The sequence below is a fragment of the Actinophytocola gossypii genome (assembly GCF_025165815.1).
GTDB lineage: Bacteria > Actinomycetota > Actinomycetes > Mycobacteriales > Pseudonocardiaceae > Actinophytocola > Actinophytocola gossypii.
Genome location: NZ_JAFFZE010000009.1, coordinates 226,986 through 338,800, shown reverse-complemented (window position 1 = coordinate 338,800; position 111,815 = coordinate 226,986). Strand labels below are relative to the sequence as shown.

Annotated in this window: 113 protein-coding genes and 2 pseudogenes (2 of these 115 cut by a window edge); 54 read left to right on the top strand and 61 right to left on the bottom strand. The window is 72.3% G+C overall.

What is annotated here, in order from left to right; genetic code table 11:
• Positions 1-203, top strand: a pseudogene (locus tag JT362_RS09930) (MMPL family transporter) (its annotated part extends 30 nt beyond the left edge of the window); the annotation flags it as partial.
• 61 nt (positions 204-264) lie between these two features.
• Here the strand turns inward: JT362_RS09930 and JT362_RS09925 are convergent.
• Genes JT362_RS09925 through JT362_RS09915 form a run of 3 tightly spaced genes read right to left on the bottom strand, consistent with a single transcriptional unit; the run spans position 265 to position 3,466 of the window.
• Positions 265-1,377, bottom strand: a complete 1,113-nt coding sequence (locus JT362_RS09925; RefSeq protein WP_260190796.1) for a glycoside hydrolase family 3 N-terminal domain-containing protein — start codon at positions 1,375-1,377, stop codon at positions 265-267.
• A 52-nt stretch (positions 1,378-1,429) separates the two neighbouring features.
• On the bottom strand, positions 1,430-1,906 hold the full coding sequence (locus JT362_RS09920; protein ID WP_260190795.1) for a universal stress protein: 477 nt from the start codon (positions 1,904-1,906) through the stop codon (positions 1,430-1,432).
• A 9-nt stretch (positions 1,907-1,915) separates the two neighbouring features.
• The gene (locus JT362_RS09915) at positions 1,916-3,466 is read right to left on the bottom strand and encodes an MDR family MFS transporter (protein WP_260190794.1); all 1,551 of its coding nucleotides are present in this window, start codon (positions 3,464-3,466) and stop codon (positions 1,916-1,918) included.
• A 93-nt stretch (positions 3,467-3,559) separates the two neighbouring features.
• Here JT362_RS09915 and JT362_RS09910 point away from each other — a divergent pair, with 93 nt between their 5' ends.
• Positions 3,560-4,141, top strand: coding sequence for a TetR/AcrR family transcriptional regulator (locus tag JT362_RS09910; protein WP_260190793.1), 582 nt, complete (start codon positions 3,560-3,562; stop codon positions 4,139-4,141).
• Between the two features lie 14 nt (positions 4,142-4,155).
• On the opposite strand, the gene JT362_RS09905 is transcribed toward JT362_RS09910, so the two are convergent.
• From JT362_RS09905 to JT362_RS09880, 6 genes and pseudogenes are all read right to left on the bottom strand, one after another.
• Complete coding sequence (locus JT362_RS09905) at positions 4,156-5,382, bottom strand: cytochrome P450 family protein (protein ID WP_260190792.1); 1,227 nt, start codon at positions 5,380-5,382, stop codon at positions 4,156-4,158.
• A gap of 74 nt (positions 5,383-5,456) precedes the next feature.
• A complete protein-coding gene (locus JT362_RS09900) occupies positions 5,457-6,665 on the bottom strand; it encodes a cytochrome P450 (RefSeq protein ID WP_260190791.1) in 1,209 nt (402 codons plus the stop codon).
• Between the two features lie 34 nt (positions 6,666-6,699).
• Positions 6,700-7,368: a lysophospholipid acyltransferase family protein gene (locus tag JT362_RS09895; RefSeq protein ID WP_260190790.1), complete on the bottom strand. Its 669-nt coding sequence runs from the start codon at positions 7,366-7,368 to the stop codon at positions 6,700-6,702.
• An 86-nt stretch (positions 7,369-7,454) separates the two neighbouring features.
• A pseudogene (locus JT362_RS09890) lies at positions 7,455-7,703 on the bottom strand (hypothetical protein); the annotation flags it as partial.
• The gene (locus JT362_RS09885; RefSeq protein WP_260190789.1) at positions 7,696-7,863 is read right to left on the bottom strand and encodes a hypothetical protein; all 168 of its coding nucleotides are present in this window, start codon (positions 7,861-7,863) and stop codon (positions 7,696-7,698) included. The pseudogene JT362_RS09890 and the gene JT362_RS09885, both read right to left, overlap by 8 nt.
• Positions 7,860-8,312, bottom strand: a complete 453-nt coding sequence (locus JT362_RS09880) for a hypothetical protein (protein WP_260190788.1) — start codon at positions 8,310-8,312, stop codon at positions 7,860-7,862. The genes JT362_RS09885 and JT362_RS09880 overlap by 4 nt, the downstream gene beginning before the upstream one ends.
• Before the next feature lie 126 nt (positions 8,313-8,438).
• On the opposite strand from JT362_RS09880, the gene JT362_RS09875 reads away from it, so the two are divergent.
• Positions 8,439-8,927 (top strand): hypothetical protein, encoded by a 489-nt coding sequence (locus JT362_RS09875; protein ID WP_260190787.1) that lies wholly within the window; start codon positions 8,439-8,441, stop codon positions 8,925-8,927.
• 3 nt (positions 8,928-8,930) lie between these two features.
• On the opposite strand, the gene JT362_RS09870 is transcribed toward JT362_RS09875, so the two are convergent.
• Positions 8,931-9,875 carry a ribose-phosphate diphosphokinase gene (locus JT362_RS09870; RefSeq protein WP_260190786.1) on the bottom strand — a complete coding sequence of 315 codons (945 nt, stop codon included), beginning with the start codon at positions 9,873-9,875 and terminating at the stop codon, positions 8,931-8,933.
• A gap of 98 nt (positions 9,876-9,973) precedes the next feature.
• On the opposite strand from JT362_RS09870, the gene JT362_RS09865 reads away from it, so the two are divergent.
• A complete protein-coding gene (locus JT362_RS09865) occupies positions 9,974-10,171 on the top strand; it encodes a ferredoxin (RefSeq protein WP_260190785.1) in 198 nt (65 codons plus the stop codon).
• A 16-nt stretch (positions 10,172-10,187) separates the two neighbouring features.
• Here JT362_RS09865 and JT362_RS09860 read toward each other — a convergent pair whose 3' ends face one another.
• Entirely contained in the window at positions 10,188-11,261 is a 1,074-nt protein-coding gene (locus JT362_RS09860; RefSeq protein ID WP_260190784.1) for an alcohol dehydrogenase catalytic domain-containing protein, read from the bottom strand.
• Between the two features lie 218 nt (positions 11,262-11,479).
• Between JT362_RS09860 and JT362_RS09855 the strand changes: the two genes are divergently transcribed.
• Complete coding sequence (locus JT362_RS09855) at positions 11,480-11,785, top strand: putative quinol monooxygenase (protein ID WP_260190783.1); 306 nt, start codon at positions 11,480-11,482, stop codon at positions 11,783-11,785.
• Between the two features lies 1 nt (position 11,786).
• Here the strand turns inward: JT362_RS09855 and JT362_RS09850 are convergent, their stop codons facing one another.
• On the bottom strand, positions 11,787-12,422 hold the full coding sequence (locus JT362_RS09850; protein WP_260190782.1) for a GntR family transcriptional regulator: 636 nt from the start codon (positions 12,420-12,422) through the stop codon (positions 11,787-11,789).
• Between the two features lie 236 nt (positions 12,423-12,658).
• On the opposite strand from JT362_RS09850, the gene JT362_RS09845 reads away from it, so the two are divergent.
• The 3 genes from JT362_RS09845 (at position 12,659) to JT362_RS09835 (ending at position 15,340) form a co-directional block, all read left to right on the top strand.
• Positions 12,659-13,534, top strand: a complete 876-nt coding sequence (locus JT362_RS09845; RefSeq protein WP_260190781.1) for a 2-hydroxy-3-oxopropionate reductase — start codon at positions 12,659-12,661, stop codon at positions 13,532-13,534.
• A 20-nt stretch (positions 13,535-13,554) separates the two neighbouring features.
• Complete coding sequence (locus JT362_RS09840) at positions 13,555-14,409, top strand: aldo/keto reductase (RefSeq protein ID WP_260190780.1); 855 nt, start codon at positions 13,555-13,557, stop codon at positions 14,407-14,409.
• A gap of 82 nt (positions 14,410-14,491) precedes the next feature.
• Positions 14,492-15,340, top strand: a complete 849-nt coding sequence (locus JT362_RS09835) for a glycoside hydrolase family 16 protein (protein WP_260190779.1) — start codon at positions 14,492-14,494, stop codon at positions 15,338-15,340.
• Here the strand turns inward: JT362_RS09835 and JT362_RS09830 are convergent.
• The 6 genes from JT362_RS09830 to JT362_RS09805 are packed head-to-tail and all read right to left on the bottom strand — an operon-like array spanning position 15,322 to position 21,868.
• Positions 15,322-16,692 carry a rhamnulokinase gene (locus JT362_RS09830; protein ID WP_260190778.1) on the bottom strand — a complete coding sequence of 457 codons (1,371 nt, stop codon included), beginning with the start codon at positions 16,690-16,692 and terminating at the stop codon, positions 15,322-15,324. The genes JT362_RS09835 and JT362_RS09830 overlap by 19 nt on opposite strands.
• A complete protein-coding gene (locus JT362_RS09825) occupies positions 16,689-18,707 on the bottom strand; it encodes a bifunctional aldolase/short-chain dehydrogenase (protein WP_260190777.1) in 2,019 nt (672 codons plus the stop codon). The genes JT362_RS09830 and JT362_RS09825 overlap by 4 nt, the downstream gene beginning before the upstream one ends.
• Positions 18,708-18,740: 33 nt before the next feature.
• Complete coding sequence (locus JT362_RS09820; protein WP_260191038.1) at positions 18,741-19,748, bottom strand: LacI family DNA-binding transcriptional regulator; 1,008 nt, start codon at positions 19,746-19,748, stop codon at positions 18,741-18,743.
• A 17-nt stretch (positions 19,749-19,765) separates the two neighbouring features.
• Entirely contained in the window at positions 19,766-21,043 is a 1,278-nt protein-coding gene (locus tag JT362_RS09815) for an RNA polymerase sigma factor (RefSeq protein ID WP_260190776.1), read from the bottom strand.
• Between the two features lie 48 nt (positions 21,044-21,091).
• On the bottom strand, positions 21,092-21,436 hold the full coding sequence (locus JT362_RS09810; RefSeq protein ID WP_260190775.1) for a YciI family protein: 345 nt from the start codon (positions 21,434-21,436) through the stop codon (positions 21,092-21,094).
• A 3-nt stretch (positions 21,437-21,439) separates the two neighbouring features.
• Positions 21,440-21,868, bottom strand: a complete 429-nt coding sequence (locus tag JT362_RS09805; protein WP_260190774.1) for a YciI family protein — start codon at positions 21,866-21,868, stop codon at positions 21,440-21,442.
• A gap of 138 nt (positions 21,869-22,006) precedes the next feature.
• Between JT362_RS09805 and JT362_RS09800 the strand changes: the two genes are divergently transcribed.
• The 3 genes from JT362_RS09800 to JT362_RS09790 are packed head-to-tail and all read left to right on the top strand — an operon-like array spanning position 22,007 to position 26,244.
• Complete coding sequence (locus JT362_RS09800; protein ID WP_260190773.1) at positions 22,007-23,128, top strand: winged helix DNA-binding domain-containing protein; 1,122 nt, start codon at positions 22,007-22,009, stop codon at positions 23,126-23,128.
• Between the two features lie 55 nt (positions 23,129-23,183).
• The gene (recQ, locus tag JT362_RS09795; protein WP_260190772.1) at positions 23,184-25,013 is read left to right on the top strand and encodes a DNA helicase RecQ; all 1,830 of its coding nucleotides are present in this window, start codon (positions 23,184-23,186) and stop codon (positions 25,011-25,013) included.
• Positions 25,014-25,053: 40 nt separating this feature from the next.
• Positions 25,054-26,244 carry a M50 family metallopeptidase gene (locus tag JT362_RS09790; RefSeq protein ID WP_311202680.1) on the top strand — a complete coding sequence of 397 codons (1,191 nt, stop codon included), beginning with the start codon at positions 25,054-25,056 and terminating at the stop codon, positions 26,242-26,244.
• A gap of 6 nt (positions 26,245-26,250) precedes the next feature.
• Here the strand turns inward: JT362_RS09790 and JT362_RS09785 are convergent, their stop codons facing one another.
• Positions 26,251-27,063 carry a hypothetical protein gene (locus JT362_RS09785; protein WP_260190771.1) on the bottom strand — a complete coding sequence of 271 codons (813 nt, stop codon included), beginning with the start codon at positions 27,061-27,063 and terminating at the stop codon, positions 26,251-26,253.
• Between the two features lie 196 nt (positions 27,064-27,259).
• On the bottom strand, positions 27,260-28,300 hold the full coding sequence (locus JT362_RS09780) for an isoaspartyl peptidase/L-asparaginase family protein (RefSeq protein ID WP_260190770.1): 1,041 nt from the start codon (positions 28,298-28,300) through the stop codon (positions 27,260-27,262).
• Between the two features lie 83 nt (positions 28,301-28,383).
• Here JT362_RS09780 and JT362_RS09775 point away from each other — a divergent pair, with 83 nt between their 5' ends.
• From JT362_RS09775 to JT362_RS09765, 3 genes are all read left to right on the top strand, one after another.
• Positions 28,384-29,307, top strand: a complete 924-nt coding sequence (locus JT362_RS09775) for a LysR family transcriptional regulator (protein WP_260190769.1) — start codon at positions 28,384-28,386, stop codon at positions 29,305-29,307.
• 110 nt (positions 29,308-29,417) lie between these two features.
• Positions 29,418-30,818 (top strand): OFA family MFS transporter, encoded by a 1,401-nt coding sequence (locus tag JT362_RS09770; RefSeq protein ID WP_260190768.1) that lies wholly within the window; start codon positions 29,418-29,420, stop codon positions 30,816-30,818.
• Between the two features lie 2 nt (positions 30,819-30,820).
• Positions 30,821-30,949, top strand: coding sequence for an MFS transporter small subunit (locus JT362_RS09765; RefSeq protein WP_260190767.1), 129 nt, complete (start codon positions 30,821-30,823; stop codon positions 30,947-30,949).
• Here JT362_RS09765 and JT362_RS09760 read toward each other — a convergent pair.
• Positions 30,918-31,475: a TetR/AcrR family transcriptional regulator gene (locus JT362_RS09760; RefSeq protein ID WP_260190766.1), complete on the bottom strand. Its 558-nt coding sequence runs from the start codon at positions 31,473-31,475 to the stop codon at positions 30,918-30,920. The two genes, JT362_RS09765 and JT362_RS09760, sit on opposite strands and share 32 nt — an antisense overlap.
• Before the next feature lie 2 nt (positions 31,476-31,477).
• The gene (locus tag JT362_RS09755; protein ID WP_260190765.1) at positions 31,478-31,798 is read right to left on the bottom strand and encodes a DMT family transporter; all 321 of its coding nucleotides are present in this window, start codon (positions 31,796-31,798) and stop codon (positions 31,478-31,480) included.
• Between the two features lie 113 nt (positions 31,799-31,911).
• On the opposite strand from JT362_RS09755, the gene JT362_RS09750 reads away from it, so the two are divergent.
• On the top strand, positions 31,912-33,039 hold the full coding sequence (locus tag JT362_RS09750; protein ID WP_260190764.1) for an L-talarate/galactarate dehydratase: 1,128 nt from the start codon (positions 31,912-31,914) through the stop codon (positions 33,037-33,039).
• On the opposite strand, the gene JT362_RS09745 is transcribed toward JT362_RS09750, so the two are convergent.
• The 3 genes from JT362_RS09745 to JT362_RS09735 are packed head-to-tail and all read right to left on the bottom strand — an operon-like array spanning position 33,036 to position 35,927.
• The gene (locus tag JT362_RS09745) at positions 33,036-34,004 is read right to left on the bottom strand and encodes a TIGR03557 family F420-dependent LLM class oxidoreductase (RefSeq protein WP_260190763.1); all 969 of its coding nucleotides are present in this window, start codon (positions 34,002-34,004) and stop codon (positions 33,036-33,038) included. The genes JT362_RS09750 and JT362_RS09745 overlap by 4 nt on opposite strands.
• Positions 34,004-34,552, bottom strand: a complete 549-nt coding sequence (locus JT362_RS09740; protein WP_260190762.1) for a type 1 glutamine amidotransferase domain-containing protein — start codon at positions 34,550-34,552, stop codon at positions 34,004-34,006. Before JT362_RS09740 ends, JT362_RS09745 begins: the two co-directional genes overlap by 1 nt.
• Positions 34,553-34,589: 37 nt before the next feature.
• The gene (locus tag JT362_RS09735) at positions 34,590-35,927 is read right to left on the bottom strand and encodes an NAD(P)/FAD-dependent oxidoreductase (protein WP_260190761.1); all 1,338 of its coding nucleotides are present in this window, start codon (positions 35,925-35,927) and stop codon (positions 34,590-34,592) included.
• Between the two features lie 97 nt (positions 35,928-36,024).
• On the opposite strand from JT362_RS09735, the gene JT362_RS09730 reads away from it, so the two are divergent.
• Positions 36,025-36,651, top strand: a complete 627-nt coding sequence (locus tag JT362_RS09730; RefSeq protein ID WP_260190760.1) for an alpha-ketoglutarate-dependent dioxygenase AlkB — start codon at positions 36,025-36,027, stop codon at positions 36,649-36,651.
• A 13-nt stretch (positions 36,652-36,664) separates the two neighbouring features.
• Here JT362_RS09730 and JT362_RS09725 read toward each other — a convergent pair whose 3' ends face one another.
• Together JT362_RS09725 and JT362_RS09720 are read right to left on the bottom strand one after the other, a co-directional pair.
• Complete coding sequence (locus JT362_RS09725) at positions 36,665-37,099, bottom strand: GNAT family N-acetyltransferase (RefSeq protein WP_260190759.1); 435 nt, start codon at positions 37,097-37,099, stop codon at positions 36,665-36,667.
• Between the two features lie 11 nt (positions 37,100-37,110).
• Positions 37,111-37,392 carry a metal-sensitive transcriptional regulator gene (locus tag JT362_RS09720; RefSeq protein ID WP_260190758.1) on the bottom strand — a complete coding sequence of 94 codons (282 nt, stop codon included), beginning with the start codon at positions 37,390-37,392 and terminating at the stop codon, positions 37,111-37,113.
• Positions 37,393-37,522: 130 nt separating this feature from the next.
• Between JT362_RS09720 and JT362_RS09715 the strand changes: the two genes are divergently transcribed.
• Both JT362_RS09715 and JT362_RS09710 read left to right on the top strand, forming a co-directional pair.
• Entirely contained in the window at positions 37,523-39,265 is a 1,743-nt protein-coding gene (locus tag JT362_RS09715; protein WP_260190757.1) for a gamma-glutamyltransferase family protein, read from the top strand.
• An 822-nt stretch (positions 39,266-40,087) separates the two neighbouring features.
• A complete protein-coding gene (locus JT362_RS09710; RefSeq protein WP_260190756.1) occupies positions 40,088-41,863 on the top strand; it encodes a BCCT family transporter in 1,776 nt (591 codons plus the stop codon).
• A 68-nt stretch (positions 41,864-41,931) separates the two neighbouring features.
• Here the strand turns inward: JT362_RS09710 and JT362_RS09705 are convergent, their stop codons facing one another.
• Complete coding sequence (locus JT362_RS09705) at positions 41,932-42,957, bottom strand: C40 family peptidase (RefSeq protein ID WP_260190755.1); 1,026 nt, start codon at positions 42,955-42,957, stop codon at positions 41,932-41,934.
• A gap of 102 nt (positions 42,958-43,059) precedes the next feature.
• On the opposite strand from JT362_RS09705, the gene JT362_RS09700 reads away from it, so the two are divergent.
• Complete coding sequence (locus JT362_RS09700) at positions 43,060-43,896, top strand: metallophosphoesterase family protein (protein WP_260190754.1); 837 nt, start codon at positions 43,060-43,062, stop codon at positions 43,894-43,896.
• On the opposite strand, the gene JT362_RS09695 is transcribed toward JT362_RS09700, so the two are convergent.
• The 3 genes from JT362_RS09695 to JT362_RS09685 are packed head-to-tail and all read right to left on the bottom strand — an operon-like array spanning position 43,889 to position 48,293.
• Positions 43,889-45,088, bottom strand: coding sequence for an acetyl-CoA C-acetyltransferase (locus JT362_RS09695; protein WP_260190753.1), 1,200 nt, complete (start codon positions 45,086-45,088; stop codon positions 43,889-43,891). The two genes, JT362_RS09700 and JT362_RS09695, sit on opposite strands and share 8 nt — an antisense overlap.
• 10 nt (positions 45,089-45,098) lie before the next feature.
• A complete protein-coding gene (locus JT362_RS09690) occupies positions 45,099-47,513 on the bottom strand; it encodes an ABC transporter permease (RefSeq protein ID WP_260190752.1) in 2,415 nt (804 codons plus the stop codon).
• On the bottom strand, positions 47,514-48,293 hold the full coding sequence (locus JT362_RS09685; protein ID WP_375546474.1) for an ABC transporter ATP-binding protein: 780 nt from the start codon (positions 48,291-48,293) through the stop codon (positions 47,514-47,516).
• A 121-nt stretch (positions 48,294-48,414) separates the two neighbouring features.
• Here JT362_RS09685 and JT362_RS09680 point away from each other — a divergent pair, with 121 nt between their 5' ends.
• Together JT362_RS09680 and JT362_RS09675 are read left to right on the top strand one after the other, a co-directional pair.
• Positions 48,415-49,563 (top strand): sensor histidine kinase, encoded by a 1,149-nt coding sequence (locus JT362_RS09680; protein WP_260190750.1) that lies wholly within the window; start codon positions 48,415-48,417, stop codon positions 49,561-49,563.
• A 5-nt stretch (positions 49,564-49,568) separates the two neighbouring features.
• The gene (locus JT362_RS09675; RefSeq protein WP_260190749.1) at positions 49,569-50,219 is read left to right on the top strand and encodes a response regulator; all 651 of its coding nucleotides are present in this window, start codon (positions 49,569-49,571) and stop codon (positions 50,217-50,219) included.
• 3 nt (positions 50,220-50,222) lie between these two features.
• Here the strand turns inward: JT362_RS09675 and JT362_RS09670 are convergent, their stop codons facing one another.
• The 3 genes from JT362_RS09670 to JT362_RS09660 are packed head-to-tail and all read right to left on the bottom strand — an operon-like array spanning position 50,223 to position 52,440.
• Complete coding sequence (locus JT362_RS09670; RefSeq protein ID WP_260190748.1) at positions 50,223-51,137, bottom strand: ABC transporter permease; 915 nt, start codon at positions 51,135-51,137, stop codon at positions 50,223-50,225.
• A complete protein-coding gene (locus tag JT362_RS09665; protein ID WP_260190747.1) occupies positions 51,137-52,045 on the bottom strand; it encodes an ABC transporter ATP-binding protein in 909 nt (302 codons plus the stop codon). Before JT362_RS09665 ends, JT362_RS09670 begins: the two co-directional genes overlap by 1 nt.
• Positions 52,042-52,440 carry a GntR family transcriptional regulator gene (locus JT362_RS09660; RefSeq protein WP_260190746.1) on the bottom strand — a complete coding sequence of 133 codons (399 nt, stop codon included), beginning with the start codon at positions 52,438-52,440 and terminating at the stop codon, positions 52,042-52,044. The genes JT362_RS09665 and JT362_RS09660 overlap by 4 nt, the downstream gene beginning before the upstream one ends.
• Positions 52,441-52,574: 134 nt before the next feature.
• Here JT362_RS09660 and JT362_RS09655 point away from each other — a divergent pair, with 134 nt between their 5' ends.
• Together JT362_RS09655 and JT362_RS09650 are read left to right on the top strand one after the other, a co-directional pair.
• Entirely contained in the window at positions 52,575-53,492 is a 918-nt protein-coding gene (locus JT362_RS09655; RefSeq protein WP_260190745.1) for a PP2C family protein-serine/threonine phosphatase, read from the top strand.
• A 41-nt stretch (positions 53,493-53,533) separates the two neighbouring features.
• Complete coding sequence (locus JT362_RS09650) at positions 53,534-56,032, top strand: DEAD/DEAH box helicase (RefSeq protein ID WP_260190744.1); 2,499 nt, start codon at positions 53,534-53,536, stop codon at positions 56,030-56,032.
• Positions 56,033-56,034: 2 nt separating this feature from the next.
• On the opposite strand, the gene JT362_RS09645 is transcribed toward JT362_RS09650, so the two are convergent.
• The 3 genes from JT362_RS09645 to nudC all read right to left on the bottom strand — a co-directional run bounded on the left by JT362_RS09645 (position 56,035) and on the right by nudC (position 58,504).
• Positions 56,035-56,661 (bottom strand): phosphoribosyltransferase, encoded by a 627-nt coding sequence (locus JT362_RS09645; RefSeq protein WP_260190743.1) that lies wholly within the window; start codon positions 56,659-56,661, stop codon positions 56,035-56,037.
• 200 nt (positions 56,662-56,861) lie between these two features.
• A complete protein-coding gene (locus JT362_RS09640; RefSeq protein WP_260190742.1) occupies positions 56,862-57,632 on the bottom strand; it encodes a class I SAM-dependent methyltransferase in 771 nt (256 codons plus the stop codon).
• A gap of 5 nt (positions 57,633-57,637) precedes the next feature.
• Positions 57,638-58,504, bottom strand: a complete 867-nt coding sequence (gene nudC, locus JT362_RS09635) for an NAD(+) diphosphatase (protein WP_260190741.1) — start codon at positions 58,502-58,504, stop codon at positions 57,638-57,640.
• An 18-nt stretch (positions 58,505-58,522) separates the two neighbouring features.
• Here nudC and JT362_RS09630 point away from each other — a divergent pair, with 18 nt between their 5' ends.
• The gene (locus JT362_RS09630; protein ID WP_260190740.1) at positions 58,523-59,038 is read left to right on the top strand and encodes an XdhC family protein; all 516 of its coding nucleotides are present in this window, start codon (positions 58,523-58,525) and stop codon (positions 59,036-59,038) included.
• Here JT362_RS09630 and JT362_RS09625 read toward each other — a convergent pair whose 3' ends face one another.
• The gene (locus JT362_RS09625; protein ID WP_260190739.1) at positions 59,039-60,211 is read right to left on the bottom strand and encodes a GDSL-type esterase/lipase family protein; all 1,173 of its coding nucleotides are present in this window, start codon (positions 60,209-60,211) and stop codon (positions 59,039-59,041) included.
• 4 nt (positions 60,212-60,215) lie between these two features.
• On the bottom strand, positions 60,216-60,782 hold the full coding sequence (locus tag JT362_RS09620; protein WP_260190738.1) for a TetR/AcrR family transcriptional regulator: 567 nt from the start codon (positions 60,780-60,782) through the stop codon (positions 60,216-60,218).
• 217 nt (positions 60,783-60,999) lie between these two features.
• Between JT362_RS09620 and fabG the strand changes: the two genes are divergently transcribed.
• Genes fabG through JT362_RS09585 form a run of 7 tightly spaced genes read left to right on the top strand, consistent with a single transcriptional unit; the run spans position 61,000 to position 65,813 of the window.
• Positions 61,000-61,755: a 3-oxoacyl-ACP reductase FabG gene (gene fabG, locus JT362_RS09615; protein WP_260190737.1), complete on the top strand. Its 756-nt coding sequence runs from the start codon at positions 61,000-61,002 to the stop codon at positions 61,753-61,755.
• Positions 61,756-61,762: 7 nt separating this feature from the next.
• Positions 61,763-62,215: a MaoC family dehydratase gene (locus tag JT362_RS09610; protein WP_260190736.1), complete on the top strand. Its 453-nt coding sequence runs from the start codon at positions 61,763-61,765 to the stop codon at positions 62,213-62,215.
• Entirely contained in the window at positions 62,212-63,390 is a 1,179-nt protein-coding gene (locus JT362_RS09605) for an acyl-CoA dehydrogenase family protein (RefSeq protein WP_260190735.1), read from the top strand. Before JT362_RS09610 ends, JT362_RS09605 begins: the two co-directional genes overlap by 4 nt.
• Complete coding sequence (locus JT362_RS09600) at positions 63,387-64,484, top strand: acyl-CoA dehydrogenase family protein (protein ID WP_260190734.1); 1,098 nt, start codon at positions 63,387-63,389, stop codon at positions 64,482-64,484. The genes JT362_RS09605 and JT362_RS09600 overlap by 4 nt, the downstream gene beginning before the upstream one ends.
• Complete coding sequence (locus tag JT362_RS09595) at positions 64,481-65,092, top strand: TetR/AcrR family transcriptional regulator (RefSeq protein ID WP_260190733.1); 612 nt, start codon at positions 64,481-64,483, stop codon at positions 65,090-65,092. Before JT362_RS09600 ends, JT362_RS09595 begins: the two co-directional genes overlap by 4 nt.
• Before the next feature lie 38 nt (positions 65,093-65,130).
• Entirely contained in the window at positions 65,131-65,427 is a 297-nt protein-coding gene (locus JT362_RS09590) for an ArsR/SmtB family transcription factor (RefSeq protein WP_260190732.1), read from the top strand.
• A complete protein-coding gene (locus JT362_RS09585) occupies positions 65,424-65,813 on the top strand; it encodes a VOC family protein (protein ID WP_311202679.1) in 390 nt (129 codons plus the stop codon). The genes JT362_RS09590 and JT362_RS09585 overlap by 4 nt, the downstream gene beginning before the upstream one ends.
• A 47-nt stretch (positions 65,814-65,860) precedes the next feature.
• Here the strand turns inward: JT362_RS09585 and JT362_RS09580 are convergent, their stop codons facing one another.
• Positions 65,861-66,646, bottom strand: a complete 786-nt coding sequence (locus JT362_RS09580; protein WP_260190731.1) for a DeoR/GlpR family DNA-binding transcription regulator — start codon at positions 66,644-66,646, stop codon at positions 65,861-65,863.
• Positions 66,647-66,687: 41 nt separating this feature from the next.
• On the opposite strand from JT362_RS09580, the gene JT362_RS09575 reads away from it, so the two are divergent.
• Genes JT362_RS09575 through JT362_RS09545 form a run of 7 tightly spaced genes read left to right on the top strand, consistent with a single transcriptional unit; the run spans position 66,688 to position 74,787 of the window.
• Positions 66,688-67,590, top strand: coding sequence for an ROK family protein (locus tag JT362_RS09575; RefSeq protein ID WP_260190730.1), 903 nt, complete (start codon positions 66,688-66,690; stop codon positions 67,588-67,590).
• Complete coding sequence (locus JT362_RS09570) at positions 67,587-68,480, top strand: 1-phosphofructokinase family hexose kinase (protein ID WP_260190729.1); 894 nt, start codon at positions 67,587-67,589, stop codon at positions 68,478-68,480. The genes JT362_RS09575 and JT362_RS09570 overlap by 4 nt, the downstream gene beginning before the upstream one ends.
• On the top strand, positions 68,474-69,301 hold the full coding sequence (locus tag JT362_RS09565) for a class II fructose-bisphosphate aldolase (protein ID WP_260190728.1): 828 nt from the start codon (positions 68,474-68,476) through the stop codon (positions 69,299-69,301). The genes JT362_RS09570 and JT362_RS09565 overlap by 7 nt, the downstream gene beginning before the upstream one ends.
• A gap of 32 nt (positions 69,302-69,333) precedes the next feature.
• The gene (locus JT362_RS09560) at positions 69,334-69,651 is read left to right on the top strand and encodes an ArsR/SmtB family transcription factor (RefSeq protein ID WP_260190727.1); all 318 of its coding nucleotides are present in this window, start codon (positions 69,334-69,336) and stop codon (positions 69,649-69,651) included.
• Positions 69,644-70,585, top strand: a complete 942-nt coding sequence (locus JT362_RS09555) for an SRPBCC family protein (RefSeq protein WP_260190725.1) — start codon at positions 69,644-69,646, stop codon at positions 70,583-70,585. Before JT362_RS09560 ends, JT362_RS09555 begins: the two co-directional genes overlap by 8 nt.
• A 36-nt stretch (positions 70,586-70,621) precedes the next feature.
• Positions 70,622-70,948: a trypco2 family protein gene (locus JT362_RS09550; RefSeq protein WP_260190724.1), complete on the top strand. Its 327-nt coding sequence runs from the start codon at positions 70,622-70,624 to the stop codon at positions 70,946-70,948.
• Positions 70,949-70,971: 23 nt separating this feature from the next.
• The gene (locus JT362_RS09545) at positions 70,972-74,787 is read left to right on the top strand and encodes a tetratricopeptide repeat protein (RefSeq protein WP_260190722.1); all 3,816 of its coding nucleotides are present in this window, start codon (positions 70,972-70,974) and stop codon (positions 74,785-74,787) included.
• Here the strand turns inward: JT362_RS09545 and JT362_RS09540 are convergent.
• From JT362_RS09540 to JT362_RS09530, 3 genes are all read right to left on the bottom strand, one after another.
• Positions 74,776-76,026 carry an aspartate aminotransferase family protein gene (locus JT362_RS09540; RefSeq protein ID WP_260190720.1) on the bottom strand — a complete coding sequence of 417 codons (1,251 nt, stop codon included), beginning with the start codon at positions 76,024-76,026 and terminating at the stop codon, positions 74,776-74,778. The two genes, JT362_RS09545 and JT362_RS09540, sit on opposite strands and share 12 nt — an antisense overlap.
• Before the next feature lie 63 nt (positions 76,027-76,089).
• A complete protein-coding gene (locus JT362_RS09535) occupies positions 76,090-76,719 on the bottom strand; it encodes an MBL fold metallo-hydrolase (protein WP_260190718.1) in 630 nt (209 codons plus the stop codon).
• Positions 76,719-77,804 (bottom strand): S-(hydroxymethyl)mycothiol dehydrogenase, encoded by a 1,086-nt coding sequence (locus tag JT362_RS09530; protein ID WP_260190717.1) that lies wholly within the window; start codon positions 77,802-77,804, stop codon positions 76,719-76,721. The genes JT362_RS09535 and JT362_RS09530 overlap by 1 nt, the downstream gene beginning before the upstream one ends.
• Before the next feature lie 101 nt (positions 77,805-77,905).
• Between JT362_RS09530 and JT362_RS09525 the strand changes: the two genes are divergently transcribed.
• Both JT362_RS09525 and JT362_RS09520 read left to right on the top strand, forming a co-directional pair.
• Positions 77,906-78,319, top strand: coding sequence for a VOC family protein (locus tag JT362_RS09525; RefSeq protein WP_260190716.1), 414 nt, complete (start codon positions 77,906-77,908; stop codon positions 78,317-78,319).
• Positions 78,320-78,355: 36 nt separating this feature from the next.
• Positions 78,356-79,261, top strand: a complete 906-nt coding sequence (locus tag JT362_RS09520) for an aminoglycoside phosphotransferase family protein (RefSeq protein ID WP_260190715.1) — start codon at positions 78,356-78,358, stop codon at positions 79,259-79,261.
• Here JT362_RS09520 and JT362_RS09515 read toward each other — a convergent pair.
• Both JT362_RS09515 and JT362_RS09510 read right to left on the bottom strand, forming a co-directional pair.
• On the bottom strand, positions 79,251-81,857 hold the full coding sequence (locus JT362_RS09515) for a bifunctional FO biosynthesis protein CofGH (RefSeq protein WP_260190714.1): 2,607 nt from the start codon (positions 81,855-81,857) through the stop codon (positions 79,251-79,253). The genes JT362_RS09520 and JT362_RS09515 overlap by 11 nt on opposite strands.
• 36 nt (positions 81,858-81,893) lie before the next feature.
• The gene (locus JT362_RS09510; RefSeq protein WP_260190713.1) at positions 81,894-82,076 is read right to left on the bottom strand and encodes a hypothetical protein; all 183 of its coding nucleotides are present in this window, start codon (positions 82,074-82,076) and stop codon (positions 81,894-81,896) included.
• A gap of 26 nt (positions 82,077-82,102) precedes the next feature.
• Here JT362_RS09510 and JT362_RS09505 point away from each other — a divergent pair, with 26 nt between their 5' ends.
• Positions 82,103-82,642: a CGNR zinc finger domain-containing protein gene (locus JT362_RS09505; protein ID WP_260190712.1), complete on the top strand. Its 540-nt coding sequence runs from the start codon at positions 82,103-82,105 to the stop codon at positions 82,640-82,642.
• Positions 82,643-82,651: 9 nt separating this feature from the next.
• Positions 82,652-83,302 carry a TetR family transcriptional regulator gene (locus JT362_RS09500; RefSeq protein WP_260190711.1) on the top strand — a complete coding sequence of 217 codons (651 nt, stop codon included), beginning with the start codon at positions 82,652-82,654 and terminating at the stop codon, positions 83,300-83,302.
• On the opposite strand, the gene JT362_RS09495 is transcribed toward JT362_RS09500, so the two are convergent.
• Both JT362_RS09495 and JT362_RS09490 read right to left on the bottom strand, forming a co-directional pair.
• Positions 83,269-83,871 carry a TetR/AcrR family transcriptional regulator gene (locus JT362_RS09495; protein ID WP_260190710.1) on the bottom strand — a complete coding sequence of 201 codons (603 nt, stop codon included), beginning with the start codon at positions 83,869-83,871 and terminating at the stop codon, positions 83,269-83,271. The two genes, JT362_RS09500 and JT362_RS09495, sit on opposite strands and share 34 nt — an antisense overlap.
• Positions 83,868-84,725 carry an oxygenase MpaB family protein gene (locus JT362_RS09490; RefSeq protein ID WP_260190709.1) on the bottom strand — a complete coding sequence of 286 codons (858 nt, stop codon included), beginning with the start codon at positions 84,723-84,725 and terminating at the stop codon, positions 83,868-83,870. The genes JT362_RS09495 and JT362_RS09490 overlap by 4 nt, the downstream gene beginning before the upstream one ends.
• A 102-nt stretch (positions 84,726-84,827) precedes the next feature.
• Between JT362_RS09490 and JT362_RS09485 the strand changes: the two genes are divergently transcribed.
• The 4 genes from JT362_RS09485 (at position 84,828) to JT362_RS09470 (ending at position 88,516) form a co-directional block, all read left to right on the top strand.
• The gene (locus tag JT362_RS09485; RefSeq protein WP_260190708.1) at positions 84,828-85,796 is read left to right on the top strand and encodes a LysR family transcriptional regulator; all 969 of its coding nucleotides are present in this window, start codon (positions 84,828-84,830) and stop codon (positions 85,794-85,796) included.
• Between the two features lie 120 nt (positions 85,797-85,916).
• Complete coding sequence (locus JT362_RS09480; protein WP_260190707.1) at positions 85,917-87,347, top strand: S1 family peptidase; 1,431 nt, start codon at positions 85,917-85,919, stop codon at positions 87,345-87,347.
• Between the two features lie 123 nt (positions 87,348-87,470).
• The gene (locus tag JT362_RS09475) at positions 87,471-88,298 is read left to right on the top strand and encodes a helix-turn-helix domain-containing protein (protein WP_260190706.1); all 828 of its coding nucleotides are present in this window, start codon (positions 87,471-87,473) and stop codon (positions 88,296-88,298) included.
• Complete coding sequence (locus JT362_RS09470; RefSeq protein ID WP_260190705.1) at positions 88,274-88,516, top strand: DUF397 domain-containing protein; 243 nt, start codon at positions 88,274-88,276, stop codon at positions 88,514-88,516. Before JT362_RS09475 ends, JT362_RS09470 begins: the two co-directional genes overlap by 25 nt.
• A 4-nt stretch (positions 88,517-88,520) precedes the next feature.
• Here JT362_RS09470 and JT362_RS09465 read toward each other — a convergent pair whose 3' ends face one another.
• A complete protein-coding gene (locus JT362_RS09465) occupies positions 88,521-89,384 on the bottom strand; it encodes a 3-hydroxybutyryl-CoA dehydrogenase (protein WP_260190704.1) in 864 nt (287 codons plus the stop codon).
• Positions 89,385-89,395: 11 nt separating this feature from the next.
• Entirely contained in the window at positions 89,396-92,641 is a 3,246-nt protein-coding gene (icmF, locus tag JT362_RS09460) for a fused isobutyryl-CoA mutase/GTPase IcmF (protein WP_260190703.1), read from the bottom strand.
• Positions 92,642-92,714: 73 nt separating this feature from the next.
• On the opposite strand from icmF, the gene paaI reads away from it, so the two are divergent.
• The gene (gene paaI, locus JT362_RS09455) at positions 92,715-93,113 is read left to right on the top strand and encodes a hydroxyphenylacetyl-CoA thioesterase PaaI (RefSeq protein WP_260190701.1); all 399 of its coding nucleotides are present in this window, start codon (positions 92,715-92,717) and stop codon (positions 93,111-93,113) included.
• A 15-nt stretch (positions 93,114-93,128) separates the two neighbouring features.
• On the opposite strand, the gene JT362_RS09450 is transcribed toward paaI, so the two are convergent.
• Positions 93,129-94,064 carry a peptidoglycan DD-metalloendopeptidase family protein gene (locus tag JT362_RS09450; RefSeq protein WP_260190699.1) on the bottom strand — a complete coding sequence of 312 codons (936 nt, stop codon included), beginning with the start codon at positions 94,062-94,064 and terminating at the stop codon, positions 93,129-93,131.
• A gap of 350 nt (positions 94,065-94,414) precedes the next feature.
• Positions 94,415-94,999, bottom strand: coding sequence for a hypothetical protein (locus JT362_RS09445; RefSeq protein WP_260190697.1), 585 nt, complete (start codon positions 94,997-94,999; stop codon positions 94,415-94,417).
• Positions 95,000-95,033: 34 nt separating this feature from the next.
• Between JT362_RS09445 and JT362_RS09440 the strand changes: the two genes are divergently transcribed.
• A complete protein-coding gene (locus JT362_RS09440; RefSeq protein ID WP_260190695.1) occupies positions 95,034-95,483 on the top strand; it encodes a peroxiredoxin in 450 nt (149 codons plus the stop codon).
• Here the strand turns inward: JT362_RS09440 and JT362_RS09435 are convergent.
• The 3 genes from JT362_RS09435 to JT362_RS09425 form a co-directional block, all read right to left on the bottom strand.
• On the bottom strand, positions 95,470-96,666 hold the full coding sequence (locus JT362_RS09435) for an LCP family protein (protein ID WP_260190694.1): 1,197 nt from the start codon (positions 96,664-96,666) through the stop codon (positions 95,470-95,472). The two genes, JT362_RS09440 and JT362_RS09435, sit on opposite strands and share 14 nt — an antisense overlap.
• A 77-nt stretch (positions 96,667-96,743) precedes the next feature.
• The gene (locus JT362_RS09430) at positions 96,744-97,430 is read right to left on the bottom strand and encodes an alpha/beta hydrolase (RefSeq protein ID WP_260190693.1); all 687 of its coding nucleotides are present in this window, start codon (positions 97,428-97,430) and stop codon (positions 96,744-96,746) included.
• Entirely contained in the window at positions 97,427-98,200 is a 774-nt protein-coding gene (locus JT362_RS09425) for a TetR/AcrR family transcriptional regulator (protein WP_260190692.1), read from the bottom strand. The genes JT362_RS09430 and JT362_RS09425 overlap by 4 nt, the downstream gene beginning before the upstream one ends.
• Before the next feature lie 92 nt (positions 98,201-98,292).
• On the opposite strand from JT362_RS09425, the gene JT362_RS09420 reads away from it, so the two are divergent.
• Positions 98,293-99,153 (top strand): SDR family oxidoreductase, encoded by an 861-nt coding sequence (locus tag JT362_RS09420; protein WP_260190691.1) that lies wholly within the window; start codon positions 98,293-98,295, stop codon positions 99,151-99,153.
• Positions 99,150-99,983 carry an NAD(P)H-binding protein gene (locus JT362_RS09415; RefSeq protein WP_260190690.1) on the top strand — a complete coding sequence of 278 codons (834 nt, stop codon included), beginning with the start codon at positions 99,150-99,152 and terminating at the stop codon, positions 99,981-99,983. Before JT362_RS09420 ends, JT362_RS09415 begins: the two co-directional genes overlap by 4 nt.
• 212 nt (positions 99,984-100,195) lie before the next feature.
• Here the strand turns inward: JT362_RS09415 and JT362_RS09410 are convergent, their stop codons facing one another.
• Positions 100,196-100,999: an LLM class flavin-dependent oxidoreductase gene (locus JT362_RS09410; protein ID WP_260190689.1), complete on the bottom strand. Its 804-nt coding sequence runs from the start codon at positions 100,997-100,999 to the stop codon at positions 100,196-100,198.
• Between the two features lie 60 nt (positions 101,000-101,059).
• Between JT362_RS09410 and JT362_RS09405 the strand changes: the two genes are divergently transcribed.
• Positions 101,060-101,626 carry a nucleotidyltransferase family protein gene (locus tag JT362_RS09405; protein WP_260190688.1) on the top strand — a complete coding sequence of 189 codons (567 nt, stop codon included), beginning with the start codon at positions 101,060-101,062 and terminating at the stop codon, positions 101,624-101,626.
• A gap of 61 nt (positions 101,627-101,687) precedes the next feature.
• Positions 101,688-102,014 (top strand): DUF1801 domain-containing protein, encoded by a 327-nt coding sequence (locus JT362_RS09400; protein ID WP_260190687.1) that lies wholly within the window; start codon positions 101,688-101,690, stop codon positions 102,012-102,014.
• Between the two features lie 5 nt (positions 102,015-102,019).
• Here the strand turns inward: JT362_RS09400 and JT362_RS09395 are convergent, their stop codons facing one another.
• Positions 102,020-103,864 carry an ABC transporter ATP-binding protein gene (locus tag JT362_RS09395; RefSeq protein ID WP_375546473.1) on the bottom strand — a complete coding sequence of 615 codons (1,845 nt, stop codon included), beginning with the start codon at positions 103,862-103,864 and terminating at the stop codon, positions 102,020-102,022.
• A gap of 131 nt (positions 103,865-103,995) precedes the next feature.
• Between JT362_RS09395 and JT362_RS09390 the strand changes: the two genes are divergently transcribed.
• Entirely contained in the window at positions 103,996-105,291 is a 1,296-nt protein-coding gene (locus JT362_RS09390; RefSeq protein ID WP_260190685.1) for a glycosyltransferase 87 family protein, read from the top strand.
• A 7-nt stretch (positions 105,292-105,298) separates the two neighbouring features.
• Here JT362_RS09390 and JT362_RS09385 read toward each other — a convergent pair whose 3' ends face one another.
• Together JT362_RS09385 and JT362_RS09380 are read right to left on the bottom strand one after the other, a co-directional pair.
• Positions 105,299-105,508, bottom strand: coding sequence for a helix-turn-helix domain-containing protein (locus JT362_RS09385; RefSeq protein ID WP_260190684.1), 210 nt, complete (start codon positions 105,506-105,508; stop codon positions 105,299-105,301).
• 130 nt (positions 105,509-105,638) lie between these two features.
• Positions 105,639-107,264 (bottom strand): ABC-F family ATP-binding cassette domain-containing protein, encoded by a 1,626-nt coding sequence (locus JT362_RS09380; protein WP_260190683.1) that lies wholly within the window; start codon positions 107,262-107,264, stop codon positions 105,639-105,641.
• Between the two features lie 178 nt (positions 107,265-107,442).
• Between JT362_RS09380 and JT362_RS09375 the strand changes: the two genes are divergently transcribed.
• A complete protein-coding gene (locus JT362_RS09375; protein ID WP_260190682.1) occupies positions 107,443-108,210 on the top strand; it encodes an SDR family oxidoreductase in 768 nt (255 codons plus the stop codon).
• A gap of 6 nt (positions 108,211-108,216) precedes the next feature.
• Here JT362_RS09375 and JT362_RS09370 read toward each other — a convergent pair whose 3' ends face one another.
• The 3 genes from JT362_RS09370 to JT362_RS09360 form a co-directional block, all read right to left on the bottom strand.
• Entirely contained in the window at positions 108,217-108,651 is a 435-nt protein-coding gene (locus tag JT362_RS09370; protein WP_260190681.1) for a type II toxin-antitoxin system Rv0910 family toxin, read from the bottom strand.
• Positions 108,652-108,724: 73 nt separating this feature from the next.
• Entirely contained in the window at positions 108,725-111,514 is a 2,790-nt protein-coding gene (locus tag JT362_RS09365; protein ID WP_511261444.1) for a S8 family serine peptidase, read from the bottom strand.
• 199 nt (positions 111,515-111,713) lie between these two features.
• On the bottom strand, positions 111,714-111,815 hold the end of the coding sequence (locus tag JT362_RS09360; RefSeq protein WP_260190680.1) for a deoxyguanosinetriphosphate triphosphohydrolase family protein. It continues 1,452 nt past the right edge of the window; the window shows 102 of its 1,554 coding nt (coding positions 1,453-1,554); the start codon falls outside the window, past its right edge; it ends in the stop codon at positions 111,714-111,716.

Sequence of the window (111,815 nt, the reverse complement as noted above, 5' to 3'; positions counted from 1 at the left end):
ACCGGACCGATCATGAGCCTGCTGCCGATCCTGCTGATCGGTGTCCTCTTCGGACTCGCCATGGACTACCAGGTGTTCCTGGTGACCCGGATGCGGGAGGAGTACGTGCACGGCGCGGCGCCCGGGTCGTGGTGGCCGCCGCGCTGATCATGACCAGCGTGTTCGCCGGGTTCGTCTTCGCGGACAACACGCTGATCCAGTCGAGGGCGAGCGCCTGGTCGAGCCGCCGAGGGACGAGCGGCGGGAGCGGACGCCGGTGCCGGTCTAGGGAAGGCTCGCGCGCAGGGCGTTGACCCTGGCCAGCGCCTCGCCGAAGGCACCGGGATCGAGGGTGCCGTCGGCGAGCGCGGTGGCCAGGGCGTCCGCGGCCTCGTCGCCCTGCGCCACGTCCCGCGCCGAGGCGAGGATCAGGTCCATCCCGGCCGCGGCGGCGAGCACGGCCCGGTTCCCGGTCGAACCGTGCTCGGCCAGCGCGCCGGCCTCCAGCGCGTCGGTGACCGTGACGCCGGTGAACCCGTTGCGCGACCGCAGCTCCTGCTCGACGACCACCGGCGACAGCCCGGCCGGGCGGTCGGGGTCCAGCGCCGGGTAGACCGCCCAGGACAGCATCACGAGCTTCGCCCCGGCGGAGATCGAGGCCTGGTACGGCGCCTCGTGCACGTCCCGCAGCGTGGACAGCGGCACCGGGAGGCTGACCGGCCGCAGGTCGGTGTTCTCGTCCGCGTCCGCCGGGCCCAGCCCGGGGAAGTGCTTCACGGTCGCGGCCACGCCCTCCGCCTGCTGCGCCCGTACGTAGTTCGCCCCGAGCACGCCGACCGAGGCGGGATCCGAGCCGAATGACCGCTCGTACTGGTCCATCAGGTCGCCCGGCTCGTGGAACACGTCGAGTACCGGTGCCAGGTTGACGTTCATGCCGACCCCGGCGAGGTTCTCCCCCGCGCCGCGCCCGGCGTTCGTCGCGGCGGCGAGCGGGTCGAAGGCGGCGCCGACGTCCTTGTGCGACAACGCAGGCGCCCCGGGCAGGCGGCGGATCTGGCCGCCCTCCTGGTCGGTCATCAGCAGCAACGGCTCGTCCACCGGGCTCTGCGCGGCGGCCGCCCGCAGCCGCGCGACGACGCCGGCGATCTGCTCCAGGCTCGCGACGTTCTCGCCGAAGAAGATGACCCCCGCCGCCTCGCCGGCGCGGATCCTGGCGAGCAGGCTCTCCGGCGGCTCCAGTCCCGGGTAGGAGTACACGACCCGCTGGCCGGCGGCCTGCCTGGCGAACGCGAGTTCGGCGATCTCGCCGTCCCGCTCACCGGTCGGCAGGTTCACCGAGGCGATCACGCCCAGTGCCACGATCCCGGTCAGCCAGCGGAACAGCAGTCCACGTCGCATGGGTCAAGGGTAACCCCGATGCGGGGTAAACCGTGAGTTTCCAACCAGACGATCACGGCACCACGACGACCGGCCAGCGCCCCGCGCGGATGAGCCGGTTCGCCACCGAGCCGGCGAAGCGGTGGCCGGCGCTCGTGGACGCGCCGACCACCACCGTGTCGACCTGGCACTGGTCGGCCGTCTCCCGCAGGCTCGTGGACGGGTCGCCGTGCACGACCAGGAACGTGACCGCGACGCCCAACTCCTCGGCGTGCTCGCGGACCTCGTCGCGCAGCTCGTCGCGCAGCCGCACGAAGGTGTGCCGCTCGAACTCCATCGCGGGTCCGGTCAGCGCGAGGCTCCACCGGGTGCGGACCAGCGCGACCAGCAGCCGGTACCCCTCGCGCCTGGCCAGCCCGAACGCGTAGGACGCGGCCCGCATCGAGGTGTCGCTGCCGTCCACGCCCGCGAGGATCGTCCGGCCGCACGACGAACGCGGGCCGAAGTGCTCCACGGTGGACTCGAACGCGCCGGCGGGGTCGGCGCCCATCAACACCACCTACCCCACGACCGGGTCGGTCACCACCTGGTCGTCCTTCGTCTTCTCCAGGTCGATCGTGTTGCGCAGGGTGACCGGTCGCAGCAGCAGCGCCGCGATCACGCTCACCACGGCGGCGGCCGCGGAGATGACGAAGATGTGCGCGGTCGCGTCCCCGTACACCGTGCGCACGACCTCCTGGACCTGCGGCGGCAGCGCGGCCAGGTTCAGCGCGCTGGTGCCGCCGTCGCCCTGGGTGAGGCCGTGTCCGCCGAACGCGGCGGTCAGGTCGTGGGTGACCCGGTTGGCCAGCACCGCGCCGAGCACTGAGACGCCGATCGTGCCGCCGAGCGACCGGAAGAACGTCACCGACGCGCTCGCGGCGCCGAGGTCGCGCAGCGGCACCGAGTTCTGCACGATCAGCACCAGGTTCTGCATGGTCATGCCGACCCCGACACCGACCAGCAGCATGTAGGTGGCCACCAGGGGCAGCGCGGTCGCGTGGTCGATGGTGCCGAGCCCGACGAAGCCGGCGACCAGCACGATCGATCCGGTCACGATGTAGGGCTTGATCCGCCCGGACCGGCTGATCATCCGCCCGGCGATGGTGGACGAGACCAGCACGCCACCCATCATCGGGATCGTCAGCAGGCCCGCCTCCGTCGGCGAGTAGCCGCGGCCCACCTGGAAGTACTGGCCGAGGAACACCGCGCCGCCGAACATCGCGAGGCCGACCGAGAGGCTGCCGATGATCGCGAGCGCCGCGGTGCGGGTGCGCACGATGTGCAGCGGGACGACGGGTTCGCGCGCCTTGGACTCGACGAGCACGGCAACGGCGAGGACGAGCAGCCCGCCGCCGGCCATGGCCCCGGTCTGCCACGAGACCCAGTCGAACGAGTTGCCGACGAAGGACACCCAGATGAGCAGGGTGCTGACGCCGACCGCGATCAGCGAGGCCCCGAGGTAGTCGATGTGCACGTCCGAGCGGCGGACGGTGTCCAGCTTGAGGGTCTTCTGCAGGACGACGAACGCCAGGATCGCGATCGGCACACCCACCCAGAAGCACCAGCGCCAGCCCAGCCAGGGCACGTCGACGATGAGCCCGCCGAGCAGCGGCCCGCCGACCGTGGCGACGGCCATCACGCCGCCGAGGTAGCCGTTGTACCGGCCGCGCTCGAGCGGCGGGATGATCGCCGCGATCACGACCTGGACCAGCGCCTGCAGACCGCCGACGCCAAGGCCCTGGAAGGCGCGCGCGGCGATCAGCTGGTCGGCGTTCTGGGCGAACCCGCTGGCGATGGAGCCGGCGAGGAAGATCACGATCGCGATCTGGACCAGCGTCTTCTTGTTGAACAGGTCGGCGAGCTTGCCCCAGATCGGGGTGCTCGCGGTCGCCGCGAGCAGCGTCGCGGTGACCACCCACGTGTACTGGGTCTGCGAACCGTTGAGCGAGCCGATGATCAGCGGCAGCGCCGTCGAGACGACGGTGGAGCTGATCATGGCGACGAACAGAACGAGCAGCAGGCCGGAGAGCGACTCCAGCACCTGCCGGCGCGGCATTGCCTCGCCCATCCCCTCAAGCCTCCCTAGTGCGTATGGCACAATTGTTGCTCAGTGGGCAAAATTGCGCAATAGGAATCTACCACGGCTCGGTAGGGTGATCTCGTGGAGCCTTCGACCACTCTCCGTGAACGCAAGAAGGCGGCGACCCGGCAGTCCCTGCACGAGGCCGCGCTGCGCCTGGCGATGGCGGGCGGCCTGGACAACGTCACCGTGGAGGACATCGCCGACGAGGTCGGGGTGTCCCGGCGGACGTTCTCCAACTACTTCGCGAACAAGGAGGACGCGGTCCTGCACGCCGACCGCGAACGGACGCGCCGGATGCTGACCCTGGTCCGCGAGCGGCCGGCGGACGAGCCGGCGTGGACGGCGCTGCGCCGCAGCGCCACCGAGCTGTACGGGTCGGCGAAGCGGCTGGACCCGGCGTGGGTGGCCCAGCTGCGCCTGCTCCGGCGGCACCCGTCGCTGCTGGCCAGGCAGGCGGCGGACCAGATCGCGCTGGAACGCGACCTCGCCGACGCGCTGGTCGAACGCGAGCGCACCGCCGACCAGGAGCTGGCCCGGCTGATGGCGGCGTCGTTCCTGGCCGCCGTGCGCACCGCGGGAGCCCTGTGGCTGGAGCGGTCCGGCGACCAGCCTCTTCCCGAGCTGGTGGACCGGCTACTCGACCGGGTGCGCTTTCACTGAGTCACCGCGCGCCCTCACCGGGGCTGGAACCGCACCGGAAGGCTCGCGGGGCACCGGGTCCAGGGTGACGGCATCAGCGTCACCTCCTCGACCGGGACCGCCAGCGTCAGCCCGTGCAGGCCGCGCAGGGCGGTCTCGACGGCGATCCGCGTGATCATCCGCCCGACCCGCTGCGCCGGGCAGGCGTGCGGTCCGACGCTCCACGCGAGGTGCGACCGGTTGCCGACCTCCAGCCAGGAGTCGTCGGTGTGCACGCGGGGATCGGCGTTCGCCGCCGCGAGCCCGAGGATCAGCGCGTCGCCGCGCTCGATCCGGGTACCGGCCAGGTCGCAGTCGACCATCGCGAACCGGGCCGGCATGTTGGCCACCGGTGGATCGCGCCACAACACCTCGTCGAGCGCGTCGTCGATGCCGAGCAGGCCGCCCCACAGCCGGCCGGCGAACCGAGGGTCGGCCAGCATGAGCCGCAGCGTCAGCGCGATCCAGCTCATCGTCGACTGCGCGGCCGCGGCGATCGTCATCACCATCGCCTGCTGGATCTCGTAGTCGTCGCGCAGGTTGGGATGACGCAGGAACGCGGTGGTCAGGTCGTCGGCCGGCGTGGCCCGCCTGGCTCCCATCACCTCGGTGAGGATGCTCTCGATGGCGAGCGCCGGTTCCCGCGAGTCGGCCGCCGAGCTGACCAGCGCGATGATCGCCGCGCGCAGCCGGTACCCGTCCTCCACCCCGATGCCGAACAGGCCGGCGACGGTCAGCATCGGCACGACTGCCGCGTAGTCGGCGATCAGGTCCGCGGCGCCCCGGCCGGCGAACTCGTCCACCAGTGCCGCGCAGGTGTCCCGGACCGACCTGCTCACCCGGTGCTCGTCCAGGCCGGCCAGGCCGTCGTCCACCGGGGCACGCAGCCTGCGGTGCTTCTCGCCGTCGACGTAGGAGGCGTTGTCGCGGGGGAACATCATCGGCCCGAGGTCGGAGTCGGGGGCGACGCGCCCCTCCGCGAGCAGCCGCCAGTTGTGCGGGTCGCGGGCGAACAGCCGCTCGTTGCGCGCCACGTGGCAGAGCTCCTGGTGCCCCATGACCAGCCACGCGTTGATGCCCGGCTCCAGCTCGACCGGCGCGACCATCCCCCACCGGTCCCGCAGCTCGCGGTACACGGCGAGTGGATCAGGACAGACCGTCGCGGACAGCAGCGGGGTGAGCCCGGTCAGCTCCGACAGCCGCCTTCGGTGGGACGTCGTCATCACGCAGCCTTCCTGGACATCAAGAGCCGCGGGATGCTAGCGCGATCCGAGTCCCCTCCGGGCGCGGACTGGCCTCAACCGGACGCCAGCACGTGCAGGGACTCCGTGCCGTGCTGGACGAAACCCCTGGCGCCGTACCGGAAGCTCGGCGGCCGGTCCGGGTCGAGCCGCAGGTCGGGGCAGGCGGCGAGCAGCGCGGTGAGCGCCGCCCTGACCTCGATCCTCGCCAGTGGCGCGCCCGCGCAGTAGTGCGGGCCGAGCCCGAAGCCGAGGTGGCTCGCGCGGCGGCCGAGGTCGAACCGGTCGGGCTCGGGGAAGGCGTCGGCGTCGAAGTGCGCACCGGCGATGCAGAGGTACACCATGCTGCCCGCCGCCAACGGGGTGCCGGCGACCTCGACGTCCCGCTTCACCAGCCGGTACAGGCCGGCGGACGGGTTGGCCCAGCGAAAGGCCTCGTCCATGGCGCCGTCGACCAGGGACGGATCCGCCCGCACCGCGGCGAGCGCCTCGGGGTGCAGCAGCAGGGAGGCCACCGTCCCGGACAGCATCTGGATCGTCGTCTCGAACCCGCCGAGCAGCAGGCTCACCACGGCCATCGTGCACGCCTCGACCGAGTACTCGCCCTCGCGGAGGTGTGCCTGGACGACCTCCCCGAGCAGGCTGTCACTCGGCTCCGCCCGCTCCCGCTCGACCAGGGCGCCGGTGTACGCGCTGAGCTCGGCCAGCGCCCGCTCCCCCGGGGCGACCACCGCGTCGTCCATCGGCGATCCCATCCAGGTGACGATCGCGCGCACCCAGTCCAGCCCCCGGTCGCCGATGTCGTCCGGGATGCCGAGCAGGTCGAGGAACACGGCCATCGGGTACCCGACCATGACCTCCTCGACGAGGTCGACCTCGGACCGCCCGGCCAGCGCGCCGAACGTCCGGTCCGCGATCGGGGTGACCCGGTCGGCGTAGCGGGCGCTGGCGGTGGGGCTGAAGAAGCGGTTGTGGATGCGGCGCTGCTTGGCGTGCTCGGCGCCGTTGTGCGCGATCATCGCGGTGGCCAGCGGGCCGGTGCCGTAGAACTCGGTGCTGAACGTGGCGCTGTCCCGCAACCCGGCCGAGACGTCCCGGTGGCGCAGCACCACCGGTGCCGCCATCGCCTCGTCGTACACCACGGGGCGCTCCCGCCCGATCTCGGCCAACGTCCGCCCGAACGCCGCGGGCGAGTCGGAACTGGCGAGGAAGGGGCTGTCCACGCTCGTGATCATCGCCGCACCGGCGTCCCCCGCGTCAACCACCCGGACGGGTCACCACCCGATCGGAGCAGAGCGCTCAGGCGATGTTCTCGTCCGGCCGGCGGTGGTAGGAGGGCACGTACTCCTGCCGCGACAGTTCCTGGATCGCGGCCATCACCTCGTCGGTCGCCGCGCGCCGGGCGCGCGGATGGTGCTCGGTCCACCCGGAGAAGTCCAGCGGCTCCCCGAACCGCACCGTGACCCGCGCAGGCCTTGGCACCTTGCCGCCGCGCGGCATCAGCCGCTCGGTACCGGTCAGCGCCACCGGAACCACCGGCGCTCCGGTGGAGAACGCCAGCACCGCCACGCCCGTGTGCCCCCGGTAGAGCCGCCCGTCCAGCGACCGGGTGCCCTCCGGGTAGATCGCGAACGCGCCGCCGTCGTTGAGCACCCGCTGCCCCGCGTTCAGCGCCGCCAGCCCCGCGAGCGCGTTGCCCCGCTCGACCGGCACGTACCCGAGGCCGGACATGAACCCGGCCATCAGCCGCCCGCGCAGCCCGCCCGCGGTGAAGTACTCCGCCTTGCCGAGGAAGCGCACCCGCCGCCGCACCACCAGCGAGATCACCGCCGTGTCCAGCACCGCACGGTGGTTGGACGCGAGGATCACCGGGCCGTTCGCCGGCACGTTCGCCAGCCCGTGCACGGTCGGCCGGTACACCAGCCGGGCCGTCGGCGCCAGGACATAACGGACCAACTGGTGCAACACAGGCCTCTCCCGCTCAGGCGACTCCGGGACAACCACTCCAGCATGCCACGGTCACCCGGTGATCGAGACGGGCACGGCTAGGGCTGGACGTCCGGGCGTTCCGCGGCGAGCTTCTGGTCGATGTCCTCGCCCTGCGCCTCCTCGTACGGGGTCATGCCGTACTTGTCCGCTTCCGACCAGCCCTCCGGCGGGTCCATGCCCTCCTCGAGCGGGTCCGCGTCGATCCGGTCCTCGTCGAGGTCCTCGGCGCTGTTGAGCGCGGCCGGGTCGTGCTCGACGGGGTCCGGGTCGCCGGTGTCCTGCGGCGGTGTGGCCGGGTCGATCCCCTCACGCATCGGGCCAGTCCTCCTCTTCGGACGGTACCGGTTGGTTCTGCTCCTGCAGGTCCGCCGGGTTCACCTCAGTGTCCACTGTGGGCGGTGGGGTCACCTGTTCGTCCTCGGTGATCTCGCGGCGCTGGTCGAGCACGTCCGCCTCGTTCTCCTCCCGGTTCACGCGGCATCACCCGTCCACCGCAACAGCGCCACGGTCATCGTCAGTGCCCGCCGGACGGTGTCCAGGCCGGTCAGCGGGTCGAGCCGCCGGACCGCGAGGTCGAGCTGGAACGACGCGTCCTCCGGGCTCCCGTTCAGGTCGGCGAGCAGTGCTCTGATCGTGGCCCGCACCGGTGGCGCCAGTTCGTCGATCGACACCGAGGTGTCGTCGTCGTCCCGCAGATCCACCGCGAACGCGGTCTCACCGCCCTGCGTTCCGGCGCTGTCCCGCACGGCGGTGGCGGCCACCTGGATCAGCTCGGCCACCACCTCCCGGACGTAGGGGCGCAACTGGTCCCCCTGGTCCACCACGGTCTCGAGCGCGTTCGTCAGGCCGTCGGCGTCGCTGTCCAGCACGCAGTGCACCAGTCGGTGCGCGGTGGCCTGAGCCGTTGCTCCGTCGCTGCGCATCGCTCCGTGCTCCCTTCCCTGGCTGGGTCGGGCTGGGAATGCCCGGCTCCGCATCCACGCAAACCGGGTTTCCTGGGCGTCGCGGTGGGTAACACCTCTGACACAGTCCTACGAGAGGTGCTCGCTGTGGATACCAACAGCTACGTGGCCTTCCTGCTGATCGGCGCGGTGTTGGTGCTGGTCGACGGCCAGATCATCTATCGCAACGGCCGCAGGTTCCTGCAACAGGGCACGGCCAGTGCCTCCGCGGAGTCGATGACGAGGCTCGTGTCGGTGCTGTTCCACCTCGTCACGCTCGGCGTGCTCCTGCTCATCTCCACCATCGACATCCCGACGGACGGCTCCATCGAAGGCGTCGTGCTGCGGACCGGCGTGGTCCTGATCGTGCTCGGCATCGCGCACTGGATCGCGATGACCGCGCTCACCAGGATCCGCGATCGCCAGGAGTTCGACGAGGTGCACCAGGAGCGGGAGGCCCGCCGGCAGGCGAACGACGCGGCGAGTGCCGCCTACGGCACGAGCGTGCCGTCGCCCGCGGAGAGCCCGGCCTACAACGGGGAGAGCGCGACGTCGGTGGTCAACCGGCAGCAGCCCTACCCCCGCGCTGGGAGCTGACCGTCAGGAAGCGTCGAACAACGCGCTGACCGACTCTCCGTTGTGGATCCGGCGCATCGCCTCGGCGAGCGCGGGCGCGATGGAGAGTACGGTCAGCTTCGGCGTGCGTTCCCCGTTCGGCACCGGAACCGTGTTGGTGCAGACGATCTCCTGCACGTCCGGCTGCTCGCCGATCCGGCCGAGCGCGCCGGAGGAGAACAGTCCGTGCGTGCACGCCACCCGGATCGACCGGGCATCCCGTTCGCGCAGCCGGTCGAGCAGCTCGATCACCGTGCTGCCACGGGCGATCTCGTCGTCGAGCACGATCACGTCCTTGCCGGTGACGTCGCCGATGACGTCGGAGATGGTGACCTTGTCGTCGGAGAACCGCTGCTTGGCCCCGGCGGCGACCGGCACGCCGAGCAGCCGCGCGAAGTGCGAGGCCTCCTTGGCGTTGCCCAGGTCCGGCGACACCACGACGCTGTTGGACAGATCGAGCCGGCGGAAGTAGGCGGCCAGCTCGCGCAGCGCGTGCAGGTGGTCGACCGGGACGCTGAAGAAGCCGTGCACCTGCGGCGAGTGCAGCGTCATCGCCAGCACCCGGCTGGCCCCGGCGGCCACGAGGAGGTCGGCGACCAGCCGCGCGCCGATGGAGATGCGCGGCGCGTCCTTCTTGTCCGACCGCGCGTAGGCGTAGTGCGGCAGGACGACCGTGGTGCGGGCGGCGGAGGCGCCGCGGGCCGCGTCGAGCATCAGCAGCAGCTCGACCAGGTTCTCCTGCACCGGAGCGACGAGCGGCTGGATGAGGAACACGTCCCGCTCCCGGCAGTTCGCCTGCAGCTGCACCTCGATGCAGTCGTTGGCGAACCGCCGCATCCGCACCGGCCGCAACGGCACCTCGAGCTGCGCGCAGATCTCCGCGGCCAGCTCGGGATGCGCGCTCCCACTGAAGACGGCTATCTCCCGCACGGTTTCGCTCCGCCTCTCCGGTTCTTGATCCCGCCACAGGCTACGGGGTGGCGCGTCCTTCGCTGTACGGTCGGTGGTGACCAAGGAGGAGGACCGTCATGCGAGTCGTCACCGACACCGAGCGGTGCATCGGAGCGGGCCAGTGCGTGCTCACCGAGCCCGGCGTCTTCGACCAGAGCGACGACGACGGCACCGTGGTGCTGCTGACCGAGCACGTCGAGGGCGAGCAGGTGGACACCGTCCGCGAGGCCGTGGACATGTGCCCGAACCAGGCGATCTCGATGGTGGACGACTGAACCGCCGGCGCTGCGGCTAGAACCGCACGATCGTGCGGCCGCCCTTGCCGAAGCGGTCGAACGCCTCGTTCACGCCGTCCAGGTCGGTGTCGTCGGTCGCCAGCGACGCCACGTCGATCCGGCCGGCCGCGAGCTCGTCGAGCAGCCTCGGCACGTCCACGTCCGGGTCGCTCGACCCGTACACGCAGCCCTGCAGGGTCCGCCCGAACCAGTAGAGCTCCAGGGCGTTGAACTCGACCGGGCTCTTGCGGCTGCCGACGCCGATCACGGTCACCGTGCCGCCCCGGCGGCTCGCCGACCAGGACGCGCGGATCGTCGCCGCCTGGCCGACGCAGTCGAACGCGTGGTCGGCGCCGCGGCCGCCGGTCAGCCGCCGCACGGACTTGCTGGTCGCCTCGTCGGCGCGGACGAACTCGGTGGCGCCGTGCAGGATCGCGAGCGCCGCCTTCGACTCGGTGACGTCCACCCCGATGATCGGGTTCGCACCGGCGGCCCGCGCGGCCTGCAGCACGCACAGGCCGACGCCGCCGAGCCCCATCACCACCACCGACTGGCCGGGACGCACCCGGGCGGTGTTGTGCACGGCGCCGTTGCCGGTGAGCACGGCGCAGCCGAGCAGGGCCGCGGCCTCCAGCGGGATGTCCCCGGGGATGGGGACCACGCCCTCCTGCGGCACCACGGTCTCCTCGGCGAACGCGCCGGTACCGAGCCCGGGGTAGACCGGCGTGCCGTCGGCCAGCTCGCCGTAGGGCTGCGCCGCCCGCTCCTCGGCGTGCACGCACAGGTACGGCTCGCCCTCCAGGCAGAACCAGCACTTGCGGCAGGCGGGCGCCCAGTTCAGCACCACCCGGTCGCCGACGTCGACCCGGTCGACTCCGGTCCCGACCGCGATCACGGTGCCCGAACCCTCGTGGCCGAGCACCGCTGGCATGGTCGGCGCGAGCGTGCCGTTGGCCAGTGACAGGTCCGAGTGGCACACGCCGGCCGCGGCGAGCCGGACCCGCACCTGGCCCGGCCCGGGGTCGGGAAGCACGATCTCGCGCACCTCGAGCGGCTCGCCCTGCCGTATCAGCACCGCTGCCCTGACCATCGGACTCCCTACGTGTTGGCGTGATCGTGGTGGACGGATGTATACCGTCCCCGGGTGACGATCGTGCACGCTGGTCCGTCGAGGTTAAGCCCACCACGGCCCGGAATGCAGTGGCGCGCACCACTTGGGCCCCACGGCTGTGCGCGGCGCCCAGAACCGTCGGTCGCCGAAAACAAGCCACCAGAATTCCCCGTCGCGCGATGTGCGAGGCTTGCCGGGTGCGATACGGATACCTGGGCACCATGCGCGCCGCGCCGGGTCGCCGCGACGAGGTCGTGGCGATCCTGCTGAGCGGGCAGGACGGGTTGCGGGCCGCCGGCTGCGACCTCTACGTGGTCGGCACGTCCGACACCGATCCCGATCTCGTGTGGGTGCAGGAGGTCTGGGCCAGCAAGGAGCACCATCAGGCGTCGCTCCAGCTGCCGGAGACCAAGGCCGCGATCGCCAAGGCGATGCCGATGCTCACCGGCGAGTTCACCAGTCAGGAGCTCGACATCGTCGGCGGGCTCGGCCTGCGCGAGTAGCTCAGTCGTCGAACAGCGACAGGCGGATGTCCCGCGCGTCGGTGAAGTGCTCGATCGCCACCTTCTCCGCGGTGGCGCTGTCGCGGGCCTCGATCGCGTCGACCATCGCCCGGTGCTGCTCGTTCGACCGCGCCCAGCGCCCGGGGCTGGACAGGGTGGTGGCCGGGTAGCGGGCCAGGTGCAGGTCCAGCCGCTCCAGCAGGTCGGTCAGCGACACGTTGCGGCTGGCGCGCCAGACCGCGACGTGGAACTGGCGGTTGCCGTTGACCATGGCGTCGACGTCGCCCTCGGTCACCCGGTCGAGGCGGGCGAGCGCGCGGCGCAGCAGCATCAGGTCGTGTGCGCTGCGGCGTTCCGCGGCCAGCCGCGCGGCGGTGCCCTCCAGGGTGATCCGGGTCTCGTAGATGTCGAGCACCTCCTCCGGGCCGCGTTCGCGCACCACGAGCCCCCGCTCGTTGCGCTCGACCAGCCCGTCGTGCTGCAGTTTGGACAGCGCCTCCCGGATCGGCGTGCGGCTCACCTCGCACCATTCGGCGAGCGCGGACTCCACCAACTGCTGCCCCGGCCGCAGGTCCCCGGAACGAATCGCCTCCTTGAGCCGCTGGTACGGCGTGATCTTGTTCACCGGTTCCGGCAAACGTGCGATGGAACGGCCTGCCCTCGTGGTCGCCATGGCACAATCTCCCCATCTCGTGCGTGCTGGCGGGTGCCCACGTCCGCCGTACCGGGGCATTCTTGGCCCATTCGAGCGACCCGTCAATATTTCCGGCGCTTTTCGGTCAACGCGATGACCACTCTTCCCGGAGTCCTTTGAGGATTACTGATAATGATCGGGGAACACCGTTCGAACTGTCCCGGTGTAGCGTTCGGGGCATGACCCGGATCGCGTTCATCGGACTCGGCATCATGGGACTGCCCATGGCCACCAACCTCGTCCGAGCGGGGCACGAGGTGGCCGGGTACAACCGCGGCGAGGCGAAGCGGGCCCGCTTCGCCGACGCGGGCGGCACCGCGGCCGGCTCGGTCGCCGAGGCCGTGCGCGGCGCCGAGGTCGTCATCACGATGCTGCCGGACTCGCCGGACGTGGAGGAGGTCGTCCTCGGCCCGGACGGCGTGCTCGAGTCCGCCGGCGCCGGCGCGCTGCTGGTCGACATGAGCACGATCGCCCCGGCCACCGCCCGTACCGTCGCCGAACTGGCCGCCGAGACCGGCGTGCGGGCCGTCGACGCCCCGGTCAGCGGCGGCGAGCAGGGCGCGATCGACGGAACGCTGTCCATCATGGTCGGCGGCGAACCGGCCGACGTCGAAGCGGCCCGGCCGCTGCTGGAGGTGCTCGGCGGCACGGTCGTCCACGTCGGGCCGTCGGGTTCCGGGCAGACGGTGAAGGCGGCGAACCAGCTGGTCGTCGCGGGCACGATCCAGCTGGTGGCCGAGGCGCTGACGCTGCTCGACGCGCAGGGAGTCGAGCTGAGGTCCGCCGTTGAGGTGCTGTCCGGCGGACTGGCCGGCAGCGCGATCCTGGACCGCAAGGCGCCCGGGATGCTGGCCCGCCGGTTCGCGCCCGGCTTCCGGGTCGACCTGCACCACAAGGACCTGGGCATCGTCCTCGACTCGGCCCGCGAGGCGGGCGTGGTGATCCCGCTCGGCGGCGCGGTGGCGCAGCTGATGGCGGCGCTGCGCGCGCAGGGCGACGGCCACCTCGACCATTCGGCGCTGCTGCTCGGCGTGGAGCGGCTCTCCGGCAAGTAGTGCGACGAAAGGGGAACGGCATGCGGACACGCCGCATCGGCGACACACAGGTAGGCGAGATCGGGCTCGGCGGGATGCCGATGTCGGTCGAGGGCAGGCCGGACGAGGCGCGGTCGGTGGCCGCGGTGCACGCTGCGCTGGACGCCGGCGTCACCCTGTTCGACACGGCCGACGCCTACCACATACACGCGAACGAGGTCGGCCACAACGAGTCGCTGATCGCCCGCGCGGTGGCCAGCCACGGCGGCGACACCTCCGACGTGCTGATCGCCACCAAGGGCGGCCACCTCCGCCCCGGCGACGGCTCGTGGACCCTCGACGGCTCGCCCGAGTACCTCAAGCAGGCGTGCGACGCCTCGCTCAAGCGCCTCGGCGTGGAGGCGATCGGGCTCTACCAGTACCACCGACCGGACCCGAAGGTCGACTTCGCCGAGTCCGTCGGCGCGCTGCGTGACCTGCTGGACGCGGGCAAGATCCGGTACGCGGGGATCTCCAACGCGAACCCGGCCCAGATCCGCCTGGCGAACGAGGTCCTTAACGGCCGGCTGGCGAGCGTGCAGAACCAGTTCTCGCCGGACTTCCGGTCCAGTGAGCCGGAGTTGGAGCTGTGCGCGGAGCTGGGCGTGGCGTTCCTGCCGTGGAGCCCGTTCGGCGGCATCACGCGGGCGAGCGAGCTGGGCTCCCGGTTCGCGCCGTTCGCGGAGATCGCGGCGGCACGCGGGGTCAGCCCGCAGCAGGTGTGCCTGGCCTGGATGCTCGCCAAGGCCCCGGTGGTGATCCCGATTCCCGGCTCGTCGCGCCCGGAGACCGCCCAGGACTCGGCGAAGGCGGCCGACCTGACCCTGACCGAGGAGGAACTGGCCCGCCTGGGCTGACCGGAACCGGCCAGTTCGGTTGTCCGGCGTAACGGCTCGGCAGACGCTGACATGTATTTCCGCCAATAGGAAAGGAAATCACATGCTGCGTCGATGGCGAGCCGTGGTGGCCGTGGGAGCCGCCGCGGTGTTGGCCGGAACCGGTGTGACGCTCGCGTCCGCCGCCGAGCCCGCGAGCACCGCGGCGGACACCCTGGCCGCCGACACCGCCGCGGAGCGGTACGACTGGGGTGACCCGCTGCCCGAGTGGTCCGACGAGTTCGACTACGGCTCCGAGGACGCGCCCGCGGTGCCCGACCAGGACAAGTGGAGCCTCGCCGGCGGCGGGGTGGACCAGTGCTGGCCCGGCCACGCCGGCAACGGGCAGCGCTGCGACAAGAACACCCGCGTCGTCGGCGGCCTGCTCCGGCAGACCGGCGAGGCCAACGGCGACTCCGGCTGGCTCGCGTCGAAGTTCGGGCAGCAGTACGGGCGTTGGGAGGCCCGCGTCCGCTCGCAGGCCACCGGTGAGAACAACGACCGGCAGTACCACCCGCTGCTGATCCTGTGGCCCGACTCCGACCAGTGGCCGGAGGACGGCGAGTACGACTACCTCGAGAACGGCGCGCCCGGCGAGGACTGCGCGGAGGCGTTCATCCACTACCCGCACGACGCCGACGCGCCCGTGCAGCAGGAGCACGCCGAGAAGTGCGGCGTCGACCTCACCCAGTGGCACAACGTCGGCATCGAGTGGACCCCCGACCACGTCAAGGGGTTCATCGACGGCGAGGAGTGGTTCAGCTTCTCCGGCGGCGCCAACGACGTCCGCGAGTGCATCCAGTGCGCCCCCTCGATGCACCAGACCATCCAGCTCGACAACTTCTACGGCGACGACATGCAGTCCGCCGTGTACGAGGTGGACTGGGCCAGGGTCTACACCCTCGGCTCGTAGCGCACGGTCGGCTGTGTCGCCCGCACCAGGGCACGCAGGTCGGCCAGACCGCCGGCGACGGCCCCGAGGGCACGGGCCTGCACGAGCACGTTGCCCAGGGCCGTCGCCTCCACCGGGCCGGCGACCACCGGCAGGCCGCACGCGTCGGCGGTGAGCTGGCACAGCAGCGCGTTCCGCGCACCGCCGCCGACGACGTGCACCACCTCCACCCGCCGGCCGGACAGCCGTGCGGCGTCGGCGATCGCGCGGTGGTGGGCGTGCGCGAGGCTGTCCAGCACGCACCGGACGACCTCGGCGCGGGTCGACGGGACGGGCACCTCGGCGCGGCGGCAGGCGTCGGTGATCCGCGCGGGCATGTCGCCTGGCGGCAGGAACACCGGGTCGTCCGGGTCGATCACCGAGCGGGCCGGCAGGGTGGCCGCCTCGGCGAGCAGGTCCTCCCGGGACGCCGACGGCCAGGTACGCAGGCACTCCTCCAGCAGCCACAGGCCCATCACGTTGCGCAGGTACCGGACGGTGCCGTCGACACCGAGCTCGTTGGTGAAGTTCGCGTGCCTGCTCTGCTCGGTCAGCACCGGCTCGGTCAGCTCCACACCGACCAGCGACCAGGTGCCGCACGAGACGTAGGCGAAGTTCTCCCCCGCCGCCGGCACGCCGACCACCGCCGAGGCCGTGTCGTGCGAGCCGACCGCGATCACCGGGACGTCGCCGAGCTCCGCGGCGGCGCCGAGCACGGTGCCGGGCTCACGCAGCGGCGGCAGCAGCGACGGGTCGACGCCGATCCGGTCGAGCAGCGGGGTGGCCCAGGTGCGGGTGCGCACGTCGAGCAGCTGGGTGGTGGAGGCGTTGGTCAGCTCCGCGCCGACCGATCCGGTCAGCCAGTAGCCGATCAGGTCCGGCACCAGCAGCAGCCGGCGCGCGACCCCCAGCCGCGCACCGGCCCGCTCGGCCACCAGCTGGTGGATCGTGTTGAACGGCAGGAACTGCAGGCCGGTAGTGGCGTACAGCTCGGCCGCGCCGAGTTCGGCCACCGTGTCGGCGGCCCGGTCGGTGCGCGAGTCGCGGTAGTGCACCGGGTTGCCGAGCAGGGCGCCGTCCGCGTCGAGCAGTCCGTAGTCGACGGCCCAGGAGTCGACGCCGATGCCGTCGAGGGTGCCGGCGCGGGCGACGCCGTCGAGCACGCCCTGGTAGAGGGCGAGGACGTCCCAGTGCAGGGTGCCGGCCGTCCGAACGGGACGGTTCGGGAACCGGTGGCACTCCTCGACCGACAGCGTGCCGGGGCCGACGGTGCCGGCGATCACCCGGCCGCTCGCCGCGCCGAGGTCGGCCGCCGCGACCCGGACCGTGGTCATCGCAGGAACGCCGCCGCGACGCCGGCGTCCACCGGCACGTGCAGCCCCGTGGTCAGCGACAGGTCCCCGGCGGTCAGCGCGAACACCGCGGCGGCCACGTGCTCGGGCAGTACCTCGCGCTTGAGCAGCGTGCGCCGGGCGTAGAACGCGCCGAGGTCCTCCTCCGGCACGCCGTAGACCGCGGCCCGCTGGGCGCCCCAGCCGCCGGCGAAGATCCCCGAACCGCGCACCACGGCGTCCGGGTTCACCCCGTTGACCCGGATGCCGTGCTCCCCCAGCTCCGCCGCGAGCAGCCGGACCTGGTGCGCCTGGTCGGCCTTCGCCGCGCCGTAGGCCACGTTGTTGGGGCCGGCGAACACCGCGTTCTTGCTGGCGACGTAGACCAGGTCGCCGCCCATGCCCTGGTCGACCATCACCCGTGCGGCCTCGCGGGCGACCAGGAACGAGCCCTTCGCCATCACGTCGTGCTGGAGGTCCCAGTCGTCGGCCGTGGTGTCCAGCAGCGGCTTGGAGATCGACAGACCGGCGTTGTTGACCACGAGGTCGACGCCGCCATAGGCCAGCGCGGCGTCGCGGAATGCCCGGGCCACGGCGTGCTCGTCGGTGACGTCCACGGCGACCGCCAGGCCGTCCACTTCGGACGCGACGGCGTCGGCGGCGGCCGCGTCGCGGTCGGCGACCACCACGCACGCGCCCTCGGCGGCGAGCCGGACCGCGGTGGCCCTCCCGATGCCGGAGCCGCCGCCGGTCACCAGCGCGACCCGGCCGGCGAGGGGCTTGGGCGCGGGCATCCGGCGCAGCTTCGCCTCCTCCAGCGCCCAGTACTCGATGCGGAACTTCTCCCGCTCCTCGATCGGCCGGTAGCTCGACACCGACTCGGCGCCGCGCATCACGTTGATCGCGTTGACGTAGAACTCGCCGGCGACCCGCGCGGTCTGGATGTCCTTGCCGTGGCTGAACATCCCGACGCCCGGCACCAGCACGATCGCCGGGTCGGCGCCACGCATCGGCGGGCTGTCCGGCTCGGCGTGCCGCTCGTAGTAGGCCCGGTAGTCCTCGCGGTAGGCGGCGTGCAGCTCGCGCAGCCGGGCGACGAGGTCCTCGACGGGCGCGGTCGGCGGCAGGTCGAGCACCATCGGCCGGACCTTGGTGCGCAGGAAGTGGTCCGGGCAGGACGTGCCCAACGCCGCCAGCTCGTGCACCCGCTCGCTGCCGACGAAGTCGAGTACGACGTCGCTGTCGGTGAAGTGGCCGAGCTGACGGCGGTCGGTGGACGCGAGCCCGCGGACGACCGGAGCCAGCCGGGCGGCGAGCACGCGGCGTTCCGTCTCGGGCAGCGGTGCGACCGCGGTGGCGCCGAACGGGTCGGGGCGGCCGCGTTCGTCCAGGAACCGGCGCGCGGTCTCGATGATCTCCAGCGAGTTGCGCTCGCACTCCTCGCTGGTGGCGCCCCAGGCGGTGATGCCGTGACCGCCCAGGATCACCCCGATCGCGTCCGGGTGCTCGCGGGCGACCTCGGCGATGTCCAGGCCGAGCTGGAAGCCGGGCCGGCGCCACGGCACCCACACCACCCGGCCGCCGAAGCACTCCTCGGTCAGCGCGGGCCCGTCGGCGGCGGTGGCGAGCGCGATCCCCGTGTCCGGGTGCAGGTGGTCGACGTGTGCGGCGTCGAGCAGGCCGTGCATGGCGGTGTCGATCGAGGGCGCGGCCCCGCCCCTGCCGTGCAGGCAGTAGTCGAACGCGGCGACCATCTCGTCCTCGCGCTCCACGCCCGGGTAGACCTCGGTCAGCGCCCGCAGCCGGTCCAGCCGCAGCACCGCCAGCCCGGACTCGGTCAGCGTGCCGAGGTCACCGCCGGACCCCTTGACGTACAGCAGGTCCACGTCCGCCCCGGTGACCGGGTCGGTGCCGGTCCCCTTGGCGGAGGTGTTGCCGCCGGCGAAGTTGGTGTTGTGCGGGTCCGCGCCGAGGCGGTTGCTCCGGGCGACCAGGGCTGACTTGAACGTTTCAATCATCACCGGGAAGCATGCTGGGGCCGTCGTGGGGTGTCAAGGTTCCCGGCGCCCGGTCGAGGCACGCACGACCAGCTCGGGGCGGAACCGCACCTGCTGGTGCACGTGGCCCGGCTCGTCGGCGGACTCCTCGAACAGCAGCTGCGCGGCGGTGCGCCCGAGCAGCTCACGCGGCTGGCGCACCGAGGTCAGCGGCACGGCGGCCGCCTCGGCGAACTCGATGTCGTCGTAGCCGACCACCGCGAGGTCGGCCGGCACCGAGCGGCCGAGCCGGGTCATCGCCTGCAGCACGCCGAGCGCGAGCAGGTCGTTGGCGCAGAACGCGGCGGTGGGCCGGATGGCCTCCGGCAAGGCGGCGAGCCGCTCCCCCGCCCGGCGCCCCTCCGCGACCTGCAGGGCATCGGTCTCCAGCGTGACCAGCGCGTCGGCCGGCCGCCCGGCCTTGGCCAGCGCCCGCAGCGCGCCCCGGTGGCGCTCGACGACCTGCGGCACCGACAGTGGACCGCCGACGAACGCGACCCGTTCGTGCCCGGTCGCAAGCAGGTGCGCCACGGCCAGCTCGCCGCCCAGCTCGTCGTCCACGGCGACCGAGCAGCACGTGGGGTCGGTGGAGTGGCAGTCGACCAGGACGACGGGCATGCCGCCGCCCGGCATCTCGGCCAGCAGCCGCCCGGTCGGGTCGATCGGGGTGATCAGCACACCCTGCACGCGCTGCTCGCGGAGCCGCTCAAGGTACTCCCGTTCCCGGTCGGCGTCCTGGTTGGAGTTGCACAGGTAGACCGCGATGCCCTCGGCCCGCGCCGCGTCCTCCACGCCGCGGGCGACGTCGTTGAAGAACGGGTTCGCCGCGTCCATCACGACGTAGGCGATGGTCCGGCTGCGACCGGCGCGCAGCTGCCGCGCGGTCTCGTTGCGCACGAACCCCAGCTCGGCGATGGCCGCCCGGACCCGGCGCAGCGTGTCCTCGCTGACCAGGTGCGGGTGGTTGAGCACGTTGGACACCGTGCCGACGGACACGCCCGCGCGCGCGGCCACGTCCTTCATCCCGGGTGCGGCCGCCACTAGACGGTCCCCGCGCGGGTCGCGGACTCCTTCGCCCGGTCGAGCAGCAGGCGCTGCTCGGCCTCGTTGCGGGTCAGCTCGGCGGCGCGGGTGAACTCCTCGCTCGCCTCGGCGTGCCGGTCCAGCCTGGCCAGCAGGTCACCGCGCACGCTGGGCAGCAGGTGGTACTTCCGCAGCGACGGCTCGTCGGTCAGCTCGTCCACGATCCGCAGGCCGGCGTCCGGGCCGAACGCCATGGACACCGCCACCGCCCGGTTCAGCTCCACCACCGGCGAGGGCAGCAGCTGCACCAGCCGCGCGTACCGGGCGGCGATCCGCGCCCAGTCGGTCTCCTCCGGGGTCCGTGCCCGCGCGTGGCAGGCGGCGATCTCGGCCTGCAGCTCGTAGGGCCCCGGCTCGCCGGGCAGCCGCTCCGCGCGGGCCAGTGCGGCGAGGCCCCGGCGGATCAGCAGCTGGTCCCAGCGCGAGCGGTCCTGGTCGAACAGCAGTACCGGCTGGCCGTCCGGGCCGGTCCTGGCCCGTGCGCGGGAGGCCTGGATCTCCATCAGCGCGACGAGCCCGTGCACCTCGCGTTCGGCCGGCACCAGCTCGGCGAGCATCCGGCCCAGCCGCATCGCGTCCTCGCAGAGCGCGGGCCGCATCCAGTCCTCGCCGCCGGTGGCCGAGTAGCCCTCGTTGAACACGAGGTACACGACCTCGCACACGGAGGCGAGCCGCTCGCCCAACTCGGCGGCGTTCGGGACCTCGAACGGCACCTTCTTCTTGGCGAGGGTCTTCTTGGCCCGCACGATCCGCTGCGCGATCGTCGGCTCGGGGACGAGGAACGCGCGGGCGACCTCCTCGGTGGTCAGGCCGCCGAGCAGGCGCAGCGTCAGCGCCACCCGTGCCTCGGTGGACAGCACCGGGTGGCAGGAGACGAACACCAGCCGCAGCAGGTTGTCGCCGATGTTGCTGTCGATGGCGTCGAAGTCGGGCTCGGCGTTGGGCGGCTCCTGGGTCTCCAGGTCGCGTCCCATCTCGACGACCTTGCGCTCCAGGGTCTCCCGGCGCCGGAACTGGTCGATGGCCCGCCGCTTGGCGATGGCCATGAGCCAGGCGCCCGGGTTGTCCGGGACGCCCGACTCCGGCCACTGCTCCAGCGCCGCGACCAGCGCGTCCTGCGCGAGCTCCTCGGCGAGCCCGACGTCGTGCACCATCCTGGCCAGGCCCGCGATGACCCTGGCGGACTCGATCCGCCACACCGCCTCGACCGTTCGGTTCGCCTCCAGCGTCGCCACGGGCACATCAGAGCAGGTCGGCGCGGCCGGCGGCAAGCCGGATCGGCTTCAGTCGGCCAGCTGCCGGACCTCGACCCGCGAGGTGACGTTGGGGTCGGCGGGGATCCGCTTCACCCACTCCAGGACCTCCTCGCGGGACTTCGCCTCGAGCAGCCAGTAGCCCCCGACGAGCTCCTTGCCCTCGGCGAACGGTCCGTCGGTCACCGTCGGCACGCCGTTCCGGAACGTGACGAGAGCACCCTGGTCGGAGGGATGCAGGCCCTCACCGGCGAGCATCACGCCGGCCTTGACCAGCTCCTCGTTGTACCGGGCCATCTCGGCGTACATCTCCTCGTCCGGCTCCGGGATGTTCGGGTCGTTCTCGGCGTACTTCACCATCACCATGTACCGCATCGCTCACGCCTCCCGGTTGGCCTCGGTCGTGGCACGCATCTCGTGCTCCTTCTCCTTGAGCTCGTCGCTCATGTCGTACTCGTCGGTCTCGGCGATCCGGCGGATCTCGATCTCGACGTTGCCGCCGCCGTCGAGCGTCGGCCAGCGCTTGACCAGCTCCACGACCTCCTGGAGCGAGTCGGCGCGGACCATCGTGTAGCCCGCGATCAGCTCCTTGGCCTCGGCGAACGGCCCGTCGATGACCGTCGTCCCGCCGCCACTGAACTCGACGATGGCGCCGGCCGAGGACGGGGCCAGCCCGGCGGCGTCGAGCAGGGCGCCGGCGCGCACCAGCTCCTGGTTGTACTGGGACATGGCCTCGACCAGCTCCTCGCTGGCCGGTTTGCCAGCCTCCGTGTCCGCGTCCGCCCTGCGGATGATCAGAAAACGCACGTCTCTCTCCTTCTGCTCAAGTCCGGCGTCAACCTAGCGTCGGACGGGTCCGACCGGGATCGACACGCGCGTCCGGATTCTTTTTCGCCAGCGCGATCAGGTCACGAACTGACCGGTTCGATCACTACGGTCCGTGGCATGGAGACGTTCACCTGGGCGGAGGTCTGCGCCAGGCGCCTCGCCCGGCACCGGCTGGCCGGCGCGCCGGCGGACGACGTGGCCGAGGTCGTGCGCGCGTTGGCCGGAGTGCACGCGCAGGTGCCATCGGCGGCGGAGCTGTCGATCGGTCTGCGGCTGGCCGGGGCGACCCGTGAGACCGTGCGGCACGCGCTGTGGACCGAACACAGTCTGATCAGGACTTTCGGGCCGCGCGGCACCGTGCACCTGTTGCCCGCCCGGGACCTCGCGATGTGGACCGGCGCGCTGGCCGAGATCCCGCTCGCCGCCGCCCAGCAGCCGCCGCACGTGCGGATGACCGCCGAGCAGACCGAGCAGGTCCTGGCCGCGATCGAGGACGCGGTGGCCGACGCGGAGCTGACCGTGGACGAGCTGTCCGACGCCGTGGTCGCCGCGTGCGGGTCGTGGGCGGGCGACCCGGTGATGGACGCGTTCCAGGGGAAGTGGCCGCGCTGGCGGCAGGTCATGCACCTGGCCGGAATGCGCGGCGCGCTGTGCTTCGCCCCGAACCGCGGCCGGAAGGTCACCTACACCAGCCCACGCCGCTGGCTGCCCGGCTTCAACCCGGCGGGCGGCGCGCTGCCGGACGTGCTGCGTGCCTACCTGCACGTGTTCGGCCCGGCCACGCCCGCCCGCTTCGCCAACTGGCTCGCCGCGCCCCGGGCGTGGGCGCGCGGGGTGTTCGCCGACCACGCGGACGCACTGGAGCGAGTGCTGGTCGACGGCGAGGAGGCCTGGGTCAACGCCGGCGACACCGCCCGGCCGACCGAGCCGCCCAGCGGGCTGCGGCTGCTGCCGTACTTCGACGGCTACGCCTACGCCGTCGGCAACGACCGAGCCCGCCTCTACCCCGGCCGGGCCGCGACCCGGGCCAAGGGGAACTTCCAGGTGCTGCTGGTCGACGGCGTGGTCGCCGGGCTGTGGCACCAGCGCCGCGCCGGGCGGAAGGTGCAGCTGACCGTGGAGCCGTTCGGTCGCGTCCGGCGCGCCGACCTCGACGAGCAGGCGGAACGGGTCGGCGCGGTGCTCGGCGCCACGCCGGAGCTGACCGTGGGCGAGGTGACCGTCGGCGGACACGCCTGACCCGGCTGTGGACAACGTCCGAGGCCTGTCGGCGCGCGCCCATAGAATCGCCCGCGTGACCCTCCCCCACACCACCGCACCCGCCCTGGACACGCTCCGCCGCGTGTTCGGCTACGACGCGTTCCGGGGCGACCAGCAGGAGATCATCGACACGGTGGTCGGCGGCGGCGACGCGCTGGTGCTGATGCCGACCGGCGGCGGGAAGTCGCTGTGCTACCAGATCCCGGCGCTGGTCCGCGACGGCGTCGGCGTGGTCGTCTCACCGCTGATCGCGCTGATGCAGGACCAGGTGGACGCGTTGCGGGCGCTCGGCGTGCGGGCCGGCTTCCTCAACTCCACCCAGGACTTCGACGAGCGCAGGCTGGTCGAGGCGGAGTTCCTGGCCGGCGAGCTGGACCTGCTGTACCTGGCGCCGGAGCGGCTGAAGGTCGAGTCGACGCTGCGGCTGCTCGACCAGGGCCGGGTGGCGCTGTTCGCGATCGACGAGGCGCACTGTGTCGCCCAGTGGGGGCACGACTTCCGGCCCGACTACCTGACGCTGTCCGCACTGCACGAGCGCTGGCCGAACGTGCCGAGGATCGCGCTGACCGCCACCGCGACCGAGGCCACCCGCACCGAGATCGCGAACCGGCTGAACCTCACCGAGGCGCGGCACTTCGTGTCGAGCTTCGACCGGCCCAACATCCAGTACCGGATCGTCGCCAAGAACCGGCCGGAGCAGCAGCTGTTGGAGCTGCTCACCACCGAGCACAAGGGCGACGCCGGCATCATCTACTGCCTGTCCCGCGCCTCCACCGAGCGCACGGCCACGTTCCTGAGCCAGAACGGGATCGAGGCGCTGCCGTACCACGCAGGCCTCGACGCCCGCACCCGCGCCACGCACCAGTCGCGGTTCCTGCGCGAGGACGGCCTGGTCGTGGTGGCCACGATCGCGTTCGGCATGGGCATCGACAAGCCGGACGTCCGGTTCGTCGCCCACCTCGACCTGCCGAAGTCGGTCGAGGGCTACTACCAGGAGACCGGCCGCGCCGGCCGCGACGGGCTGCCGTCCACGGCGTGGCTCGCCTACGGGCTGCAGGACGTCGTGCAGCAGCGCAAGATGATCGCCACCTCGGAGGGCGACGACGCGCACCGGCGCAGGCTCGGCACGCACCTCGACGCGATGCTCGCGCTGTGCGAGACCGTGCGGTGCCGGCGGGTGCAGCTGCTGAACTACTTCGGCGAGGCGGCCGAGCCGTGCGGCAACTGCGACACCTGCCTGTCGCCGCCGGAGTCGTGGGACGGCACGGTGCCGGCGCAGAAGGTGCTCTCCACGGTGTACCGGCTCGACCGGGAACGCCGGCAGAAGTTCGGTGTCGGGCACGTGGTCGACATCCTGCTCGGCCGCGCTACGGCCAAGGTCAGCCAGCACAACCACGAGTCGCTGACCGTGTTCGGCGTCGGCACCGAGCTGTCCGAGCCGGAGTGGCGCGGCGTGGTCCGCCAGCTGCTGGCGCAGGGCCTGCTCACGGTCGAGGGCGACCACGGCACGCTGGTCCTCACCGAGGCGAGCGGCGAGGTGCTCGGCCGCCGCCGCGAGGTCCGGCTGCGCACCGAGCCCAAGCGGGCGGGCAGGTCGGCCGGGTCGTCGAGCCGGGGCAAGGCCGCGCCGGTGGTGGAGCTGCCGGAGGAGGCCAAGCCGCTGTTCGAACGCCTCCGCGCCTGGCGGGCGGCCACCGCCAAGGAGCAGGGCGTCCCCGCGTACGTGATCTTCCACGACGCGACGCTGCGCCAGATCGCCGCCGAGGCGCCGACCACCCTGGACCGTCTGGGCACGGTGAACGGCGTCGGCGAGAACAAGCTCGCCAAGTACGGCCAGCAGATCCTCGACACCCTGGCCGCCTGAGGCAACGGGCGCTTCACCGGCGTGCTGCCAGGGTCGGTCCATGCTGGCCTACCTCATCGGCGTGGCGCTGTTCGTCGTCGGCGTGTGCCTGTCGCTGGCCCTGCACGAGGCCGGGCACCTGGTCACCGCCAAGGCGTTCGGCATGAAGGTGCGCCGCTACTTCGTCGGCGCCGGGCCGAAGCTCTTCTCGTTCCGCCGCGGCGAGACCGAGTACGGGCTCAAGGCGCTCCCGTTCGGCGGGTTCTGCGAGATCGCGGGCATGACAACGCTCGACGAGCTCACCCCGGACGAGGAACGCCGCGCGATGTGGAAGCAGAAGACGTGGAAGCGCACGACGGTGATGGCGGCCGGTCCGCTCACCCACTTCGTGCTCGGCTTCGTGCTGCTGTACACGCTCGCCGCGACGATGGGCCTGCCGAACCTGACCGGCCGGCCGGTGGTGTCCGCGACCTCGTCGTGCGTGACGGCGGAAACCTGTCCGCCCGGCTCGGCCGGTCCCGCCGAGGCCGCGGGCGTCCGTCCCGGCGACGAGATCGTCGCGGTCGGCGGTGTCCCGACCCCGAACTGGACCGACGTGGCCACCGCGGTCCGCGACTCCCGCGGCCCGACCACGTTCGAGGTCCTGCGCGGCGACGAACGGCTGACGCTGACCGTCGACGTGCCGGCGGTCACCCGTTCGGTCACGAACGCCGACGGTACGGCGGAACGGGTGGAGCTCGGCGTGGCTGGCGTGTCGGCCACGCGGTCGTTCGACTACGGCGTGCTGGACGCGGTGCCGGCGACCGTGGCGTTCTCCGGTGACCTGTTCGCCCAGACCTTCCAGCGGCTGGTCGAGTTCCCGTCCCGGATCCCGGCCGTGGTCAGCTCGATCTTCGGCGCCGAGCGCGACCCGAACACGCCGGTGAGCGTGGTCGGCGCGAGCCGCATCGGCGGGGAGGCGGTCGAGGCTGGCCTGTGGCAGGTGTTCTTCCTGCTGCTGGCCGGGCTGAACTTCTTCCTCGGCGTGTTCAACCTGCTCCCGCTGCTCCCGCTCGACGGCGGCCACATCGCGGTCACCTGGTACGAGCGCGTCCGCAACTGGCTACGGATGCGCCGTGGCCGCACCGCCGCGGCGCCCGTCGACTACACCAGGCTCAGCACGGTCACGATGGTGCTGGTCCTGGTCGGCGGCGCGGTCATGGTGCTGACCATCACCGCCGACATCGTGAACCCGATCAGACTCACCCAGTAGCCGCCGTCAGACGTCGTGCCAGACCGGGGTCCTGGTGATCATCCGGCCCAGGTTGGGGTCCGCATAGCACTCGATGGTCCCCTCGGCGAGCCGCTTCTCGTCGACGTGCAGGCCGAAGAACTCGGCTTGCGCGCTGTCGCCCGGCTGGACCTGCGCCGTGGCGTTGCTGTCCATGCCGCCCACGATGGTGCCGTCGGCGTCCCGCACCACCGCGGTCGCCTTCGGCTTCAGCGGAACGTCGTAGGTGTTGGTCACCTCGACCGTGGCCGGATCCGCCCCACCGACGACCGGGTCGCCCACCTCCAATTCGGCGTAGGCGCCGGGTGGTTTCCGGTAGCGCTCGCCGTCCGGGGTGTCCAGCGCCGTGATCAACGTGATCTCGACGGTCATGTCGGCGATGGTCGGCCGGACGTCCGAGGTCGTGTCGGCGTACATGTCACTGCCGCCGACGCCCATCCGCTGGCCCGGCAGTACGACGCTGAACTCGTGGCCCTGACTCGCGTCCTCGACGGGCTCGCCCGCCTCGTCGAGGAACTCCACACGGGCCCGGACGGTGAGCGCCACCTCGTCGGACACGTTCTCGACGACGAACCCGTAGCTCAGGTAGTCGCTCTTGATGCCCGGCTTCTCGACGCGATAGGTGGCGAACCCCTGGTCGACGACCTCGATCACCTCGTCGGCGCTGGCGATCTCCTTCGGGTTGTCGCCGTCACCCGCACCGCCCGCGGCGGACGATGACCCACTCCCTTCGCTACACGCGGTCGTGACGGCGAGTGCCGCGACCACGACCGCGACCAGCTTCCTGCTTCGATCTCCCATGCGGCCCGAAGCTAACGCCGCGAACCGCGAGGACGTGTCAGGCGTTCGCTCTACACCCGTCGTGGGGGGGGGGGGGCCGGCCCCGGCCCCCCCCCCCCCCCCCCCCCCCCCCCCCCCCCCCCCGCGCGCGGGGTTGCCCCCCCCCCCGGGGGGGGGCCGGGCCCCCGGGCCGGGCGGCCGGCCCCCCACGGGTCGCCTACCCGGCCGGGGTCTCGTCGTTGTAGACGCGGGTGACGACCCGGCCGTCGCGGGTGATGTAGCCGTTGATCAGGCCGGGCGTGCTGTGCGGGGTGGCCAGCGTGCCACGTGGGTCGAGCGCGATCACCCCGCCGGTCGCGCCGAGGGCCGGGATCTTCTCGTTGACCACCTTCGACGCGGCCCGCCGGACCGGCGCCCCGGTGTACTCCATGATCGCCGAGATGTCGTAGGCGGCCACGCCACGGATGAAGACCTCACCCGTTCCGGTGCAGGACACCGCCACGGTCCGGCTGTTCGCGTACGTTCCCGCGCCGATGATCGGCGAGTCGCCGACCCGGCCGACCAGCTTGTTCGTCAGTCCGCCGGTCGAGGTGGCCGCCGCGACCTCGCGCGACCGGTCCACCGCCACCGCGCCGACCGTGCCGCCGCCCTCCTTCGGCTCGGCGTCCGGCTGCTTCGCCTCCATCAGCGAGTCCCACCGGCGCTGGGTGAAGTAGTAGTCCTGGGTCGTGTACGGCACGCCGTTGCGCAGTGCGAACGTGTCCGCCCCGGCGCCGGCCATCAGCACGTGCGGGGAACGCTCCATGACCATCCGCGCCAGTGAGATCGGGTTCTTCGTGTTGTGCACGCCCGCGACCGCGCCCGACCGCAGGTCCCGGCCGTCCATGATCGACGCGTCCAGCTCGTGCTCGGCGTCGGTGTTGAACACCGCGCCCTTACCGGCGTTGAACAGCGGGTCGTCCTCCAGCACGCGCACCGCGGCCTCCACCGCGTCCAGGCTGGGCCGGCCGTCGGCCAGCAGGCGGTATCCGGTGCGCAGGGCCTTCTCCAGGCCGTCACGGTAGGCGCGTTCCCGCTCGGGTGTGATGCTGCCGCGGGGCAGCGAGCCGGCGCCGCCGTGCACGGCCAGCACGACGCCGCGGATCGGTCCGTCACCGGACGGTGGGGGCGCGGACTCGGCGCCGGCGGAGCCGGACACGCCGAACGCGGTCGCGGCGGCCAGCACCGCGATGAGCAGCCGGGGTCGCAGGGTGGACATCGAACCTCCTCGAACGATCGACGAACGAGACTTCTCGACCCACCTTCCTTTACCTCGGCCGACATTGCGAGTATCTGTTGACCATGTTGCTGCGCCAGCTGGAGTACCTGAGCGCGCTCGCACGGGAGGGACACTTCGGCCGCGCGGCCCAGGCGTGCCACGTGTCCCAGCCGGCGCTCTCGGCCGCCATCCGCAAGCTCGAGGCCGAGCTCGACATCCAGATCGTGCAGCGCGGGCAGCGCTTCGAGGGGTTCACCCCGGAGGGCAAGCAGGTCCTGCAGTGGGCGCACCGGATCCTCGCCGAGCAGGACGCCATGCGGCACGAGCTGGACAGAATGCGCGGCGGGCTGTCCGGGGTGCTGCGGATCGGCGCGATCCCGACCGCGATCACGCTCGCCTCGCTGCTCACCAGCCCGCTGGCCGAGCGGCACCCGAACGTGCGGGTGTCGATCGAGTCGCTGTCCTCGCGGGAGATCGTGCAGCGGCTGGCCGAGTTCGACCTCGACATCGGGATGACCTATGTGGACGGCGAGCCGCTCGGCACCGTCCGCGTGGTGCCGCTCTACCGCGAGCGCTACCTGCTGCTGACCTCGGTCGACGGCGCGTTCGCCGACCGCGAGTCGGTCGGCTGGGCCGAACTGGCCGACACCCCGCTGGTGATGCTGTCGTCGGTGATGCAGAACCGCCGGATCCTGGACCGGACGTTCGGTGAGGCCGGGGTGACCGTCACGCCGTCGATCGAGGCCGACACGGTCTCCGCGATCTACGCGCACGTCGGCACCCGCCGCTGGTCCAGCGTGATCGCGCACGCCTGGCTGCACGTGTTCGGCGTGCCGGACGGCCTGCGGGTCGTTCCGCTCAAACGGCCGCGCCGGGAGCACCAGGTGGGGCTGGTGCTCGCCGACCGCGACCCGGAGCCGATGCTGGCCCGCGCCCTGCTGGACACCGCGCACCGGGTGGACGTGCAGGCCACGTTGGACGACCTGATGCGCCGCTATCTGAGCTGACTTTTCGCGGTCCCCGACAATCTTGGCCGGTGCGCCCGGCGCCGGTCGTGTACTACGGTTCTCCTGCATACCGCATACCTTCCGGATCGGACCGCACGGAGGTGGGGGTCGTGGCGGCGTTGTCGTTCCTCGACCGTGAACACACGGTGGCCAAGCCCGGCTACAGCAGATGGCTGATCCCGCCCGCGGCGCTGGCGATCCACCTCTGCATCGGGCAGGCCTACGCCACCAGCGTCTACAAGAACGCGCTCGTCTCCCACTTCGACACGAGCCTGACCGCGATCGGGATCATCTTCTCGATCGCCATCGTCATGCTCGGCGTGTCCGCGGCGGTGATGGGCACCTGGGTGGAGCGCGTCGGCCCGCGTGCGGCGATGTTCACCGCGGCCTGCTTCTGGGCCTCCGGCTTCCTGATCGGCGCGCTCGGCATCGCCACCGACCAGCTCTGGCTGGTGTACCTGGGCTACGGGTTCATCGGCGGCATCGGCCTCGGCATCGGCTACATCTCGCCGGTGTCCACGCTGATCAAGTGGTTCCCGGACCGGCCGGGCCTGGCGACCGGCATGGCGATCATGGGCTTCGGCGGCGGCGCGCTGGTCGCCTCGCCGCTGTCCCGGCAGCTGATGTCGCTCTACGACCCGAACTACGACTCCGCCACCGGCCAGGCGTCCGGGGGCGCGGTCGCCGCGCTGTTCCTCACCCTCGCCATCGTCTACTTCCTGGTGATGATGCTCGGCGTGTTCAACGTGAAGGTGCCGGCACCCGGCTGGCGGCCGGAGGGCTTCGACCCGGGGAAGCTCAAGGCCAAGCCGATGATCACCCGCGCGAACGTCTCCGCCGCGAACGCGATCCGGACCCCGCAGTTCTGGCTGCTGTGGACGGTCCTGTTCTGCAACGTGACCGCGGGCATCGGCATCCTGGAACAGGCCAGCCCGATGATCCAGGACTTCTTCCGCGAGGGCGGCACGTCGACGGTGGCCGCCACCGCGGCGACCGCGTTCGTCGGGCTGCTGTCCATCTTCAACATGGCCGGCCGGTTCGCCTGGTCGTCCACATCGGACTTCATCGGCCGCAAACCGACGTACGTCATGTACCTCGGTGTCGGAATGGTCCTGTACATCCTGCTCGCCGTCGCCGGGAACAGCTCGACCGCCGTGTTCGTGCTGCTCGCCGCCGTCATCATCTCCTTCTACGGCGGCGGGTTCGCCACCGTCCCGGCCTACCTGCGCGACCTGTTCGGCACCTACCAGGTCGGCGCGATCCACGGCAGGCTGCTCACCGCGTGGTCCGCTGCCGGGATCGCCGGACCGCTGATCATCAACGGCTTCCTGGACGCGCAGGGCGAGCCGGGCGAGCTGGTGGCCGCCGACTACCGGCCCGCGCTGTTCACCATGGTCGGCGTGCTGGCCGTCGGGTTCGTCGCGAACCTGCTGATCCGCCCGGTCGCGAGCCGGTTCCACGAGGCCGAGGGACACACCGACGCCTTCGCCGAGGCGATCGGGAGGAGGTAGTCATGACCGAGCCGTCCGCACCGGCGAACCAGACGATCCGGCTGGTGGTCTCCTGGCTGGTCGTCGGGATCCCGCTGGTCTACGCGCTGTACCAGACGATCAGGTCGATCCTGCCGTTGTTCGGGGGCTGACCAGGCCGGCCACGCCCGCGCGGAGCCCCTCGGTGTCGAGCGGGTCGCCGGTCACCAGCGCCTGCAGCAGCGCGCCGTCCACCAGCGCGGCCAGCGCGACACCGCGCTCGTACCCGCCGGCGAGCCGGGAGCAGATCCCGCGCAGCCCGTCGAGCCACAACGCCGCGCTCGGCCGGAGGTCGGGGGCGCGGGCCGCGGCGAGGTAGAGCTCGTACTCCAGCAGGGCCTGCTCGCGGTCGGCGAGGTACCCGGCGATCAGGTCGACGAGCGTCGTGACCTGGTCGTCGGAGCGCATCAGCTCCTCCGCCCACGCCTCGAGCTGCGCCCGCGCGTCCTCGGTCGCCTCCCGCATGGCGGTGACCACCAGGTCGTCGAGCGTCGGGAAGTAGTAGGTGGTGGAGCCGAGCGGGACCTCCGCCCTGGCCGCGATCAGCCGGTGGGTCACCTGCCCTCGGCCGACCTCGGCGATCACCCGCATCGCAGCGCGGACGATGGTCCGCCGCCTGCCCTCGGGGTCACGTCGCACGCTCAATGGGCACCTCCGATGTTGAGGGTCACCACGCCGGCGATCACCAGCAGCACGCCGACGACCTTGGTGACGCTGATCGACTCGTTCAGGAACAGGACACCGATCGCGACGATCGCCGCGGTGCCGAGCCCGGACCACACGGCGTAGGCCACGCCGACCGGAACATGCCGGACCACCAGCGCGAGCATGGCGAACGCGGCCGCGTAGCCGGCGAGGCAGGCGACCGTCGGCCAGAGCCTGGTGAAGCCCTCGGTGGCCCTGAGCAGGCTGGTCGCCACCACCTCGAAGGCGATGGCGACCGCCAGGTAGACGTACCCCACGACAATCCCTCCTGTACTTCTGTACATGTACAACCGTACAGGAGAAGGTGCCTCTAGGCAGGCCACCGGGTGGCGCGATAGAACTGACCGCCGACGACCCGAGGAGCCGCCGAGTGCCCGATGACCGGATCGACCGGGTCCGCCTGTCGCTGGCGTTCCTGCCGCTCGCGGCACCCGCCGGCGGGAAGGCACCGGCCGGGCACCGGCCGCCGCTGACCGAGGTCGCATTCCTGTTCGCCGAGCTGGGTACCGTCGACGGCGGCTCCGGCCTGGGGTTCAGCCACGCCATGCACGCCGGCGGACCCGCGCTCTACGCGCACGCGAAGGAGCTGGCGCCGCGGCTGCTCGGCGAGGACCCGAACGACATCGGACGCGTCTGGGAGAAGCTGGTGTCGTCGGCCGCGTCGGCCGGGCGCGCCGGACTGGCGACGCAGGCGGTCGCGGCCGTCGACGTGGCGCTGTGGGACCTGAAGGCCAGGCGCGCGAACCTGCCGCTGGCGAAGCTCCTCGGCGCGTACCGGCGGGCCGTGCCGTGCTTCCACACGCCGAGCGGGTTGCCGACCACGCCGCTGCCCGAGGTCGTGGACTCGGCCCAGCGCGCGCTCGCCCGCGGCGTCGGCGGCATCAAGGTCACCGTCGGCCAGCCGGACGTCGCCGCCGACCTGGAGCGGCTGCGGGTGGTCCGCGATCGGCTCGGTGACGGCGTGCCGCTGATGGTCGACGCGAACCAGCAGTGGGACCGGGCCACCGCGCTGCGGGTCGGCCGCGTGCTGGAGCGGCTGAACCTGGTGTGGCTGGAGGAGCCGCTGGACGTCCACGACGTCGACGGGCACGCCGCCCTCGCCGGCGCGCTGGACACCCCGGTCGGCGCCGGCGAGCTGCTGACCAGCGTCGACGAGCACGGCAGGCTGATGGCCGCCGGCGGGTGCGACCACGTCCAGCCGGACGCGCCGAGGGTCGGCGGGATCACCCCGTTCCTGCGGATCATGGCGCTCGCCGACCAGCACGGGCTGGGGCTGGTCACGCACTTCGCGCCGGAGCTGCACGTGCACCTGGCCGCCGCCTACCCGAGGACGGCGTGGGTGGAGCACGTCGACTGGCTGGAGCCGCTGTTCGAGGAGCGACTCGAGATCCGGGCGGGCCGGCTCGTGGTGCCGGACCGGCCGGGGCTCGGCCTCACCCTCAGCGCCCAGGCGGCGACCTGGACCACCGACCGGCTGGAGTTCACCGAGACGGCCTAGCCGGCCGCCTCCCGCAGCGCCGGGAGCAGCTGGTCACGGGCGAACGGGAAGAACGCGTCCTGGTGCTCGCCGCCGATCTGGACCAGCGCGACGTCGGTGAAGCCGGCCTCCCAGAACGGCTTCACCGCGGCCACGATCGGGTCGACGTCGGGGCCGCACGGGATGTTCTCGGCCACGTCGTCCTCGGTGACGAACTGGGTGGCGGCCGCGAACCCGGCCGGTCCCGGTAGCTCGGCGTTGACCTTCCAGCCGCCGGCGAACCAGCGGAACTGCTCGTGCGCCCGGCGCACCGCGGCGCCGCGGTCGGGGTCCCAGCTCACCGGCAGCTGCGCGATCTTCCGCGTGCCGCGCCGGACGCCGTCCCAGCGCTCGCACAGCTCCGCGGTCGGCTCGACCGCGATCATCGCGTCGGCCAGGGGCGCGAAGCGGTCGACCGACTGCGCGCCGGACACCGCTGTCGCGATCGGCACCCGGACGTCCGGCAGGTCCCACAGCTTGGCCGAGTCCACCTGGAAGTGCCGGCCCGCGTAGTTGACGTGGCCGCCGTCGAACAGCGCGCCGATGATGTCGATGGCCTCGGCCAGCATCTCGTGCCGCTGGTTCACCGGCGGCCAGCCGCGGCCGACCACGTGCTCGTTGAGGTTCTCCCCGGCGCCGAGCCCCAGGGTGAACCGGTTGCCGGACAGCAGCTGGGTGGTCGCCGCCTGCTGCGCGACGACGGTCGGGTGGTACCGCATGATCGGGCAGGTCACGTAGGTCATCAGCTCGACGGTGGACGTCGCCTGGGTGACCGCGCCGAGCACGCTCCAGGCGTTCGGGGCGTGCCCCTGCTCGGCGAGCCAGGGGAAGTAGTGGTCGCTCATCACCTCGAAGTCGAAGCCGGTGCGCTCCGCCTCGGCGGCGAAGCGCACCAGCTCACGCGGACCGGCCTGCTCGGTCATCAGCGTGTAGCCGAAGCCGACCATCAGGCGTGCACACCCTCGGCGATCTCCTCGACGGCCTTGGCGCAGAACGCGTCCAGGTCGCCGGGGTTGCGGCTGGACACCAGGCCGTTGTCGGTGACGACCTCCTGGTCGACCCAGGTCGCGCCCGCGTTGCGCAGGTCGGTCTTCAGGCTCGGCCACGAGGTCATCGTCCGGCCGCGGACCACGTCGGCCTCGGCGAGCACCCAGCCGCCGTGGCAGATCACCGCGACCGGCTTGCCGGAGGTGACGAACTCCTTGACGAACCGCACGGCGCGCTCGTCGGCCCGCACGAAGTCGCCGTTGGCCACACCGCCGGGCAGCACCAGCGCGTCGTAGGAGTCCGGGCGGGCGTCGTCGACCGTGGTGTCGACCGGCTTGCGGTCCCCCTTGTCGAGGTGGTTGAACGCCTGGAGTTCGCCCGGCTCCAGGCCGATGAGTTCCGGCCGGCCGCCGGCGTCGGTGACCGCCTGCCACGGCCGGTCCAGCTCGACCTGCTCCACCCCGTCGGTGGCGAGGAACGCCACCCGCTTGCCCTCGATCCTGGGCATGCCACATCAACTCCCTCGAAAGCTCCGAGTCCGGCGGCTACCCGGCCTTGCTGCCGGCAAACCCGCCGGTGCGCTGACCGTCCGCCTCGGCCAGGCTGATCCCCTCCTCCGGCACGAGTCCGAAGTGGACGACCTGGCGGCGGGTGAGCAGGTCGGCGGCCCAGTCGAACGCGACCCGCAGCCGGTTCGACGGCATCGCCATCAGGTGGTACCCGCGGGTGACGACCTTCGCCGGGAACCCGCGCAGCGGCACGTGCAGCGGGTCGGCGACGGCCTGCGAGCCGGCCAGGTCGACGACGAAGCCCAGGTCCCGGTGCTTGTACTCGCGTGCCTCGCCGACGCCGAGCGACGCCGCGACGTTGATCCCGGCGACCCGGCCCTGGCGCTGCGCGTGCTGGGCGGTCATCGGCGTGATCTCCCCGGGCCGGGTGAGGTCCGGCACCGCGGCGACGTCACCCGCGGCGAACACCTTCGGTTGCCCGGGCACCTGGAGGTAGGCGTCGGTGTTCAGCCTGCCCTTTGTGGTGGGCAGGTTCAGCGGCTCGACCAGCGGGTCGGGCCGGACACCGACGCACCACACCACGGTCCGGGTGGGGATCTCGGTGTCGTCGGTGAGCCGGGCGCAGTGCTGGGTGACCTCGCTGACGCTGGTCTTCAGCCGGACGTCGACGCCTCGACGCTCGAGCACGCTCTGCGCCGGTCCGGACAGCCGCTCGCTCAGGTTGGGCAGGATCCGGTCGGCCATGTCGATCAGGACCCAGCGCACGTCCTCCTCGCGCAGCCCCCGGTAGCGGCGCAGGGCCTGGCGGGTCAGCTCCGCGCCCTGGGCGACCAGTTCGGTGCCCGTGTAGCCGGCGCCGACGACGACGAAGGTGGTGCGCTCGCGCCGTTCCGCCGGGTCGTCGGTCTGCTCGGCGAGCTCCAGCTGGCGCAGGATGTGGTCCCGCAGGTAGATGCTCTCGGCGACGGACTTGAAGCCCTTGGCGTACTCGGCGACGCCGGGGATCGAGAGCAGCCGGGTCACACTGCCGGACGCGATGACCAGGCGGTCCCAGTGCAGGTTGGTGTCGGTGCCCTCGACGTTGGTCACGGTGGCGGTCTGCCGGTCGAGGTCGATGCCGGTGACGTCGCCGAGGACGGCCTGGGTGCGCTTGAGCTTGGTACGCAGCGGCACGGCCACCCGGCGCGGGTCGAGCGAACCGCCGGCCACCTCGGGCAGCAGCGGGACGTAGAGCATGTAGTCGGTCGGGTTGACCACACACAGGTCGGCGGCGTCGGGCGGCAGCCGGCGTTCGAGCGTGCGCAGGCAGTGGTAGCCGGCGAACCCGGCGCCGACCACGACGACCCTTGGTCGCCGCTGGCCGTTGTCGGACATTGTTGTCACCCTTTCGTCGTCGGGCCAGCGGCATACCCGGAGAAGGTGCCGGCCAACCTCCGCACGTGTGTTCGAAACGCGGTGTACAGTGACGGGCATGACAGCAGGACTGCAGGGCTCACTACTGGACGACCTCGACGACGTCGGGCTGCGTCCGCTGTCGTCCATGCGCCGGACGCCGCTGAGCGACGGCGCGTGGATCGACACCCGACCGGGCTGGCTGAAGGGTGCCGGAACACTGTTCGACCGCCTGTCGCGCGAGGTTCCGTGGCAAGCGGAGCGGCGGCGGATGTACGACCGCGTGGTCGACGTGCCCCGCCTGTTGAGCTTCTACGGCGAGGGCGAGGAGTTACCGCACCCCGTGCTCGAGGAGGCACGGGAGGCACTGTCCGCCTACTACGCCGACGAGCTGGGCGAGCCGTTCCGCACGGCCGGCCTGTGCTACTACCGCAGCGGGCGGGACAGCGTGGCCTGGCACGGCGACCGGATCGGCCGCGGCAGCACGGAGGACACGATGGTCGCGATCGTGTCGGTCGGCGCGCCGAGGGACCTGTTACTCCGGCCGCGCGGAGGCGGCGGAACCCTCCGTCACGCCCTCGGCCTGGGCGACCTGATCGTGATGGGCGGGTCGTGCCAGCGCACGTGGGAGCACGCGGTGCCGAAGACGGCGAAGCCGGTCGGCCCGAGGATCAGCATCCAGTTCCGCCCTCGCGGCGTTCGCTGAGCTGTTCGCCGGGCTACAGCGCCTTCATCAGGCGTGCCTTCCGGCCACAGACGTCCTCGTAGCCGAGCCCGTGGTAGAAGCGGTGGGCGTCCTCGCGATAGCGGGAACTGGTGATCTCGAGTTCGCGGCAGCCCAGCTCGCGTGCCTCGTGCTCGGCCCTGGTCACCAGGGCACGCCCCACGCCGTGTCCACGCCAGGCCTGGTCGACCACGAGCGCCAGGAGCCGGGCAAGCCGGCCGTCGTACTCCAGGAGCGGCATGACGTGCAGTGCGGCGACCCCGACGACGACGCCGTCCGACTCGGCGGCCACGAGACGGCTGTGCTGGTCGGGCAGCCAGTTGCGCAGCCGCGCACGCACCTGGTCGGCGTCGGCGGGGTAGCCAAGCTGGGTCAACAGGTCCGCGATCGCCGAGGCGTCCGTCGGCCGCACCGGCCGCAGGTCGATCATCGGCCGGCCGGTCAGGAGCGGACCAGGCGGGCGATCGCGTCGCTGGCCTCGCGGACCTTCTCGTCGGCGTCCTTGCCGCCGTCGGCGATCGCCTGGGCGACGCAGTGGCGCAGGTGCTCGTCCATGAGGCCGAGGGACACCGCCTGGAGTGCCTTGGTGGCCGCCGAGATCTGGGTCAACACGTCGATGCAGTACTCGTCGTTCTCGACCATCCGCTGCAAACCGCGGATCTGGCCCTCGACGCGTCGCAGGCGCTTGAGGTAGGCGTCCTTGTCGCTCGTGTAGCCCCGCATCCCGAGTTCCCTTCCGACGTCCCGACCAACGACCGACCATTCAGTATACCCGAGGGGGGTAAAGTCGCCCACATCCGCGAGGCGCACGATACCCGCGAGACCGCAGGAGGTATCTCATGGCAGTCGGCGAATGACCTTCACCACGCGGCCGGAGCTCGCCGGCACCTTCGGCATGGTGGCCAGCACGCACTGGCTCGCCTCCTCGGCGGGTATGGCCGTGCTGGAGTACGGGGGCAACGCCTTCGACGCGGCCGCGGCCGCTGGCTTCACCCTGCACGTGGTGGAGCCGCACATGAACGGCCCTGGCGGCGAGGTCCCGATCCTCTTCACCACGGCGGCCGACCGGACCCCGGTGGTCCTGTGTGGACAGGGCCCGGCGCCGGCCGGCGCCACGCTCGAACGGTTCCGGGGCGAGGGGCTCGAGCTCGTCCCCGGCACCGGGCTGCTGGCGGCGACGGTGCCGGGAGCGGTCGGTGCCTGGCTCACGCTGCTGCGCGACCACGGCACGATGCCGCTCGCCGACGTGCTCGAGTACGCCATCGGGTACGCCGAGCGCGGGCACCCGGTGTCCGACGCGGTGGTCACCACGATCGCCACGGTCGAGGAGCTGTTCCGCACCCACTGGCCGACGTCGGCGCGCCGCTGGCTTCCGGCGGCCCGGGCCGGCGAGCTGGTACGCAACCCCGCGCTGGCCGAGACGTACCGCCGGCTGGCCGCCGAGGCGGTCGGTCCGAGCCGCGAGGCCCGGCTGGACGCGGCCATGCGGGCCTGGTACGAGGGCTTCGTCGCCGAGGAACTGGACGCGCACTGCCGCACCGAGACCTTCGACGACTCCGGGCAGCGGCGCGCCGGACTGCTCACCGGTGACGACCTGGCCGCCTGGCGGCCGGGCTACGAGGAGCCGGTCAGCCTGGACGTGTTCGGCTGGCGGGTGTGCAAGGCGGGCGCGTGGAGCCAGGGTCCGGTGCTGCTCCAGCAGCTCGCCACCCTGCACGCGCTGGGCGAGCTGCCGCCGCCGGGCAGCGCCGAGCTGATCCACCGGGTCGTCGAGGTCACCAAGCTGTGCTTCGCCGACCGCGACGCGAACTACGGCGACGACCCGTCGGTGCCGCTCGACCTCCTACTCTCCCCCGCCTACGCGGCCGAGCGGGCGGCACTGGTCACCGGCGAGGCCGGCACGCCGCTGCGCCCCGGCGCGGGCCGGCTGCCGGCGTTCGTCACCGAGGGCGCCGACGTCACGAGGGCCGGTCCGGGGATCGGCGAGCCGACGCTGTCCCCGCTGGGCACCACCCGCGGCGACACCTGCCACCTCGACGTGGCCGACCGGTGGGGCAACGTGGTGTCCGCCACCCCGTCCGGCGGCTGGCTGCAGAGCTCGCCGACCGTGGAGCGGCTGGGCTTCTGTCTCGGCACCCGCGCGCAGATGTTCTGGCTGGAGGAGGGCCTGCCGAACTCGCTCGCCCCGGGCAAGCGCCCGCGCACGACCCTGTCCCCGTCACTGGCCGTGCGCGACGAGGAGATTCTGTCGTTCGGCACACCGGGCGGCGACCAGCAGGACCAGTGGCAGCTGGGCTTCTTCCTGAACCACGCCGGGCACGGGATGAACCTGCAGGAGGCCATCGACGCGCCGGTCTGGCACACCACCGCATTCCCGAGTTCGTTCTACCCCCGCACGACCGGGACCGAGGTGCTCGTGGAGTCCAGGGTGGGCACGGAGGCGCTCGACGACCTGCGTCGCCGGGGCCACGACGTCACGGTCGCCGACCCGTGGTCGCTCGGTCGCATGTCGTCGGTCGCCCACGACCGCGCCACCGGCCTGTTACGCGGCGCGGCGAACCCGCGTGCGATGCAGGGCTACGCGGTGGGCCGCTGACGCGCTCACGGCCAGCACCCGGCGAGGCGGCGCAGGCCAAGCTGGCGGGCCGAGACCACGCGGTTCGCGGGACACCCGGCGCCGCCACGTCGACATCGGAAACAGCCGTGCATCCGGCACACCGAGCCGACCGTCGAACTCCGGCCGCGGGCGCGGCGCGGCCGGTGGCCCGCCAGAGGCGCGCACCGGCAGGTCGCGAGCCTACGCGGCTGGTCAGCGCGACCTGACCGCCACCCGACAAGCCCCACTCGCCCGCACCCGCGTCATCGCGGCCTGAAGATGCCGCTTCCGCCGCACATCCAGCTGATCACGCCGGAATTCCACAGTGGATCGTGCGGTGCCCGGGCACGCCGAGGTGGACCGTCGCCGTCCTGCTCGTGCTCAAACACCACCCGGTCGTGCTGTTCCAGGGGCGCATGATTGGATGGGTGACCAGACTGGACAATGCCGCGCGTCAGGACCGCCCCGGCGTGATGCTGCTCGCCGCCTGCGCGGTGTTCGCATGTCCTCGGTCGCCGCCGTCGCGGCGCGCGCTCGCCGAGACGCTCCGGACTCGCCACGGACGGCCGGCACCGTCAGTACCAGGGGCTTCTTCACCTGCGGGTTCACCGGGTTCAGGATGCTCTGGCCGCTGGTGGTGACTACACTTGCCGGCGCGGACGAGGGCTCTTTTGCGTAACGAAACATCGCCGGCTCACAATGCGCAACAATGTCACTTCTCGGCGTTGCCCTAAGGTCTAGGCTGCCGAACCGGTTCGACCAACAGTTCCGCATCGGGAGGGAGGCATCGCGCCGGCGGGTTCGGCGCGGGCTCACAAACTTATGGATGAAGTGACGAAAGCTCCGGAAGCCACCGGCCCGGGGCAGGAAGACGAGGACACGAGCGTCGAGACACCGCGGCGGGCCGCTGACCAGCCCGCGGTGACCGACCGCGTCGTGTTCGGAGTCGCGGCCGCGCTCACCGTGGTTTTCCTCGCGTGGGGGGTGTTCGGCACCGACTCGATGGTCACGGTCGCGTCCAGCATCCTCAACGACGGCATCATTCCTTACGGCGGCTGGGCTTTCGTCCTTGTCGCGAGTGGATTCGTGCTGTTCGCGATCGGACTGTCGATCAGCCGCTACGGACGCATCCCGCTCGGTGACGACAAGGAGAAGCCCGAGTTCCGGACGGTGTCCTGGATCGCGATGATGTTCAGCGCGGGCATGGGCATCGGGCTGATGTTCTTCGGCGTGGCCGAGCCGGTCACCCACCTGATGAGTCCACCCCCGGGCACCGACCTGCCGGCGTCGGACGACGCCGTGCACACGGCGATGGCGACCACGCTCTTCCACTGGACCATCCACCCGTGGGCGATCTACGCGGTGGTCGGCCTGGCGATCGCCTACAGCACCTTCCGCCGCGGCAGGCGCCAGCTGTTCAGCTCGGTGTTCGCACCGCTGCTCGGCAAGCGCCGGGCCGAGGGCCCGCTGGGCAAGGCCATCGACATCATGGCGATCTTCGCCACGCTGTTCGGCTCGGCCGCCTCGCTCGGGCTCGGCGCCCTGCAGGTCGCCGAGGGCATGGAGTTCGTCGGCTGGGTCGGCGAGGCGGGCACGTTGCTGCTGGTGGCCGTGATCGCGGTGCTGACGATGGCGTTCGTCGCCTCGGCGGTGTCCGGTGTGGCCAAGGGCATCCAGTGGCTGTCGAACATCAACATGGTGCTGGCCGCGGTACTGGCCGTGTTCGTGCTGGTCGTCGGCCCGACGGTGCTGATGCTGAACCTGCTGCCCGGCGCGATCGGTGACTACGTCCGGGAGTTCGCGGAGATGTCCGGCCGCACCGGCGTCACCGGCGGGGAGGAGATGCAGGCCTGGCTCGGTGGGCAGACGATCTTCTACTGGGCGTGGTGGATCTCCTGGACGCCGTTCGTCGGTGTGTTCATCGCGCGGATCAGCCGCGGGCGGACGATCCGGCAGTTCGTGGCCGGCGTGATCCTGGTGCCGAGCGTGGTGAGCCTGTTCTGGTTCGCCATCTTCGGTGGGGCGGCGATCCGCCAGCAGCGGGACGCGCTGCGCGCCCAGGGCCTGAGTCCCGAGGAACTTGCCGCGCACAACGCGAACGAGACACTCGGTGACGTGTTCAGGGTGGACACCTGGGTGTACAACCCGAACGGGACGTCGGAAGGCATGACGTTCGCGTTCCTGCAGAGCCTCCCACTGTCCACAGTGGCCGCGGTACTGGTGATCCTGCTGGTGTCGATCTTCTTCGTATCCGGCGCCGACGCGGCCTCGGTGGTGATGGGCACGCTGTCCCAGGGCGGCTCGGTGCATCCGAAGCGCCACGTGGTGATCTTCTGGGGCGTGCTGATGGGTGCCGTCGCCATCGTGATGCTGCTCGTCGGGGACGGGAGCGGGAACGCGCTGACCGGCCTGCAGAACCTGACGATCATCGTCGCCGCGCCGTTCGCCCTGGTGATGATCGGCCTGTGCGTGTCGCTGTGGCGCGACCTGCGGTCCGACCAGCTGATGATCCAGGAGGACGAGATGTTCCGGAAGCTGCGAGCGGCAGCGGCCGAGGAACACGTCAAGGCACGCCGACGCGGCCTCCGGCGGCGCTGACCCCGGCTCGACCGACCCTGAACGACCCTCTTGGGACATTCACCGTCCCAAGAGGGTCGTTCAGGGTTTCAGGCGATGACCCGCCGGATCACGGTGATCGGGCCGATGGCGTCGATGCCGGCGATCTTGACCGACTCACCGAAGCTTGGGGCGTGCACCGCGCGGGTGTCGTCCACGGCGATGGCCACGTGTTGCACCGGGTTGTAGTAGAAGATCAGGTCACCCGCGCGCACCTGCGAGCGCGGGATCGACTGCCCGACGGTGGCCTGCACCCGGGACACTCGCGGCACCTCGACGCCGATCTTGCGGAACGCGGTCTGCACCAGGCCCGAGCAGTCGTAGGCGTTCGGGCCGACCGCGCCCCACAGGTACGGCTTGCCCATCTGGGCCAGCGCGAACTCCAGCATCCCGCCGATGTCGCCGCCCGGGATGACCACGTCGTCGCCGTAGTCCTCGGCGCCGGCGAGCAGCGAGCGCTGTTCCGGGGTCAGCCTGTCCAGCGCCGCCCGCACCTCGCGGATCTGCCGGTCCAGGTCGGCCCGGCGGCGCTGGAGGTCCGTCGTCCCGGCGGCGACCTCGGCCTCCGCGCGTGCCGCGGCGTCCTCGGCCGTGTCCGCCGCCCGCTCCGCCTGTTCGGCGGCGGCCAGCGCCGCGTCGCCCTCGGTGCCGGTGCTGGTGAGGCGGCTGGCAAGAGCCACCGCACGCAGCCTGCCAAGCAGGTCGTCGGGGCTCGTGCTGTCCGCGAGCGCCGACAGCGCGGTCAGTCCCCGGCGGCGCGCGAGCGCGTCGGCGTACTGGTCGAGGTCCGGCACCGTGCTCGCCCGGTGGCGGGCCCGGTCGGCGGCGGTCCGCGCGTCGTCGGCGGCGGTCCTGGCCTTCGCGGACGCCTTCCGCTGCCCGGCCAGCGACTCCTGGACGAGCAGCAGCTCCTCGTTGACGCGCTCGGCTTCCTTGCTCAGGTCGTGGTAATGGGCGAGCAGACCGGCGACCGAGGTCGGCTGGCCGGCGGCCGGAGCGGGTGCCACGAGCAGCGTCGCGACCATCACCGCGACCCCACCGACCGCACCGCCGAACGAGACCCGAAGTCCGCGCACCGCCACTCCCTCACCGCGCCCCAGTGATCCACCGCCATTCTGCGGTACGGCCCGGGCGGACAGTAGAGGATCGGGCATAACGCGCCCGTTAGGGTCGGCCTGGTGAGCACTCCTACTCTCGCCGCGGTCAGCGACCTGCACGTGTCCTATGCCGACAACCGGGAGGTGGTGCGCGGCCTGCGGCCGGGTTCGGCCGACGACTGGCTGCTGGTGGCCGGCGACGTCGCCGAGCGGTTCGCGAGCGTCGAGTGGGCGCTGGGCACGCTGCGGGAGCGGTGGGCGAAGGTCTTCTGGGTGCCGGGCAACCACGAGCTGTGGACGCCGCCGGACGATCCGGTCACGCTGCGCGGCGTCGAGCGGTACGAGGCGCTGGTGGAGCTGTGCCGCCGGCTCGACATCGTCACGCCGGAGGACCCGTACCAGACGTGGCCCGGCCCGGACGGCCCGGTGACGATCGCGCCGCTGTTCACGCTCTACGACTACTCGTTCCGGCCGCCCGGCTGCGCCACCAAGGAGGAGGGCCTCGCCTACGCGCACCGCACCGGCGTGGTCTGCACCGACGAGTACCTGCTGCACCCCGACCCGTACCCGACCCGCGACGACTGGTGCCGCGCGCGGATCGAGGAGACCGCCCGGCGGCTCGACGCGCTCGACCCCGGCACGTCGACGGTGCTGGTCAACCACTACCCGCTGGTCCGAACCCCCACCGACATCCTGCGGTTCCCGGAGTTCGCGCAGTGGTGCGGCACCGAGCTGACCGCCGACTGGCACACCCGGTACCGCACGGAGGTCATGGTCTACGGGCACCTGCACATCCCGCGCACCACGACCTACGACGGCGTCCGGTTCGAGGAGGTCTCGCTGGGCTACCCGCGCGAGTGGAAGCCGCGCAGCCGCCCGCACGGCCTCCCCCGCACGGTCCTGCCGCGCGCTACCTGACGCCTTCGAACACCGCCGCCATGCCCTGCCCGCCGCCGACGCACATGGTCTCCAGGCCGTAGCGCACGCCCCGGCGGTCCATCTCGTGCAGCAGCGAGGTCAGGATCCGGGTGCCGGTGGCCGCGATCGGGTGGCCGAGCGACACGCCGCCGCCGTTGACGTTCAGCCGTTCCTGGTCGTCCCAGTCCCAGCCGCGCAGCACGGCAAGCACCTGGCAGGCGAACGCCTCGTTCAGCTCGACCAGGCCCAGGTCGTCGAAGGACAGCCCGGTGCGGGCGAACAGCTTCCGCACCGCCGGCACCGGCCCGATGCCCATCTCCCCCGGCTCGCAGCCGACCGCGGTCCAGCCGACCAGGAAGCCGAGCGGAGTGAGCCCGAGCGCGTCGAGCCGGTCCTCGGCGACCACCAGGCACGCGGCGGCGGCGTCGTTCTGCTGACTGGCGTTGCCGGCGGTGACCGTGCCGTCCGGGAAGATCGTCCGCAGCTTCGCCAGGGTCTCTGGCGTCGAGTCGGCGCGCACGCCCTCGTCCCGGTCGAACACGATCGGCTCGCCGCGCCGCTGCGGCACCTCGACCGGCACGACCTCGGCGGCGAACGTGCCGGCCGCCCAGGCCGACGCGGCCCGCTGGTGACTGCGGGCCGCGTACGCGTCGGCCTCCTCGCGGGTGACGCCGTACCGCGCTGCGACGTTCTCGGCGGTCTCGACCATCCCGGAGATCTTCCCGAACCGCCACTCCGGCTGGGACCGTTCGCGGCCCCGGTCGAGCCGGTCCCACAGCTGCACCCCGCCCGACCTGCTGCCCCAGCGCACGCCGGTGGTGTAGTGCTCGGCGTTGCTCATGCTCTCCACGCCGCCGGCGAGGACCACGTCGGCCGCGCCGGTCTGCACCATCATCGCCGCGGTCGCCACCGACTGGAGCCCGCCCGCGCAGCGGCGGTCGAGTTGCAGGCCGGGCACCTCGACCGGCAGGCCGGCGTGCAGCGCGGCCCACCGGCCGACGCACGGCGTCTCGGCGTTGGCGTAGGACTGGGCGAACACCACGTCGTCCACCAGCGCCGGGTCGACCCCGGAGCGGGCGACCACGGCCTTCACCACGGTGGCGGCCAGGTCCTCCACGGGCACCGGGCGCAGGGTCCCGCCGAACGCGCCGACAGGGGTACGCAGCGGGGTCACGATCGCGGCTCGTCTCATGCTCGCAGTATTACTCCGAGGCGATGGCGGAGAGAACGTCGGTGTGCGCGGCCCGACGCGCCGGCCACACCGCGGCGAGCACGCCGACACCGACCATGCCGGCCAGCGACACCCCGATGACCTGGTACGGCACCGTGATGTCGAACAGCGGGCGGCCGAGCATCACGTGCTGCATGATCGCGCCGAACAGGACCCCGACCATGATGCCGGCGATCCCGCCCCAGCCGCAGATGACCAGGCTCTCCAGCCGCACCGTGCGACGCACGAGCCGCCGGGAGGCGCCGACCGCGCGCAGCACGCCGACCTCGCGGCGGCGTTCGAGCACCGACAGCGCGAGCGTGTTCACCACCCCGAACACCGCGATCACCACGGCGGCGCCGAACATCGCGTACATCACCGCGAGCACGGCCTCGAACTCGCCCATGTCGGCCTCGATCAGGCCTTCGCGGTCGAACACCCGCACGTCCGGGCGGTCGGCGAAGGCGGCGTCGAGCGCGGCGCGGGCGGCGGCCGGATCGGGTCCGGTGGCGTAGACGCTGGTGACGCGCTCGCGGTACCACTCGGGCGCGGCGGCGACGTCGAGGTAGAACAGCGGCTGCGCCTCGGTGGTGGTGTGCAGGCCCACGATCGGGCGGGTCACGGTCTCCTCGCCGAAGTCGAGGGTGACCTCGTCGCCGAGGCCGACGCCGAGCATGGCGGCCTGGTTGGAACCGACCACGAACCCGGCGTCCAGGTCGCCGGTGCCGACGGTGACCTCCTGGTTGAGCACGGTCCCGAAGGCGTCCGGCTCGATGGCCGACACCGTGGTGCCGCTGGTGACACCGGCGTGCGTGACCTCGACGAAGCCGTACCGGTCGGCGGCCGCCTCGGTCACGCCCGGGGTGTCCCGGACGCGGTCGAGGACGTCGGTGGCCAGCGGTTCGTCGCCCGAGGCGGAGCGGAGCACGGTCGTGGACTCGGGCACGGTGGCCCGGACCGTCGAGCCGAACATCGACACCATCGTCTCGCCGAGTGTGGCGAACGCGCACACCAGCGCGAGCCCGACCAGCAGGGCGGACGAGGTGGCGGCGGTGCGGCGGGGATCGCGTACGGCGTTGCGGCCGCCGAGCCGGACGGCCGGGCCACCGAACCGGCCGAGCACCCGGACGACGGGACGCAGGACGCCGGCCAGTTCCGGCGCGAGCACCAGCACCCCGAGCCAGGCCACGACGCCGCCGGCGAGGCCGACGACCCGGCTCGTGGTGTCGAGGTCGGCCCCGGCGGTGGCGGCGACCATCGCGGTGCCGGCGAGCAGCAGCGCGATGCCGAGCCCGACCCGGATCCGCCGGCGGGGCGGCACGAGCGCGTCGGTGCGCAGCGCGGCGACCGGGGCGACGGCGGCCGCGCGGCGGGCGGACCCGTACGCGGCGACCACGGTCACGCCGACGCCGACCGCGTACCCGGCGAGGATCGCGAGCGGGGACACGGCGAACGTGGCGTCGTCCTGGGACAGTGCGACGGCGCCGAGTCCGAGGCCGACCCCCAGCGCGGTCCCGATCGTGGCGCCCGCGATCCCGAGCACGGCGGCCTCGCCGAGCACGGCGCGCCGCACCTGGCGGCGGGTCGCGCCGACCGCGCGGAGCAGCGCGAACTGCCGCACCCGTTGGGTGACGAGCATGGTGAAGGTGTTGGCGATGACGAACCCGCCGACGAGCAGCGCCACCGCGGCGAACGCGAGCAGGCTCTCCTTGGTGGACCGCGCGGAGGCCTCGGCGTCGGCGCGTACCTCGTCGTTCAGCGCCGCGCCGGTGTCGACCCGCCACCCGTCCTCGGCCGGCACGTCGATGTCGTGACCGGTCAGCTCGATCCGGTCGTAGCGGCCGAACAGCGCGAGCGCGGTGTCGGCGTCCCAGGCGAGGGTGGGGGCGCGTTCGAGGCCGAGGGTGCGGAAGGTGAACGTGCCGACGACGGTGGCCCGGACCTCGCGGCCGTCGCCGAGCACGACCCGCGCGGTGTCCCCGGTGGACAGCCCGGTGTCGGTGTGCACGGCGACCTCGTCCGGCCCGCCCGGCGCGTGGCCCTCGGTCAGGGCGAAGCGCCCGGTGTCGTCCCAGCCGGTGCCGGCGCGGTCGTGCGGACCGGGCACGAGCTTGCCGTCCGCCCCGACGAGCGCGGCCCGGCCGGCGAGCACGCCGTCCGCGTCGGTCACGCCGGGCAGTTCGGCGAGCCGGTCCAGGTCGGCCGGCGCGAGCACGGCGCCCCGCTCGGGGCTCCGCACGACGACGTCCACGTCGGACCGGAGGTCGGTGTCGCCGACGCCGCGGGCGGTGGAGTCGGACATCACCCAGGTGGACACCACGAACGCCACCCCGAGCACGATCGCGGCCAGCGTCATCGCCAGCCGGCCCCGGTGCGCCCGCAGGTCGCGGACCATCGCGCGCAGCACTCAGCTCACCCTTTCCAGCGACTTCATCCGGTCCAGCACCCGGTCCGCGGTCGGCGCGTCGAGCGCGTCGACCAGCCGGCCGTCGGCGAGGAACAGGACGCGGTCGGCGTACGCGGCGGCGGCCGGCTCGTGGGTCACCATCACCACGGTCTGCCCGAGCTCGTCGACGCCGCGCCGGAGCAGGCCCAGCAGGTCGGCCGACGCGCGGGAGTCCAGCGCACCGGTCGGTTCGTCGGCGAACACCACGTCCGGGCCGGTCACCATCGCGCGGGCGCAGGCGACCCGCTGCTGCTGGCCGCCGGAGAGCTGGCTCGGCCGGTGGTGCAGGCGGTCCCCCAGCCCGACCGCGCGCACGATCGTGTCGGCGAGACGCTGGTCGGTGCGTTTGCCGGCGAGGTCGAGCGGCAGGGTGATGTTCTCCCACGCGGTGAGCGTCGGGAGCAGGTTGAACGCCTGGAACACGAAGCCGACGCGGTCGCGGCGCAGGGCGGTGAGGTCGTCGTCGGCGAGGGCGGACAGCTCGACGTCGCCGAGCCACACCCGGCCCGAGGTCGGCTCGTCCAGCCCGGCCACGCAGTGCATGAGGGTGGACTTGCCGGACCCGGACGGGCCCATGATCGCCGTGAAGCGCCCGGCGGCGAAGTCCACGGTCACGTCGTCGAGTGCGGCGACGCGGGAGTCGCCGCTGCCGTACACCTTGGTCAGCCCGACCGCGCTCGCGGCCGGAGAGGTAGTTGTGGTCACGGCGATCAGCGTCGCCGGCCGAGGCGTTCCGCACATCGCCCCACGGCCCGTCACACCCCGGTCCGACCAGGGGCCGATTAGGGCGACGGGGTCCACCCGGGGTATGACGTCCTCGCGTCCGACGCGCGGCCGGCGTGCCGGCGGCTACCGTCGTGCCGTGCTGACGTTCCTGCTCCGCGACCAGCGCCACCTCGTCGCGTTCGACGTGCTGGTGGCGCTGGTGTTCGGCGGGATCGTGGTGTTCGCGGCGATCGACGCGGAGCCGCCGGGGTCGGTCCGCGAGCCGGTGTGGGTGTCGTTCCTGGCGGGCCTGGCCATCGGGGGTCCGATCGCGGTGCGTCGCCGGTGGCCGTTGCCGGCGCTGGTCGTGGCGATGGCCTCGGCCGCGGTGTGCCTGCTGACCGGCGTGGTACCGACGGTCGCGGTCGGTGCCCCGCTGGTGGCGATCGCGGTGGTGCTGTACCTGGTGGCCAGGACCGAGCCGCGCGGGCGGTCGGCGGTGGCGCTGGCGGTGTGCGTGGTGGCGTTCGCCGTCTCGGTGGTGACGCGCCGGCCGGCGTTCGAGGCGTGGCTGGACACCGGCTATGGCCTGGCGTTCGGGACGGCGGTGCTGCTCACCGGCTGGACGCTGGGGCTGACCGCACGGGTCCGCCAGGCCTACGCCGACGAGGCGGTGGCGCGGGCCGCGCGCGAGGCGGTGGCGCGGGAGCGGCTGCGGATCGCCAGGGAGCTGCACGACATCGTGGCGCACAGCATGAGCCTGATCGCGGTCAAGGCGGGCATCGGCAACCACGTGGCGGAGTCCCGGCCGGCCGAGGCGCGGGAGGCGCTGCGGGTCATCGAGGACACCAGCCGCGGCTCGCTGGCGGAGATGCGGCACCTGCTGGGCGTGCTGCGTGCCGAGGGGGACGGCGCCGCGCTGGCCCCGGCGCCCGGCCTGGCGGCGCTGCCCGACCTGGCGTCCCGGGCCGCCGACGCCGGGGTGTCGGTGACCGTCGAGGTCGGCGCGGGCGACGTGCCGGAGGGGGTCGGGCTGTCGGTGTACCGGATCGTGCAGGAGGCGGTGACCAACGTGGTCAGACACGCCGGCCCGACCCGCTGCCGGGTGACGGTGACGCCGACCGGCGAGGATGTCCGGGTGGAGGTCACCAACGACGGCCCGGTGCTGCGGGCCGAGCCGCACGCCGGGCACGGGCTGGTCGGCATGCGCGAGCGGGTCGCGGTGTACGGCGGCACGTTCGCCGCCGGCCCGCGCGCAGGCGGCGGTTTCCTGGTCACCGCGACGATCCCGTTCGGTACGCGGTGACCAGGGTGACCAGGGTGCTGGTGGCCGACGACCAGGCGCTGGTCCGGGGCAGCTTCCGGCTGCTGGTGGAGACCGCGGCGCACCTGGAGGCGGTCGGCGAGGCCGCGACCGGCGCGGAGGCGGTGGAGTTGGCCAGGACCACCCGCCCGGACGTGGTGCTGATGGACGTGCGGATGCCGGACCTGGACGGGATCGAGGCGACCAGGCGGATCTGCGCCGACCCGGACACCGCGGCGGTGAAGGTGCTGATCCTGACCACGTTCGACCTGGACACCTACGTCTACGCCGCGCTGCGGGCCGGGGCGAGCGGGTTCCTGCTCAAGGACACCCCGCCCGCCGACCTGCTGCGGGCGATCGACGTGGTGGCCGAGGGCGACGCGCTGCTTGCGCCGAGCGTCACCCGGCGGCTGATCGCGGAGTTCGGGCGTCAGGAACCCCGCGCGACCCCGACGCTGGCGGGCGTCACGGACCGGGAACGCGAGGTCCTGATCCTGATCGCGCGGGGCCTGTCGAACAGCGAGATCGCCCAACGCCTGTACCTGGGGATGCCGACGGTCAAGACGCACGTCGGCCGCCTGCTGAGCAAGCTGCACGCCCGCGACCGGGCCCAGCTGGTCATCGCCGCCTACGAGTCCGGCCTGGTCGGCCGGGCCTGAGCGTCACCGCACGGAGGCACGCGTCCCCCGGTGGTACCCCACGCCACCGAGCACGAGCGCCGCGCCGAGCAGCAGCCCGGCCTCGGTCCACTGGAACCGCCAGTACTGGTCGGCCCGGTGCAGGTAGTTCACCGTCCGGTACCCCTCCTCCGCCATGCAGGGCAAGTAGGTATCTCGGCCCTCGTCCGCACAGACCCCCGCGACGGCGTCGTCGGACACCTCCACACCCCTGTCGTCCAGCCATGCGCCACCGGCCGGTACGGACCCCTCGGGGAACGCCATCGGCGCGGTGATGTCGGAGACGAACCGCTCGGGAGTGGCGTACTCCCCTCGGTTGACCATGAACAGCCACAACGCCACGACGAACACCGCGATCGTCACCGCCATCGCCGGCAGCAGCCGTCGGAACAGCGCGCCCGCCGAGGCGCCGAGCATGAACGCGAACAGCCACCACCCCGCTGCGGCCACCCCGCTCGTCGTGAAGACCGCGGTGTCACCGAACCTCTGCTCGACCCGTGCCCCGCCGACCCCGATCCATGCGTCGACCATCAGGCCGAGCGCCAGCCCGGCCAGCGTCACCAGCAGCGCCAGGACCCCGAGCTTCGTGAGCACCCACCGCCGTCGCGACACCGACTGCGTCCACGCCAGCAGATGCGTGCCCCGCTCGTACTCACGCGAGAGCACGGGAGCACCCCAGAACACCCCGATCAGCGCCGGCAGGACCGGGAACCACCCGATCACGGCGAGCAGCACGTCCTGCCGGGAGCCCAGTGCCTCCTCCAGGGCGTGACCGGTCAGCCCCTCGGTGGCGCTCGCGGTGCCGATGCCGTGCACGAGCAGCACCACGCCGAAGGCGGCCAACAGGCCGAGCGTGACCAGCAACTGCATCCGGTGCTGCCGCAGCGTCATCCAGTACATCAGTTCCCTCCCAGGACACCAGCGAGCGTCAGGCGTGGCAACGCGGTGGAGTCCGGGCTGCGCAGGTAGGCCACCACCAGCTCCTCCAGCTCGACACCCCGAACGGTCCACCGTGGATCGAAGACCTCGCCCGGGCCGGCCCGCACCAGCAGCGTGGCCTGCCGGTCGGTCCGCCGGTCGTCCACCGTGTCCAGCCGGCCGGCCACACCGTCCGCGAGCGAGACCGGGCCGGTCAGCAGCCGGTGCCCGGCGATCAGCTCCTCGATGTCCCCACTGAGCTGCACCCGGCCGCCGTTGAGCACGATCAGCCAGTCACAGGTGTCCTTCAGGTCCGGTACCACGTGCGAGGAGAGCACCACGGTCATCTCCCGCTCGGCGACCGCGACCATCAGGTCCCGCATGACCTCGTGCCGGGCCAGCGGGTCCAGGTTCGCCAGCGGTTCGTCGAGCAGCAGCAGCTCCGGGCGCTTCGCGAGCGCGACGGTCAACGCGACCTGCGCCTGCTGCCCGCCGGAGAGCGCGCCCACCTTGCGGTCGAGCGGGATCCCCAGCGCCGCCAGCCGCGTCCTGGCCGAGTCGTCGTCCCAGCGCGGGTTCAGGTGCCGCCCGAACCGCAGCATGTCGGCGACGGTGAACCCGTCGTAGAGCGGCTTGTCCTGGGCCAGGAACGCCACCCGCGCCAGGGTCGCGTTCCGCCCGGCCGGCTCGCCGAACACCGACACCGAGCCAGAGGTCGGCGTCAGCAGCCCGGTCGCCAGGTGCAGCAACGTCGTCTTGCCGGCACCGTTCGGCCCGACCAGCGCGGCCACGCGCCCCGCCGGCACCGCCAGCGAGCAGTCCTTCAGCGCCCAGTTCCCCCGGTACCGCTTGCCCAGCCCGGTCGCCGTCAACGCCGTCGACGCGGTCATGCCGTCTCCTCCCCTACGCGAAACTTGTCGAGCACCACGGCCGCGAACAGGGCCTCCACGTCCTCGGCGTCCAGGCCGGCCGCGCGGGCGTCGGTGACCCAGGCGCCCAGCGAGTCGCGCAGCCGGGCGTGCTCGGTCACCGACGTGCCACCGAGCGCGCGTTGCACGAACGTGCCAAGACCCGGCTTCGCCGCGACGAGTCCCTCGCGTTCGAGCTCCCGATAGGCCTTGAGCACCGTGTTCGGGTTGATGGCCAACTGGTCGACGACCTCCTTCGCTGTCGGCAGCCGGTCCCCCGGCCGCAGCACACCAAGCCGCAACGCCTGCTTGACCTGGTGCACGAGTTGCAGATAGGTGGCGACTCCGGAACCCCGGTCGAGTCGGAACTCGATCATCCAGCACCCTTTCACTAATGAAGTAGTGGAATGGTGGAGCCCGCGACGCGCGTTTGTCAAGCCGGCGGATCGTTCCGGCTCTGCCCGCCGAGCCCGCGGTCTAGGCTGAGATCACGACCCCTCGGAAGGAGCACATGGTTTTGGTGGACACCGCCCGGACACCGGAAGGCGGTCCGCTCGGCACCGCGGGCGACTGGCCGTGTGTCGCCTGCCGGAGCTCCGACGTGAGCGACGAGGGGGTCTGCGCGGACTGCGGCCGCACCCAGCCGACCGGACGGGACCGGATGGTCGCCGACCTCGGCCTGGTCGCCGGGATCAGCGACCGCGGCCGGCGCCGTGCCCGCAACGAGGACTCGATGGCGTTCGGCGTGGTCACCGACGGGACGCCCACGGTGGTCGCGGTCGTGTGCGACGGCGTGGCGACCTCGGACCGAGGCGACAGCGCCGCCCAGCGCGCGGTCGACGAGGCACTCGCGGTGCTGCTCGACGCGGCAGGGGAGGGCGGCGACGCCGAGGCGGCCACCCGGGCAGCGGTGGCGCGGGCGATCGAGGGCGTCACCGCGCTGGCGGACCCGGAGAAGGCCGGCACGGCACCGTCGTGCACGTTCGTCTCCGCCGTGGTCACGGCGACCACGGTCACCGTCGGCTGGGTCGGGGACAGCCGGGCGTACTGGCTCGCCGGGTCGGACGCGCGGTTGCTGACCGCCGACGACACCGTGGCCGCCGAACTGGTGGCCGAGGGCATGAGCGAGGAGCAGGCCATGTCGGCCTACCAGGCGCACGCCCTGTCGAGGTGGATCGGCGCGGACGCGGGCGCGATCGAGCCGAGGACGCTGACCCTGACCCCGGACGGCCCCGGCCAGGTGCTGTTGTGCAGCGACGGGCTGTGGAACTACCTGCCCGAGCCGGCGGCCCTGGTCGAGGCACTGCCCGGCGACCCGGCCGAGGTGGTTCCGCTGACCGGCGCGGACGAGCTGACCAGGGTCGCGCTGGAGCTGGGCGGGCACGACAACGTCACCACGGTCCTCGTTCCGTTCCCACCCGCGCCCTGACTTGGGTGCGGCGGCACCGATCAGGCACGATCGGGGCCACCATGACACTCATCGAGGCGCTGCCGGCCGAGCCCGACCCGGATTCCCTGTTCGACGCGTTCGGCACGTGGGCCGAGGAGCAGGGCCTGACGCTCTACCCGGCCCAGCAGGAGGCGATGATCGAGATCGTCTCCGGGTCGAACGTGATCCTGTCCACGCCGACCGGGTCCGGCAAGAGCATGGTGGCCACCGGCGCGCACTTCGTCGCGCTGGCGAACGGGCAGCGGACGTTCTACACGGCGCCGATCAAGGCGCTGGTGTCGGAGAAGTTCTTCGCGCTCTGCGAGGTGTTCGGCGCGGTCAACGTCGGCATGCTGACCGGGGACTCCGCGGTCAACCCGGCGGCGCCGATCATCTGCTGCACGGCCGAGATCCTGGCCAACATCGCGCTGCGCGAGGGCGGCGACGCGGACGTCGGCCAGGTGGTGATGGACGAGTTCCACTTCTACGCCGAGCCCGACCGGGGCTGGGCCTGGCAGGTGCCGCTGCTTGAGCTGCCGAAGGCGCAGTTCCTGCTGATGTCGGCCACGCTGGGCGACGTCAGCCGGTTCGAGGCGGACCTGACCCGGCGCACCGGCCGGTCCACGGCGGTGGTCACCTCCGCGCAGCGCCCGGTCCCGCTGTTCTACTCGTTCCGCCTGACCCCGCTGCACGAGACGATCGAGGAGCTGCTCGGCACGAACCAGGCGCCGGTCTACGTCGTGCACTTCACCCAGGCGGCGGCGCTGGAGCGGGCGCAGTCGCTGATGAGCATCAACGTGTGCACGCGCGCGGAGAAGGACCGGATCGCCGAGCTGATCGGCAACTTCCGGTTCACGGCGGGCTTCGGGAAAACGCTGTCCCGGCTGGTGCGGCACGGGATCGGCGTGCACCACGCCGGCATGCTGCCGAAGTACCGCAGGCTGGTGGAGCGGTTGGCGCAGGCCGGCCTGATGAAGATCGTGTGCGGCACGGACACGCTGGGGGTCGGCATCAACGTGCCGATCAGGACGGTCGTGTTCACCGCACTGTCCAAGTACGACGGTCAGCGGGTGCGGCTGCTGAAGGCACGGGAGTTCCACCAGATCGCCGGCCGGGCCGGGCGGGCCGGCTACGACACGGTCGGCAACGTCGTCGTGCAGGCCCCCGAACACGTCATCGAGAACGAGAAGGCCCTGGCGAAGGCCGGCGACGACCCGAAGAAGCGCCGCAAGGTGGTGCGCAAGAAGCCTCCGGAGGGCTCGATCGGCTGGGGCGAGCCGACGTTCCAGCGCCTGGTGGAGGCCGAACCGGAGCCGCTGACGTCCAGCTTCCAGGTCAGCCACGCCATGCTGCTGAACGTGATCGGCCGCCCGGGCGACGCGTTCAGCGCGATGCGCAAGCTCCTGGAGGACAACCACGAGGACCGTCCGGCCCAGCGGCGCCACATCCGCCGCGCGATCGCGATCTACCGCGCGCTGCTGGCGGCGGGCGTGGTGGAGAAGCTCGACGAACCGGACGAGCAGGGCCGCCGAGTGCGCCTGACCGTGGATCTGCAACTCGACTTCGCCCTCAACCAGCCGCTGTCCCCGTTGGCACTGGCCGCGATCGAGCTGCTGGACCGCACCGACCCCAGCTATCCGCTGGACGTCCTGTCGGTCATCGAGTCCATTCTGGAGGACCCGAGGCAGGTCCTGAGCGCCCAGCAGTTCAAGGCCCGCGGCGAGGCCGTCCAGGCGATGAAGGCCGAGGGCATCGAGTACGACGACCGGATGGCGCTGCTCGAGGACGTCACCCATCCCAAGCCCCTCGAGGAGTTGCTGCACGCCGCGTACGAGACGTACCGCCAGGGACACCCGTGGGTGGCGGACTACCACCTGTCCCCCAAGTCGGTGGCCAGGGACATGTACGAGCGGGCGATGACGTTCGTCGAGTACGTCGGCTTCTACCAGCTGGCCCGCAGCGAGGGCATGGTCCTGCGCTACCTCGCCGACACGTACAAGGCACTCCGCCAGACGGTCCCGGCCGAAGCGAAGACCGAGGAGCTGGCCGACCTGATCGAGTGGCTCGGCGAGCTGGTGCGCCAGGTCGACTCCAGCCTGCTGGACGAGTGGGAGAAGCTCACCAACCCCACCGACGACCCGCTCACCGAACCCGACGACACCGTTCCCGCGGTGACCACGAACACGCGGGCGTTCCGGGTCCTGGTCCGCAACGCGCTGTTCCACCGGGTCCAGCTGGCCGCCCGCCGGGCCTACGCCGACCTGGGCGCGCTCGACGCCGAGTCCGGCTGGGACGCCGAGGCGTGGGAGGACGCCCTTGAGCCGTACTTCGACCTGCACGACGAGATCGACACCGGCCCGGACGCGCGGGGCCCGAAGTACCTGATCATCGACCAGCAACCGGACCGCTGGCAGGTCCGCCAGATCTTCGCCGACCCCGCCGGCGACCACGACTGGGGCTTCACCGCCGACATCGACCTGGAGGCCTCCGACGAGATCGGCGCCGCCGCCGTCACGATCACCGACGCCGGCCAGCTCTGACGTCAGCCCGCGAGGAGCTTGCGCACCTCCCGGTCCGAGACCTGCGCGAAGTCGGTGTACCACTGCCCCACCGCGATGAACCGGTCCGGGGTCACCGGGCACACGACGTCGTCCGCGAGCGCGCGCAGCTTCGGCAGCGCGTCCGCCGGGGCGACCGGCACCGCCAGCACGAGGCGCCGGACGCCGAGGCGCCGGAGCACCCGGATCGCGGCGGCCACCGACGCGCCGGTGGCGATTCCGTCGTCGACCAGGACCACGGTGCGGTCAAGCAGGTCGGGGCGTTCCCCGCCCGGACGCAGCTCCGTCGCCCGCCGGACGATCTCCGCCCGCTCCCGCTCGACCTGACCGGACACGTCGGCCCAGGTCAGCCCCAGCTCGGCCAGGACCTCGTCGTTCCGCACGGTCACGCCGTCCTCGCCGACCGCGCCGACGGCGAGCTCCTCCCGACCCGGCGCACCGATCTTGCGCACCAGCACGATGTCCAGCGGCGCGCCGAGCTCGGCCGCGACCTCCGCGGCGACCGGCACCCCGCCGCGCGGCAGCCCGAGCACGATCGGCGCCTCGGCACGCAGCGGCTCCAGCACCTCGGCCAGCGCACGCCCGGCGTCGATCCGATCCCGGAAGCGCATGGCGTCACCTCCAGCCCTCAGTGTCCCCCGGTTGCCACCCCCCGCAAACCCCCGTACAATCGAACACATGAGCGAACACTGCTCGTGTCCCGGCTGCGGCCGCTCGCCAACGGAAGGAGAAGCCGACCACGCGGAGACCTCACTCGACGACCCGTACTCGACCGAAGCCAACCTCACCCCGGTCACCCGGGCGGCGAGGTCTATGAGTCCACAGTAGACGGCTTGCGCGCCTCCACCAGGATCCTGGTTGTGTGCGCGAGGAACCGGCCCTCGGCCTCGATCAGGTCGTGCAGCCGGCGCAGCGTCGCGCGGTACTCGGCAACGGTGAAGCCCGGCACCATCCAGATCACCTTGCGCAGGAAGTACACCACCGCACCGATGTCGTAGAACTCGGTCCGCAGGCGCTCCATGCGCAGGTCCACGATCTCCAGGCCGGCCGCCTCCGCCTCGCGCCGGGTCCGGTCGGGATGCCGGCCGTTCCGCACCTCGTCCGGCTGCGGGCCGAGGAAGAACTCGACGAGTTCGAACACACTCGCCGGCCCCACCTCCTGCGACAGGTACGTGCCACCGGGTGCCAGCACCCGCGCGATCTCACCCCACCAGGTCCGCACCGGGTGCCGGCTCACCACGAGGTCGAACACGCCGTCCCGGAACGGAAGCGGCGGCTCGTCCCGGTCGGCCACGACGGTGACCCCGCGCGCGCCGAGCACCGCCCTCGCCCGTTCGAGGTTGGGCGGCCAGCCCTCGGTCGCCACGGTCACCGGTGCGAGCCGGGGCACGCCGGCCAGCAGCTCGCCGCCGCCGGTCTGGACGTCCAGCGCCACCCGCGCACGGGCCAGCCGCTCCGCCAGCAGCCCGGAGTACCCCCAGGACGGCCGCTCCTCGGTCGCCCTGCCGTCAAGCCACGAGAAGTCCCAACCCGAAACGGAGACCGCCGACGCCTCAGCCACCAAATCCTCGAAATCGCGCACGCGAATCACTCCTCGTCGAGCCAGGTCGACACGAGGTACGACTCGATCGAGTCGCGCCGCTCCCGCCCGGCCGCACGGTGTCGCCCGATCAGGTCACGCACCGCCGACCGGGTGAACCAGCACGCCTCGATCAGCTCGTCCTCGTCCACCGCCACGGCGGATGACGCCGCGACGGCCCGGAAGCCGACCATCAGACCCGACGGGAACGGCCAGGCCTGCGACGCCTGGTACCGCACCGACGTGACGGTCACGCCGGCCTCCTCGGCCAGCTCGCGCCGCACGGCGTCCTCCAGGCTCTCGCCGACCTCCACGAAACCGGCGAGCGTCGAGTACGCGTCCTGCGCCGCCCCTCGGTGCCGGCCGAGCAGGCACCGCGACCCGTCGGCCGAGGTGACCAGCATGATCACGGCCGGCTCGATCCGCGGGAACAGCGGCTTCTCGCACCCGCGGCACACGAGCTGGTGCCCGCCGTGCCGCGGTTCCGTCGCGTCCCCGCACGCGCCGCAGAACCGCTGGTTGCGGTGCCAGTGCAGCATCCCCCTGGCATAGGCCAGCACGGCCGCCTCGGCGGGGCCGACCGCGCCGAACAGCTGCCGCACGTCGCGCACCGCGTCCGCGCCGGCCAGCGCGAGCGCGTCCGGCTCCGCCAGGTCGGACAGGTCGGCGGCGAACACCGCGGTGTCCCCGTCGAGCCCGAGGAACACCGCCGGATCGCCGTCGAACGACACCGGGCGCCCGTCGGCGGTCAGGCAGCCGTCGCGCCAGAAGGCCAGTACCCGCGAACGCGTCCGCGCGGACGCGACCCACGCCTCGTCGGCTCGCCGCGCACCCGCGCGATCCAGCGTCACCTCGTTGTACGGGAGGGGTGTCACGCGTGTCACCCTAGGCTCATGGAGACCGACGCCGGCTGCGCCGTCGCCCACGGCGCATCGCCAGATCCCACCGAGCCGCGCACGCTGGTCGCCGTGTTCGCGTCGCCGGTCGCGCACTACCTGATCCGCTACGGCCGCGACCTCGGCTACCGCACGGTCCTGGTCGAGCCGGAGCGCGGCCGCGTCGCCAACGACGAGGACGCCGAGACGACGGTCCTGCCCCGCCTCCCGGACGACCTGGACGGCCACACCGACATCGTGCTGACCGACCACCACCGCCCCGAGCTGGGCCCGGTCCTGCGGGACGCGCTGGCCATGAACGTCCGCTGGATCGGCATCATGGGCAACCCGCGTCATCCCGGCCCGCACGTCGCCGCCCTCCGCGACCTCGGCGTCGACGAGACGGCGATCGCCCGCGTCCACCGCCCGATCGGTCTCAACATCGGCTCCCGCACTCCGCCGGAGATCGCGATCGCGACCCTCGCCGGCCTGGTCGCCGACCGCAACGCGAAACCCGGCGGCTTCGAGTTCTGATCAGCGGGACGCCGCGAACGGACCGCCCGCGGCGAACACCGCCTTGCTGAAGCGCTCGCCGATGCGGCGGTGGGTGGCCGTGTCCGGATGCAGGGCGTCGGGCAGTGGCAGCTCGGCGAAGTCGGCCTCGCCGTAGAGGTCGCGGCCGTCCAGGTAGTACAGGTTCGGGTCGTCGGCGGCCCGCTGCGCCACCAGCCGGGCCAACTCGTCCCGGATCACGGTGAGCGTCAGTTTTCCGGCGGTGCGGTCCGCCGGGTCACCGGTGGCCTGGTACCGCACCCGGCCGGCGCTCAGCTCGTCGAGGTCCAGCCCGGCGGGCCCGGGGGTGTCCTCGTGCATCGGGCACAGGATGGGCGAGACGACCAGCAGCGGCGTGTCCGGGTGGCCGTCACGGATGGTGTCGAGGAAGCCGTGGACGGCCGGGGTGAACGCCCGCAGGCGCATGATGTCGCCGTTGACCAGGTTGATGCCGAGCTTGACGCTCACCAGGTCGGCGGGGGTGTCGCGCATGGTGCGCGCGGTGAACGGGTCGAGCATGGCGCTCCCGCCCATCCCCAGGTTGACCAGCTCCACCCCGCCGAGCGCGGCGGCGACCGCCGGCCAGGTCGCGGTCGGGCTCGTGGCATTGGAGCCATGGCTGATCGAGCTGCCGTGGTGCAGCCACACCCGGCCGCCCCGGTCCGGCACCGGCTCGACGGGGGCGTCGGTGCGCAGCGCGACCAGCTCGATCATCTCGTTGTGCGGCAACCAGAGCTCGACGTCCTTCACCCGGTCGGGCAGGCCGGTGAAGCCGAGGGTGCCGGGCGGTCCCGGCTCCATGGTCGCGGTGCCGGAGCGGGGATCGATGGTCAGCATGTTGCCGCCGGCCACACTGCCCTGCCCGGCCGGCTGACCGTCGACCAGCAGGTCGTACCGGCCGTCGGGCCGGGGCGGCATGCCGGCGAAGCCGCGTTTGGTCGGCAGGACGTCCAGTTCGACGACGGTGGCCCTGGTGCGGAACACCAGCCGGACGCCGGCGGGTTGCGCCTCGACCATGGCGAGCTGCCCGTCCGCGCACTGGGCGCGGGCCCAGGCCGGGAGCCGGTGCGGCAGCAGGCCGTGCTCGGTGCGCTCCAACTCGGCGGCGCCGCGCAGCAGGTCGTCGGTGATGGGAGTGGTGATCCAGTCGTTCATGTGCTCAGTCCGGCCAGTTCCGTAGGAGGGAGTCGAGGGCGTCGAGGATCCGGGACCAGGTCTCCTCGGTGTCGGGGGCGCTGTGGTCGAAGCCGCCGCCCAGTTCGAGGCTGACGTAGCCGTGGAAGACGCTGCCCAGCAAGCGGACCGCGTGCGTCTGGTCCGTGCCGGTCAGGTCGTAGCCGCGCAGGATCGCGCGCGTCAGCTGGGCGTGCCGGGGCCCGGCGCTGGCCGCTGCCGTCTCCGGGTCGAGCCTGAGCTGGGTCGCGGCGTAGCGGCCGGGGTGCGTCCTGGCGTAGTCGCGGTAGACGTTCGCCAGTGCGGCCAGGGCGTCCTTGCCGGACCGGCCCGCGAGGGCGTCGGCGGCCCGGTCGGCGAGTTCGGCCAGTGCGAACAGGGCGATCCTGGCCCTGAGGTCCGCTGAGCCGCGCACGTGCGAGTACAGACTGGCGACCCTGACCTCGAAGCGACTGGCGAGCGCCGAGAGCGTCACCTGGTCGAAGCCGAGTTCGTCGGCGAGGTCCGCCCCGGCTCGGGTCAGCCGTTCCGCGTTGAGCCCGGCGCGTGCCACGGTCCGCCTTTCATCTACCTAACGTCGATACCCATCTGCCTAATCACTATAGGCAAACGCCTTACCGGCGAACACCCGAAGGCTGTGTGGCGACCGACACCAACTGACGCGTCGGCGCCGCCGCGGGCCTGGACACCGCCCATCGGGGCGAGCTACCTTACTAAGCGCTTGCTTAGTAACTTCACACCCAGCGACCACAGCGTGGAGGACAGAACCAGTGGCCCACTCCCGTGTCGCGATCGTGACCGGTGCCGCCCGCGGCATCGGTGCCGCGGTCGCCAAGCGACTCGCGCAGGACGGCTTCGGGGTCGGGGTGCTCGACCTCACCGAGGACAGCTGCGCCGCCACCGTCGAGGCGATCACCGCCAAGGGTGGCTCGGCGGTCGCGGTCGGCGCGGACGTCGCCGACGCGGCCCAGGTCGAGGCCGCGGTCGCGCGGGTCGCCGCCGAGTTGGGCCCGCCGACCGTGCTGGTCAACAACGCCGGCATCACCCGGGACAACCTGCTGTTCAAGATGACCGAGGACGACTGGGACGCGGTCCTCGGCGTGCACCTGCGTGGCGCGTTCCTGATGAGCCGCGAGGTGCAGAAGCACCAGACCGAGCAGGGCTGGGGCCGCATCGTCAACCTGTCCAGCACCTCCGCGCTCGGCAACCGGGGGCAGGCGAACTACTCCGCGGCCAAGGCCGGCATGCAGGGCTTCACCAAGACCCTCGCGATCGAGCTGGGCAAGTTCGGCGTCACGGTCAACGCGATCGCGCCGGGCTTCATCGAGACCGAGATGACCGCGGCCACCGCCGAGCGGCTCAAGGTGGGCTTCGAGGACTTCAAGAACAGCGCCGCGGCGGCCATCCCGGTGCGCCGGGTCGGCCAGCCGGAGGACATCGCGGCCACCGTGTCGTTCCTGGCCGGCGAGGAGTCCGGGTTCGTGTCCGGCCAGGTGATCTACGTGGCCGGCGGGCCGCAGGACTGAGGACACCATGCGCACCTTCGCCGATCTCGACGAGCTGACCGCCGCCGCTGGCGAGCACCTCGGCCACAGCGACTGGCTCGAGGTCACCCAGGACCGGGTCGACCGGTTCGCCGACGCCACCGGCGACCACCAGTGGATCCACGTGGACACCGAGCGCGCCAAGGACGGCCCGTTCGGCGGCACGATCGCCCACGGCTACCTCACGCTCTCGCTGATCCCCCTGCTGGGCAAGCAGGTCTACTCGGTCGACAACGTCACCATGGGCATCAACTACGGCCTGGAGAAGGTCCGGTTCCCGGCCCTTCTGCCGGTCGGCTCGAAGATCCGGGTCGGCGCCGAACTGCTCGCGGTGGCCGACAAGCCACGCGGCAAGCAGGCGACCCTGCGCTGGACCATCGAGGTGCAGGGCGGCGACAAGCCGGCCTGCGTCGCCGAGACGATCGTGCTCTACGTCCCGTGAACGCCGAGACGCTGCGCGAGCGGACACGCGAGTTCCTCGACCGGAACGACCCGGCCACCACGGACCGCCTGGAGTTCCTGCGGGCCAGGTTCGACGCCGGCCTCGCCTGGGTGCACTTCCCGGAAGGGCTCGGCGGCCTCGGCGCCGAACGGGAGCTGCAGAACGTCGTCGACCAGGAGCTGGCGGCCGCCGGCGCGCCGGACAACGACCCCCGGCGGATCGGCATCGGGCTCGGCATGGCCGCGCCGACGATCCTGGCCTTCGGCACCGACGAGCAGAAGCACCGCTTCCTGCGTCCACTGTGGACCGGCGAGGAGGTGTGGTGCCAGCTGTTCTCCGAGCCGGGCGCCGGCTCCGACCTCGCCGCCGTCGGCACCAGGGCGGTCCGCGACGGCGACGACTGGCTGGTGACCGGCCAGAAGGTGTGGACCTCGAGCGCGCACTCCGCGCGCTGGGCGATCCTGTTGACCCGCACCGATCCCGACGTCCCCAAGCACGCCGGCATGTCCTACTTCGTGCTGGACATGACCGCGCCGGGCGTCGAGGTACGGCCGCTGCGCCAGATCACCGGCGAGGCGGAGTTCAACGAGGTCTTCATGACCGACACCAGGATTCCGGACACCGACCGGCTCGGCGAGGTCGGCGACGGCTGGCGGGTCGCGCAGACCACGCTGATGAACGAGCGCGTCGCGATCGGCGGGCGCCCGGTTCCCCGCGAGGGCGGCATGATCGGCCCGGTCGCGCGGGCGTGGCGGGACCGCCCGGAGGTCCGCACACCCGAGCTGCACGACCGGCTGGTCGACCTGTGGGTCCAGTCGGAGGCCTTGCGGCTGGCCGGGGTCCGGCTGCGCCAGCAGCTCGCGGTCGGCCACCCCGGGCCGGAGGGCTCGGCGATGAAGCTGGCGTTCGCCCGGCTGAACCAGGAGCTGACCGGCCTGGAGCTGGAGATGCTCGGCGAGGACGGCCTGCGCTACGACGACTGGACGATGCGACGCCCGGACCTGGTCGACTTCCTCGGCCGGGAGGCCGGCTACCGGTACCTGCGCGCGAAGGGCAACTCGATCGAGGGCGGCACGTCCGAGGTGCTGCGCAACATCATCGCCGAGCGGGTACTCGGCCTGCCCGCCGAGGCCAGGGTGGACACGAAGGTGCCGTGGAAGGACCTGCCCCGATGAACCTGCTGTACTCCGACGTCGAGGACCAGCTCCGGGCGAGCGTCGCCGACCTGCTGGCCGACCGCGCCCAGCCGGCGTCGATCCTGGCCCGGTGCGAGACCGACAAGCCGCACGACCTGGACCTGTGGCGCACGCTGACCGCGGAGCTGGGCGCCGGTTCGCTGCACGTGCCGGAGTCCCTCGGCGGGCAGGGCGCGTCCGCCCGCGAGGTGGCGGTGGTGCTGGAGGAGCTGGGGCGCACGGTGGCCCCGGTGCCGTTCCTGGGCAGCGCCGTGCTGGCCACGACCGCGCTGCTCGGCTGCGAGCCGGCCGACGGGGAGCTGCTGGGCGCGCTCGGTTCCGGCCGGACGGTCGGCGCGCTGGCCGTCTCCCTCGCCACCGCACCCGGTTCGGCGTTCCCGTCCACTGTGGAGTACACGGACGGCGTGCTGCGCGGTCGGGTCCGCTCGGTGGCCGACGCGGCCGCGGCGGACGTGCTGGTCGTGCCGGCGGTCGGCGTGGACGGCCCGACCCTGCACACGGTGCGCGTGGACCAGGCCCAGGTCACCGTCACCCCGGCGGTGTCGCTCGACCTGACCCGCCCGATCGCCGACGTCACGTTCGACGGCGCCGCGTCCACCCGGCTCACCGGCGACCCCGAGTCCGCACTGGACGGTGCGTTGTGGACGGCGGCGGCGCTGCTGGCCTCCGAGCAGGTCGGGGTCGCGGACTGGTGCCTGACGACCACGGTCGCCTACCTCAAGGACCGCCACCAGTTCGGCCGCCCGGTGGGCTCGTTCCAGGCGCTCAAGCACCGGCTGGCCGACCTGTTCGGCGAGCTGGCCCTGGCCAGGGCCGCGGCCCGCAACGCGGCCGACGCGGTCGGCGGTCCGGAGGAGCGGGTGGCGGCGCTGCTGGCGAACTCGCTGTGCTCCACGGTGGCCGTGCACGCGGCCGAGGAGTGCGTGCAGCTGCACGGCGGCATCGGGATGACCTGGGAGCACCCGGCGCACCTGTACCTCAAGCGCGCCAAGGCCGACCAGATCGCGCTCGGCACGCCCGGCCAGCACCGGCGGCTGCTGGCCCCACTGGTCGACCTGCCCGCTCCGCGGTGACCACGGCCGAAGCGGACGACCTCTGGCCCGACGTCCGCCCCGACGCGGCCCGGCGGCTGATGGCCGCCGCGGTCGAGTCGTTCGCCGAGCGCGGCTACCACGCGACCACGACCAGGGACATCGCCACGGCGGCCGGCATGAGCCCGGCGGCGCTGTACGTGCACTTCCCGGCGAAGTCGGCGGTGCTGTTCGCGATCAGCCGCAGCGGCCACCAACGAATGCTGACGATGGTCGAACGGGTGGTCGCCGCCGACCCGGATCCGGTGGCGACGATGCGCTCGTTCGTGGAGATGTTCGTGGCCTGGCACGCCAACCGGCACGTCGTGGCCCGCGTGGTGCAGCACGAGCTCGGCGCGCTGCCCCCGGACGAGTACGAGGTGGTGGCCGACCTCCGGCGGCGCACCGAGCAGCTGGTCCGCGACGTGATCACCCGGGGGGTCGAGGCCGGCGCGTTCGCGGTGCCGGACGTGCGCACGGCGGCCAGGGCGGTGCTGGGCCTGGGCATCGACGTCTCCCGCTGGTACCAGGACTCCGCCAGGCAGACCCCGACCGAGCTGGGCCACCAGTACGCCGACCTGGTCCTGCGGATGCTCGGCCACCGACCCTGACCTTGACAGGCAAGTGACGACTTGCCTATAACTGTGGCATGGACGCGGACCCCGAGCTGTTCAAGGCGATCGGCGACGCGACTCGACGCATCATCCTGGACGAGCTGACCGACAGGGACGGTCAGACGTTGTTCGAGATCTGCGGGCGACTTGCCATGAAGCACGGTCTTGCCTCGTCGCGCCAGGCCATCTCGCAGCACCTCGCGGTGCTCGAACAGGCCGGCCTGGTGCGCACCCGGCGGCAGGGCCGGTACAAGTTCCACCACATCGACACGAGCCCGCTGCGCTCGATCGTCGGTCGGTGGCCCATCGACCAAGAGGAACCGAACACGTGATCCGCATCAACGTCACCAGTGTCTTCGTCGACGACCAGGCCAAGGCGCTCGCCTTCTACACGGAGAAGCTGGGGTTCACCAAGAAGACCGACGAGCCCGCCGGCGCGGCGCGCTGGCTCACCGTGGTCTCCCCCGCCGAACCGGACGGCGTCGAGCTCCTGCTGGAGCCGGACGGCCACCCGGCGGTGGGCCCGTTCAAGCAGGCCCTGGTCGCCGACGGCATCCCGTTCACCCAATTCGCCGTCGACGACGTGTACGCCGAGGTCGAGCGGCTCAAGGGGCTGGCCGTCCAGTTCACCCAGGACGCGACCGACCTGGGGCCCGTGGTCACCGCCGTGTTCGACGACACCTGCGGCAACCTGATCCAGCTCGCCACCCTGAAGTAGTCGCGCACCCGTTCCGGAGGAACGCCACCTCCGGAACCGCACTGCGGTCAGACCGTCTCGACCGGAACGCCCTCGGCCTCGAACGCGGCCACCAGTTCGGCCGGCGCCCCGCTGTCGGTGATCAGCAGGTCGATCGACGACGTCGGGCAGATCCTGGCGAACGCGTGCCGCCCCAGCTTCGAGCTGTCCGCCGCCACCACGATCCGGCGGGCTCGCTCCGCCATCAGCCGGTTGATGCTCGCCTCGCCCTCGTGGTGTGCGTACGCCCCCTGCGCCGGGTCGACCGCGTCCACCCCGAGGAACACCACGTCCATCGTGATCTCCGTCAGCACCCGCGTGGCCAGTGGGCCGGTCAGCTCGAACGACTGCGGCCGGGCCACTCCCCCGGTCAGCACGAGCTTGACGTGTGGCCGCACGGCCAACTCCCCGGCGATGTTCAGCGCGTTGGTGACCAGCGTCACTGCCGGCTCGTCGGCCGGGGTCGCCAGGTCCGGACGGACCACCAGCGCCCGCGCGATCTCCGTGGTCGTCGTCCCGCCGTTGAGGCCGATCACGCTCCCCCGCGCCACCGACGCCGCCGCCCCTCGGCCGATCCGCTCCTTCTCCGACGCGTGCCGCGCCGTCTTGTACCGCAGCGGCAGGTCGTAGGCGACGCTGTTGGCCACCGCGCCGCCCCGGGTCCGGGTGAGCAGCTGCTGGTCGGCCAGGTGGTCGAGGTCGCGGCGGATCGTCGCGGCGGACACGTCCAGCTCGGTGGCCAGGTCGTCGACGTCCACCCGGCCGCGCTGCCCGAGCAGGTCGAGCAGGGTGCTCAGCCGTTGGTAGCGGTCCACGTGGTGCAATGTAGCCCCCACTGACCTGCGGAGGACGGGACATGCACCGGCTCGTCGCGGCGATCGACGTCGGCGGCACCTCGATCAAGGCCGCGCTCGTGGCCGAGGACCTGCGTGTCGTGCACACGCATCGCGCCGCCACCCGGCGGGTGGACGGCAGCGTCGACGTGGGACAGATCGTCGAGTTGATCGACGAGCTGCGCGCCGCGGCCGGCGACGCCAGAGTCGTCGGGGTCGGCGTCGCCGCGCCCGGGATCGTCGACGAGCGGCACGGCATCGCGCGGGCCGCGGTCAACCTCGGCTGGCGGGACCTGCCGCTGCGTGACCAACTCTCCGAGGCCGCCGGCATGCCGGTCGCGCTCGGCCACGACGTGCGCACGGGTGGCCTGGCCGAGTTCACCGTCGGCGCGGCGACCGGCAAGCCGAACGCCATGTTCGTGCCGATCGGCACCGGGATCGCGGCGGCCGTGCTGGTCGACGGCCATCGCCTCGACGCGGACGGCTACGCCGGCGAGCTGGGGCACGTGGTGGTCGATCCGCTGGGGGCGGTGTGCGGCTGCGGGACGCGCGGCTGCCTGGAGACCGTCGCGTCGGCGGCGTTCATCGCCCGCAACTACGCCGCCCGCACCGGCCGGCCGGTCACCCGGGCCGCGGAGGTCGCCGCCGCGGTCGAGGCCGGTGACCCGGACGCCGTCGCGGTGTGGTCGCGGGCCATCGACGGCCTGGCGACGGCGCTGACCACGGCGGTCACCCTGCTGGCCCCCGAGGTGGTGGCGATCGGCGGCGGCCTCGCCGAGTCCGGCGACACGCTGCTCGAACCGCTGCGCGAGTCGCTGGCGGAGCGGATGGCGTTCCAGCGGATGCCGACGCTGGTGCGGGCCGCACTGGGGGACAACGCCGGCTGCATCGGCGCCGGCATCATGGCCTGGCGGGCGGCGTCGTGATCCTGACCGTGACCCTCAACGCGGCGCTCGACGTCACCTACCACGTGCCGGCGCTGGTCCCCGGCGAGTCGCACCGGGTGTCGGAGGTCGCCGTCCGGGCCGGCGGCAAGGGCGTCAACGTCGCCAGGGTGCTGCGCGCGCTCGGCCACAACGCGCTGGTCACCGGGTTCGCGGGTGGCACCGAGATCCAGGCGGACCTCGCCGCGGCCGGCATTCCGGAGTCGCTGGTGGCCCTCGACGCCCCGGTGCGCAGGACAGTCACGGTGGTGGCCGACGGTGACGCGACGGTGCTCAACGAGCCGGGGCCCCGGGTGTCCATCTCGGACTGGTCGCGCCTGGTCGGCGACTTCCACCAGCTGGCCGAGCGGGCCGACGTGGTGGTGCTGTCCGGCAGCCTGCCGCCCGGCCTGCCCTCCGACGCCTACGCCCAGCTGATCCGCACGACCACGACCCCGGTCATCCTGGACACCTCCGGCCAGGCGCTGCTGGACGGCGTCCCCGCCGGCCCCCGGCTGGTCAAGCCGAACGCCGAGGAACTGGCGGCGGTCACCGGACACGACGACCCGCGCGCGGGTGCCGAGTGGCTGCGGGCGCGCGGAGTGGGCGCCGTCCTCGCCTCGTTCGGCGAGGACGGGCTGCTCGCCGTCACCGCCGACGGGGTGTGGCGGGCGCGGCCGGAGCCGATGCGCGGCAACCCGACCGGCGCCGGTGACGCGTGTGTCGCCGCGCTGGCCGCCGGGATCGCGGCGGGTGCCGGCTGGCCAGAACTGCTCGCCGACGCCGTGGCGCTGTCCGCGGCCGCGGTCGCGTGCCCGCTCGCCGGCGACGTCGACCTGGACATCTACCGGCGGCTCGCGCCGGACATCGAGGTGGAGGAGCTCCCATGCTGACGCCGACCGCTGACCTCGTCGACCCCGCGGCCAAGGCCGGGCGCGGCGTCGGCGCGTTCAACGTGATCCAGCTCGAGCACGCCGAGGCCCTGGTCGCCGGCGCGGAGGCGGCCGGCGCGCCGGTCGTGCTGCAGATCAGCGAGAACGCGGTGCGGTACCACGGCGCGCTGGAACCGTTGGGGCTGGCGACGTTGGCGGTCGCGCGGGCGTCGAGCGCGCCGGTCGCGGTGCACCTCGACCACGCCACCGACGTCGACCTGGTGCACGAGGCGGTCCGGCTCGGCTTCGGCTCGGTGATGTACGACGCGTCCACGATGTCCTACGAGGACAACGTGGCGGCCACCGCGGCGGTGGTGGCGCACTGCCGCGAGCGCGGGGTGTGGGTCGAGGCCGAGCTGGGTGAGGTCGGCGGCAAGGACGGCGTGCACGCGCCGGGCGTGCGCACCGACCCGGACGAGGCGAAGGCCTATGTGGAGGCGACCGGGGTGGCCGCGCTCGCCGTCGCGGTCGGCACCTCGCACGCCATGCTCACCCGCGACGCCGCGGTCGACCTGGAGCTGATCGGCCGGCTGCACGAGGCGGTCCCGGTGCCGCTGGTGCTGCACGGCTCCTCCGGGGTGCCCGACGACGACCTGCGCCGCGCCGTCGCCGCCGGCATGACGAAGATCAACATCGCGACCCAGCTGAACAAGGCGTTCACCGCGGCCGCGCGGGCGTTCCTCGCGGAGAACCCGCAGGTCGTGGACACCCGCAAGTACCTGGGTGCCGGTCGCGACGCGGTCGCCGACGAGGTCGCCCGCCTCCTGCGCGTGCTCGCCTAGCGCCTACATGCCTCGTCAGCTATATTGCTGGCATGGCATCTGCATTCGAGGTGCTGGCCGAGCCGCGCCGCCGGGAGATCCTCGATCTCCTGCGCGACGGCGAACGCCCGGTCGGCGAGCTGGTCGACCGGCTGGCGCTGACGCAGCCGACGGTGTCCAAACACCTGAAGGTCCTGCGCGGCGCCGGCCTGGTCGAGGTCCGGCAGGACGCGCAGCGCCGGTGGTACCGGCTGCGCCTGGAACCGTTGGTGGAGCTGGACGACTGGCTCGCACCATATCGTCGCATGTGGACGTCCAGTTTGGACGCACTGGAGCGGCACCTGGAGACGATGGAGGAGCCGGATGACTGAGCGCGCGACCCTGCGGACCATCGACGGCCGGCCGGTACTGCGTTTCGAACGCCGCCTCCGCCACTCCCCCGCGAAGGTGTGGCGCGCGATCAGCGACCCGGCGGAGCTGGCGCACTGGTTCCCCGCCGAGGTCGAGGCCGAGGCGCGACCCGGCGCCCCGATGCGGTTCACGTTCCCCGGCGAGGCCGTGGTCGACGGGACGTGGGACGGCGAGGTGCTGGAGGTCGACCCGCCGAAGGTCTACATGTTCCGCTGGAACCTCGACGTCCTGCGTTTCGAGCTGATCCCCGCGGGTGACGGCTGCCTGCTGGTCTTCACCCAGACGATCGGCGGCGGCGGGCGGGGCCTGCTGGGCGCCGGCCGGACCGCCACCGGCTGGGACACCTGCCTGGCGTTCCTGGCGGCCCGCCTCGACGGCGTACCGGCGACCCCGCCCGACGACACGCTGTCCCGTACCGAGGCCTACATCGAGGAGTTCGGCCTGGCCGAGGGCACCGTCCGCGAGACGCAGGACGGCTCCGAGCTGCACTTCGTCCGCGACCTGGTGTGGAAACCACTCGCCGACGTCTGGTCCCTGCTCACCGAGGACACCCAGCTCAGCGACAAGCCACCCGTACGGGCGACGAACGACCACGTCCCCGCCGGCCGCCTGCTGCACACGGATGCTCCGGACGAGCTGACCTACGAGTGGCTGCACGACAACGAGCCCGCCGGCACCGTCACCTGGCGGTTCGCCACCGACGAGGAGCTGGGCGTGCGGGTGGAGTTGACCCAGACCGTGCCCGCCCGGCTGGCGCACCTGCGGGCCGAGGCGCTGGCCGCGTGGCACGTGCAGCTGGAGCTGTTCTTCGCCGCCACCCAGGGCGAGATCCGCTGCGGCTGGCCGGCGGACCGGGTGGCCGAACTGACCGAGCACTACCGGAGGGTCGACTAGGGTTGTCCGGCAGTGGCGGCTACTGCTGGGGTGGACATGGAGATCGAGCTGGCGGACGCGGTGTCGGCGGTCCGGGACGAGCTGCTGACGGCCGCCGCCCGGGCCGCCGGAGCTGACATCGAGTTCGTGGTCGGGCCGGTGGAGCTGGAGTTCGCCCTCGAGCTCAGGGCGGACACCAAGGCGAAGGCCGGCTTCAAGGCCTGGGTGGTCTCCGGTGACGTCGAGGCGGGCGCGGCCCGGGCAAGGACGCACCGGGTGAAGGTCACGCTGACGCCGCGGCGCGCGGGTGGCGGCGACCTGCTGGTCTCCGCCGACCCGGACGGCGAGGATTCGGGCGACCTGTCCGGGCACATCGGGCGCTGAGGTCCGCTGTGGACGGTCGCCGGGTGGTGCGGGTCCACGGCTCCGGGTCCGGCTACGTCCTCGACCGGTGCCTGGTCCTGACGTCGGCCCACGTCGTCGGTGCCGAAGGCGGCGAGACCCACGTACGACCACTGGGCGGCGCCGACCGGTACCGGGCCACGGTGGTCTGGCGCGGCACGCCCGGCGGCCGGGACGACGCCGCGCTGGTGCTGGTCGAGGACCCGCGCTGGCGGCCGCCGACGGGGTCGGGGGTGCGCTGGGGCCGCACGGTGACCCACCGCCCGGGCATCCCGTGCGAGACCTGGGGTTACCCGGACTTCATGCGCCGGGAGGGACAGCCCGCGGACACCGCGCACGCCAGCGGGACGATCAACCTGGGTGACCGGTACGTGGGCGACCGCTACGTGCTGAACCTGACCGGGCTCCCGCCGGAAGGCACGTCGCCGTGGGCCGGACTCTCCGGCGCCCCGGTGTTCTGCGGCGACCTGCTGGCCGGCGTGGTCACGATCGACCCGGCGCGGCGCGGGCACGCGGCGCTGGAGGCGGTTCCGGTCTACGTGCTGCACCACGACCGGCGGTTCCGCGAGGTGCTGGCCGAGCACACCGGGCGGCGGATGACGCTGGCGCCGATCGAGTGGCAGGACCTGGCCGAGCCCCACGTCCCCGGCGGCGTCCCGTCACCGGCGGCCCTGCTGGTGGCGTCCCGGCAGGTGGTGCCGTTCCGCGGGCGCGCCGAGGTCATGGCCCGGCTGCGAGCCTGGGCGGACCGGCCGGGGTTCGGCGCGTGGCTGCTGCACGGACCGGGCGGCCAGGGCAAGACACGTCTCGCGGTGCACTGCGCGCAGGCCCTCACCGACGAGGGCTGGGCGGTCCTGTGGCTCGGCCAGCACGCCGCCGAGGTGGACGCCCTGGCCGACGCGGCCGTGCCGACGCTGGTCGTGGTCGACTACGCCGAGACGCACACCGAGCAGGTGGTCCGGGTACTGCACGCCCTGGCCCGCCACGGCGGCGCCACCCCGGTCAAGGTGCTGATGCTGGCCAGGACCACCGGTTCGTGGTGGACGGCGCTGACGTCCGAGGACGCCACGGTGGAAGCGCTGCTCGACGGCACCATCGAGCACGCCCTCGGCGAGCTGGAACCAGAGCCGAACGGCCGCCGGCAGGCGTACCGCGCGGCCGTCGACGCGTTCGCCGCCGCCCTGCCCCACGTCCCGGACCTGGCCGAACACCCGTGGGCAGAGCTGGCCGCGAACCTGCCCGATCCGGTGCTGGACGACCAGACCGCGCTGACCCTGCACATGACCGCGCTCGCCGACCTGCTCGACGCGGCGCACCCGCTGACCGGCCGCGACTTCGCCGTGGAGGACCGGGTGCTGCGCCACGAGCGGCGGTACTGGACGAGGGCGGCGCAGGGGGTGCTGTCCGCGCTCAGCATGGAGGCGCTGACCGACGCCCTGGCCGCGGCCGTCCTGCTCGGCGCCGAGACCCGCGAGGAGGCCGACGCCCTGCTGGCGCGGGTGCCCCGGCTGGCGGACCAGACCCGGGACCGTCGCGCCGCGGTCCGCGAGTGGATCGCGGGCCTGTACCCGCCGTGGGGCGCGTTACAACCGGATCGGTTGGCGGAACGGTTCGTCGGCCGCCAGGTCCAGCGGAACCCCGATCTGGTCCCCGCGCTGGTCCCCGGCGCCACCCACACCCAGGCCACACAGCTGCTCACGGTGTACGCCCGCGCCGCCGCGCACCGCGCGTTCGCCGGCTCCCTCGACGACGGGCTGTCCGCACTGTCTGCCGGCGGGCTGGCCGTCGCCGCCATCGAGGTCGCGACCCGGGTGGAGGCGCCCGGTCCTCTGTTGGCCGGCCTGCAACGCGTCATCGACGACCCGGACACCGAGGTCGCCGACCTGGCCCGGCTGAACGAGCACCTACCCCCGTACAGCCATGCCCTGGCCGAGGTGGCCGCGCGCCTCACCCGACGTCTGGTCGTCGAGCACCGCCGCCTCGCCGGGCCCGACCTCGCCGGCAGCCTGAACGACTTCGCCGTGCGGGTGGGGGCGCTGGGGCGGTGGGAGGAGGCGCTGGCGGCGATCACCGAAGCCGTCGCCCTTCGGCGTGACCTGGCGCGGACCGGATCGGACGCTCACCTCGCCGACCTCGCCAGGAGCGTCCACAACCGCTCCACCTATCTGGTGGCGGCGGGACGGTGGGAGGACGCGCTGGCGGCGATCAGCGAAGCCGTCGCGATCCGACGGGAGCTGGCAGGCGCCCACCCCGACGCCCACCTCCCCGACCTGGCCCTGAGCATCCACAACCTCGCCGACGCCTTCACGCACGTCGGGCGGCGAGAACAGGCGTTGGCCGCGATCACCGAGGCCACCGACATCTACCGTCACGCGGTGCAGCTGCGGCCTGACGCCTTCCGCCCCTACCTCGCGCTGAGCCTGAAGAACCGCGCCGAACGGCTGGGCGAGCTGGGACAACGGAAGGACGCGCTGCGCGCGATCACCGAAGCCACCGACATCTACCGCGAGCTGGCCCGCTCCCTGCCGGACGCCTACCGCCCCCACCTTTCGTCGGCCCTCACCTCGCTCGCCAACAGCCTGGCGGAATCGGGACGACGTGCGGAGGCGCTGGCGCCCGTTGTCGAAGCCGTCGCCATCCAGCGCGACCTGGCACAGGAGCGACCGGACACCTTCCACCCCAGCCTCGCGCTGAGCCTGCACCACCTCGCCGAACGCCTGGGAGCCCTGGGGCAGCGGGAGGAGGCGACCGCGGCGATCGCGGAGGCCGTCGCCATCCAGCGCGATCTGGCACGGGAGCGGCCGGACACCTTCCGTCCCGCTCTCGCGCTGAGACTGGTCAACTTCGCCAACCGGCTGGGTGACGTGGGTCAGCACGAACGGGCTCTCGCCGAGATCACCGAGGCCACCGACATCTACCGCGAGCTGACGCGAGCCCAGCCGGACACCTACCGACCCGGTCTCGCACTGAGCCTGGCCGTCCTTTCCGGTCGGTTGGCCGACGTGGGTCGCCGCGAACAGGCGCTGGCCGCCATCACGGAGTCCACCGACACCTACCGCGAGCTGACGCGCGCTCGTCCCGGCATCTTCCGCGCCCACCTCGCCCAGAACCTGAACAACCTTTCCCTGCGCCTGGTGGAGCTGGGACGGCAGGAGGAAGCCCTGCACACGATCACCGAAGCCGTCGGCATCCGCCGCGACCTGGCACAGGCCGAGCCCGACGCCTTCCGAACCGATCTCGCGGACAGCCTCACCAACCTGGCCAACCGGCTGGGAGACCGGGGGCGACCGGCGGAAGCGCTGGCCGCGGTCACCGAAGCCATCGGCATCTACCGCGAGTCGGCATCCGGTCAGCCGGACGCGTTCCGCCCCGTGCTCGCCATGGCCCTGAACAACCTCGCCACCTGGCTGGTCAGCGTGGGACGGCTGACGGAGGCGCTGGACGCGATCAACGAAGCCGTCGCCATTCGGCGCGAACTGGCACGAGCCCAACCCGACGCCTTCCGGCCCGGCCTCGCCGAGAGTCTGAACAACCGGGCCCTGGTCGTGGGCGCGGCGGACGGCGTGCCGGCGATGCGGGAAGCCGTCGGGATCTACCGCGAGTTGGCGCGGGCGCGGCCGGACGCGTTCCTGCACTACCTTGCCGGGAGCCTGAACAACCTCGCCGTGCTGCTCGCGGACCACGGGCAGCACGGCGAGGCGCTCGAGGCGATCAACGAAGCCGTCGCCATTCGGCAGGAGTTGGCACGGGTTCGGCCTGCGGTGCACCAGGCCGAGCTGGAACAGTCGCTGTGGGTGCGGGACCAGCTCTCAGACCGCTGAGGTCACGGCCTCCCGCCACAGCCCCAGGCCCTCGTCGATCTGCTCGGCGTTCACGACCAGCGGCGGGATCATCCGCACCACGTTGCCGGCGGCGCCGCAGGTCAGCAGGAGCAGGCCCGCCGCCGACGCCGCCTGCTGCACCCGCGTCGCCGCGGCCGCGTCCGGGGCGCCGTCGGAGTCGACGAACTCGTTGCCCAGCATCAGGCCCAGCCCGCGCACGTCGCCGATCGCCGGGACGTCGGCGGCGACCTTGGCCAAGCCCTCGCGCAGCCGGGTGCCCATCGCGGCCGCGTTGTCCACCAGGCCCTCGGACTGGACCACGTCCAGGGTCGCCAGCGCGGCCGCGCAGGCGACCGCGTTGCCGCCGTAGGTGCCGCCCTGCGAACCCGGCCACGCCTTCGCCATCAGGTCCTTCGACGCGGCGATGGCCGACAGCGGGAACCCACTGGCCAGGCCCTTCGCCGTGATCACGACGTCCGGGCGGACGTCGAAGTGGTCGTGGCCCCAGAACCGGCCGGTCCGGCCGAAGCCGGTCTGCACCTCGTCGACCACCAGCAGGATCCCGTGCCGGTCCGCGCGCTCGCGCAGGCCCTGCATGAACTCCGTGTTCGCCGGTACGTAGCCGCCCTCGCCGAGCACCGGCTCCACGAAGAACGCCGCCGTCTCGGCCGGGGAGGACATCGTCGCCAGCACGTAGTCCAGCTCGCGCAGCGCGAACCGGGTCGCCTCCTGCTCGCTCCAGCCGTACCGGTAGGCCGTGGGGAACGGCGCCACCGCGACCCCGCCCATCAGCGGCGCGAACCCGGCGCGGAACTTCGTGGCCGACGTGGTCATCGACGCCGCGCCGACGGTCCGCCCGTGGAACGACCCGTGGAACACCAGGACGTTCGGCCGGCCGGTGGCGTGCCGGGACAGCCGCAGGGCGGCCTCGACCGCCTCGCTGCCGGAGTTCACGTAGAACAACGCGTCCAGCCCGGACGGCAGCACCTCGCCGAGCCGCTCCGAGAGCGTCAGCAGCGGCCGGTGCATCACGGTCGTGTACTGGCCGTGGATGAGCTTCCCGGCCTGCTCACGCACGGCCTCGACGACCCGAGGATGGCAGTGCCCGGTGCTGGTCACGCCGATCCCGGCGGTGAAGTCGAGATACCGGCGCCCGTCCTCGCCGTAGAGGTACACGCCCTCGCCGCGTTCGGCGAGCACCGGCGTGGCCTGCTTGAGAATCGGGGACAACCCAGCCATCAGCACAACCCTCCTCGTAGATTGTCGACAATCCTACGACCTGGGTGGCCCCCGGGGCCAGTCCTAGTGTCCGCGGGCTATCCATTCGTCGAGGTGAGGTTGCTCATCGCCGATTCTGGTGTCGTCGCCGTGGCCGGTGTGCACGACCGTGTCCGGCGGCAGGGTGAGCAGCCGGTTCCGGATGGAGTCGACGATCGTCGGGAAGTCCGAGTACGAGCGACCGGTGGCGCCGGGACCGCCGTTGAACAGCGTGTCCCCGGTGAACACGACACCCAGGTCGGGCACGTGCAGGCACACGGCGCCGGGCGCGTGGCCCGGGGTGTGCAGCACGTGGACCCGCGTGCCGGCGACGTTCAGCACCTCGTTGTCCGCGAGTTCACCGGTCGGGCGGGCCTCGGCGTGCGCGAGCCGCCACAGCACGTCGTCGGCCGGGTGCAGCAGCACGGGGGCGTCGACCAGCTCGGCCAGCGCCGGGGCGGCGTTGACGTGGTCGTCGTGCCCGTGCGTGCAGGCGATCGCGAGGACGTCACGCTCCCCCACCGCGGCGGCGATGGCGTCGGCGTCGTGCGCGGCGTCGATCACCAGGACCTGTTCGTCGTCGCCGAGGAGCCAGACGTTGTTGTCGACCTCCCAGCTGCCGCCGTCGAGGTTGAAGGTTCCGGAGGTGACGACCTTCTCCACCCGGACCGCCATCAGAAGACCACCACCGAGCGCAGCACGTCGCCGTGGTGCATCTTGGTGAAGGCGTCCTCGACCTGGGTCGGGGTGATCTTCTCGGTGACGAAGGCGTCGAGGTCGAGCCTGCCCTGCTGGTACAGGTCGATGAGGTAGGGGAAGTCGCGGGAGGGCAGGCAGTCGCCGTACCAGCTGGACTTGAGCGAGCCGCCGTGCGAGAAGAAGTCGATCATCGGCATCTCGAGCCGCATGTCCGGGGTCGGCACGCCGACCAGCACGACGGTGCCGGCGAGGTCGCGGGCGTAGAAGGCCTGCTTCCAGGTCTCCGGCCGCCCGACCGCCTCGATCACGACGTCCGCGCCGAACCCGCCGGTCAGCTCCTTGACCGCCTCGACGACGTCGACGTCCTTCGCGTTCACCGTGTGCGTGGCGCCGAACTTCTTCGCCCACTCCAGCTTCCGCTCGTCCAGGTCGACGGCGATGATCTTCGTGGCCCCGGCGATCGCCGCGCCGGCGATCGAGGCGCACCCGACACCGCCGCACCCGATGACCGCGACGCTGTCACCGCGGGTGACGTTCCCGGTGTTCACCGCGGCACCGATGCCGGCCATGATCCCGCAGCCGAGCAGCCCGGCGGCCTCCGGCGCCGCGTCCGGGTCGACCTTCGTGCACTGTCCGCTGTGGACGAGCGTCTTCTCGGCGAACGCCCCGATCCCGAGCGCCGGGGTCAGCGCGGTGCCGTCGGTGAGGGTCATCGGCTGCGACGCGTTGAAGGTCGAGAAGCAGTACCAGGGGCGGCCGCGCAGGCAGGCGCGGCAGGTGCCGCAGACCGCGCGCCAGTTGAGGATGACGTAGTCCCCCGGCTCGAGATCGGTGACCCCGTCGCCGACCGACTCCACGACGCCCGCGGCCTCGTGCCCGAGGAGGAAGGGAAATTCGTCGTTGATCCCGCCCTCGCGGTAGTGCAGGTCGGTGTGGCAGACCCCACAGGCCTGGACGCGCACCACTGCCTCGCCGGGCCCGGGGTCGGGAACCACGATCGTCTCGATCTCGACCGGCGCGCCCTTCGCCCTGGCGATGACGCCCCGAACCTCTTGTGCCATGTGCCACCTCGTTCTCTCATGCACCGATGCCTACGTGTACTTCTACCAGTCGAGTGCACTTGCGGACAGATAATGACCGCAAGCCCTGCCAGGCTGTCGCCATGACGACCTTGCACGCCTACCTGAGCTACCGCGACGCACCGACCGCCCTCGACTGGCTGGCGCGAGCGTTCGGTTTCGAGACCACCATGCGCTACGACGCCGACAATGGCACGGTGGCCCACGCCGAAGCCCGCCTCGACGACGTCGCGATCATCGTCTTCTCCGACGACGGCGCCGGCTACGACCGCCCGGCACCACGGGACGAGGCCGTCGGCCAGGGCATGTACCTGGCCGTGGCGGCCGAGTCCGACGTGGACGCGGCCTGGGAACGCGCCCTCGCCGCCGACGCGACCCCCGTGTGGAAGCCGGAAGGGACCGAGTGGGGCAACTACCGCTGCCGCGTCCGCGACCCCGAGGGCTACGAGTGGACCTTCGGCACCCACAAACCAGGCGAACCCGCCGGCGACTGGTGAACTCAGCGAGTCCCGCGCTCAGTACTGTGGCTTCGCATGGCCGACACCGCGATCGAGGTGACCGCGGACCTGGTTCGCGACCTGCTGCGGGACCAGCATGCAGACCTTGCGGGGCTGCCCATCCGTGAGGTGGCGGGCGGCTGGGGCAACCACATGTGGCGTCTCGGGGACAAGTTGGCCGTGCGGATGCAGCGCATGGACCCCACCCCGGCGCTCCAGTTCAAGGAGCGGCGATGGCTACCCGTGCTGGCCCCACGCCTGCCCCTCCCGGTACCGACCCCGGTGCGGTTCGGCGAACCGTCCGAGCGCTTCCCCAAGCACTGGACCGTGATGACCTGGGTTGCCGGCGAACCGCTCGACCACGGCTCGATCACCCGCAGCACCCACGCGGCCGACACGCTGGCGGGTTTCCTCCGGGCGCTCCATGTGGCGGCGCCCGCTGACGCGCCGGGCAGTACGGACCGTGGTGCTCATCCCAGGGACTGCACGGACGGCTTCGAGAACTTCCTCCGGGCCGTCAACCCCGACGACATCGCCGCCGATGTCCGGGCCGTCTGGACCGACGCCGTCGCGGCCGACGCGTGGGTGGGCCCGCCGGTGTGGGTGCACGGCGACCTCCATCCCGCGAACGTCGTCGTCTCGGCCGGAACGCTCTCGGGCGTCGTCGACTTCGGTGACCTGTTCGCCGGCGATCCTGCGTGGGACCTCGCCGCCGCCTGGGTGCTGCTTCCCCCGGGCGCCGCCGGACGGTTCTTCGACACGTACGCGCGGGCGGACGAGTCGACGATCCGGCGCGCCCGCGGGCTGGCCGCGATGAAGAGCCTCTTCCTGATGCTCATGGGGCAGAACGGAGACCGGGGTCTTCCCGGCGGCAAGCCGCACTGGGGACCCGCGGGCCGGGCCGCACTCGATCGTGTTCTGGAGGGTGCCCTCAGCCGCTGACCAGTGGGAGCAGGTTCGGGCGCCACACGCCGTCGTGTTCGCGGGCCGTGGTGAGGCGTTCCGCCGGGACCTCGCCGTAGGTGGTGGTGCGCTGGCGGGCCGGGCGGCCGGCCGCGTGCGCGAGGGCCTCCAGGTCGGCGATCGTCTTGTAGCTGCCGTTCTCGGAACCGGCCATGCGGCTGATGGTCTCCTCCATCAGGGTGCCGCCCAGGTCGTTGACGCCGCCACGCAGTACGTCGACCACGCCCGGAGTGCCCAGCTTGACCCAGCTCGTCTGGATGTTCTGGATCCGGCCGTGCAGCAGCAGCCGCGCCAGGGCGTGCACGGCGCGGTTCTCCAGGTGCGTCGGGCCGGGCCTGGCGATACCGGCCAGGTACAGCGGAGCGTTCGTGTGCACGAACGGCAGCAGGACGAACTCCGTGAAACCACCGGTTCGTGCCTGTAGGTCCCGGATGAGCTTGATGTGGGCGACCCAGTGTGACGGGTTGTCGACGTGCCCGTACATCATCGTCGACGTGGTCGGGATGCCGAGTTCGTGCGCGGTCGTCACGACCTCGATCCAGGACGCCGTGGGCAGCTTGCCCTTGGTCAGGATCCAGCGCACGTCGTCGTCGAGGATCTCGGCCGCCGTGCCGGGTAGGGAGTCCACTCCGGACTCGCGGGCCGCGGTCAGCCAGTCGCGCACGGACAGGTTCGTCCTGGACGCGCCGTTCACCACCTCCATCGGCGAGAACGCGTGCACGTGCAGGCCCGGCGCCCGCCGCTTGACCTCGGCGGCGATGTCGAAGTACGCCGTCCCCGGCAGGTCCGGGTGGATGCCGCCCTGCATGCACACCTCGGTCGCGCCGACCTCCCAGGCCTGCGTCGCCCGCTGCCCCACCTGCTCCAGGGACAGCGTGTAGGCGTCGCTGTCGGTGCGTCGCTGCGCGAACGCGCAGAACCGGCACCCGGTGTAGCAGACGTTGGTGAAGTTGATGTTCCGGGTGACCACATAGGTCACCTCGTCACCGACCGTGTCCCGGCGGACGTCGTCGGCCAGCGCGGCCAGCGCGGTGATCTCCGCGCCCTCGTTGGCGGACAACAACAGCATGGCGTCCTCATCGGACAGTCCACTCGGGTCAGACTCGGCACGCAGCAGCGCGGCGGAGAAGTCCCGGCGCAGCGTTTCGGACGGCCCGGACGCGGCGGCGGTCGGCGGCGCGGAAACCTGTGCCCGCAACGACTCCCAGTCCCCGTACACCGAGTCGAAGTCGTCGCGGCGGTCCGCGGTCCTGCCCTCGGTGTCGATCGACGCGTGCAGGTCGGTACGGCCCGACGACACCAGCGCGACCTCGGGTTCCTGCCACGGGCGGCCGACCGGAGCGGACCCCGTCGCGGCCAGGCCGATCGCCGGATCGGCCAGCGCGGCGACGTGGCCGGCGACCCTCGGGTCCAGCCACGGCTCGCCCCGCAACACGTACTCCGGGTAGATCGGCAGCCGCTCGGCGAGCGTGAACCCGGCCGCGGACGTGTGCCGGGTGAGCGTCTCCTCCTGCGGCCACGGCCGTTCCGGGTTGACGTGATCCGGCGTGAGCGGCGAGACACCGCCCCAGTCGTCGATGCCGGCGCGCAGCAGCAGCTCGAACTCGCCGCCGATCAGGTTCGGCGGGGCCTGGATGCGCATCCTTGGGCCGAGTACGAGGCGGGCGACCGCGACGGTCGCCGCCAGCTCCTCGAGAGTCGCGTCGGCCATGCCGGCCATGGCGGTGTCCGGCTTGGCGCGGAAGTTCTGCACGATGACTTCCTGGATGCCGCCGTACTGGCGCGCGACGCCGCGGATGGCGAACAGCGAGTCGACCCGTTCGGCCAGCGTCTCGCCGATGCCGATGAGGATGCCCGTGGTGAACGGCACCGAGCTGCGGCCGGCGTCCTCCAGCACGCGCAGCCGGACCGCGGGCTCCTTGTCCGGCGAGCCGTAGTGCGGGCCGCCCTTCTCCGACCACAGCCGGGTGGCGGTCGTCTCCAGCATCATGCCCATCGACGCCGACACCGGCTTGAGCCGCTGGAAGTCGGTCCAGCTCAGCACGCCGGGGTTGAGGTGCGGCAGCACCCCGGTCTCCTCCAGGACCTTGATCGACATCGCGCGCACGTAGGAGAGCGTGTCCGGGTAGCCGGCCTCCTCCAGCCACTCGCGCGCCGCGGTCCAGCGGTCCTCCGGCCGGTCGCCGAGGGTGAACAGGACTTCCTTGCACCCCAGTTCGGCGCCGCGCCGGACGATGTCCAGGATCTCGTCCTCGCTGAGGAACGCCGAGGGCACCCGGCCGGGCACGGTGGCGAAGGTGCAGTAGTGGCAGCGGTCCCGGCAGAGCTTGGTGAGCGGCACGAACACACTGCGCGAGTAGGTGATGACGCCCTCGCGGCCGGCCGCGGCGAGGCCGGCGTCCCGCACCCGGGACGCGGCGGCGAGCAGGTCGTCGAGTTGTTCACCGCGTGCGTGCAGGAGCGTCTCGGCCTCGGTGCGGTCGAGGGTCACCCCGTCGCGCGCCCGGCGCAGCGCCCGGCGGACGGCCGACTCGGTGGGCACGAAGCCATCGGGCACGGGCGCCGTCACGGGCATTCCTCCTGGTGAACGTACGGTCGGTACCCGCCCACGCTAGCCGCCATGGTCATGTTCATCGACAACCTCCCGGCGTGGCGGATCATTCCGCGCGGCGACGCCGATCGGTTCGGCGTTGAGCAGGACGCGGGTCAGGCCGCAGAGACATGCCTGGTAGCGGACCCAGCCGTCGCTCGTGACGTGGCTCGAGGTGGTCTCCCAGCGGTGCGCGGCGGTCATGGTGGCCAGTCTGCTGTAATGGTCCTGTGCACCTGAACCCTTACGGCGAGGATCCGGTCCGGTTCGCGGTCGACCTGGCCGCCGCGCCACCACGGACGGCCGGGGAGCTGACCGCCCGGTGTGTCGAGGCGGGCGTGGTGGTCGAACGGGCGGGCACGGACCGGGACGTCGCCGAGGTCGCGGTGTTCCTGGAGCGCTGGCTGGCGGTGGTGGACAGCGGGGACCACCGGGAGCGGGCCGGGCTGCTGAACGCGCTGCTGGCGGAGTCGGCGTCGAGCCCTCGGCTGACGGACCACTCCGGCAACGGCTGGCACCTCCACTACCGGGAGCCCGACCTGTCGCTGGCCGGCGTGCTGCGCGCGCTGATCAGCGTCGGGACGGCGCTGCACCTCGCCGGGCGCGGCATGGACCGGCTGCACCGCTGCGCACTCGCCGACTGCCACCGCCCGTTCGCCGACTTCAGCCGAGGCGGGCGGCAGCGCTACTGCTCACCCGCGTGCGCCAACCGCGACGCGGTCCGCCGGCACCGGGCACGCACCACGAGCCCGGTGAGATCCGCCACATAAAATGACCGGATGCCCGCGCGGAGGTCCAAGACCGGACTGACCCAGCAGGAACGCCGTGCCGCGATGCGCAAGCGCCTGCTCGACGCGACGGTCGACTGCCTGGTCCGGTACGGCTACACGGGCACCACGACGACCAGGGTCACCGAGCTCGCCGGCGTCACCCGAGGGGCGCAGGTGCACCACTTCCCCACCCGCGCCGACCTGGTCGCCGCCACCGTGCGGCACCTCGCGGCGTTGCGGGTGTCGCTGGCGTCCGACCGGGTCCACGCCGTGCGGCAGGCGCCGGACCCGCTCGAAGCAGCCCTCGACCTGCTGTGGGAGATCCACGACGGCCCGGTCATGTGGGCGACGATGGAGCTGTGGGTGGCCGCCCGCACCGACCCCGGACTGCGCGAACAACTCGTCGAGGCCGAGCCCGCGGCGCGGGCGGCACTGCTGGAGCTGGCCGGGACGGCGTTCGGCGCGCACGCGGACGAGCCGCGGCTCCGGCACGTCATGGACACCGCGCTGGACACCGCGCGCGGGGTGCGGCTGCTCGGGCTGGCCGACCCGGACCCGGCGGAGCTGACGGCCCGGTGGAAGCGGGCCAAGGCCGACCTGCGGCTGCTCGTGGCGGCCGTCGCGGCTCAGGTACCGGACCGCATCAACGGGGCGAGGTAGCCGCGGGCGAACGCGCGCACGGAGTCGTCGGTGTCCAGCGGGATGGCGCCGCGCGGCATCAGGGTGAACGAGATCGCGAGGCGCACGAACACCTCCGCCACTCCTTCGGGCGTACGGCCCTCGATCGGGTCGGACTCGGGTGACTGCCGGACCAGGAAGTCGCGGGCGGCGGCGACCACCAGGTGCCCGTCGGTGGTCAGGTACGGCAGCAGCGCCTCGGGGTCGGAGGCGAGCAGGCGGTTGAGCAGCGGATCGGTGCTGGCGTAGCGGACGCCGACGACGAACCCCTCGACCAGGCGTTCCTCGGCGGTGTCCTGGTCGGCGACGGCGGCGGCGATGCTGCCGAAGAACCGCCGGCACTCGCGGATGAGCACCGCCTGCACGAGGGCGTCCTTGCCGTCGAAGCGCCGGTACAAGGTCGCCCGGGAGATTCCGGCCCGGCGGGCGACGACGTCCACCGTGGTCCGGCGCAGGCCGTAGGCCAGGAACTCCTCGAGGGCGGCGTCCAGCACGGTCTCGCCGACCGGGTCCGGCTCCGGCCCGTTCAGCACCAGGTCGAGGAGGTTCACCTGCCCGATGGTCCCACCCCGGCCCGCCGGAAGCCCTGCCGTGCGCGTTCGGTGTACCTGAACCGCGGCGGCACGACGCGCCAGGACGTGGCGACCGCGCGCCGGAACCACCGGTGTCGCCGCTCGTCGCGGTCGGTCCACCGCTCGCCGATCTGCCGGCGTACGGGGTCGGGCAGCGTGCCGACGGAGATCCACCACAGCGGCTTGGCGGTCGGCCTGCGCAGTGCCCGGTAGAGCGGGGCGGGCACCAGCGGGAACGTGGCGGGCGGCTCCTTGGCGAACTCGATCAGACCCCGGGCGGCCGGGGTGATCACGAGTTCCTCGCGGCACATGCGGTCGAAGTAGGCGCGGAAGCCGGCCCAGTCCGGCGGCACGATCCGGTCGCTGACGCCGTACGCGCGGAACACCCGGCGCGATTCGGCGTAGAGCTGTTCGGACTCCGCGTCGCTCATCCGGTGGTCGAAGAGGTCGATCATCTGGTACAGCGCGTCGAAGATCGTGGCGTGCGCCCAGAAGAAAACCTCGGGGTCGAGGGCGTGGTAGCGGTCGCCCCGGCCGTCCACGCCCTTGATGTCGTTGTGGTACTCCCGGATGCGCCGCGCGGTGCGGGCGCCGTCCGGCCAGTCGAAGGTGACGCCCTGGATCTCGGGGACCGAGCGCAGGACGCGCTCCCACGGCTCGTTGAAGAAGTCGGAGTGCTGCTCGACGCCAGCACCGAGACCGGGATGCATGAGCTGCAGCAGACCGGCCTTGACCAGCAGCAGGTAGCCGCGGACCTCGCCGGCCCACCGCCAGTGCAGCGAGCCGGGACCGGGGAGGTCCACGCCGACCCGTTCGAGTGCGTCCGCCGTCACCGCGACCTCCCGAGTCGATGAGACATTCTTGAATCTGTGTATCACACGTTGCGCGCATTTGGGGCTTTTCGTCGGGTCCGGCGCGGCTTAGCGTTTCCTGGTATGGAGCTGGAGCTGCGGCACCTCCGGGTGGTGTGCGCGGTCGCGGAGAGCGGCAGCGTGACCAAGGCGGCGGCGCGGCTCGGGCTGGCGCAGCCCGCGCTCACGGCGCAGCTCAACCGGATCGAGCGCGCGCTCGGCGGTCCGCTGTTCGAGCGGGACCGGCGCGGTTCCCGGCCGACGTCGCTCGGTGAGCTGGTACTCGCCAGGGCGCGGGTGCTGCTGCCGGTGGTCGAGGACCTGCGGCACGAGGCGGCGCGGCTGTCCGGGACCGGCGCGGCGACCGTGCGGTACCGCATCGGCTCGGTGTGCAACTCGATGGTCAGCGGACTGGTCCGGCGGCTGTCGGAGAGCAAGCCGGACACCAGCATCACCACCCAGGCGTCCTGGTCGGCGCAGGAACTCGTCGAGCTGGTCGCGGTGGGCCGGCTCGACTTCGCCATCGTCGGGGTCTGCGGGGACGCGCCACCGCCGAGCGAACACGGGCTCGAGTGGCGGCTGATCGCCGTCGACGTCGTGGGCGTGCTGCTGCCCGAGGAACACCCGAGTGCACGCGGGGACGAGGTGACCCTCGCCGACCTCGCCGGTTCGCGGTGGGCGGCGGCGCCGGGCGACGGGTGCTTCACCGAGTGCTTCGTCGCGGCCTGCGGGCGGGCCGGGTTCAGCCCGGAGCCCATGTACGAGACCGACCTGCGCGTGTGCATCGACCTCGTGCAGAGCGGCCAGGCGGTCGCGCTGTGCCAGCCGACGTTCCGGGAGTTGTCCGGGATGCGGGCCCTGCCGCTCGCCGGCGCGCCGCTGCGGTGGCGGCACCTGCTGGGCTGGCACCCGGAGGCACCCGCCGACGCGGTCGCCGACCAGGTGCACCAGTACGCCCTGGCCGCCTACACCGACTCGCTGCGGTACAGCCCGCCCTACGCCCGCTGGCTGGCGGCCCACCCGCGCTTCGGAGCACATCCGACGCCGGCATAAACCCGGTGTGATGGGCAAGTTGATATGTCCCCGCCGCCCTGCTTCCGCCCTACCGTTTCCCTTGCTGATCCGCCCTGCACCGATGTCAAGGGAGACACGGACATGGATCGAAGAGTCCACTTGGGAATACTGGTCGCCGCGCTCGGCACGGCCATGGTCACCGCGCTCGCGGTGCCCGCCGCCGGTGCGCCGGAGCCCGACCGCGCCGGCGGGGACGGCATGCTGGCCGCCGTCCAGCGCCATCTCGGGCTGACCGAGGACCAGGCGCGGAGCCGGCTCGCCGCCGAGAAACAGGCGAGCACCACCAACCTCGAGCTGCGCAAGCAGCTCGGCGACGACTACGCCGGCGGCTGGCTGAAGGGCGACACGCTGGTCGTCGGCGTCACCAATGCCGAGGCGGCCGGCTCGGTGCGGGAGGGAGGCGCCGAGCCACGCCTCGTCGAACGCTCGGTCGCCGAACTGGACGCCGTGCAGGACACCCTGGACGCGAACCGCGATGCCGTGCCGGCGGGGGTGGCCAGCTGGTACGTCGACGTCACGACCAACACGGTCGTGGTGAACACCCGCTCGGTCGCCGCCGGGGAGCGGTTCGTGCTGGCCAGCGGGGTCGACCGGGACGCGGTGCGGGTGGTGCGCTCGACCGAGTCGCCCCGGCCGCTGATCGACGTCGTCGGCGGCAACCCGTACTACATCGGCTCCGGATCGCGCTGCTCGGTCGGGTTCTCGGTGAACGGCGGCTTCGTCACCGCCGGCCACTGTGGACGGACCGGAGCCAGCACCAGCCAGCCGAACGGCCAGTTCGCCGGGTCGAGCTTCCCCGGCAACGACTACGCCTGGGTGCGGGTGGGCTCCGGCAACACGATGGTCGGCGCGGTGAACAACTACGCGGGTGGCCGGGTCGCCGTCGGCGGTTCGCAGGACGCCGCGGTCGGCTCCACGGTGTGCCGGTCCGGCTCGACGACCGGCTGGCACTGCGGCACCATCCAGGCCCGCAACACGTCGGTGACCTACCCGCAGGGCACGGTGTCCGGCCTGATCCGCACCACCGTGTGCGCCGAGCCGGGTGACTCCGGCGGCTCGCTGCTCGCCGGCAACCAGGCGCAGGGCGTGACCTCCGGCGGCTCCGGGAACTGCAGGTCCGGCGGCACCACGTACTTCCAGCCGGTGAACGAGATCCTGCAGGCCTACAACCTCACCCTGATCACCAACGGCGACGAACCACCCCCGGGCGGCGGCGACTGCCAGGAGGAGGCGGACCTGAGCGGCAGCGGCAACCTCGGCTCCGGCCAGAGCGGCTACCAGCCGAACGGCAGCTACTACCGGTCGACCGGCAGCGGCACGCACACCGGCTGCCTGGACGGCCCGTCCGGCGCCGACTTCGACCTGTACCTGCAGAAGTGGAACGGCTACAACTGGGCGAACGTGGCCAGCTCCACCAGCCCGAACGCCGACGAGACCCTGTCGTACAACGGAACGGCCGGCTACTACCGGTACCGGGTGCACGCCTACAGCGGCTCCGGCCAGTACACCCTGGACATGACCAACCCGTGAGCCGACCGGCCAGGGCCGCGTCGCGGTCCTGGCCCGCTCTCGTTCTGTGCGGGTCTCTGCGGCCTATCGCACTGTGTGACTTATCATGCGCTGTACGTCACATAAGGTGCGAGGAGGGGGCGCATGACTCTCGGGGGATCCGGCGGCGATCTGGAGCGGCAGCTGATCGCCGAGGAGGTGCGGGCGCAGCGGGAGACGCGCCGCCTCACCCAGGACGAGCTGGCCAGACAGATCGGGTTCAGCCACTCCACGGTGAAGAACATCGAGTCCGGTTACCGGATGCCAACCCGTGAACAGGCGGCGCTGCTGGACAAGGTCTTCGGTACGGCGGGCATGCTGTGTCGCCTGGAGGCGAGGATTCGCGCCGCCCCGATCTCACCGGGCTTCCGACCGTTCGTGGCCGCCGAAGCGGAGGCCCGCACGATCAAGACCTTCGAGCACACGCTTGTGCCCGGCCTGTTGCAGACCGAGGACTACGCGAGAACCCTGGTTGAGGCGTATCCCGGCCTGACCAGCGATGAGGTGACCGCACGGGTGGCGGCGAAGCTGAACCGCCAACGTGTGCTGGACACCGAGGAACCGCCGTGGCTGTGGGCGGTCATTGACGAGCATGTGCTGCGCCGCGAGATCGGCGGCCCCGGGGTGATGGCGGCTCAACTGGCGAAGTTGGCCGAGTTCGCTCGCCGGCCGCGCATCACGATCCAGCTGATCTCCGCCGCCCGTGCGCACACCGCGCTGGCTGGTGCCTTCGTCATCGCGGAACTGGCCAGACAACCGGCGGTCGCATACCTGGACACCGTGCTGGACGGCCAGACCGTGCAGGACCCGGCAATGGTGGAGATGACAACGGTAGTGTTTGACACCATCCGGACCGACGCGTACTCCGGGGACGAGTCCCTGGAACTCATTGAGGAAGGTGTGCAGCAATGGAAGCAACGGACCGCGTCGTGAGCTGGCGCAAGTCCAGCCGCAGCGGGGGCAACGGCGGCGCGTGCGTAGAGGTCGGCCTGAGCTGGCGCAAGTCCAGCCGCAGCGCGGGCAACGGAAGCAACTGCGTAGAGGTCGCTCAGGCCGTTGACGCCGTCCTGGTGCGGGACACCAAGAACCGGACCGGCGGCACCCTGTCGTTCACCCCGAACAGCTGGCAGCGGTTCCTGAAGTCGAGCTGACGCCCTACTTGCTGTAGTCGTAGAAGCCTCGGCTGCTCTTCTTGCCGAGCAGGCCCGCGTCGACCATCCGCAGCAGCAGCGGGGGCGGCGAGTACAGCGGCTCCTTGAACTCCGCGTACATCGACTCCGCGATCGCCTTGGTGGTGTCCAGGCCGATCAGATCGGTCAGCGCCAGCGGGCCCATCGGGTGCGCGCAGCCCTGCACCATGCCGGTGTCGATGTCCTCCGGCGACGCGAAGCCGGACTCCAGCATCCGGATCGCCGACAGCAGGTACGGCACCAGCAGCGCGTTCACCACGAAGCCGGCACGGTCCTGGGACAGGATGACCTCCTTGCCCAGCTTCGACTCCACGAACGCCTCGGCACGCTCCTTCGTGGACTCGTCGGTGAGCAGCGACGGCACCAGCTCGACCAGCTTGAGCACCGGCACCGGGTTGAAGAAGTGAATGCCGATCACCTGCTGCGGTCGCGAGGTCGCCATGCCCAGCTTCATGATCGGGATCGACGAGGTGTTCGACGCGAAGATCGCCTCGGGGTCGGTGATCACCTTGTCCAGCGCGGTGAACACGTCGGTCTTGACCTGCTCGTTCTCCGCGACCGCCTCGACCACCAGCTGGCGGTCGGCGAACTCGCCGAGGTCGGAGCTGAACCGGATCCGGCCCAGTGCCTCGTCGCGGGCGGACTCCTCGAGCTTGCCGTTGCGCACGGCCCGGCCGAGCGACTTCTCGATCCGCGCCCGGCCCGCGGCCAGCGCGTCCTCGCCGACCTCGTTGACGACCACGTCCAGGCCGGCCCGCGCGCACACCTCCGCGATGCCAGAACCCATCAGTCCGCAGCCGACCACGCCGACCCGCTCGATCTCCGCCACCGGTACCCCTCTCACACGTTCCGCCGGTACTGACCACCGACCTCGAAGAACGTCTCGGTGATCTGACCCAACGTGCACACCCTAGCCGCGTCCATCAGCACGCCGAACACGTTGGCGTCGTTCGCCACGGCCTCCCGCAGCCGGCGCAGCGCGTCCTGGGCGTCCTCGGCGTGCCGCCGGCGGAACTCGCGGGTGCGGTCGACCTGGGAGCGCTTCTCGTCCTCGGTGGCCCTGGCCAGCTCGATCGTCGGCAGCTCCTCGGCGTTGTCCCTGCTCGGCAGGAACGTGTTCACCCCGATCACCGGCAGCGAACCGTCGTGCTTGCGCTGCTCGTAGAGCATCGACTCGTCCTGGATGCGGCCGCGCTGGTAGCCGGTCTCCATCGCGCCGAGCACGCCGCCGCGCTCGGACAGCCGCTCGAACTCGGCCAGCACGGCCTCCTCGACCAGGTCGGTCAGCTCGTCGACGATGAACGAGCCCTGCAGCGGGTTCTCGTTCTTCGACAGGCCCCACTCCTTGTTGATGATGAGCTGGATGGCCATCGCGCGGCGCACCGAACTCTCCGTCGGCGTGGTGACCGCCTCGTCGTAGGCGTTGGTGTGCAGGGAGTTGCAGTTGTCGTAGAGCGCGCACAGCGCCTGGAGCGTGGTGCGGATGTCGTTGAAGTGCATCTCCTGCGCGTGCAGCGACCGGCCGGAGGTCTGCACGTGGTACTTGAACTTCTGCGACCGCTCGTTCGCGCCGTAGCGCTCCCGCATCGCGATCGCCCAGATCCGCCTGGCCACCCGCCCGATCACGCTGTACTCGGCGTCGAGGCCGTTGGAGAAGAAGAACGACAGGTTCGGCGCGAAGTCGTCGATGTCCATGCCGCGCGCCAGGTAGGACTCGACGTAGGTGAAGCCGTTGGCGAGGGTGAAGGCGAGCTGGCTGATCGGGTTCGCGCCGGCCTCGGCGATGTGGTAACCGGAGATCGACACCGAGTAGAAGTTGCGGACCTTGTTCTGGATGAACCATTCCTGGATGTCGGCCATCATCCGCAGGGAGAACTCGGTGGAGAAGATGCAGGTGTTCTGGCCCTGGTCCTCCTTGAGGATGTCGGCCTGCACGGTGCCGCGCACGTTGGCCAGCGCCCACGCGGCCAGATCCGCGCGCTCGGATTCGGACGGCTGCCGGTCGTGCTCGGCGACGAACCGGTCGACCGCCTGGTCGATCGCGGTGTTCAGGAAGTACGCCAGGATCGTCGGCGCGGGGCCGTTGATGGTCATGGAGACCGAAGTGGACGGTGCGGTGAGGTCGAACCCGTCGTAGAGGGCCTTCATGTCGTCCAGCGTGGCGATCGAGACGCCCGAGGTGCCGATCTTGCCGTAGATGTCCGGCGGGGTGTCCGGGTCGTGCCCGTACAGGGTCACCGAGTCGAACGCGGTGGACAGCCGGGTGGCCTCGGAACCCTCGGACAGGTAGCGGAACCGGCGGTTCGTGCGGAACGCGTCGCCCTCGCCGGCGAACATCCGGGCCGGGTCCTCGTTGTCCCGGCGGAACGGGAACACGCCCGCGGTGAACGGGAAGTAGCCGGGCAGGTTCTCCTTGCGCAGGAACCGGAGCAGTGAGCCGTCGTCGTCGAACCGGGGCAGCGCGACGCGGGGCAGCCGGGTGCCGGACAGGGTCTCGCGCCACAGCTGGGTGTGCAGCTCCTTGTCGCGCACACGCACCACCAGCTCCTCGCCGGCGTACTCCTCGGCGAGCGCGCGGTGCCGGTCGAGCAGGTCGGTGGTGTCCCGCTCGACGCGGCGCTCCGCCTCGGCGACGAGGGCATCGATGTCCGACGTGGACGATCCGGCGCCGTCGAGCGCCTCCCGGGCGGCGGTGAGCGCGGAGTGCCGGCGCAGGGCGGCGACCTGCGCGTCGGTCTCCTCGTGGTAGGCGCGGACGGTCTCGGCGATGTCGGCGAGGTAGCGCACCCGCTTCGGCGGCACGACGGTCGCGGCGCGGGTGGAGACGCGACCGTCGACCGGCGCGAGCGTCGGCTCGTCGGCCTGGAGGCCGTGCTCGGCGAGCAGGGTGCGCAGGTGGTGGTAGAGCGCGGTGACGCCGTCGTCGTTGAAGGTGGCGGCGCTGGTGCCGTAGACCGGCATGTCCTCCCAGGACGCGCCGAACGCCTCGCGGTTGCGGACCAGCTGCCGGGACACGTCGCGGCGGGCGTCGTCGGCGCCCCGGCGCTCGAACTTGTTGATCGCCACCACGTCGGCGAAGTCCAGCATGTCGATCTTCTCGAGCTGGGAGGCGGCGCCGAACTCCGGGGTCATCACGTACAGCGAGGTGTCGACGTAGGGCACGATCGCGGCGTCGCCCTGGCCGATGCCGGGGGTCTCCACGATCACCAGGTCGTTGCCGGCCGCGCGGGCGGCGGCGATCGCGTCGGTGAGTCCCTCGGGCACCTCGGTGGCCGCGCCGCGGGTGGCCATGGAGCGGAAGAACACCTGGTCGCCGTCGAGCGAGTTCATCCGGATCCGGTCGCCGAGCAGGGCGCCGCCGCCGCGCCGCCGGGTCGGGTCGACCGCGATGACCGCGATCCGCAGCTTGTCCTGCTGGTCGACGCGGAACCGGCGGACCAGTTCGTCGGTGAGCGAGGACTTGCCGGACCCGCCGGTGCCGGTGATGCCGAGCACCGGGACCTGCCGGGCGGCGGCCGCCTCGCGGATGCCGGTGAGCATGGCGTCGGACGCCCGGCCGGCCTCGATCGCGGTGATGACCCGGGCGAGCGCGTCGTGGTGCCCGCTGAGCAGCGCGTCCAACGCGGGTTCCGGCCGGTCCGCGAGGTCGGTGTCGCACGCCTCGACCATGGTGTTGATCATGCGGGCGAGGCCGAGTTCCTGGCCGTCGTCCGGCGAGAAGATCCGCGCGACGCCGCGCGAGTGCAGCAGCTGGATCTCCTCGTCGACGATGACGCCCCCGCCGCCGCCGAAGACCTTGATGTGCCCGGCGCCCTGCTCGGCGAGCAGCTCGACGAGGTAGCTGAAGTACTCGACGTGGCCGCCCTGGTAGGCGCTGATGGCGACGCCCTGGACGTCCTCCTGGATGGCGGCGCGGACGACCTCGCGTACCGACCGGTTGTGGCCGAGGTGGACGACCTCGGCGCCCTGGGACTGCAGGATCCGGCGCATGATGTTGATCGCCGCGTCGTGCCCGTCGAAGAGGCTCGCGGCGGTGATGAACCGGACCGGGTGCTCCGGGCGGTACAGCGAAGCGGCGGTGCTCATAAGAATAGTTTGATGTCCTACTTTCGTACGTGCAACCAATGTGGCCCAGGTCTCGGCCTGAGAGGATGCGCGGATGATCCCGGAACCGGTTCGAAGGATGCTCGACGACGACCTGGCGTCTCGGTCGCTCGGCATGCGGCTGGTGGACGCCGGCCCGGGTTTCGCCGTGGTCCGGATGACCGTCACCGAGACGATGGTCAACGGCCACGCCCTGGCCCACGGCGGGTTCGTGTTCACGCTGGCCGACACGGCATTCGCGTGCGCGTGCAACAGCCACGGCCCGGTCACGGTGGCCGCCGGGGCCGACATCACGTTCGTGGCGTCCGCACGCCTTGGCGACGAGTTGGAGGCCCGCGCGGAGGAGCGGGTGCGGTACGGCCGCAGCGGCGTCTACGACGTGACCGTCCGCCGGGGCGACGAGGTGGTCGCCGAGTTCCGCGGCCGTAGCCGCACCCTGCGCGCACCCGGCTGACCGGGCGCCGGGCGGTCAGCCGACGAGCGCGCGCCAGGTGATCGCGCCCGCCAGGCCGTCGACCACCAGGCGGTTGGCACTCTGGTAGTTCCGCACGGCGGTGTTGGTGACCGAGCCGAAGTCCCCGTCGATCCGCAGGCCGGCACTGCGCTTGTTCAGCGCCCGCTGCAGACCCCGGACGTGGTCGCCACGGTGGCCCTGACGCAGGGCGTACACCAGCTTCGGCCACGTCTTCGGACCCACCTGCCCGTCGGCCACCAGCCCCGACGCCGACTGGAACCGCTTCACCGCGGCCACCGAGATCGACCCGTAGTCACCATCGACCACGAGGTCGTGGCCTCGCTGGTTCATCAGGTACTGGATCACCACCACGGTCGCGCCGGCAGCGCCCGGGTCGATGCTCGACCAGCCGCCACCGAGGTCCACCCCGCGGGCACGCAGATAGGTGACCGGGTTGGTGGTCGAGCCGAGCCCGCCGGTGTGGATCTCGAAGTGCAGGTGCGGCCCGGTCACGTTACCGGTCGCGCCCATGTCGGCGATCCGCTGGCCGGCGGCCACCCGCTGGTTCAGCGAGACCCGGTAGACGCTGAGGTGGCCGTAGTAGGTGTACCTGCCACCGCCGTGCGAGATGACCAGCGCGTTGCCGGTCCGGCCGCCGAGGCCGCCGCCCCACTGGCGGCGGACCACCGTTCCCGCGGCGGCGGCGTACACGGCCGTACCGGTCGAGTTGGTGACGTCCTGGCCGGCATGCGCACCACCGGGCCGTGACGCGCCGTAGTGGCCGCCGTTCGGGAAGTACCCCAGTGCGGGGTTGCACCAGCTGCCGTCCCGCAACGTGGCGGCGGAAGCAGCCGGCGCAAGCGCGGTGATCCCCGCCAGGGACGCACCGACCCCGACACCGAGGCCGAGTACACCCCGGCGGGTCACCCTCGCGGCACGCGGTTCGCTCATCACACTCTCCCATCGGTCGACGGGCGACCAGGGTTCGACGGGCACAGCAGGGGGTGGTGCCCGACGGCCGCCCGCATCCGACGTTAGTGATCATCAGTGCCGGAACCACCGCCAAACGCCCCAAGCCAGGCCGTCCGCCAGACCAGCCGACGGCGCACGCCGGGAAGCCGAATGCCGCGCCGCCAGAGCCACGCCATCAAAGCCGCGCCGCCAGAGCCACGCCATCAAAGCCGCACCATCAGAACCACGCCATCAAAGCCGCACCATCAGAACCACGCCATCAAAGCCGCACCATCAGAACCACGCCATCAAAGCCGCACCGCCAGAACCACGCCGTCAGAGCCGCACCATCAGCTGAGCGCCAGGAAGACCGCACCGCCGACCAGGGGGCCGAGCAGGGCGCCGGCCACCACCTGGGCGACCGTGTGGTCCTGCACCACCACCCGCGACCAGCAGACCAGCGCCACCAGCGGGACCAGCGCCAACAGCCACGGCCCGTACAGGAACGTGACCATCGCGACCGCTCCCCCGGCCACCGTCGCGTGCACCGAGACCTTCCACCATCGAGTGATGACCAAGCACGCGACCAACGTCGTGATCATCGCCCAAGCCAGGGCGACCACGGCGGCCGGCGCGGACAGCCACACCATCACCGCCATCCCGACCAGCGCGGACAGCAGGCACATCACCAGCGGGAGCGTTCGGTGCTCCCGGTCCCGCACCCAGTGCCCGTCCCACCGGCCCCGCCGCGCACCATGCACCACGAACGCCATCGGCAGCGCGCTGTAGAACACCGCGACCAGCAGGCCCCACCCGATCGTGGCCCCGATCGAGTGGTCTGTGGCGTCCCAGGCCACGGCCAGTGGCAATGCCACCACGACCACCGCGGGTGACAACGCCTCGGTCACCAGTCCGGCGGTCCGGCTAGGGTCCATGGCACCCGATCATTCCAGCCACCAAGGGAGTGCCATGCAGGCCGGCGAACTCGCCCCCGACTTCGAGCTGCCCGACGAGACCGGCACGCCCCGCACCCTGTCCGGCCTCCTCGCCGACGGGCCCGTCGTGCTGTTCTTCTACCCCGCCGCGATGACCAAGGGCTGCACGGCCGAGAGCTGCCACTTCCGCGACCTCGCCGCCGAGTTCGCCGAGGTCGGCGCGCAGCGGGTCGGGATCAGCCCGGACGCCGTGGACCGGCAGCGGGAGTTCAGCGAGAAGCACTCCCTCGACTTCCCGCTGCTGTCCGACCCGGACGGCGCCGTGGCCACCCGGTTCGGCGTGCGGCGATCCTTCGGCCCGCTGCTGACCCGCCGGCAGACCTTCGTCATCGGCACCGACCGGAAGGTCCTCGAGGTCGTCAAGAGCGAGCTGCGGATGGCCGTACACGCCGACCGGGCGCTCGCCGCGCTCAGGGGGCTTTGACGATCGTGTCCTCGGGCACCGGTTGATCGGTACGCAGCGCCTCGAACATCCGGCCGGACTTGTCCTCGTCCCACAGCACGACCGCGCCCACGTCGGTGCGGTCCGAACCGCCGAGCGGCACCGTCGTCGACACGGTGCTGCCGTCGCTCGTGCCGGCGATCGCGAACGCCAGGCTCGGCAGGTGGTGCAGGTGGTCGCCCTCGTCGACGGTCACCGCGTCCGGGGCGTTCGACAGCACCGGAACCAGCCGGAACGGGTTCAGCAGCGTGCCGGGGCTGGAGATCTTGTCCGTCAGCGCGCCGATGAACTCGCGCTGGTGGATCACCCGGTCGAGGTCCGCGCGCGGGGTCGCGCGGGTGCGGACGTAGCCGAGCGCCTGCGCGCCGTTCAGCTCCTGGCAGCCGGGCTTGAGCTTCAGCCCGGCCAGCGGGTCGTTGATCGGTTCCTTGATGCACATCTCCACACCGCCGACCGCGTCCACCACGTCGGCGAACCCGCCGAGGCCGACCTCGGCGTAGTGGTTGAGCCGCAGCCCGGTGTTGACCTCGACGGTCTGCGCGAGCAGCTGGGGGCCGCCGATGGCGTAGGCGGCGTTCAGCTTGTTCATGCCGTTGCCGGGGATCTCCACGTACGAGTCGCGCAGCAGGCTGACCAGCGTGGGCTTGGTGTCGTTGTCCGGAACGTGCAGCAGCATCATCGTGTCGGTGCGGCGGCCGGACGCGTCGCCGGTGGTGAGTTCGCCCTTCTGCTCGGCGGACAGGTCCTCGCGGCTGTCCGAGCCGACGATGAGCCAGTTCGTGCCGGCGCCCTCGGCCGGGCGGCCCGGGTAGTCCTTCAGCGCTTCCACCCGGTTGAGTGACATGTCCATCCACACCCACACGCCGCCGAGGGCGAGCAGCAGGACGGCGAAGAAGATCAGCAGCTTGCGGCCGAACCGGCGCTTGCGCGGCGGGCGCGGGGGCCGCGGCGGCGCGCCGTAGCCCTCCGGCGGCGGACCACCGCGACGGCGGTCGTACGGGTCCCGCGGCGGACCGGGCCGGTGCGGGGGCTGGTCCGTCGGCGGGATCGGCAGCGCGCGGGTCTCGTGGTAGGCCGGGCGCCGCTGGCCCGGCGGCCTGCCGTAGCCCGGCTGGCGGCCGTAGTCGGGTCGTCGTGGTGCGCCCTGCTGGTGGCCGTAGCTCATCTCCCCAACCTTCCGTCGTCAATCCCATGGACGTGGGGACCGCCAGGGAGGTTGCGCCTTACCGTACGAGACGAACCTCAGAGCGGAACGGTCAACCCGCCGGGGGGCGGCTTGGCCAGGGCGGACGCGATGTCCTCGTCCAGGTCGGTGACACCGAGCACACCGAGTGAGAACCGCCGTACGAGCAGTCGCCACTCCCGCGCCCGACGCAGCATCGCGTGCGTCTCGCCGCGCACGTCGAAGCGGCACACCGCGCCGGTGACCCGCTTCACCCGTGCGGCGTAGTCCAGGGACAGCCTCGGGTCGGTGATCCGGTCCCGGTCGCCGTGCGCGATGAGCACGGTCCGCCCGGCCAGCTGCGCCACCGGCTCCTCCGGCGGGGTCCACGGCGCGAGCGCGCACACCCCGGTCACGGCGGGGTCGTCGGCGACGCGCAGCGCGACCCGGCCGCCCATCGAGTGGCCGACCAGCACCACCGGCACGCCGGGATGCCGGCGCGCGATCTCCGCCAGCGCCCAGCGCGCGTCGGCCACCGGGTCCATCGCGGGGCCGTTCCAGCCTCGGACGCGGTTCCGCAGCGCCAAGGCGGCCACCCGGCCGGCCCGCCCGGTCCACGCCAGGTCGCGGGCGAACGGCAGCATGCGCAGGTACGCGGGGCGGAACCGGTGCGCGGGCGCGGTGCTGGTCTCCTGGCCGCCGTGCAGGACCAACACGACCGCACGGGCGTCGCGGGCGCCGAACACCCGCAGGCTCGGGTCGGTCACCGCGACTCGACCAGCCGCTCGATCCCGTCGAGCACCCTGGCGAGCCCGAACTCGAACGAGTCGACGTGGTCGAACTCCTCGTCACGCCAGAGCCTGGTCAGCGCGGGGAACCGGGCCTCGGTGAGGTGGCCGTCGAGCAGCGGCGCGAACTCGGTCCAGAACTGCTCGTCGGACAGGCCGCTGCGCTGCCGGGCCACGATGTCGTCCACCCGTTGCTGGGCGACGCCGCGCACGTAGCCGGTGACCAGTTCGATCACGGCCATCCGCTCGCCGCCGGTGAGGCCGGTGCCCTCCAGCGCGGTGAGCATGGCGTCCAGTACCCGGGTCTGGTTCGGGCCCATCGCGCCCCGGGTGAGTGACGCGCGGAGCAGCCACGGGTGCCGGACGTAGCCGTCGAGGCTGGACCGGGCGAACCGTTCCAGCCCGGCGCGCCAGCCGCCGGTCTCCAGGTCGAGCGGCGGGTCGTCGGCCAGGACGGTGTCGAGCATCAGGTCGTGCAGCTCGGCCTTGGACGGGACGTAGCGGTAAAGCGACATGGTGCCGGCGCCGAGCGCCTCGGCGACGCGGCGCATCGACAGGCCGTCCAGGCCCTCGGCGTCGGCCACCTCGATGGCCGCCGCGACGATCGTCTCGACGGTCATACCTGGTTTTCGGCCCCGCGTGGGTGGTGGCTTGGTCCCCCAGAGCAGTTCCATGCTGCGCGCGGCGGTCGCGGCGCCGCCGAAGCTGACCGAGGTCTCGTTGGCAGTGTCGTTGTCGCTGGTCCTCATCGTGCGCCCATCGTAGGGAAACCGATTTTGCGTACACCGAACCCACTTCGCTAAGGTTATGCGTACAGAGTACCCACTGAGAGGGGATCGGCATGATCTTGGTGACCGGCGCGTCCGGGTTCGTCGGCCGGGAGGTCGTCGCGCAGCTCGCGGCGGCCGGCGAGCGGGTGCGGGCGATGAGCCGGAACCCGAGCCGGCTGTCCGTGCCGGACGGGGTCGAGGTGGTGCGCGGCGACCTGCTGGAGCCCTCGTCCATGGCGGCGGCGCTGACCGGCGTTGACCGGATGTACCTGTTCCCGGAGCCGCGCACGGCCGTCGAGGTGGTCGCCGCCGCGCGAGCCGCGGGCGTCGAGCGGATCGTGACGCTGTCGTCCGGGGCGGTCACCGCCGGGCTCGACACCGACTACCAGTACCCGGTGGAGCAGGCGGTGGAGGCGTCCGGGTGCGAGTGGACGCACCTGCGGCCGGGCGAGTTCGCGTCCAACACGCTGCGGCTGTGGGGACCGTCGATCCGGACCGAGCGGGTGGTGCGCCACCACCAGCCGGACTGGCGCGGGCTGCCGACCCACGAGGCGGACATCGCCGCGGTCGGGGTCGCGGCGCTGCTCGGCGACGGGCACCACGGCCGGGCCTACGACCTGACCGGGCCGGAGCGGCTGAGCCCGCGCGACCAGGTGCGGGCGCTGTCGGACGCCCTCGGTGAGGAGGTCCGGATCGAGGAGGTCACCGCCGAACGGGCCCGGGAGCTCCTGCACGAGCTCGGCGGGTGGGCGGCGGAGAACGCGGACTTCCTGACCGGGTTCGAGTCCTACTCCCCCAGTGAGATCCCGGACCACACGCCGGAGGAGTGGGACGCGATGATCGTCCCGCTGCCGACCGTCGAGGAGGTCACCGGACGACCGGCGCGGACGTACGCCCAGTGGGCGCGGGACCACGTGGGGAGCTTCCGGTGATCCTGGTGACCGGGGCGACCGGGAACGTCGGCCGGCACGTGGTGTCCGGGCTGTTGCGCGCGGGCGAGCGGGTCCGGGCGGTGACCCGCTCACCGTCGTCGGCCGGCCTGCCCGACGGCGTCGAGGTGGTGCGCGGCGACCTCGCCCACCCGGAGACCTTCGCGACCGCGTTCACGGGCGTGACCAGGATGTTCGTGTTCCCGCTGGCGTACCTGCGGCCCGTACTGCGCGACCTGTCGGACGTGATTGAGGCGACCGACCTGGTGAAGGTCGCCGCCGCGGCCGGCGTACGGCGCATGGTGATGCTGGGTTCGTCCGACTCCCTGTTCGACATGGAGCTCGCGGTCGAGTCGAGCGGCTGCGAGTGGACGATCCTGCGCCCGGGCGAGTTCGCGGTGAACAAGCTGGACCACTGGGCACCGATGATCCGCGCACACGGAGCGGTCCGCTCCGCGTACCCCGAGGCGTGCGGAGCGCCGATCCACGAGGCCGACATCGCGGACGTCGCCGTAGCCGCCCTACTGGACGACACCCACACCGGCCGGCGCTACGAACTCACCGGCCCCGAGTCACTCACCCTCCGGGAACAGGTGGCCGCCATCGCCACCGGCATCAACCGCCCGATCCGGTTCGAGGAGGTGACACCCGAGGAGTCACGCACGGACCTCCTCGCCCTTGGCCTCCCGCCGGACGTGGTCGACCACATGTTCCTCGCCCACCCACCCGGCCCAGCACCGATCTCGCCGACGTACGAGCAGATCACCGGCCACCCGCCCCGCACCCTCACCCGCTGGGCCGCCGACCACGCCCCCGCCTTCACCCCCACCTGACCCCCGAACGGGAACGTACAACTCACCGAACGGGAACGTACGACTCGCGAGCTTCGCGAGTCGTACGTTCCCGGCGCGCGAGTCGTACGTTCCCGGCGCGCGAGTCGTACGTTCCCGGCGCGCGAGTCGTACGTTCCCGGCGCGCGAGTCGTACGTTCCCGGCGCGCGAGTCGTACGTTCCCGGCGCGCGAGTCGTACGTTGGCGGCGCGGGTCAGGGGTAGGCGGCGCGGACCTTGGCGGCGAACTCGTAGTCGCGGTGCCAGTCGGGGCTGGTCGGGGCGAGGATCACGCGGGTGGCGCCGGCCGCCTCGTAGGACGCCAGGCGTTCCGCCGTGCGGGCCGGGTCGGGGTCCACCTCGGGGCCGACGACCGTCGCGGTGGCCGGTGGGCGGTCGCCGGCGAGGCGGGCGATCTCGGCGAGGCCTGCGGCGATGTCCTCGGGCGGCAGGGCGATGGAGGCCCAGCCGTCGCCGTACGCGGCCGCTCGGCGGAGTGCCGCGCGGCCGTTGCCGGCGATCACCACGGGTGGCATCGCGGCGCCGGGGGCGAGGGCAACCTCCACGCCGTCGTCGAGCACGGTCCGGTTCCCGGCCACCAGGTCCGGCAGCACCCGCAGCGCCTCGTCGGTCCGGCGGCCCCGGTCGGCGTACGACAGACCGGTGGCGCGCCACGCGACGTCGCCGTGCGCGGGGTTGCCGGTGCCGATCCCGAGGACCAGCCGGTTGCCGGACACGTGCTGCAGGCTGCTCACCTGCTTCGCCGCCCAGGCGACCGGCCGCAGCGACAGCAGCATCACGTTGAAACCCACCGTGATGCGCTCGGTCACCGCCGAGGCCGCCGCGAGGACCACGGTGCTGTCCAGCATCGGACCGCTGGCCACCAGGTGGTCGGTCGACCACACCGAGTCGAGCCCGGCCTCCTCGGCGAACCGCGCGCTCGCCCGGACGTCGCCGAGGATCGGCCGGGTCGGGTCGGGGGTGGAGGTCGGAAGCAGGACACCGATATCGAGAGGCATACCGGGAGCAACGCACCGGCCGGGCGCGTTAGTCCGATCACGGGAGTTACGCTCACGCCCGTGGGTGTGGCGGGAGTGCTGCTCGCCGCCGGTGCCGGGCGGCGGTTCGGGATGCCGAAGGCGTTGGTGCGGCACGGGGGTTCGCTGTTCGTGGAACGCGCCGCCGCGGTGTTGCTGGCCGGCGGGTGCACGCCGGTCGTCGTGGTGCTCGGGGCCTCCGCCGACGAGGTGCGGGCGACCGCACAGCTTCCCGAGGCGTCCATTGTGGACAACCCCGAGTGGATGACCGGGATGGGCTCCTCGCTGCGCGCCGGCCTCGCCGCCCTCGCCGGCACGGACGCCACCGCGGCGCTGGTGCTGCCCGTGGACACCCCGGGGGTCACCGCCGACGCGGTCGCCCGGGTGGCCGCGCTCGCCGGACCCGACGCGCTCGCCAGGGCGACCTACCACGGCAGGCCGGGCCATCCGGTGCTCATCGGCCGCACGCGTTGGGCGGCCGTCGCCGAGCAGGCCACCGGGGACGCCGGAGCGCGCCGGTACCTGGCCGCGCACCAGCCCCGGGAGGTGCCCTGCGAGGACGTCGCCAGTGGTCGGGATGTCGACCGTCCCGAGGACCTGCCGCGCTGAGCCGGAACTGTCGGACCCCTGTGCCACGGTGACGGGGCACCCGAGACAGGAGGTTCGGCAGATGAAACCCGACCAGGCCGAGGCCGACGCCCTGGCCGACCTGGTGCGCACCACCGGCGAGGACCTGGACGAGGCGATCAAGTGGCGCCGCCTCACGTTCACCGCGGGCGGCGACTGGCACCACTGGGTCTGCGCCGTGGCCGTCACCACCCGAGGTGTCAACCTGATGTTCCACAAGGGCGCCCTGCTCGACGACCCGGCACGCCTGCTGCGCGGCGAGGGCCGCTACCTGCGCCAGATCCCGTCCGCCGCCGCCCTCGAGCACCCGAACGAGGTCCACGCCCTGGTCCGGGCCGCGGTCGCCAGGCAGACCGACATGCTCGACTGACGGGGTCAGGCGGCCGCCGGCTGGTTGGCGAACTGCGTCCGGTACAGCTCCGCGTACCGGCCCTTCGCCGCGAGCAGGGACTCGTGGTCGCCGCGTTCCACGATCCGGCCGTCCTCGACGACCAGGATCTGGTCCGCCGCGCGCACCGTGGACAGCCGGTGCGCGATCACGAGCGCGGTCCGCCCGGCGAGCGCGCCGGCCAGCGCCTCCTGCACGGCCACCTCCGACTCCGAGTCCAGGTGCGCGGTCGCCTCGTCGAGGATCACCACCCTCGGCTGCGCGAGCAGCAGCCGCGCGATCGTCAGCCGCTGCCGCTCGCCGCCGGACAGCCGGTAGCCGCGTTCGCCGACGACCGTGTCCAGGCCGTCCGGCAGGGACCGCACGAGCGCGGACAGCCGCGACCGCTCCAGCGCGTCCCAGATCTCCTCGTCGGTCACCTCCGGCCGCGGGTAGGCCAGGTTCGCGCGGATCGTGTCGTGGAACAGGTGCCCGTCCTGGGTCACCACGCCGACCGCGTCCCGCACCGCGTCGAACGACAGCTCCCGAACGTCCACATCGGACAACCGGACGGCGCCGGAGTCGACGTCGTAGAGCCTCGGCAGCAGCGAGGCGATCGTCGACTTGCCCGCACCCGAGGACCCGACCAGGGCCACCATCTGCCCGGCCTCGGCCCGGAACGACACCCCGTGCAGCACCTCCTCGCCGCCCCGCTGGTCGAGCACCGCGACCTCCTCCAGCGAGGCCAGCGACACCTTGTCCGCCGCCGGGTAGGCGAACCGCACGTCGTCGAACTCCACCGACACTCCCCCGTCCGGCATCCGCCGGGGCGACGGCGACTCGGTGATCATCGGCTTCAGGTCGAGCACCTCGAAGACCCGCTCGAACGACACCAGCGCGGTCATCACGTCCACCCGCACGTTCGCGAGCGCGGTCAGCGGCGTGTAGAGCCGGGTCAGCAGCAACGCCAGCGCGACCACGGTGCCCGGCGCCAGTTGGCCGGTGAGCGCCAGGTACCCGCCGAGCCCGTACACCAGCGCCTGCGCGAGCGCCGACACCAGCGTCAGGCTCGTCATGAACCAGCGGGTCAGCATCGCGGTGCGCACACCGATGTCCCGCACCCGCTCGGCGCGCCCGCCGAACTCCTCGGCCTCGGCGCGCGGGTGGCCGAACAGCTTGACCAGGGTCGCGCCCGGGGCGGAGAACCGCTCGGCCATCTGGGTGGTCATCGACGCGTTCAGGGTGGACGCCTCGCGCTGCAGGTCGGCCATCCGCCTGCCCATCCGCCGCGCCGGGAGCACGAAGATCGGCAGCAGCACCAGCGCGAGCGCGGTCACCTGCCAGGACAGCGTCATCATCACCGCGACCGACAGCACCAGCTGGATCACGTTGGTGACCAGCCCGGCCAGCGTCGAGGTGAACGCGCGCTGCGCACCCATCACGTCGTTGTTCAGCCGCGAGACCAGCGCACCGGTGCGGGTCCTGGTGAAGAACGCCACCGGCATCCGCTGCACGTGCTCGAACACCGCGCGGCGCAGGTCGTAGATCAGCCCCTCACCGATCCGCGACGACTGCCACCGCTCGGCCAGCCCCAGTCCGGCGTCGACGATCGCCACGCCGGCGATCGCGACCGCGAGCCACACCACCAGCGACACGTCCCGCTCGCCGACGATCGCGTCGACCACCCGGCCGGCCAGCAGCGGCGTGGACACCGCGAGCACCGCCGAGACCATGGTCAGCCCGAGGAACACGCTGAGCTTGCCCCAGTGCGGCCTGGCGAACCGGAACACCCGCCTGATCGTGCCCTTGCGCAGCCCCTTCGGTGCGTCCGCGGCGTGCATCGCGCCGCGCATGAACGTCCAACTGCCTTCCACGTCGCCCTCTCCCTAACCTCTACCCCCGCACCGGGCAACGCCACCCGGCGCGACGGGCTTCCCGTTACCCGGAGAGCGAACAGCAGGGCGTGCGCCGGTAACCTGCCCGCGTGGAGCGGACCGGGCAGCGAGCACGGCGCCTCGACCTGCTCGTCTACGGCGTCAGCCTGCTCTTCGCGGCCGGCACCGCGCTGTTCTCGGAGTTCTACGGGTACCGGGTCTGGGGCAACTTCGCGACGGCCGGCTACCTGCTCGCCACCGTGCTCGCCTGCCTCAACCTAGTCTCCAGCACCGGGCTGTCGGCCCGCTCGAGCCTACTGGCGTCGCGCTGGACGCCGGTCGCGCTCGCGGGCCTGCTGGCCGGTGTGGTGCCGCTGCTCGTGCTGATCTTCCGCCGGTCACCGAACTTCGTGTGGGGCGACTGGCCGTGGTCGTTCCCGGCCCAGCCCGAGGTGTGGGTGATCGAGCGGTCCGCGGACCTGCTGCTCGCCGACGGCACGCCCTACCCGGACCTGTCGCTGCTCGACCGGGCGGCGCACCCCGACGACTACACCCCGTACGGCCCGTCGATGACCGTGTTCGGGCTGCCCCGCGCGTTGTTCGGCGACGGCGCGTTCACCGACGCGCGGGTCGCGTTCGCGCTCGGCACGGTGCTGATCATCGCGCTCGCGCTGTACCTGCTCGGCCGGCCAAGGGTCCCGGTGCTCGCCGCGCAGCTGGCCGCGGTCAGCCCGCTCACCCTGCTGACGCTGGTCGTCGCCGGGGACGACGTTCCGGTGATCGCGCTGATCGTGCTCGCCACCGTGCTCGCGTTTCGCGGAAACACGGTCTGGACGGGGGTGGTGTGCGCGATCGTGGCCACGATGAAGCTGACCGCGCTGCCGGCACTGGCCGTGCTGGCGGTGGCGGTCGCGGTTCGCCGGGGCGGGCGCCACCTCGCGATCTTCCTCGGCGCGCTCGTCGCCGCCGCCGCGGCCATCACCGTGCCCGTGCTCCTGGTCGACCCGGCGTCGTTCGTGGAGCACGTGATCCTGTACCCGGCGGGGCTGGGCGAGGCGAGTTCACCGGCGGCGAGCCCACTGCCCGGCCACCTGATCGCGCAGTTGGGCACGGCGGGGCACGCCGCGGCGCTGGTGCTGCTCGCCGCGGCCGCGTGTGTGATCGCCGGGTGGCTGTTGTTGCGCCCGCCGCGCGATCCGGCGGACGTGATGTTGCGGATCGCCGCCGGTCTCGGCACGGCGATCATCCTCGCGCCGGCCACGCGCTGGGGCTACCTGGTGTACCCACTCGCCATGTCCGGCGCGATGATCGCGTTCGCCTCCCTCGACGAACGAGCGGACCGGAACACCGCGGGACCGACCGACGCACTGGTCACGAACCCCGACTCCCGCGGCATCCAACCCTGAGTGACGCTCACTTCTTCTTCGTGCGCGTCGCCCCTCCACGGCCCCGCAGTGTGACACCGGACTCCGAGAGAACCCGGTGCACGAATCCGTAGGAACGGCCCGTCGACTCGGCCAGCGCACGGATGCTGGCGCCCTTCTCGTACTTCCTCTTGAGGTCAGCGGCCAGCTTGTCGCGCGTCGAGCCGGTGATCCGCGCGCCCTTCTTCAGATCAGCCACGTCGTCCGCCTTCCGTAGCGTGTGACGGAGTTCTGATACACCTGACGTGGCCAATGATCGAACACCACGGCGTGGAATGCCAGACGAGAACACAAATGGCTATGAATCCGCTCACCCCGTCCGGGGCACATCAGGCCAGCTGAACGAGTTCCAGGTAGTCGGCAGACCAGTGATCCTCGGTACCATCCGGCAGCAAGATCACCCGTTCGGGTGCAAGCGCCTCGACGGCGCCGGGATCGTGCGTAACCAGAACCACCGCACCGGAGTAACTGTGCAGGGCCTCCAGGACGCGCTCGCGGCTCGCCGGGTCGAGGTTGTTGGTCGGCTCGTCGAGCAGCAGCACGTTGGCCGCGCTGGACACCAGGCCGGCCAGCGCCAGCCTGGTCTTCTCGCCGCCGGAGAGGGTGCCGGCCGGCTGGTCGAGCTGCTCGCCGGAGAACAGGAACGTGCCGAGCAGCGAGCGCAGCTGCTGCTCGGGTGTGTCCGGGGCGGCGTGCCGCACGTTCGACCACACCGTCGCGTCGTGGTCGAGCGTCTCGTGCTCCTGGGCGTAGTACCCGATTCGCAGGCCGTGGCCCGGTATGACCTCGCCCGCGTCGGCCTCCTCCATGTTGCCGAGCAGGCGCAGCAGGGTCGTCTTGCCCGCACCGTTGAGGCCGAGCACGACGACCCGGCTGCCGCGGTCGATGGCGAGGTCGACGCCGGTGAACACCTCGAGCGAGCCGTAGCTCTTGGACAGGCCCTCCGCGGTGAGCGGGGTCTTGCCGCACGGAGCCGGCTCGGGGAAGCGGATCCGGGCGACCTTGTCGGCCTGCCGGACCTCGTCGAGCCCGGACAGCAGCCGGTTCGCGCGCTTGGCCATGTTCTGCGCGGCGACCGCCTTGGTGGCCTTGGCCCGCATCTTGTCCGCCTGCTGCATCAGCGCGGACGCCTTCTTCTCGGCGTTGGCGCGCTCCCGGCGGCGGCGCTTCTCGTCGGCGGCCCGCGCGTCGAGGTAGCGCTGCCAGCCCATGTTGTAGAGGTCGACCACGCCGCGCATGGCGTCGAGGAACCAGACCTTGTTCACCACGTCGGCGAGCAGCTCGACGTCGTGGCTGATCACCACGAGGCCGCCGTTGTGGCCCTTGAGGAACCCGCGCAGCCAGGTGATCGAGTCGGCGTCGAGGTGGTTGGTCGGCTCGTCGAGCAGCAGGGTGGTGCCGGAGCCGGTCCCGCCGCCCTCGGCCGCGGCGAACAGGATCCTGGCGAGTTCGACGCGCCGGCGCTGGCCGCCGGACAGGGTGGACAGCGGCTGGCCGAGCACCCGGTCGGCGAGGCCGAGGTTCGCGCAGATGCGGGCGGCCTCGCTCTCCGCCGCGTACCCGCCGAGCGCGGCGAACCGCTCCTCGAGCCGGCCGTAGCGGCGGACCTCCCGGTCGCGGGTGGTGTCGTCGGCGTGCTCGGACATGGCCGACTGGGCCTTCTCCATGTCGCGCAGGATCTGGTCGAGCCCGCGGGCGGAGAGCACCCGGTCCTTGGCGGTGACGTCGAGGTTGCCCTCACGCGGGTCCTGCGGCAGGTAGCCGAGCTCGCCGGCCCGGCGCAGGTCGCCCGCGTAGGGCTCGCCCTCGCCGGCCAGTACTCGCAGCGTGGTGGTCTTGCCGGCGCCGTTGCGGCCGACGAGGCCGATCCGGTCGCCCGGCTGGACGCGCAGGGTCGTGTCGGAGAGCAGGATCCGGGTGCCGGCGCGCAGTTCGAGGTCCGTGGCGGTGATCATGTTTCGGAGGCTCCGTGAGTGTGGTCGTGGGCAGGACTCGTCCGCCCACCGGCCGTGGCCGGCGGGCTCTCCTGCCGCCTAGGCAGTCCGAACCACCACGCAGTCGAGTGTACGGGTCGGCTTCAACCGGGATTCGCGCCACTCGCGTGCTAAGCGCCCGCTTAGCTAGAGTCTGGCCATGACTCCAGACTTCCAGGGCAAGGTCGCGCTGGTCACGGGCGCGAGCCGCGGCATAGGGCACGCGATCGCGACCGAACTGGCGCGCGGTGGCGCGGCCGTCACGATCTCCTCGCGCAAGGCCGACCAGATCGAGGCGGCCGCCGACGAACTCCGGGCCGAGGTGCCGGGCGCGCGGGTGCTCGCGGTCCCGGCGAACACCGGCAGCGACGACGACCGGGCCAGGGTCGTGCAGCGCACGATCGAGGAGTTCGGCCGGCTCGACGTGCTCGTCAACAACACCGGCATCAACCCGACCTACGGCCCGCTGGCCGAGGCCGACCTGAACGCGGTGCGCAAGATCTTCGACGTGAACGTGGTCGGCGCGCTCGGCTACGTGCAGCTGGCGCTGAAGGCGTGGATGGCCGAGCACGGCGGCTCGATCGTGAACATCGCGTCGGTGGCCGGCCTGCGCTCGTCCGGGGTGATCGCCGCGTACGGCGCGAGCAAGGCCGCGCTGATCCGGCTGACCGAGGAACTGGCCTGGCAGCTCGGCCCCGGCGTGCGGGTGAACGCGGTGGCGCCGGCCGTGGTGAAGACGAAGTTCGCCGAGATGCTGTACACCTCGCGCGAGGAGGAGGCCGCCGCCGCGTATCCGATGAAGCGCCTCGGCGAGCCGGCGGACGTGGCTCAGCTGGTCGCGTTCCTCGCCTCCGACCAGGCCCCCTGGATCACCGGCGAGACCGTCCGCGTCGACGGCGGCATGCTCGCCACCGGCACCCTCGGCTGATCCCGGTCAGCTGAGCAGGCCGGCGAGCGCGGCGACGGACTTGCGGAGGTCGGCGCGCAGGGCGCGGCCGAGCGCGAGGCCGACGGGCCCGAAGACCGGGCGACCGGTCAGCTCGGCGTCGACGGTCACCGTGGAGCGGTCCTCGCCGTCCGGGCGGACGGCGAGGTTCAGTGCCACCCGCACGCCGCCGACGCCGCGGCCGGTGATCGTCAGGCTCCTCGGCGGGGTGTAGCGGTCGATTCGCCAGGTCACGCGGTTGCGCAGGCCCATCACGGCGACCACCGAGGTCACCGTGGTGCCCTCGCCCAGCTCGGCCGGCAGCTCGTCGCGCCAGCCCTCGTGCAGGGTCAGCCACTCGTCGAAGCGGGACAGGTCGGCCGCGGTCTCCCAGGTGCGAGCCGGCGACGCGGGCACCAGCACGGAGGCGTGGACGTGGGCCATGCGTCCAGTGTAGACAGTAGGCGAAATGGGGCCGCCGCCGGCAGGAAGCACCGGCGGCGGCCCGGAAATCAACTCAGCCCGCGGCGTAGCCGTTGACGTGCAGCGACACCGACCGCAGCGTGCCGGTGTCGAACAGCGCAAGGTCGTACGCGGTGAACGTCCACGTTCCGTCCGCCGGCTCCGTCCGCAGGCCCGCGAGCGGGTCGACCGACCGCCAGGTTCCGGTGAACGGCGCCTGCGCGGCGCTCACCGACGCGAACGGCTGCTCGGCGGAGTCGTCGAACACCACCTGGCACAGGTTGTTCCCGCTGCCGCCGTTGCCGGCGAACACCTGGGCACTCGCGCCGGACGGCGAGGTCAGCACGCCCACCATGTCCGACACGTAGGTGTGGTCGATGCCGACCGTGGTCGCCCCGGAGTCGGTCGAGCAGGTCGCCCCGTCGACCGAGAACGTCAGCTTCGACGCCCGGCCGACGCCGCTCACCGGGATCTCGACGCTCGTGCCGACCGTGCTCGCGTCCGGGATCGCCACCGGCGCACCGGTGTAGGCGAAGTCGACGGTCACGTCCGACGGCTCGCCGACCTCGAGAGCGAAGCTCGTCCTGGTCGGCGAGTACGCCCCGGCGAAGGTCACCCGGGTGTCGAGCTGGACCGGCTCCCCGACCTGGTGCGACTCCGGCACGGTGACCTGGAACGTCCTGGTCGCCGTCGCGCCCTTCTCGATCGTGCCGTAGGAGCGCGACCGGGGCGTGATCGTCACCCCGTCCGTCGGCGAGGTCAGCACCATGCTGGTGGACACCGAGGTGGCGTCGCCGGTGTTGGTCACCGGCAGCTCCACGGTCGCGGTGTCACCGGGGTGCAGGTACTCGCCGCCGTCGTCCGGCGTCACCGTCGGGGCCTGCGCCCGCGCCAACGGCTGGGGGCTGGCACCGGTGTAGGCGAGCACCCGGTCGGCGAGGATCACGCCGTGGCCGCTGCGCCCGTCCACGCCGGGCTCGGCGATGTCGATCGCGGTCCTGGTCAGCGCCTCCCGCACCTCGGCTGGGTCGATGCCGGGGTTGCCGGACAGCACCAGGCCGGCGATCGCCGCCGCGTGCGGGGCGGCCGCCGAGGTGCCGAAGAACGGGTCGAAGCCCGGCACGCTGGTCAGCACGCCGTCCGCCGCGGTGATGTCCGGCTTCTGCCGCACCTCGCCGCCGGTGGAGCTGACGTCGCCCGGCGTGATCGGGGTGCCGTCCTCCTCGTAGAAGATCCGGCGCGGGCCGTCGGAGGAGAACCGCTCCAGCGCGGTGTCCTCGCCGAACGCCTCCGGGAACGGGCCGCGCGGGTTCGCCGGGTCGCCCGGCTCCAGGTCGAACGGCAGCGGCTCGTCGGCCGGCGCCGCCGCGACGCTGAACGCGCCCCGTGCCGCCGAGTGGCCGAACGTGACGCCCGGGGTGTTGAACGCCTTCAGCTCACCCGACGTGTCGCCGAAGCGGCCGCGCAGGGCCGACAGCGACAGGTACCGGTCCTCGCCGTTGAACTTCACGATCGCCAGCCGCAACCCGTTGCCGCCGAAGAACGGGGTGTCCACCCGCTCGTACGGGTCCTGGGTGCCGGTCTGGTAGTCCTGGCTGCCCGCCACGACGTTGCCCTGCGAGTCGAGCATGTACAGGTCGTAGTCGTTGTCCGAGGCGCCGAGCGGGTCGGACCAGTTGAGCAGCACCGGCACACCCGCCGACGAGGCGTCCGAGATCGGCTGCAGCACCTGGGTGTTCTCCGACGGGTCGAAGTCGTGCGCGTAGCCGGCGAACTTGCCGATCACCTGGCCGGAGTTGACGAAGTCACCCTCCCAGTGCGCGGCGGTCCCGTCGACGGTGTTGCCCTCGTTGCCGGCCGAGGAGAAGTACAGCGCGCCGTCCTCGACCACGTCGTTCACGGCCTGGGCGATGATCCAGTCCTGGAACGGCGACTCCTTGAAGTAGAGGATGTCGTCGACGATGATGTCGCAGTCCAGCTCGAACCGGAGCGCGCGGATGTTGTCCGCGAAGCTCGCGTCGCTGTTGAACGCGGTGGCGAAGCCCAGCTCGGCGTTCGGCGCCACGTCGTGGATGATCTCCAGCATCGCGGTGCCCTCGTCGCCGCCACCCGCCTGGGTCGGCAGCACGTCGACCTCGGGCAGCTCGCCCGCGGCCTGCGAGGTGGCGAGCGAGTCGATGCCGTCGGACAGCGCGCAGATCTTCACGCCGACGCCGGTGACGCCGATCTCCTCGCGCACGGTGTCCGCGTTGTGCGCGCGGTCGCCCGCGCTGGTGATCGTCGCCGCCTGCTCGGCGAGCGCGGCGCGGGTGTTCCGCTCGATCCGGGCGTCCTTCTCCTCCTTGGACTCCGGCTTGGCCGGCGCGGTGTTCGGGTCGAGCTCACGCGCGGTCATGGCCTCGCCGGCGACCTCGACCTTGCGCACGTCCGAGCGCCGCGCGACCTTGCCGATCGCGGACAACGGCAGCTCGGCCCGGACGCTCCCGTACCGAGTGGACACCGCCTTGAGCGTGGCGCCCGCGTCGGTGAGCGCCTTGAGCAGCCCATCGGAGACGGTGGCGCGGATGTCCACCGTGGTCCGGTTGCCGGACACCTCGACGCCGCTCTGGAGTCGGGGCAGCGCCGCCGACATGGCCGAGCGGTTGGCGCGTGCCTTCAGCTCGAACAGCAGCCTGCTGTCCACTTTGGCCTCAGTGGCCGATCCGTTCTTCTTCAGGTCCTGCAGCGCGCCGATCTGCCGGGCCGCGTTCTCCATCGGGGACAGGCCCTTGGCCTGCTGGGGCGCGGCAACGGCCGGGCTGGCCAGCCCGACCACGGCGAGCAGGCACGCCGCGCCGGTCAGCACAGCACGTCGTCTTCGTGATGAGGGTGCGGGAGTGCGCACGGATTCCCTCCTGCGGGTCACGGCCGTGCCCCCGACACACGACAGCCGAAGCCGGGATCCCCCCGGCCGGCCAACCGTATGGTCGGAGTCTTTCTCCATACAGCGGCCATTCGGCCGAACCACACTCCGTGTGCGTTAACAGTTGCCGGCTGTTAGCGACTCACAGAACGAAAGCGTCTGACCACGGCTGCGCGCCCCGGCCGGACAGCGCGTCGAGCAGGGTCGACGCCTGGCTGTCGGTCAGCGACGAGACGAAGTCGAT

Bases quoted from the DNA above. Each gene is read 5' to 3' on its own strand.
- JT362_RS09925 (WP_260190796.1), bottom strand. From the start codon at position 1,377: ATGCGACGTGGACTGCTGTTCCGCTGGCTGACCGGGATCGTGGCACTG.
- JT362_RS09920 (WP_260190795.1), bottom strand. From the start codon at position 1,906: ATGGGCGCCGACCCCGCCGGCGCGTTCGAGTCCACCGTGGAGCACTTC.
- JT362_RS09915 (WP_260190794.1), bottom strand. From the start codon at position 3,466: ATGGGCGAGGCAATGCCGCGCCGGCAGGTGCTGGAGTCGCTCTCCGGC.
- JT362_RS09905 (WP_260190792.1), bottom strand. From the start codon at position 5,382: ATGACGACGTCCCACCGAAGGCGGCTGTCGGAGCTGACCGGGCTCACC.
- JT362_RS09880 (WP_260190788.1), bottom strand. From the start codon at position 8,312: ATGCGCAGCGACGGAGCAACGGCTCAGGCCACCGCGCACCGACTGGTG.
- JT362_RS09865 (WP_260190785.1), top strand. From the start codon at position 9,974: ATGCGAGTCGTCACCGACACCGAGCGGTGCATCGGAGCGGGCCAGTGC.
- JT362_RS09860 (WP_260190784.1), bottom strand. From the start codon at position 11,261: ATGGTCAGGGCAGCGGTGCTGATACGGCAGGGCGAGCCGCTCGAGGTG.
- JT362_RS09845 (WP_260190781.1), top strand. From the start codon at position 12,659: ATGACCCGGATCGCGTTCATCGGACTCGGCATCATGGGACTGCCCATG.
- JT362_RS09840 (WP_260190780.1), top strand. From the start codon at position 13,555: ATGCGGACACGCCGCATCGGCGACACACAGGTAGGCGAGATCGGGCTC.
- JT362_RS09835 (WP_260190779.1), top strand. From the start codon at position 14,492: ATGCTGCGTCGATGGCGAGCCGTGGTGGCCGTGGGAGCCGCCGCGGTG.
- JT362_RS09830 (WP_260190778.1), bottom strand. From the start codon at position 16,692: ATGACCACGGTCCGGGTCGCGGCGGCCGACCTCGGCGCGGCGAGCGGC.
- JT362_RS09825 (WP_260190777.1), bottom strand. From the start codon at position 18,707: ATGATTGAAACGTTCAAGTCAGCCCTGGTCGCCCGGAGCAACCGCCTC.
- JT362_RS09820 (WP_260191038.1), bottom strand. From the start codon at position 19,748: ATGAAGGACGTGGCCGCGCGCGCGGGCGTGTCCGTCGGCACGGTGTCC.
- JT362_RS09810 (WP_260190775.1), bottom strand. From the start codon at position 21,436: ATGCGGTACATGGTGATGGTGAAGTACGCCGAGAACGACCCGAACATC.
- JT362_RS09800 (WP_260190773.1), top strand. From the start codon at position 22,007: ATGGAGACGTTCACCTGGGCGGAGGTCTGCGCCAGGCGCCTCGCCCGG.
- JT362_RS09790 (WP_311202680.1), top strand. From the start codon at position 25,054: ATGCTGGCCTACCTCATCGGCGTGGCGCTGTTCGTCGTCGGCGTGTGC.
- JT362_RS09785 (WP_260190771.1), bottom strand. From the start codon at position 27,063: ATGGGAGATCGAAGCAGGAAGCTGGTCGCGGTCGTGGTCGCGGCACTC.
- JT362_RS09780 (WP_260190770.1), bottom strand. From the start codon at position 28,300: ATGTCCACCCTGCGACCCCGGCTGCTCATCGCGGTGCTGGCCGCCGCG.
- JT362_RS09775 (WP_260190769.1), top strand. From the start codon at position 28,384: ATGTTGCTGCGCCAGCTGGAGTACCTGAGCGCGCTCGCACGGGAGGGA.
- JT362_RS09765 (WP_260190767.1), top strand. From the start codon at position 30,821: ATGACCGAGCCGTCCGCACCGGCGAACCAGACGATCCGGCTGGTGGTC.
- JT362_RS09745 (WP_260190763.1), bottom strand. From the start codon at position 34,004: ATGGTCGGCTTCGGCTACACGCTGATGACCGAGCAGGCCGGTCCGCGT.
- JT362_RS09740 (WP_260190762.1), bottom strand. From the start codon at position 34,552: ATGCCCAGGATCGAGGGCAAGCGGGTGGCGTTCCTCGCCACCGACGGG.
- JT362_RS09735 (WP_260190761.1), bottom strand. From the start codon at position 35,927: ATGTCCGACAACGGCCAGCGGCGACCAAGGGTCGTCGTGGTCGGCGCC.
- JT362_RS09730 (WP_260190760.1), top strand. From the start codon at position 36,025: ATGACAGCAGGACTGCAGGGCTCACTACTGGACGACCTCGACGACGTC.
- JT362_RS09725 (WP_260190759.1), bottom strand. From the start codon at position 37,099: ATGATCGACCTGCGGCCGGTGCGGCCGACGGACGCCTCGGCGATCGCG.
- JT362_RS09720 (WP_260190758.1), bottom strand. From the start codon at position 37,392: ATGCGGGGCTACACGAGCGACAAGGACGCCTACCTCAAGCGCCTGCGA.
- JT362_RS09715 (WP_260190757.1), top strand. From the start codon at position 37,523: ATGACCTTCACCACGCGGCCGGAGCTCGCCGGCACCTTCGGCATGGTG.
- JT362_RS09710 (WP_260190756.1), top strand. From the start codon at position 40,088: ATGGATGAAGTGACGAAAGCTCCGGAAGCCACCGGCCCGGGGCAGGAA.
- JT362_RS09695 (WP_260190753.1), bottom strand. From the start codon at position 45,088: ATGAGACGAGCCGCGATCGTGACCCCGCTGCGTACCCCTGTCGGCGCG.
- JT362_RS09685 (WP_375546474.1), bottom strand. From the start codon at position 48,293: ATGTGCGGAACGCCTCGGCCGGCGACGCTGATCGCCGTGACCACAACT.
- JT362_RS09670 (WP_260190748.1), bottom strand. From the start codon at position 51,137: ATGTACTGGATGACGCTGCGGCAGCACCGGATGCAGTTGCTGGTCACG.
- JT362_RS09665 (WP_260190747.1), bottom strand. From the start codon at position 52,045: ATGACCGCGTCGACGGCGTTGACGGCGACCGGGCTGGGCAAGCGGTAC.
- JT362_RS09660 (WP_260190746.1), bottom strand. From the start codon at position 52,440: ATGATCGAGTTCCGACTCGACCGGGGTTCCGGAGTCGCCACCTATCTG.
- JT362_RS09655 (WP_260190745.1), top strand. From the start codon at position 52,575: ATGGTTTTGGTGGACACCGCCCGGACACCGGAAGGCGGTCCGCTCGGC.
- JT362_RS09650 (WP_260190744.1), top strand. From the start codon at position 53,534: ATGACACTCATCGAGGCGCTGCCGGCCGAGCCCGACCCGGATTCCCTG.
- JT362_RS09645 (WP_260190743.1), bottom strand. From the start codon at position 56,661: ATGCGCTTCCGGGATCGGATCGACGCCGGGCGTGCGCTGGCCGAGGTG.
- JT362_RS09630 (WP_260190740.1), top strand. From the start codon at position 58,523: ATGGAGACCGACGCCGGCTGCGCCGTCGCCCACGGCGCATCGCCAGAT.
- JT362_RS09625 (WP_260190739.1), bottom strand. From the start codon at position 60,211: ATGAACGACTGGATCACCACTCCCATCACCGACGACCTGCTGCGCGGC.
- JT362_RS09610 (WP_260190736.1), top strand. From the start codon at position 61,763: ATGCGCACCTTCGCCGATCTCGACGAGCTGACCGCCGCCGCTGGCGAG.
- JT362_RS09600 (WP_260190734.1), top strand. From the start codon at position 63,387: ATGAACCTGCTGTACTCCGACGTCGAGGACCAGCTCCGGGCGAGCGTC.
- JT362_RS09590 (WP_260190732.1), top strand. From the start codon at position 65,131: ATGGACGCGGACCCCGAGCTGTTCAAGGCGATCGGCGACGCGACTCGA.
- JT362_RS09575 (WP_260190730.1), top strand. From the start codon at position 66,688: ATGCACCGGCTCGTCGCGGCGATCGACGTCGGCGGCACCTCGATCAAG.
- JT362_RS09565 (WP_260190728.1), top strand. From the start codon at position 68,474: ATGCTGACGCCGACCGCTGACCTCGTCGACCCCGCGGCCAAGGCCGGG.
- JT362_RS09560 (WP_260190727.1), top strand. From the start codon at position 69,334: ATGGCATCTGCATTCGAGGTGCTGGCCGAGCCGCGCCGCCGGGAGATC.
- JT362_RS09555 (WP_260190725.1), top strand. From the start codon at position 69,644: ATGACTGAGCGCGCGACCCTGCGGACCATCGACGGCCGGCCGGTACTG.
- JT362_RS09550 (WP_260190724.1), top strand. From the start codon at position 70,622: ATGGAGATCGAGCTGGCGGACGCGGTGTCGGCGGTCCGGGACGAGCTG.
- JT362_RS09540 (WP_260190720.1), bottom strand. From the start codon at position 76,026: ATGGCTGGGTTGTCCCCGATTCTCAAGCAGGCCACGCCGGTGCTCGCC.
- JT362_RS09535 (WP_260190718.1), bottom strand. From the start codon at position 76,719: ATGGCGGTCCGGGTGGAGAAGGTCGTCACCTCCGGAACCTTCAACCTC.
- JT362_RS09530 (WP_260190717.1), bottom strand. From the start codon at position 77,804: ATGGCACAAGAGGTTCGGGGCGTCATCGCCAGGGCGAAGGGCGCGCCG.
- JT362_RS09525 (WP_260190716.1), top strand. From the start codon at position 77,906: ATGACGACCTTGCACGCCTACCTGAGCTACCGCGACGCACCGACCGCC.
- JT362_RS09520 (WP_260190715.1), top strand. From the start codon at position 78,356: ATGGCCGACACCGCGATCGAGGTGACCGCGGACCTGGTTCGCGACCTG.
- JT362_RS09515 (WP_260190714.1), bottom strand. From the start codon at position 81,857: ATGCCCGTGACGGCGCCCGTGCCCGATGGCTTCGTGCCCACCGAGTCG.
- JT362_RS09510 (WP_260190713.1), bottom strand. From the start codon at position 82,076: ATGACCGCCGCGCACCGCTGGGAGACCACCTCGAGCCACGTCACGAGC.
- JT362_RS09500 (WP_260190711.1), top strand. From the start codon at position 82,652: ATGCCCGCGCGGAGGTCCAAGACCGGACTGACCCAGCAGGAACGCCGT.
- JT362_RS09485 (WP_260190708.1), top strand. From the start codon at position 84,828: ATGGAGCTGGAGCTGCGGCACCTCCGGGTGGTGTGCGCGGTCGCGGAG.
- JT362_RS09475 (WP_260190706.1), top strand. From the start codon at position 87,471: ATGACTCTCGGGGGATCCGGCGGCGATCTGGAGCGGCAGCTGATCGCC.
- JT362_RS09470 (WP_260190705.1), top strand. From the start codon at position 88,274: ATGGAAGCAACGGACCGCGTCGTGAGCTGGCGCAAGTCCAGCCGCAGC.
- icmF (WP_260190703.1), bottom strand. From the start codon at position 92,641: ATGAGCACCGCCGCTTCGCTGTACCGCCCGGAGCACCCGGTCCGGTTC.
- paaI (WP_260190701.1), top strand. From the start codon at position 92,715: ATGATCCCGGAACCGGTTCGAAGGATGCTCGACGACGACCTGGCGTCT.
- JT362_RS09450 (WP_260190699.1), bottom strand. From the start codon at position 94,064: ATGAGCGAACCGCGTGCCGCGAGGGTGACCCGCCGGGGTGTACTCGGC.
- JT362_RS09445 (WP_260190697.1), bottom strand. From the start codon at position 94,999: ATGGACCCTAGCCGGACCGCCGGACTGGTGACCGAGGCGTTGTCACCC.
- JT362_RS09440 (WP_260190695.1), top strand. From the start codon at position 95,034: ATGCAGGCCGGCGAACTCGCCCCCGACTTCGAGCTGCCCGACGAGACC.
- JT362_RS09435 (WP_260190694.1), bottom strand. From the start codon at position 96,666: ATGAGCTACGGCCACCAGCAGGGCGCACCACGACGACCCGACTACGGC.
- JT362_RS09425 (WP_260190692.1), bottom strand. From the start codon at position 98,200: ATGAGGACCAGCGACAACGACACTGCCAACGAGACCTCGGTCAGCTTC.
- JT362_RS09420 (WP_260190691.1), top strand. From the start codon at position 98,293: ATGATCTTGGTGACCGGCGCGTCCGGGTTCGTCGGCCGGGAGGTCGTC.
- JT362_RS09410 (WP_260190689.1), bottom strand. From the start codon at position 100,999: ATGCCTCTCGATATCGGTGTCCTGCTTCCGACCTCCACCCCCGACCCG.
- JT362_RS09400 (WP_260190687.1), top strand. From the start codon at position 101,688: ATGAAACCCGACCAGGCCGAGGCCGACGCCCTGGCCGACCTGGTGCGC.
- JT362_RS09395 (WP_375546473.1), bottom strand. From the start codon at position 103,864: ATGCGCGGCGCGATGCACGCCGCGGACGCACCGAAGGGGCTGCGCAAG.
- JT362_RS09380 (WP_260190683.1), bottom strand. From the start codon at position 107,264: ATGATCACCGCCACGGACCTCGAACTGCGCGCCGGCACCCGGATCCTG.
- JT362_RS09375 (WP_260190682.1), top strand. From the start codon at position 107,443: ATGACTCCAGACTTCCAGGGCAAGGTCGCGCTGGTCACGGGCGCGAGC.
- JT362_RS09370 (WP_260190681.1), bottom strand. From the start codon at position 108,651: ATGGCCCACGTCCACGCCTCCGTGCTGGTGCCCGCGTCGCCGGCTCGC.